97 protein-coding genes, 1 tRNA gene and 1 pseudogene (1 of these 99 running past the window's edge) are annotated in these 114524 nt (G+C 66.6%); 35 read left to right on the forward strand and 64 right to left on the reverse strand.

Features of this window, described 5'->3' with window-relative positions:
• Positions 1-110: 110 nt before the first annotated feature.
• The 3 genes from ACJ7C5_RS12175 to mtnC all read left to right on the forward strand — a co-directional run bounded on the left by ACJ7C5_RS12175 (position 111) and on the right by mtnC (position 2096).
• Complete coding sequence (locus ACJ7C5_RS12175; protein ID WP_412704039.1) at positions 111-752, forward strand: methylthioribulose 1-phosphate dehydratase; 642 nt, start codon at positions 111-113, stop codon at positions 750-752.
• Positions 753-839: 87 nt separating this feature from the next.
• A complete protein-coding gene (locus ACJ7C5_RS12180) occupies positions 840-1397 on the forward strand; it encodes a 1,2-dihydroxy-3-keto-5-methylthiopentene dioxygenase (protein WP_412704040.1) in 558 nt (185 codons plus the stop codon).
• A 3-nt stretch (positions 1398-1400) separates the two neighbouring features.
• Entirely contained in the window at positions 1401-2096 is a 696-nt protein-coding gene (mtnC, locus tag ACJ7C5_RS12185; RefSeq protein WP_197619620.1) for an acireductone synthase, read from the forward strand.
• A gap of 127 nt (positions 2097-2223) precedes the next feature.
• Here mtnC and ACJ7C5_RS12190 read toward each other — a convergent pair whose 3' ends face one another.
• From ACJ7C5_RS12190 to ACJ7C5_RS12215, 6 genes are all read right to left on the reverse strand, one after another.
• Positions 2224-4842: a beta-mannosidase gene (locus tag ACJ7C5_RS12190; protein ID WP_412704041.1), complete on the reverse strand. Its 2619-nt coding sequence runs from the start codon at positions 4840-4842 to the stop codon at positions 2224-2226.
• Between the two features lie 167 nt (positions 4843-5009).
• Entirely contained in the window at positions 5010-6236 is a 1227-nt protein-coding gene (locus ACJ7C5_RS12195) for an AGE family epimerase/isomerase (RefSeq protein WP_412704042.1), read from the reverse strand.
• Positions 6233-7228, reverse strand: a complete 996-nt coding sequence (locus ACJ7C5_RS12200; RefSeq protein ID WP_412704043.1) for a carbohydrate kinase family protein — start codon at positions 7226-7228, stop codon at positions 6233-6235. The genes ACJ7C5_RS12195 and ACJ7C5_RS12200 overlap by 4 nt, the downstream gene beginning before the upstream one ends.
• Before the next feature lie 7 nt (positions 7229-7235).
• On the reverse strand, positions 7236-8549 hold the full coding sequence (gene fucP, locus ACJ7C5_RS12205) for an L-fucose:H+ symporter permease (protein ID WP_094001925.1): 1314 nt from the start codon (positions 8547-8549) through the stop codon (positions 7236-7238).
• Positions 8550-8609: 60 nt separating this feature from the next.
• Positions 8610-9659 (reverse strand): LacI family DNA-binding transcriptional regulator, encoded by a 1050-nt coding sequence (locus ACJ7C5_RS12210; protein WP_412704044.1) that lies wholly within the window; start codon positions 9657-9659, stop codon positions 8610-8612.
• Between the two features lie 96 nt (positions 9660-9755).
• Positions 9756-12221 carry a GH92 family glycosyl hydrolase gene (locus ACJ7C5_RS12215; protein ID WP_412704045.1) on the reverse strand — a complete coding sequence of 822 codons (2466 nt, stop codon included), beginning with the start codon at positions 12219-12221 and terminating at the stop codon, positions 9756-9758.
• A gap of 1053 nt (positions 12222-13274) precedes the next feature.
• Here ACJ7C5_RS12215 and ACJ7C5_RS12220 point away from each other — a divergent pair.
• Together ACJ7C5_RS12220 and ACJ7C5_RS12225 are read left to right on the forward strand one after the other, a co-directional pair.
• The gene (locus ACJ7C5_RS12220) at positions 13275-16346 is read left to right on the forward strand and encodes a TonB-dependent receptor (RefSeq protein WP_412704046.1); all 3072 of its coding nucleotides are present in this window, start codon (positions 13275-13277) and stop codon (positions 16344-16346) included.
• Positions 16347-16546: 200 nt separating this feature from the next.
• Positions 16547-16741 (forward strand): heavy-metal-associated domain-containing protein, encoded by a 195-nt coding sequence (locus ACJ7C5_RS12225; RefSeq protein WP_097048015.1) that lies wholly within the window; start codon positions 16547-16549, stop codon positions 16739-16741.
• 78 nt (positions 16742-16819) lie between these two features.
• On the opposite strand, the gene cueR is transcribed toward ACJ7C5_RS12225, so the two are convergent.
• The 20 genes from cueR to hisS form a co-directional block, all read right to left on the reverse strand.
• Positions 16820-17275 carry a Cu(I)-responsive transcriptional regulator gene (cueR, locus tag ACJ7C5_RS12230; protein WP_094001922.1) on the reverse strand — a complete coding sequence of 152 codons (456 nt, stop codon included), beginning with the start codon at positions 17273-17275 and terminating at the stop codon, positions 16820-16822.
• Between the two features lie 11 nt (positions 17276-17286).
• The gene (locus ACJ7C5_RS12235) at positions 17287-19788 is read right to left on the reverse strand and encodes a heavy metal translocating P-type ATPase (protein WP_412704047.1); all 2502 of its coding nucleotides are present in this window, start codon (positions 19786-19788) and stop codon (positions 17287-17289) included.
• A gap of 173 nt (positions 19789-19961) precedes the next feature.
• Entirely contained in the window at positions 19962-22919 is a 2958-nt protein-coding gene (locus ACJ7C5_RS12240) for a TonB-dependent receptor plug domain-containing protein (protein WP_412704048.1), read from the reverse strand.
• A 297-nt stretch (positions 22920-23216) separates the two neighbouring features.
• The gene (locus ACJ7C5_RS12245) at positions 23217-23684 is read right to left on the reverse strand and encodes a hypothetical protein (RefSeq protein ID WP_412704049.1); all 468 of its coding nucleotides are present in this window, start codon (positions 23682-23684) and stop codon (positions 23217-23219) included.
• 299 nt (positions 23685-23983) lie between these two features.
• Positions 23984-24715, reverse strand: a complete 732-nt coding sequence (locus ACJ7C5_RS12250) for a copper homeostasis protein CutC (RefSeq protein WP_412704050.1) — start codon at positions 24713-24715, stop codon at positions 23984-23986.
• Complete coding sequence (locus tag ACJ7C5_RS12255; RefSeq protein WP_106467886.1) at positions 24712-25710, reverse strand: glycosylasparaginase; 999 nt, start codon at positions 25708-25710, stop codon at positions 24712-24714. The genes ACJ7C5_RS12250 and ACJ7C5_RS12255 overlap by 4 nt, the downstream gene beginning before the upstream one ends.
• Positions 25711-25761: 51 nt before the next feature.
• A complete protein-coding gene (locus tag ACJ7C5_RS12260) occupies positions 25762-26784 on the reverse strand; it encodes a glucokinase (RefSeq protein ID WP_412704051.1) in 1023 nt (340 codons plus the stop codon).
• A gap of 84 nt (positions 26785-26868) precedes the next feature.
• The gene (locus ACJ7C5_RS12265) at positions 26869-27153 is read right to left on the reverse strand and encodes a hypothetical protein (RefSeq protein ID WP_125892820.1); all 285 of its coding nucleotides are present in this window, start codon (positions 27151-27153) and stop codon (positions 26869-26871) included.
• 36 nt (positions 27154-27189) lie between these two features.
• Positions 27190-28779, reverse strand: coding sequence for a calcineurin-like phosphoesterase C-terminal domain-containing protein (locus ACJ7C5_RS12270; RefSeq protein ID WP_412704052.1), 1590 nt, complete (start codon positions 28777-28779; stop codon positions 27190-27192).
• Positions 28780-28877: 98 nt separating this feature from the next.
• Positions 28878-29498, reverse strand: a complete 621-nt coding sequence (gene hisIE, locus ACJ7C5_RS12275; protein WP_014037012.1) for a bifunctional phosphoribosyl-AMP cyclohydrolase/phosphoribosyl-ATP diphosphatase HisIE — start codon at positions 29496-29498, stop codon at positions 28878-28880.
• Positions 29488-30264: an imidazole glycerol phosphate synthase subunit HisF gene (gene hisF, locus ACJ7C5_RS12280; protein WP_005409431.1), complete on the reverse strand. Its 777-nt coding sequence runs from the start codon at positions 30262-30264 to the stop codon at positions 29488-29490. Before hisF ends, hisIE begins: the two co-directional genes overlap by 11 nt.
• Positions 30258-30992: a 1-(5-phosphoribosyl)-5-[(5-phosphoribosylamino)methylideneamino]imidazole-4-carboxamide isomerase gene (gene hisA / locus ACJ7C5_RS12285; RefSeq protein WP_412704053.1), complete on the reverse strand. Its 735-nt coding sequence runs from the start codon at positions 30990-30992 to the stop codon at positions 30258-30260. The genes hisF and hisA overlap by 7 nt, the downstream gene beginning before the upstream one ends.
• Entirely contained in the window at positions 30989-31591 is a 603-nt protein-coding gene (gene hisH, locus ACJ7C5_RS12290) for an imidazole glycerol phosphate synthase subunit HisH (RefSeq protein ID WP_100472116.1), read from the reverse strand. The genes hisA and hisH overlap by 4 nt, the downstream gene beginning before the upstream one ends.
• A complete protein-coding gene (gene hisB, locus ACJ7C5_RS12295; RefSeq protein WP_412704054.1) occupies positions 31588-32661 on the reverse strand; it encodes a bifunctional histidinol-phosphatase/imidazoleglycerol-phosphate dehydratase HisB in 1074 nt (357 codons plus the stop codon). The genes hisH and hisB overlap by 4 nt, the downstream gene beginning before the upstream one ends.
• Positions 32658-33752, reverse strand: coding sequence for a histidinol-phosphate transaminase (gene hisC / locus ACJ7C5_RS12300; RefSeq protein WP_412704055.1), 1095 nt, complete (start codon positions 33750-33752; stop codon positions 32658-32660). The genes hisB and hisC overlap by 4 nt, the downstream gene beginning before the upstream one ends.
• Positions 33749-35044 carry a histidinol dehydrogenase gene (gene hisD, locus ACJ7C5_RS12305; protein ID WP_412704056.1) on the reverse strand — a complete coding sequence of 432 codons (1296 nt, stop codon included), beginning with the start codon at positions 35042-35044 and terminating at the stop codon, positions 33749-33751. The genes hisC and hisD overlap by 4 nt, the downstream gene beginning before the upstream one ends.
• The gene (hisG, locus tag ACJ7C5_RS12310) at positions 35041-35952 is read right to left on the reverse strand and encodes an ATP phosphoribosyltransferase (protein ID WP_057497081.1); all 912 of its coding nucleotides are present in this window, start codon (positions 35950-35952) and stop codon (positions 35041-35043) included. Before hisG ends, hisD begins: the two co-directional genes overlap by 4 nt.
• A gap of 34 nt (positions 35953-35986) precedes the next feature.
• The gene (locus ACJ7C5_RS12315; protein ID WP_005416326.1) at positions 35987-36295 is read right to left on the reverse strand and encodes a YerC/YecD family TrpR-related protein; all 309 of its coding nucleotides are present in this window, start codon (positions 36293-36295) and stop codon (positions 35987-35989) included.
• A gap of 415 nt (positions 36296-36710) precedes the next feature.
• Positions 36711-37007 (reverse strand): hypothetical protein, encoded by a 297-nt coding sequence (locus ACJ7C5_RS12320; RefSeq protein ID WP_412704057.1) that lies wholly within the window; start codon positions 37005-37007, stop codon positions 36711-36713.
• The gene (gene hisS / locus ACJ7C5_RS12325; protein ID WP_014037003.1) at positions 37004-38401 is read right to left on the reverse strand and encodes a histidine--tRNA ligase; all 1398 of its coding nucleotides are present in this window, start codon (positions 38399-38401) and stop codon (positions 37004-37006) included. The genes ACJ7C5_RS12320 and hisS overlap by 4 nt, the downstream gene beginning before the upstream one ends.
• Positions 38402-38528: 127 nt before the next feature.
• On the opposite strand from hisS, the gene ACJ7C5_RS12330 reads away from it, so the two are divergent.
• Entirely contained in the window at positions 38529-39281 is a 753-nt protein-coding gene (locus ACJ7C5_RS12330) for a Crp/Fnr family transcriptional regulator (RefSeq protein WP_032127414.1), read from the forward strand.
• Between the two features lie 101 nt (positions 39282-39382).
• Here ACJ7C5_RS12330 and thrC read toward each other — a convergent pair whose 3' ends face one another.
• Genes thrC through thrA form a run of 3 tightly spaced genes read right to left on the reverse strand, consistent with a single transcriptional unit; the run spans position 39383 to position 44114 of the window.
• Positions 39383-40669: a threonine synthase gene (thrC, locus tag ACJ7C5_RS12335; RefSeq protein ID WP_412704058.1), complete on the reverse strand. Its 1287-nt coding sequence runs from the start codon at positions 40667-40669 to the stop codon at positions 39383-39385.
• 29 nt (positions 40670-40698) lie between these two features.
• Positions 40699-41613, reverse strand: coding sequence for a homoserine kinase (locus ACJ7C5_RS12340; RefSeq protein ID WP_412704059.1), 915 nt, complete (start codon positions 41611-41613; stop codon positions 40699-40701).
• Entirely contained in the window at positions 41610-44114 is a 2505-nt protein-coding gene (gene thrA / locus ACJ7C5_RS12345; RefSeq protein ID WP_094001904.1) for a bifunctional aspartate kinase/homoserine dehydrogenase I, read from the reverse strand. The genes ACJ7C5_RS12340 and thrA overlap by 4 nt, the downstream gene beginning before the upstream one ends.
• 27 nt (positions 44115-44141) lie before the next feature.
• Between thrA and ACJ7C5_RS12350 the strand changes: the two genes are divergently transcribed.
• Complete coding sequence (locus tag ACJ7C5_RS12350) at positions 44142-44462, forward strand: hypothetical protein (RefSeq protein WP_176510634.1); 321 nt, start codon at positions 44142-44144, stop codon at positions 44460-44462.
• A 9-nt stretch (positions 44463-44471) separates the two neighbouring features.
• Here ACJ7C5_RS12350 and ACJ7C5_RS12355 read toward each other — a convergent pair whose 3' ends face one another.
• A complete protein-coding gene (locus ACJ7C5_RS12355) occupies positions 44472-45422 on the reverse strand; it encodes a DMT family transporter (protein ID WP_412704060.1) in 951 nt (316 codons plus the stop codon).
• Positions 45423-45588: 166 nt separating this feature from the next.
• Positions 45589-46284: a helix-turn-helix transcriptional regulator gene (locus tag ACJ7C5_RS12360; RefSeq protein WP_094001902.1), complete on the reverse strand. Its 696-nt coding sequence runs from the start codon at positions 46282-46284 to the stop codon at positions 45589-45591.
• Positions 46285-46365: 81 nt separating this feature from the next.
• Here ACJ7C5_RS12360 and ACJ7C5_RS12365 point away from each other — a divergent pair, with 81 nt between their 5' ends.
• Positions 46366-47145, forward strand: coding sequence for a DUF6491 family protein (locus ACJ7C5_RS12365; RefSeq protein ID WP_412704061.1), 780 nt, complete (start codon positions 46366-46368; stop codon positions 47143-47145).
• Here the strand turns inward: ACJ7C5_RS12365 and ACJ7C5_RS12370 are convergent.
• From ACJ7C5_RS12370 to ACJ7C5_RS12380, 3 genes are all read right to left on the reverse strand, one after another.
• Positions 47142-48194, reverse strand: coding sequence for a linear amide C-N hydrolase (locus ACJ7C5_RS12370; RefSeq protein WP_412704062.1), 1053 nt, complete (start codon positions 48192-48194; stop codon positions 47142-47144). The two genes, ACJ7C5_RS12365 and ACJ7C5_RS12370, sit on opposite strands and share 4 nt — an antisense overlap.
• Positions 48195-48261: 67 nt before the next feature.
• A complete protein-coding gene (locus ACJ7C5_RS12375) occupies positions 48262-48675 on the reverse strand; it encodes a DUF6691 family protein (RefSeq protein ID WP_412704063.1) in 414 nt (137 codons plus the stop codon).
• Positions 48672-49109 (reverse strand): YeeE/YedE family protein, encoded by a 438-nt coding sequence (locus ACJ7C5_RS12380; protein ID WP_094001898.1) that lies wholly within the window; start codon positions 49107-49109, stop codon positions 48672-48674. The genes ACJ7C5_RS12375 and ACJ7C5_RS12380 overlap by 4 nt, the downstream gene beginning before the upstream one ends.
• An 86-nt stretch (positions 49110-49195) precedes the next feature.
• On the opposite strand from ACJ7C5_RS12380, the gene ACJ7C5_RS12385 reads away from it, so the two are divergent.
• Positions 49196-49516 (forward strand): ArsR/SmtB family transcription factor, encoded by a 321-nt coding sequence (locus ACJ7C5_RS12385; protein WP_412704064.1) that lies wholly within the window; start codon positions 49196-49198, stop codon positions 49514-49516.
• Positions 49517-49519: 3 nt separating this feature from the next.
• On the opposite strand, the gene ACJ7C5_RS12390 is transcribed toward ACJ7C5_RS12385, so the two are convergent.
• The 5 genes from ACJ7C5_RS12390 to ACJ7C5_RS12410 all read right to left on the reverse strand — a co-directional run bounded on the left by ACJ7C5_RS12390 (position 49520) and on the right by ACJ7C5_RS12410 (position 55659).
• Positions 49520-49948, reverse strand: coding sequence for a BLUF domain-containing protein (locus ACJ7C5_RS12390; RefSeq protein ID WP_295556692.1), 429 nt, complete (start codon positions 49946-49948; stop codon positions 49520-49522).
• An 83-nt stretch (positions 49949-50031) separates the two neighbouring features.
• Positions 50032-51165 (reverse strand): hybrid sensor histidine kinase/response regulator, encoded by a 1134-nt coding sequence (locus ACJ7C5_RS12395; protein ID WP_412704065.1) that lies wholly within the window; start codon positions 51163-51165, stop codon positions 50032-50034.
• On the reverse strand, positions 51162-51737 hold the full coding sequence (locus ACJ7C5_RS12400; RefSeq protein WP_088025788.1) for a chemotaxis protein CheB: 576 nt from the start codon (positions 51735-51737) through the stop codon (positions 51162-51164). Before ACJ7C5_RS12400 ends, ACJ7C5_RS12395 begins: the two co-directional genes overlap by 4 nt.
• Positions 51737-52561 carry a CheR family methyltransferase gene (locus ACJ7C5_RS12405; RefSeq protein ID WP_032127427.1) on the reverse strand — a complete coding sequence of 275 codons (825 nt, stop codon included), beginning with the start codon at positions 52559-52561 and terminating at the stop codon, positions 51737-51739. The genes ACJ7C5_RS12400 and ACJ7C5_RS12405 overlap by 1 nt, the downstream gene beginning before the upstream one ends.
• Entirely contained in the window at positions 52558-55659 is a 3102-nt protein-coding gene (locus tag ACJ7C5_RS12410) for a response regulator (protein ID WP_412704066.1), read from the reverse strand. The genes ACJ7C5_RS12405 and ACJ7C5_RS12410 overlap by 4 nt, the downstream gene beginning before the upstream one ends.
• 177 nt (positions 55660-55836) lie before the next feature.
• Here ACJ7C5_RS12410 and ACJ7C5_RS12415 point away from each other — a divergent pair, with 177 nt between their 5' ends.
• Both ACJ7C5_RS12415 and ACJ7C5_RS12420 read left to right on the forward strand, forming a co-directional pair.
• Positions 55837-56973: a two-component system sensor histidine kinase NtrB gene (locus tag ACJ7C5_RS12415; RefSeq protein WP_412704067.1), complete on the forward strand. Its 1137-nt coding sequence runs from the start codon at positions 55837-55839 to the stop codon at positions 56971-56973.
• Complete coding sequence (locus ACJ7C5_RS12420; protein WP_088025785.1) at positions 56963-57322, forward strand: response regulator; 360 nt, start codon at positions 56963-56965, stop codon at positions 57320-57322. Before ACJ7C5_RS12415 ends, ACJ7C5_RS12420 begins: the two co-directional genes overlap by 11 nt.
• Before the next feature lie 65 nt (positions 57323-57387).
• On the opposite strand, the gene ACJ7C5_RS12425 is transcribed toward ACJ7C5_RS12420, so the two are convergent.
• From ACJ7C5_RS12425 to ACJ7C5_RS12435, 3 genes are all read right to left on the reverse strand, one after another.
• Positions 57388-61077, reverse strand: a complete 3690-nt coding sequence (locus tag ACJ7C5_RS12425; protein WP_412704068.1) for a TonB-dependent receptor — start codon at positions 61075-61077, stop codon at positions 57388-57390.
• Positions 61074-67142 carry a CshA/CshB family fibrillar adhesin-related protein gene (locus ACJ7C5_RS12430; RefSeq protein WP_412704069.1) on the reverse strand — a complete coding sequence of 2023 codons (6069 nt, stop codon included), beginning with the start codon at positions 67140-67142 and terminating at the stop codon, positions 61074-61076. The genes ACJ7C5_RS12425 and ACJ7C5_RS12430 overlap by 4 nt, the downstream gene beginning before the upstream one ends.
• Positions 67143-67616: 474 nt before the next feature.
• Positions 67617-68183: a TetR/AcrR family transcriptional regulator gene (locus ACJ7C5_RS12435; protein ID WP_412704070.1), complete on the reverse strand. Its 567-nt coding sequence runs from the start codon at positions 68181-68183 to the stop codon at positions 67617-67619.
• 170 nt (positions 68184-68353) lie between these two features.
• Between ACJ7C5_RS12435 and ACJ7C5_RS12440 the strand changes: the two genes are divergently transcribed.
• Positions 68354-69184 (forward strand): universal stress protein, encoded by an 831-nt coding sequence (locus ACJ7C5_RS12440; RefSeq protein WP_094001889.1) that lies wholly within the window; start codon positions 68354-68356, stop codon positions 69182-69184.
• On the opposite strand, the gene ACJ7C5_RS12445 is transcribed toward ACJ7C5_RS12440, so the two are convergent.
• Positions 69181-70035, reverse strand: a complete 855-nt coding sequence (locus tag ACJ7C5_RS12445) for an AraC family transcriptional regulator (protein WP_412704071.1) — start codon at positions 70033-70035, stop codon at positions 69181-69183. The genes ACJ7C5_RS12440 and ACJ7C5_RS12445 overlap by 4 nt on opposite strands.
• A gap of 145 nt (positions 70036-70180) precedes the next feature.
• Here ACJ7C5_RS12445 and ACJ7C5_RS12450 point away from each other — a divergent pair, with 145 nt between their 5' ends.
• Positions 70181-70738 (forward strand): GNAT family N-acetyltransferase, encoded by a 558-nt coding sequence (locus ACJ7C5_RS12450; RefSeq protein ID WP_412704072.1) that lies wholly within the window; start codon positions 70181-70183, stop codon positions 70736-70738.
• 7 nt (positions 70739-70745) lie between these two features.
• Here ACJ7C5_RS12450 and ACJ7C5_RS12455 read toward each other — a convergent pair whose 3' ends face one another.
• On the reverse strand, positions 70746-71282 hold the full coding sequence (locus ACJ7C5_RS12455) for a GNAT family N-acetyltransferase (RefSeq protein ID WP_412704073.1): 537 nt from the start codon (positions 71280-71282) through the stop codon (positions 70746-70748).
• 47 nt (positions 71283-71329) lie between these two features.
• Between ACJ7C5_RS12455 and ACJ7C5_RS12460 the strand changes: the two genes are divergently transcribed.
• Positions 71330-72220 (forward strand): dihydrodipicolinate synthase family protein, encoded by an 891-nt coding sequence (locus tag ACJ7C5_RS12460; RefSeq protein ID WP_412704074.1) that lies wholly within the window; start codon positions 71330-71332, stop codon positions 72218-72220.
• A gap of 614 nt (positions 72221-72834) precedes the next feature.
• Here the strand turns inward: ACJ7C5_RS12460 and ACJ7C5_RS12465 are convergent.
• A tRNA-Arg gene (locus ACJ7C5_RS12465) sits at positions 72835-72911 on the reverse strand.
• Between the two features lie 82 nt (positions 72912-72993).
• On the opposite strand from ACJ7C5_RS12465, the gene ACJ7C5_RS12470 reads away from it, so the two are divergent.
• From ACJ7C5_RS12470 to ACJ7C5_RS12495, 6 genes are all read left to right on the forward strand, one after another.
• Positions 72994-73668: a phosphatase PAP2 family protein gene (locus ACJ7C5_RS12470; RefSeq protein ID WP_412704075.1), complete on the forward strand. Its 675-nt coding sequence runs from the start codon at positions 72994-72996 to the stop codon at positions 73666-73668.
• 84 nt (positions 73669-73752) lie between these two features.
• Positions 73753-74103 (forward strand): hypothetical protein, encoded by a 351-nt coding sequence (locus tag ACJ7C5_RS12475; RefSeq protein ID WP_019338479.1) that lies wholly within the window; start codon positions 73753-73755, stop codon positions 74101-74103.
• A gap of 80 nt (positions 74104-74183) precedes the next feature.
• A complete protein-coding gene (locus tag ACJ7C5_RS12480; protein ID WP_412704076.1) occupies positions 74184-75293 on the forward strand; it encodes a polysaccharide biosynthesis/export family protein in 1110 nt (369 codons plus the stop codon).
• Between the two features lies 1 nt (position 75294).
• Positions 75295-75978, forward strand: a complete 684-nt coding sequence (locus ACJ7C5_RS12485) for a YjbF family lipoprotein (RefSeq protein ID WP_232460631.1) — start codon at positions 75295-75297, stop codon at positions 75976-75978.
• 3 nt (positions 75979-75981) lie between these two features.
• Positions 75982-76734 (forward strand): capsule biosynthesis GfcC family protein, encoded by a 753-nt coding sequence (locus ACJ7C5_RS12490; RefSeq protein ID WP_412704077.1) that lies wholly within the window; start codon positions 75982-75984, stop codon positions 76732-76734.
• Positions 76734-78923 (forward strand): YjbH domain-containing protein, encoded by a 2190-nt coding sequence (locus ACJ7C5_RS12495; protein WP_412704078.1) that lies wholly within the window; start codon positions 76734-76736, stop codon positions 78921-78923. The genes ACJ7C5_RS12490 and ACJ7C5_RS12495 overlap by 1 nt, the downstream gene beginning before the upstream one ends.
• Before the next feature lie 66 nt (positions 78924-78989).
• Here ACJ7C5_RS12495 and ACJ7C5_RS12500 read toward each other — a convergent pair whose 3' ends face one another.
• Together ACJ7C5_RS12500 and ACJ7C5_RS12505 are read right to left on the reverse strand one after the other, a co-directional pair.
• On the reverse strand, positions 78990-79424 hold the full coding sequence (locus ACJ7C5_RS12500) for a low molecular weight protein-tyrosine-phosphatase (RefSeq protein ID WP_088028325.1): 435 nt from the start codon (positions 79422-79424) through the stop codon (positions 78990-78992).
• A 110-nt stretch (positions 79425-79534) separates the two neighbouring features.
• Positions 79535-80887 (reverse strand): annotated as a pseudogene (locus tag ACJ7C5_RS12505) (undecaprenyl-phosphate glucose phosphotransferase).
• 526 nt (positions 80888-81413) lie between these two features.
• Here ACJ7C5_RS12505 and amaB point away from each other — a divergent pair.
• From amaB to ACJ7C5_RS12540, 7 genes are all read left to right on the forward strand, one after another.
• Entirely contained in the window at positions 81414-82946 is a 1533-nt protein-coding gene (amaB, locus tag ACJ7C5_RS12510) for an L-piperidine-6-carboxylate dehydrogenase (RefSeq protein ID WP_049398541.1), read from the forward strand.
• Positions 82947-83056: 110 nt separating this feature from the next.
• A complete protein-coding gene (locus ACJ7C5_RS12515) occupies positions 83057-83785 on the forward strand; it encodes an SDR family NAD(P)-dependent oxidoreductase (protein WP_412704079.1) in 729 nt (242 codons plus the stop codon).
• A gap of 138 nt (positions 83786-83923) precedes the next feature.
• Positions 83924-84208 carry a DUF4190 domain-containing protein gene (locus ACJ7C5_RS12520; RefSeq protein ID WP_010484694.1) on the forward strand — a complete coding sequence of 95 codons (285 nt, stop codon included), beginning with the start codon at positions 83924-83926 and terminating at the stop codon, positions 84206-84208.
• A gap of 5 nt (positions 84209-84213) precedes the next feature.
• Positions 84214-84984 (forward strand): class I SAM-dependent methyltransferase, encoded by a 771-nt coding sequence (locus ACJ7C5_RS12525; RefSeq protein WP_412704080.1) that lies wholly within the window; start codon positions 84214-84216, stop codon positions 84982-84984.
• 9 nt (positions 84985-84993) lie between these two features.
• Entirely contained in the window at positions 84994-86049 is a 1056-nt protein-coding gene (locus ACJ7C5_RS12530; RefSeq protein ID WP_088025769.1) for a quinone-dependent dihydroorotate dehydrogenase, read from the forward strand.
• Between the two features lie 8 nt (positions 86050-86057).
• Positions 86058-87119, forward strand: coding sequence for a UDP-N-acetylmuramate dehydrogenase (gene murB / locus ACJ7C5_RS12535; protein ID WP_412704081.1), 1062 nt, complete (start codon positions 86058-86060; stop codon positions 87117-87119).
• Positions 87116-88039, forward strand: a complete 924-nt coding sequence (locus tag ACJ7C5_RS12540) for a DMT family transporter (RefSeq protein ID WP_412704082.1) — start codon at positions 87116-87118, stop codon at positions 88037-88039. Before murB ends, ACJ7C5_RS12540 begins: the two co-directional genes overlap by 4 nt.
• A gap of 141 nt (positions 88040-88180) precedes the next feature.
• Here ACJ7C5_RS12540 and ACJ7C5_RS12545 read toward each other — a convergent pair whose 3' ends face one another.
• From ACJ7C5_RS12545 to ACJ7C5_RS12555, 3 genes are all read right to left on the reverse strand, one after another.
• The gene (locus ACJ7C5_RS12545; protein ID WP_412704083.1) at positions 88181-89185 is read right to left on the reverse strand and encodes a phosphotransferase; all 1005 of its coding nucleotides are present in this window, start codon (positions 89183-89185) and stop codon (positions 88181-88183) included.
• A 98-nt stretch (positions 89186-89283) separates the two neighbouring features.
• Positions 89284-90318: a DUF418 domain-containing protein gene (locus ACJ7C5_RS12550; protein WP_412704084.1), complete on the reverse strand. Its 1035-nt coding sequence runs from the start codon at positions 90316-90318 to the stop codon at positions 89284-89286.
• Positions 90315-90905 (reverse strand): TetR/AcrR family transcriptional regulator, encoded by a 591-nt coding sequence (locus ACJ7C5_RS12555; RefSeq protein ID WP_412704085.1) that lies wholly within the window; start codon positions 90903-90905, stop codon positions 90315-90317. Before ACJ7C5_RS12555 ends, ACJ7C5_RS12550 begins: the two co-directional genes overlap by 4 nt.
• Before the next feature lie 143 nt (positions 90906-91048).
• Here ACJ7C5_RS12555 and ACJ7C5_RS12560 point away from each other — a divergent pair, with 143 nt between their 5' ends.
• A complete protein-coding gene (locus ACJ7C5_RS12560) occupies positions 91049-91474 on the forward strand; it encodes a DoxX family protein (protein WP_412704086.1) in 426 nt (141 codons plus the stop codon).
• On the opposite strand, the gene ACJ7C5_RS12565 is transcribed toward ACJ7C5_RS12560, so the two are convergent.
• Entirely contained in the window at positions 91447-92220 is a 774-nt protein-coding gene (locus ACJ7C5_RS12565; protein ID WP_412704140.1) for an APH(3')-II family aminoglycoside O-phosphotransferase, read from the reverse strand. The genes ACJ7C5_RS12560 and ACJ7C5_RS12565 overlap by 28 nt on opposite strands.
• A gap of 71 nt (positions 92221-92291) precedes the next feature.
• Positions 92292-92786: a DUF2938 domain-containing protein gene (locus ACJ7C5_RS12570; RefSeq protein WP_412704087.1), complete on the reverse strand. Its 495-nt coding sequence runs from the start codon at positions 92784-92786 to the stop codon at positions 92292-92294.
• A 64-nt stretch (positions 92787-92850) separates the two neighbouring features.
• Between ACJ7C5_RS12570 and ACJ7C5_RS12575 the strand changes: the two genes are divergently transcribed.
• From ACJ7C5_RS12575 to ACJ7C5_RS12585, 3 genes are read left to right on the forward strand one after another with little or no spacing between them, the layout of a single operon-like run.
• Entirely contained in the window at positions 92851-93516 is a 666-nt protein-coding gene (locus tag ACJ7C5_RS12575) for an ArsR/SmtB family transcription factor (RefSeq protein ID WP_088025760.1), read from the forward strand.
• A 14-nt stretch (positions 93517-93530) separates the two neighbouring features.
• Positions 93531-94259 carry a GNAT family N-acetyltransferase gene (locus ACJ7C5_RS12580; protein WP_412704088.1) on the forward strand — a complete coding sequence of 243 codons (729 nt, stop codon included), beginning with the start codon at positions 93531-93533 and terminating at the stop codon, positions 94257-94259.
• A gap of 28 nt (positions 94260-94287) precedes the next feature.
• Complete coding sequence (locus ACJ7C5_RS12585; protein ID WP_088025758.1) at positions 94288-95004, forward strand: SDR family NAD(P)-dependent oxidoreductase; 717 nt, start codon at positions 94288-94290, stop codon at positions 95002-95004.
• On the opposite strand, the gene ACJ7C5_RS12590 is transcribed toward ACJ7C5_RS12585, so the two are convergent.
• On the reverse strand, positions 94998-96509 hold the full coding sequence (locus tag ACJ7C5_RS12590; protein ID WP_412704089.1) for an MFS transporter: 1512 nt from the start codon (positions 96507-96509) through the stop codon (positions 94998-95000). The two genes, ACJ7C5_RS12585 and ACJ7C5_RS12590, sit on opposite strands and share 7 nt — an antisense overlap.
• 63 nt (positions 96510-96572) lie before the next feature.
• Here ACJ7C5_RS12590 and ACJ7C5_RS12595 point away from each other — a divergent pair, with 63 nt between their 5' ends.
• Complete coding sequence (locus ACJ7C5_RS12595) at positions 96573-97532, forward strand: LysR family transcriptional regulator (protein WP_412704090.1); 960 nt, start codon at positions 96573-96575, stop codon at positions 97530-97532.
• Positions 97533-97595: 63 nt separating this feature from the next.
• The gene (locus ACJ7C5_RS12600) at positions 97596-99542 is read left to right on the forward strand and encodes an EAL domain-containing protein (protein ID WP_412704091.1); all 1947 of its coding nucleotides are present in this window, start codon (positions 97596-97598) and stop codon (positions 99540-99542) included.
• Here the strand turns inward: ACJ7C5_RS12600 and ACJ7C5_RS12605 are convergent.
• On the reverse strand, positions 99539-100150 hold the full coding sequence (locus ACJ7C5_RS12605) for a TetR/AcrR family transcriptional regulator (RefSeq protein WP_412704092.1): 612 nt from the start codon (positions 100148-100150) through the stop codon (positions 99539-99541). The genes ACJ7C5_RS12600 and ACJ7C5_RS12605 overlap by 4 nt on opposite strands.
• A gap of 146 nt (positions 100151-100296) precedes the next feature.
• Here ACJ7C5_RS12605 and ACJ7C5_RS12610 point away from each other — a divergent pair, with 146 nt between their 5' ends.
• Entirely contained in the window at positions 100297-101331 is a 1035-nt protein-coding gene (locus ACJ7C5_RS12610) for an MBL fold metallo-hydrolase (RefSeq protein WP_412704093.1), read from the forward strand.
• 24 nt (positions 101332-101355) lie between these two features.
• Here ACJ7C5_RS12610 and ACJ7C5_RS12615 read toward each other — a convergent pair whose 3' ends face one another.
• Entirely contained in the window at positions 101356-101853 is a 498-nt protein-coding gene (locus ACJ7C5_RS12615; protein WP_412704094.1) for a helix-turn-helix transcriptional regulator, read from the reverse strand.
• A gap of 526 nt (positions 101854-102379) precedes the next feature.
• Between ACJ7C5_RS12615 and ACJ7C5_RS12620 the strand changes: the two genes are divergently transcribed.
• Positions 102380-105496 carry a discoidin domain-containing protein gene (locus ACJ7C5_RS12620; RefSeq protein WP_412704095.1) on the forward strand — a complete coding sequence of 1039 codons (3117 nt, stop codon included), beginning with the start codon at positions 102380-102382 and terminating at the stop codon, positions 105494-105496.
• Between the two features lie 59 nt (positions 105497-105555).
• Here the strand turns inward: ACJ7C5_RS12620 and ACJ7C5_RS12625 are convergent, their stop codons facing one another.
• The 9 genes from ACJ7C5_RS12625 to ACJ7C5_RS12670 form a co-directional block, all read right to left on the reverse strand.
• Positions 105556-106530 (reverse strand): ABC transporter substrate-binding protein, encoded by a 975-nt coding sequence (locus tag ACJ7C5_RS12625; RefSeq protein ID WP_412704096.1) that lies wholly within the window; start codon positions 106528-106530, stop codon positions 105556-105558.
• A 16-nt stretch (positions 106531-106546) separates the two neighbouring features.
• Positions 106547-108292 (reverse strand): amino acid ABC transporter permease/ATP-binding protein, encoded by a 1746-nt coding sequence (locus tag ACJ7C5_RS21090; RefSeq protein ID WP_485873429.1) that lies wholly within the window; start codon positions 108290-108292, stop codon positions 106547-106549.
• Entirely contained in the window at positions 108289-108840 is a 552-nt protein-coding gene (locus ACJ7C5_RS12640; RefSeq protein WP_197588605.1) for a GNAT family N-acetyltransferase, read from the reverse strand. The genes ACJ7C5_RS21090 and ACJ7C5_RS12640 overlap by 4 nt, the downstream gene beginning before the upstream one ends.
• Positions 108837-109994 carry a M20 aminoacylase family protein gene (locus ACJ7C5_RS12645; protein ID WP_412704097.1) on the reverse strand — a complete coding sequence of 386 codons (1158 nt, stop codon included), beginning with the start codon at positions 109992-109994 and terminating at the stop codon, positions 108837-108839. Before ACJ7C5_RS12645 ends, ACJ7C5_RS12640 begins: the two co-directional genes overlap by 4 nt.
• Before the next feature lie 67 nt (positions 109995-110061).
• Positions 110062-111405 carry an LLM class flavin-dependent oxidoreductase gene (locus tag ACJ7C5_RS12650; protein WP_412704098.1) on the reverse strand — a complete coding sequence of 448 codons (1344 nt, stop codon included), beginning with the start codon at positions 111403-111405 and terminating at the stop codon, positions 110062-110064.
• 18 nt (positions 111406-111423) lie between these two features.
• On the reverse strand, positions 111424-112401 hold the full coding sequence (locus ACJ7C5_RS12655) for an MsnO8 family LLM class oxidoreductase (RefSeq protein WP_097047942.1): 978 nt from the start codon (positions 112399-112401) through the stop codon (positions 111424-111426).
• A 14-nt stretch (positions 112402-112415) separates the two neighbouring features.
• A complete protein-coding gene (locus ACJ7C5_RS12660) occupies positions 112416-112778 on the reverse strand; it encodes a DUF3088 family protein (RefSeq protein ID WP_012510830.1) in 363 nt (120 codons plus the stop codon).
• 157 nt (positions 112779-112935) lie between these two features.
• On the reverse strand, positions 112936-113517 hold the full coding sequence (gene msuE, locus ACJ7C5_RS12665) for an FMN reductase (RefSeq protein WP_412704099.1): 582 nt from the start codon (positions 113515-113517) through the stop codon (positions 112936-112938).
• Positions 113518-113569: 52 nt separating this feature from the next.
• A protein-coding gene (locus ACJ7C5_RS12670) for a TonB-dependent receptor plug domain-containing protein (protein ID WP_412704100.1) crosses the window boundary here: on the reverse strand, positions 113570-114524 show its 3' portion. 1622 nt of this gene lie beyond the right edge of the window; only the last 955 of its 2577 coding nucleotides appear in the window; its start codon lies beyond the right edge, outside the window; its stop codon occupies positions 113570-113572.

Below are 114524 nucleotides of genomic sequence, written 5' to 3' on the forward strand. Positions count from 1 at the left end.
TCTACGGCGTCCCCTGCACAGCCCACCCGCCCGGCCAAAGCAAGAAATCCAGCCCGGCGAGACAGCCACGAGGGGCTCAGCCGTTGGCCGAATCCAGTAAAATCGCCCGCATGAACGCCCCCACCTTCCCGTACGACACCGCGCGCCTGAGCGAACTGGCCCAGCTGCTGATCGACAACGTCCGCGAACTGGCCCACGCCGGCTGGACCCCGGCCACCAGCAGCAACTTCTCCCACCGCCTGGACGACCGCCACGCCGCGATCACCGTCTCCGGCAAGGACAAGGGCCGCCTGATCGAGGACGACATCATGGTGGTGGACTTCGACGGCCAGGCCGTCGGCCGTCCGCTGCGCCCGTCTGCCGAGACGCTGCTGCACACCCAGCTGTATCGTCGCTTCCCGGAGATCGGCTGCGTGCTGCACACCCACTCGCCGGTGCAGACCATCGCCTCGCGCCTGTACGCGCCGCAGGGCCACATCCGGGTCGAAGGCTACGAGCTGCTCAAGGCCTTCGCGGGCAACAGCACCCATGAAATGGCCATCGACATTCCGGTGTTCGCCAACACCCAGGACATGAACGTGCTTTCGGCCCAGGTCGATGCCCTGCTCGATACGCAGCCCCTGTGGGGCTACCTGATCGACGGCCACGGCCTGTATGCCTGGGGCCGCGACATGGCCGAAGCGCGCCGGCACATGGAAGCCTTCGAGTTCCTGCTGCATTGCGAGCTGGAGCTGCGCAAGCTGCGCGGCTGATCGAGGGATGCAGATTCCCATCTGGAATCTGCACCCTGTCCCCACCCTGCTACCCTGTCTTCCCCCCGAGACGTTCAAGCTGCCGCCATGAGCCGACTGCGCATCTACGACGACACCCGCCCCGAATCGCCGCTGCTGGATACCCAGGACGGCGCGGTCATCGCTGCCGAACTGCAGAAGATCGGCGTCACCTTCGAACGCTGGCAGGCTGCTGCGCCGGTCGCGCCGGGCGCCAGCCAGGATGAGGTGTTCGCTGCCTACCGCGCCGACATCGACCGCCTGGTTGCCGAGCGCGGCTTCAAGAGCGTGGACGTGGCCTCGATCGCCCCGGATAACCCGAACCGCGCCGAACTGCGCAAGAAGTTCCTCGACGAACACTTCCACAAGGAAGACGAGGTGCGCTTCTTCGTCGCCGGCTCCGGCCTGTTCACCCTGCACGTGGACGACAAGGTCTACGAGATCGAATGCGTGAAGGATGACCTGATCGCCGTGCCCGACGGCACCACCCATTGGTTCGACATGGGCGATGAGCCGAGTTTCGTGGCGATCCGCTTCTTCACCGAGCCGGATGGCTGGGTCGGCCACTTCACCGGCACCGACATCGCGCAGAAGTTCCCCCGTTACGTACCTACCCAGGCGTCCTGATCCATGCAGCCCCGCGTCATCCTGACCGATATCGAAGGCACCACCAGCAGCATCTCGTTCGTCAAGAACGTGCTGTTCCCCTATGCCCGCAAGGCGCTGCCCGCGTTCGTCGCCGAGCACGGCCAGCAGCCGGAAGTCCGCCGCTGGCTGGATGCGGTGGCCACCGAGATCGGCGGCGCCTGCCAGGACAGCCTGGTGGCCGAGACACTACAGGGCTGGATCGACCAGGACCGCAAGCACACCGCACTGAAGGCGCTGCAGGGCCTGATCTGGGACGAAGGCTACCGCCGCGGCGACTACACCGCGCACTTCTACCCGGAAGTGGCCCCGGTGCTGAAGGGCTGGCACGCCTCCGGCCTGCCGCTCTACGTGTACTCCTCCGGCTCGGTGCCGGCGCAGAAGCTGTTCTTCGGCTTCAGCGATGCCGGTGACCTCAGCCCGCTGGTGTCGGGCTGGTTCGATACTGAGATCGGCGGCAAGCGCGAGGCCGACAGCTACCGCCGCATCGTGCAGGCCATCGGCGTACCGGCCGGCGAGATTTTGTTCCTGTCGGATGTGGTGGAAGAACTGGATGCCGCCCGCGACGCCGGCCTGCAGACCCGCCTGATCGATCGCCTGGACGACTACCCGCTGCCGCGCACCGGCCAGGCCGCCAATGGCCACGAGCGGGTCGAGAATTTCCAGCAGATCCAGCTGTAAACAGGTGCGCGGACCAACGGTCCGCACCCACCGGGCGGCCGGGCCACGCTTCTGGTAGATGCCAACCTTGGTTGGCCTGTCCCGGGTGTGCCAACCAAGGTTGGCACCTACCAAAGCGGGATACCCCTCAACGGTCGTTGAGGGTCTTCACCTTCAGCGCTTCGCGCAGGGCAGCCAGGTCCACCGGGCCGCGAACCGCAATGTCGCGGGTTTCGCCGGGCAGCAGGTCGAGCAGGTTGTCTTCCACCTGCACGTCCAATGCACCGAAGTCGATCCACGCCGAACGCACGTAGGCCGCGCTTTCCAATCGCAGACGATAGTGGTCGCCTTCAATGGACAGGCTGGCCTTGAGCTTCTGTCGCGGCAATACCTGGTCCTTCGCCTCGACGAAACCAACCACCTGGCGCGCACTGACTTTGCCATCCTGCAGCAGCTCGAACACCGCCACCGTGCGCTTCGGGTCGGCACCGGCCAACAATTCGGCATCGCGGAAATCACCGATCGAGGTGACACCGGCAGCGGCCAGGGTCACCGCGTCCTCGCGACGACGCAGCACCTTGCCGTCCACATCCATCACCCGCAACCGCCAACGTGCATCCAGCGCGGCGCCATCATTGATCAGGCGCACCCGCGTGCTGCCCTCATCACGCAATGCCGCCAGCGTGACCGGCGCAAAGAAGCGCCGCGCGGCGAAGTGCAGCGCCTTCCAGCGGCCGAAGTAATCCACGCTGGACCATGAAGCACCTGGCCAGACGTCGTTGAGCTGCCAGTAGAGCGAACCCATCGTGTACGGCCGCGAGGCGCGATGGTGCAGCGCCGCCAGCGCGATGCCATCGGCCTGCATCACCTGGCTCAGGTAGACGAAGTCCTCGAAGTCTTTCGGCGTGCCGTAGCCCAGTTCGATGTAGTGCAGCAGGCGGCTGTTGCCCTCGCCGGCCATGAATTTCTGGTGCGCGCGGATCACCGGGCTGTCGATGCGCTGCTCGGCACGGGTGGCGATCTGGTCCACCGTTGCCACCGACGGCCACGCCTGCAAACCATACTCGGACATGAAGCGCGGCGTCTCGCGCAGGTAGGCCTGCACCGGCAGCGCCGGATTGCCCCAGACCTGCCAGTAGTGCTTGTCGCCGCGGGTGGAATCGTTGGCCTTCTCGTCAAGGTCGTTGCTGGGCGAGCTGGACCAGTACGGTACGCCCAGCCCTTCCTCGCCCACCACCTGGCGCAGGTCGTTGCCGAACAGGTCGACATAGCCCTGCCAGACCTTCGCTGCAAATGCCGGGTCGGCCGCCTTCAGGTCGCGGCCGTGCCCCCAGTCCTTCCAGGCGGTTTCTTCCTCGTTGTTGCCACACCACAGCACGATGCTGGGGTGATGGCGCAGCCGGCGCACGTTGTCGCGCGCCTCGGCCACCACGCTGGCACGGAAGGCCGGATCGTAGCCCGGCTGCATGCCGCCGCCGAACATGAAGTCCTGCCAGACCAGCAGGCCCAGCTCATCGGCGATGTCGAAGAACGCATCGTCCTCGTAGTAGCCGCCGCCCCAGTTGCGCAGCATGTTCATGTTGGCGTCGCGCGCGGCGGTCAGCACCTGGCGCAGTCGTGCGGCATCGACACGTGCGGGGAAGGCATCGAACGGAATGACGTTGGCGCCCTTGGCGAAGATCTCCACACCGTTGATGACGAAGGCGAAGCCCTGCCCGCCCTTGGCGTCTTCCTCGCGGCGCAGTTCAACCGTGCGCAGGCCGATGCGCTGCTCGCGCGCCAGCGTTGCATCGGCGCCACCGTCCAGGCGCGCCTGCACGGTATAGCGGTCCTGCGCACCATGGCCCACCGGCCACCAGCGCCGCGGCGTGGCCAGCTCAACCGGCAGTTCAACCGTGTTCTGGCCGGGCTTCAGCAGCACCGTGCGTTGCACCTGGGCCACGTTGCGGCCTTCCGGATCACGCACATCCACATTCACCAAGGCCGAACCCGCAGCAGCACCCTGCTCCACCTGCAGCAGCACCGCCAGCCTCGCCTGCTCTGCACTCAATGCATCGGTACGCACGGCCAGATCGGTCAGGCGGTGCGCGTCCCAGGCCTGCAGGTCGACCCCGCGCCAGACGCCGGCGGTGACATAGCGCGGGCCCCAGTCCCAGCCGAAGTGATAGGCCGGCTTGCGCGCGAAGTTGCCGACCATCGCGTCTTTGGGCTCATCCCCATAGGGCGACGGATAGTTACCGGCAATCTTGTGCGGCATCGCCTGTACGCCCGGCAGCAGCGTGCGGATCGCTGAGCGGAACACGATCTGCAGTTCATTGCCGCTCGCGCGCAGGCGCCCTTCCACGCGTGCACGCCAGCTGCGGTGCGCATTGTCCGCGCGCAGCAGCGGCTTGCCGTTGAGCCTGATCTCGGCGTAGGTATCCAGCCCGTCGAAACGCAGCTCGGCATTGGGCTTGGCCAGCGTCGCGGCATCCACGTCGAAGCGGGCGCGGTATTCCCACTCAGCCAGGCCGATCCATTGCAGCTCGGCCTCGGGTGCGCCGACATAGGGATCACGGATCAATCCGTGAGCGAGCAGGTCGGTGTGCACGCTGCCCGGCACCTTCGCCGCACGCCATTGCTGCAGGCCCGGATGCGCGGCGCCCTGGGCGTCGCCGGGCAGCATGCGGAATTCCCACTGCGCCTGCAGCGGGGCTGCAGCCAACGGGAAGGAGATGGCTGCAACCAGCAGCAGGAGCAGACGGACAACGAGGGAAATGCGATGCACGTGATGCTCCTGTTTCTCTGCTGAAGGCCAAAGCGAGTGTCCATTGCCTGCGGCTGGCTCCGCGCGCATGGCGATGCGTTCATCATCCCGGCGCCCGGACCGAGGCGCGGCGCGGCGCGGCCCGGCGCTACCGGTTCCGATTCATCATGCGTACGGCGCTACGCGCTTCAACGCACGACGTTCAACACTTCGTAGCACGCACCCATGGTGTGGTAATCCACCTTGCCGGCCGGGCTCTTCTCGTCGCTGTACTTGCGGTTGTCGGCATCGAGGATGCGGAACCAGGCACCGTACTGGTGATCGACGAAATGCTCCCAGGAGTACGCCCAGAAGCGGTCATACCACTGCCAGTAGCGGTCGTCGCCGGTACGCTTGGCCATCAGTGCGGCGGTCGCCAGCGTTTCGGCCTGCACCCAGAAGTACTTGTCGTCGTCGCAGACGAAGCTGTCGCCACCGATCGGTGCGCCGTCCATGCCCGGCTGCCGGCGCGATTCCGGTGCGAAGCCGTAGTACAGGCCGCCCCGGGCATCGTCCCAGCTGCGCGCCACGGCCACGTCGAACAGGTGCTGCGCGGTCGGCACCAGCCAATCGGCCTGCACATGGCGATCGAGGATCAGCAGCAGCTTGGCCCACTCGGTCTGGTGGCCGGGCTGGAAGCCCCACGGCCGGAACAGGTGCTTGGGATCGTCCAGGTTGTAGTCCCAGTCGATCTCCCAGTTCACATCGTAATGCTCCCAGACCAGGCCACCGGCCTTGGCGGCCTGGCGGCGGGTCATGTTGTCGGCCAGCTGCAGCGCGCGCTCGACATAGCGCTGCTCGCCACTGGCCTCGAACGCCGCCAGCATCGCCTCGCACATGTGCATGTTGGCGTTCTGGCCGCGGTAGCCGGTGAAGTTCCACTGGCCATCGGCTTCGTCCTTGTACAGGCCATGCTGCGGCTCCCAGAAGCGTGCTTCCAGCAGCTGCCAGGTCTCGTCCATCCAGTCGCGGGCCTGCTCGATGCCGGCCTTCAGTGCGCAGCTGTAGGCCAGCAGCACGAACGCCACGCCGTAGCAGTGGTTCATGTCGTCCTCGACCTTGCCGTCGCGCAGGGTCCAGGCATAGCCGCCGGTGGCCGGGTTCCGGTGCACCTCGCGCAGGTAGCGCACGCCATGCTCGACGGCCTCCCGGTACTCGGCATTGCCGAACTCGCGGTAGGCCATCGCATAGTTGAAGACAAAGCGGGTACTGCTCACCAGGTGGCGGTGGCTGGCATCGTAGATACTGCCGTCGTCACGGAAGTAGTGGAAGAAGCCGCCGTTCGGATCGATGCAGCGCGGATGGTAGAACGCCATCGTATCGGCGATGTGCGCGCGCAGGAACGCGGGCGAACGGAAATCGGGCGAGGTGCTCATGCAGTAATGTCCTGTGCCTGCAGCAGCTGCTGCACTTCATCGAGCGAGGGCATCGCGGCGAACGCGCCCTTGCGGGTAACAGCCAGCGCACCCACGGCGGCACCGAAGCGCAGCGTGGCGGTGATCGCCTCCGGGTCCTGGCAGAACGCAGCGAAACCAGCGCCCGCCCCACCCCGCTCCAGCAGGCCGACCAGCACGCCACCGACGAAGGCATCGCCGGCGGCCGTGGTATCGACCGTGGCCACGCGGAAACTGGTCACCGTGCCGTGGTTGTCGCGGGTGTACCAGTGCAGCGTGGCCGCGCCATCGGTGACGATCACCCAGCGCGCCTGCGCGGCCAACAGGCGACGCAGCACCAGCGCCTCGCCGTCATCGCCGAGCGGTGCTGCCAGGTAGTCCAGTTCCTCGCGCGACAGCTTGACCAGGTCGGCACGTTCCAGCGCCTGCCACAGGCGTGGCGTCGGATCCTCGTTCGCCGGCCACAGGGCCGGACGCAGGTTCAGATCGAGGCTGACCACCGCGCCGGCCGCACGCGCACGATCCATGCCGGCGAAGGTCGCTTCGGCGATGGCCGGCTCGGTCAGGCTGTTGGAGCAGACGTGGAAGCACTGCGCACGGTCCAGGCACGCTGCCTGGAAGTCGCTGTCACGGAACAACAGGTCAGCCGCCGGCGGGCGGTAGAAACTGAAACTGCGCTCGCCGCTGGCATCCAGCGCGACGAAGGCCAGCGCGGTCTTGGCCGCGTCGGTGCGCACGATGTAATCCGTGCCCACGCCATGCTCGACCAGGCTGTCGGCGAGGAAGTCACCGAACATGTCCCGGCCCAGCATGCCGACGAACTGGGTCTTCGCACCCAGCCGCGCTGCCGCCACGGCGACGTTCGCCGGCGCACCGCCGGCGTACTGCAGGAACGCGCGCGGCGTATCGGCCGAGGCCGGCGACTGTGCTAGTAGATCGATCAAAATTTCGCCGAAGCAAACGATGGCACCCATTCCGGACTCAGCCTCCCTGCGTTGCGGAGGCCGGCGTACGCGCACCGACCAGTCCGTAGAAAATGATGTAGCCGTAGCACAGCAACGGCAGGATGAAGCTCGCCTGCACACCGATGTGGTCGGCCAGCACGCCCTGCAGGTACGGCACCACGGCGCCGCCGACGATGGCCATGATCAGCAGGCTGGAGCCCTTGTTGGTCAACGGGCCAAGGCGCTCGATGCTCAGCGCGAAGATGGTCGGGAACATGATCGAGTTGAACAGGCCGATCGCCACCACCGAGTACAGCGCAACGCTGCCGGAGCTCAGCATGGTCGTGGCCAGCAGCCCCACGTTGACCAGCGCGAAGATCGCCAGCAGGCGGCTGGGCGAGAAGCGCGCCAGCAGCGCCGAGCCCGCGAAGCGGCCGATCATCGCCATCGTCCAGTAGGCCGACACGTAGTGGGTGGCTTCCTGCTCGCTGAAGCCGCCGATGCTCGGCATCGACAGGTAGTTGACCAGGAAGCTGCCGATCGATACTTCGGCGCCAACGTAGAAGAAGATGCCCAGCACACCCAGCAGCAGGTGGCGCTTGCGCAGCGCGTCCAGGTAGCTGTGGTGATGGCCCTGGTCGGCCTGCTCGGTGGCGTCGCTCAGCGCCGGCAGACGGAACAGGAACACGAACAGCGCCAGCAGCACCAGCGCCACCGCCAAACCCACGTACGGGCCCTGCACGGCCTGCGCCTCAGCGGCGCGGTAGGCCAGCTGTTCGGCGGCCGGCAGCGCGCTCAGTTCATCGGCGCTCTTGACCGTGTTGGACAGGATCAGCATGCCGCCGAAGATCGGCGCAATGGCCGTGCCCAGCGAGTTCAGCGCCTGCGCCAGGGTCAAGCGGCTGGAGCTGGTCTGCTCCGGGCCCAGCAGTGCGACGTAGGGGTTCGCAGCGACCTGCAGCACGGTAATGCCCGTGGCCAGCACGAACAATGCGCCGAGGAAGGCGCCATACACGCGCAGCTCGGCCGCCGGCCAGAAGCCCAACGCACCGATACCGGCAATCACCAGTCCGGCCACGATGCCCTTCTTGTAGCCCAGCGCCGCGACCAGGCGACCTGCCGGCAGCGACATCAGGAAATAGGTGCCGAAGAAGGTGAACTGCACCAGCATCGCCTTGGCGTAGTTCAGCTCGAATACCGCCTTCAGGTGCGGGATCAGGATGTCATTGAGGCAGGTCAGGAAGCCCCACATGAAGAAGATCGTGGTGACGACAGCCAGCGCCTTGCCGTTGGTGACGGCGGGTGCGTTGCCCGAAGAACCCGATGGACGGGGCGTTGCGGAGATCGGCATGCGGTACGCGCCTCGATGCGCGGAAGGTCGTTGTTGCGTGGAAGGGGTGTATGGAAGAAATCAGTTCGGTCGTGCGGCACTGCTTTCGCGGATGCGCAACTGCACCGGCGCGACCGTGCGCCGTGGCGGCGCATCCGGTTCGTCCAATCGTTGCAGCAGCAGCGCGGCAGCTTGCCTGCCCCGCTCGCGCGGATCGGCGGTGAGCGTGGTCAGCGGCGGCACCGCGACCGACGCCTCGGAAATATCATCGAAACCGGTAACGGCAAAGTCACCGCCCGGACGGATGCCACGCGAATTCAAGCCCAGCATCAGGCCCAGCGCGACGGTGTCGTTGTAGCAGACCGCCGCACTCGGACGATGGCCATCGGCAAACAGCTCATCGGTGCGCGCCGCGGCTTCCAGACGGTTCGGTGCCGACTCGATCATCCAGCCCGGCGGCAGCGACAGACCGGCCTCGGCCAGCGCCTGCTGGAAACCGGCGCGGCGCTGGTGGCACGAACTGGACGCGGCATGGCCACCGAAGAAGGCGATCTGGCGATGGCCGCGCTCGATCAGGTGGCGCGTGGCCAGATAGGCACCGTGCTGGTTGTCCAGGGTCAGGAAGTCCCAGTCGGCCCCTTCCAGTTCGCGGTTGAACAGCAGCACGTTGGCGTTGGCACCCAGCGCCTGCCGCAGCAGCGTGGTGTCGCTGCCTTCGGCCGGCGACAGGATCAAGCCGGCCGGGGTGTGCTCCATCAGAGTGGACAGCACCGCCTGCTGGCGCTCCGGCGATTCACCCGTGCTGCCCAGCAGGGTCACGTAACCGCGTCCGCCCAGCGCCTCGTCCACGCCCGAAGCAAATTCGGCGAAGAACGGGTTGGACAGATCGTTGATCACCAGCGCGATGCTCGACGAGGTACGGCGACGCAGGTTGGCCGCCGCGCGGTTGTAGACATAGCGCTGGCGGCGCAGTTCGGCCTCGACCTTGGCGCGGGTATCGACGTTGACCAGCGGGCTGCCGCGCAGCACCAGCGACACGGTTGCCCGTGACACGCCGATGGCACGCGCGATGTCGGTCACCGTCACCGCCTTGCCGGCGCGTTTGCTGGGACTGCTGCCGTTGTCGTTCATCGTCTTCCCGGACTCCGCTGGATGCTCAAGCCTAATGGATCAGGGCCCTGTCGTGCCGTGCCGTTCGCTGGGTCACCGCGAACGGCACAGTCCGTCTCAGCGCAGCTGGCTGCCCGGTGCCGCGCACCAGGATACCGGCAGGTCCTTCACCGCCGTGCCCCAGCCCTGCTCCGGCGCCTTCGCATCGAGCGCGAACTGCAGGCGCGGGCCCTGCTGCAGCCGGTTCCAGTCCAGCCACACCGGCGCATGCACCTGGCCATCGACCTTCACACCCTGCACGTACTGCAGGCGACGGCCATCGGCACCCGGCGCGTCGATGCGCAGGGTGCGGCCGTTGCCCATGTCCACTTCCACCTTGCTGAAACGCGGGGTATGCAGCAGGAACTGGCCGCTGCCCGGCACCGCCGGATACACACCGATGGCACTGAACAGGTACCAGGCCGACATCGTGCCGAGGTCATCGTTGCCGGTCACGCCATTCGGGGCATTGGTGAACAACTGCTGCGCGGCACGCACCACGGCGGCAGTCTTCCACGGCTGGCCGATCAGCGTGTACAGCCACGGCGAGTGCAGGTCCGGCTCGTTGTTCGGGTTGTAGCGGAACTGGTTGTAGTAGCTGTACGGCCCGACCACCCACTCCTTGCGGGCGGCATTGAGCGGATCGGCCTGCAGCGCGTCCATCGCGAAGAACGCATCGAGGCGGCGACCGGCCTGTTCGCGGCCATCCATCGCTTCGACCAGCCCCGGTACGTCCTGCTGCGCCAGCCACTGGTACTGCCACGCCGTGCCTTCATGGAAACCATGGTGCGAGCGCGGGCTGTAGTGGCCATCGGCCGGCGTGTACCACTGGCCGTCCTCGGTACGCGGACGCGGGAAGCCGGTGAAGCCGGTCTCGGCGTCGCGCACCTGCGGGTCCCACACCTTGCGCCAGTTGCGGCCGCGCTCACGCAGCGTCGCCGCGTCCTGCGCGTGGCCGAGGCCATCGGCCATCTGCGAAAGCGCGCAATCGGCCAGCGCGTATTCAAAGGTGGCCGAACCGCCGTGGTGCGGATCGACGTCCATGCCCTTGGACGGGAATGCGCGGTCGTAGACCACGTAGCCCTTGTCCAGGTAGGTCGGGTTGCCGGAACGGCCGGCCATGCGCGAGTTCAGCGGCGGTGTACCGAACGCGTTGCGGCGCAGCGCATCCCACGCCTGCGATTCACGGCCCTTGAGCGCACCGAAGCGCCACAGGTCGACCATGAACGGCGTGACCGGATCGCCGGTCATGATGTTGGTCTCGAAGTTGGCATAGCCCCAGCGCGGCAGCCAACCGCCCTGCTCGTCGATCGCCAGCAGGGTGCGGCCGATGTCACGCGCCACGTCCGGGCGGGTCAGTGCCAGCCACTGGTTCTGCGCGCGGTAGGTATCCCACAACGAGAAGTACTCGTAATAGGTCCAGCCATCGGCGCGATGGATACCATCGTCATAGCCGCGGTAGCGCCCGTCGGCGTCGTTGCCGGTCATCGGCTGCAGCAGCGCGTGGTAGGCCGCGCTGTAGAACACGGTGCGGTCATCGGACGTACCGCCCTGCACACGCACCCGCCCCAGCTGCTCACGCCACGACTGCTGGGACAGTGCGCGCATGCGGTCGAAACCGAGCAGCGCCCCACCCTGCATGCCGTCTGCGCGCAGATTGATGCGCGCGCCTTCGGCATCCACATGCGAGATCGCGCTGACCGCCGTCACCGACTGGCCCTTGGCCAGGTCGAAGCTGAGCCAGGCACCGTTCGGCTTCTGCTCGCCTTCCATACTGTGGCGCGCACCCGGCAGGCCACCGCCTTCGCCCCAGGTACCGTGTGCCTTGAACGGGCGGTCGAACTCGATGCGGAACCAGGTGGTGTACTGATGGCCGCCGCAGAAACTCTTGGTGACCAGCTTGCCTTCCACCACGCGGTCGCCGACCACATCAACCACGCTGCCGATCACCGAGTGGCGCTCGTTCGCCTGGCCGACATTGACCAGCACGTGACCATCGCCCTGGCGCTGACTGAAGGTGTAGCGCTCGGCTGCGGCGCGCGTACGCGCGGTGGTCTCGGCATCGATGCCGCCGTAGCTGGTCAGGCGCACTTTGTAATAGCCGGCCTGGCCGATCTCGCCGTCATGGGTGTACGACGCGGCGTACGCCTTGTGGTCGAACTGTTTGGCGTTGCCGGTATCGAAATCGCCGCCCGGACCGATCGACCCGGTCACCGGCAGCACCGACACCTGACCGCCCTGCTCCCAGCAGCCGGCGCCGGAGATGAAGGAGTGGCCAAAGCCGCGGATCTTGTCGTCGTCATAGCGCCAGCCCGAGTAGTGGCTGCCGATCGGGCTGACCTGGATCAGACCGAACGGTGCCGACGCGCCCGGGAACGTGTTGCCGTCGTCCTTGCTGCCGATGAAGGTGTTGACCTCGCGCTCCAGCGCAGCCGGCGCGGCCTGCAGCAGCATCGGCGACGCCGAAAGTGCGAGCAGGCAGGCCAGGCGCGCCAGCGGGCGCGAGGACACTGGGACGGCGGGAGCGGACGGCACTGGACGCATGTCGGGTTCCTGTAGTCGATGACGCGGAGGCAGACGGCCGGGGCCGTCCGGCACCGTTCCGCTGAGCCCCTGCCTCGACTGGCAGAGAACTCCCCCTGGAATGACGCCCGACCCACCAGACCGTGGATTTAGATCGATTCAAGTAGAGCATGCAGGTTCAGCCGAATGCATTCTGCGGCGCAGCATGAGAGGGGGTGTTCGGCAGGGCTGCGCCCTGCACCTGCCGAAGCCGAAGCCGAAGCAACAGCAAAAGCCGGTTTCCTGTGGGGAGTCGGGGTGGGTCCGTTTTCCAAAGGGAAACGGATCTGACCCCATGACCCCGCGTGATTCCAGGACCCATCCAACCGTCACCGGGAAACTGTCGGGGGTGGGGCGGTGTGGGCTGGCAGGACCGTTGGCGCCATGGGCCCGAGGCATGCCTCGGGCGGGTTGGGCAGGACGCCCAACCCCGGTCTTGCCGTGTGCGCAGGACAGCGCACACACGCGCAAGGCACCATCGAGCCCCCAGGGGTGAGGGCGCTTTGCTTGCGAAGCACTGCTTCGCAAGCGCCCGAACGCACAGCCGCTAGCGGCTGGGCCGGTCTGGGGGTTTACGGCGTCCCCGCAATCCGACACCGCCCCGCCCAACACACAGACAACCCAGAGCCGCTTTGGCTTTGGCTTTGGCTTTGGCCTTGGCTTTAGCTCCAGCTGTTGCCCTGGCTCACAGCAGGTGCAGGGCGCAGCCCTGCCGGCCCACCCTCCCCTGCGCACGAAAACGATTTCACTGATTTCAGCAAACCGTCATCCCTTCGCCACGCCAGTACCATATTGCGGAGCAGCATGCGCCCGCGGGCGACCCATGCTAAAAAACGCCCGCCCATCGCTTAGATCGATCCAAGAGCGACACTGCGATGGCCGGGAGTTGGGGGAGCAGCAACAGGACGTACCAGGCCACGCGCACGGTGCTACTGCCACTGCATGGCAATAGCGACAATGTCACTTCAAATTAGATCGATTCAAGTTGTCCGTGCCACGTCACCGGATCAATCCAGGAGAGAGGGAGAGATGGGAATGAAGCATTCAACACGTACGCATGGTCATGACGCACTGGCGTTGGCCATCGCGCTGGCCTTGGCCGCCGCCGTCATTCCGGCTGGCGCCGCCGCGCAGCAGGCCACCTCCACCGGCTCGCAGGAGGCCACCAACCTGGACAGCGTCCAGGTCACCGGCTACCGCTACGCCATTGAAAAGAGCCTTGAGCAGAAGCGCGACGCCAATGCAGTGGTCGAAGTGATCACCGCCGAAGACGTCGGCAAGTTCCCCGACAAGAACGTCGCCGACGCACTGCAGCGCGTGCCCGGCGTAGTCATCACCCGCAGCGGCGGTGAAGGCAAGACCGTCAGCGTGCGCGGCCTGGCACCAGACCTGACCCTGACCCAGTTGAATGGCAACTACGTGGCCACGTCGGAAACCAACGACGAAGCCACCCGGTCGTTCAACTACACGCTGCTGCCGTCGAACATGCTGTCCAGCGCAGAGCTGTTCAAGTCGCCGGAAGCACGCATCGACGAAGGCGGCATCGGCGGCACGGTCATCCTGCACACCCGTCGTCCGCTGGACATGGAGTCCAACTCGGGATTCGTCACGCTTGAGGGCACCTCCTCCGATACCCACCACGATATCGACCCGCAGGCCTCGGCACTGTATTCGTGGCACAGCAAGGACGAGCGTTTCGGCGTACTGGTCGGCGTGACGCAGCAGAAGCGCACCACCCGCACCATGGAAGCCAGCACCGAGGACTACCAGTGGTATGGCGCCGGCAAGGCGCGCGATGCCTATGGCAACGTGCAGGCGCAGGATGGCATCCACTACTGGTGGGGCAAGTCCGGCTTCAACAACCAGACCGGCGGCAACTACAGCGATTTCTTCATGCCGACCTCGGTCAACTTCGCGGTCAAGGAAGAAAAGCGCGAGCGCAAGGGCGGCCAGCTGACCTTCCAGTTCAAGCCGGTCGACAACGTCACGATGACGGCCAATTACTTCCGCTTCGAGCTGCAGGGTGACTACACCCAGAACATGCTGAAGATTCCGGAATGGAGCATGGCGCGCTTCAACGGCGACGGGAACTGGGCCGGCGGCCGCCTGCTCAACGGCCTGGATTTCGATCCCAGCGGCAACACCGTCACCGGTGCCCAGTTCGAAAAACTGGCTGGAAAGACCTACTACTGCAGCGAAGACCAGGCCAAGGCTGCCGGCCTCCAGCCCGGCGGCTGGGGCCCGGACGACTGCACCGTTCCGACGCCGCAGCTGACCGGTGGCTACAGCAAGGAAAAGGCGCTGTCTCAGACCGCTGACCTGACCATCGACTGGGATATCAGCCCGCTGTGGAAGGCCTCGTTCACCGGCGGCCGCACCTGGTCCGAAGGTGGTCCGTCGATGAACTTCCGGATGTCGGCCAAGCCGCGCCGCAAGGTCGGCAACGATTACCTGTCGGGCAATCTTTACAGCGCCTGGGATCTGACCGGCACGCCCTCGGCCACCTTCTCGCCCGACCTGCAGCAGCAGCTGATGAACGGCATCGCCGAAGTCGACACCGGCTCGACCGATTCGTCGTGGAAGCGCACCGAGGTCAAGCAGAACTATTTCCAGGCCGACGTCACCAAGCTGTTTGAATCGGGCTGGCTGGACTCGATCCAGTTCGGTGCCAAGTACCGCGATGGCAAGGTCCACCGCAACACCGGCAACACCTACTGGGTGTGCCCCGGCCGCGACCCGGCCGACTATGACAACAGCCGCTACCAGAGTGGCTGCGATCCGACTGCCGGCGACGCGCAGCCGGGCTTCTTCCTGTCCAATCCGATCAGCAACATTGCCGGCGGCTTCAATGCCAACGTATTCCCTGGCATCAACTACCCGGCCTACATCGACTACCTGAACAAGACCTACGGCGGTTCGCACAACCGCACCGAGGAAGACTTCGTCTACAACGTCAACGAGAAGATCTACTCGGGCTACTTCCAGGCCAACTTCCGCACCGAGCGTCTGCGCGGCAACGTCGGCGTGCGCGTGGTGCGCACCAAGCAGTTCGCGCAGTCCTCCGACTCGATCGAGAAGTTCAACGACTACTTCCTGGACAACGCGTCCGGCGCGCCGATGGCGTGTACCGATCCAGCTGCCGCGGCCTACCCGACCTACAGCTGCGAGAGCGGCTTCGTTCGCCTGCCTCACGACCTGGCACAGAGCAAGACCTACAGCCTGATCGGCGTGGACCGTACGTACACCGACATGCTGCCGAGCTTCAATATCGCCTGGGACATCACCGACACGCTGGTGCTGCGTGGCGCCGCATCGAAGGTGATCGCCCGCCCCGGCTACACCGACATCGCAGCACCGGGCGCACTGAGCTACTACAGCGACGAGTACGTCAATGATCGCCGCGTTGCCGGCGGCGCTTCGACCGCAGGCTGGCTTGGCCAGGGCAGCAACAAGCAGCTGGAACCGTTCAAGGCCACCCAGTTCGACCTTGGCCTGGAGTGGTATTTCCAGCCGGGTGCGGTCGCCGGCGTCGGCCTGTTCCGCAAGAACGTGGACAACTTCACCCTGCCGGTGGTGCGCGACACGCCGATGGTCATCAACGGTGAAGCGGTGAACGTGCAGCGCTACCAGACCCAGGCCAATGGCCGCGATGGTGTGTCGCAGGGCGTGGAGCTGTATGGCCAGTACACCTTCGATTTCGGCTTCGGCGTGCAGGCCAACTACACCTACAACGACACCAATCTGGCGTCCATCGTTCTGGACGGCCAGGAAATCGGCTCCTCGCCGCTGGTCGGCAGCGCCAAGAACCAGGCCAACGTGACGGTGTTCTACGAGAACGAGAAGTTCCTTGCGCGCGCCTCGTTCAACCGTCGCGGCCAGGTGGTCGGTGGGCTCAACAATGGCATGACGGTCTACACCGAGCCGTATGACCAGCTGGATCTGAACGTGGCCTACAACCTGACCCCGGACTGGACGCTGACCGCCTCGGTGATCAATGTCACCAAGTCCGAGCAGCGCGTGCACCTGGGCAATGACACCAAGGCCCGCCTGATCTCCAACACCTATGCAGGCCGTCAGCTGTACTTCGGCGCCACCTGGAAGTTCTAAGGCACCATGGGTTGCCCGGGCCCGCCCCCGGCGCAACCCACGCCCCGCCCCGGCGGGGACGTTCCTCCACGGCAGCCGCGCTGGTACAGGTGGCTGCCGTTTTTATTGGTGCTTTTTCTTCGGTTCAGCCCTGCGCTTGACCCTGCCATCGTTGGAAGGTGCACACTGGCTCCACCCCAAAAGCATCGAAGGAGCTACAGATGGAATTCCATGTCGACGGCATGACCTGCGGTGGTTGCGCGCGCAGCGTGACCCGCGCGATCCAGCAGATCGATCCGAACGCCAGCGTGGTGGCCGATCCGCCGACCGGCCTGGTCAAGGTGCAGACCACCGCGACGCAGGAACAGGTGTTCGCCGCGGTAAACGATGCCGGTTTCCCGCCGCGTACCGTCTGATCCCCTGCCCCGCGTCCACAACGAAGCCCGCCCCGTGCGCTGTCACAGGGCGGGCTTTTTAGTGCGTGCGATATCGATTCAATGCTTCTGCGCGCGCCGCCGCACCGCGCCGGTCTTCGCGGCAACGACCGGCACCGGAGCCTCATCGTCTTCGCCCAATCGCTCCAGGATCGGGCATTCCGGGCGCTCATCGCCCGCGCAGCAGCTGATCAGTGACTTCAACGTGTCGGCCATCTGCCGCATGTGCTCGATGCGCTGTTCCAGATCGGCGATGTGCTGTTCGGCCAGGTGCTTGACGTCGGCGCTGTGGCGCGAGGTGTCGTTCCACAGGCCCAGCAGATCGGTGATCTCGGCCACCTGGAAGCCGAGATCGCGCGCGCGACGGATGAAGCGCAGGCGGTGGATGTCCGCCTGCGAGTACGCCCGGTAGCCCGACTCGGTGCGATCAGCCGCAGGAATCAGGCCGATCTGTTCGTAGTAGCGGATCATTTTCGCCGACACGCTGGAGGCCTTGGCGGCTTCACCGATGTTCATGCGGTTCTCCTTCAATGGGTCGCAGCGGGGGCTTCCGCCATCGGCGGCTGGAAGCGGCGCAGGCGCAGCGCGTTGCCCAGCACGAACACGCTGGACAGCGCCATCGCACCGGCAGCAAATACCGGCGACAACAGCACGCCCCAGACCGGGTACAGCACGCCGGCCGCTACCGGAATCAACGCGGTGTTGTAGGCGAAGGCCCAGAACAGGTTCTGCCGGATGTTGCCCAGCGTTGCCTTCGACAGCGCGATGGCATTCGGCACGCCCTGCAGGTTGCCCGACATCAGCACCACATCGGCCGACTCCACCGCGATATCGGTGCCGGTGCCGATGGCCAGGCCGACATCGGCCTCGGCCAGTGCCGGCGCATCGTTGATGCCGTCACCAACGAAGGCGACGTGGCCATGCGTGGCCTTCAGGCGGCGCACCACTTCGACCTTGCCTTCCGGCAGCACCTCGGCCACCACTTCATCGATGCCGAGCTGGCGTGCGATCGCCTGCGCGGTGCCGGCATTGTCACCGGTGATCATCGCCACCTTCAGGCCCAGCTGGTGCAGCGCCGCGATCGCCGCCGGTGTACTCGGCTTGATCGGATCGGACACCGCGATGATTGCGGCCAGGCGACCGTCAATGGAGGCATACAGCGGTGACTTGCCCTGGGTGCCGAGTTCGGCCGCCAGCGTCGCAAACGCGGCGATATCCACGCCAAGATCGCGCATGAAACGATCGGCACCGACCTCTACCCGTGCGCCCTTTACGCTGGCGCGCACGCCCATGCCGGTGACCGACTCGAAATCCATCATCGACGGAAGCGCGAGGCCCTGCTCGGTGGCTGCATCGACAATGGCACGGGCGATCGGATGCTCCGAACGTGATTCCACGGTGGCGACCGCAGCCAGCACCGTGGCGCGATCAAAGCCGTCGGCGATCTCCAGGTCGGTCAGGCGCGGGCGGCCTTCGGTCAGCGTGCCGGTCTTGTCCACCGCCACCACCTGCGCGTCCTTGAGCAACTGCAGTGCTTCACCCTTGCGGAACAGCACGCCCATCTCGGCGCCACGGCCGGTACCGACCATGATCGACGTCGGCGTGGCCAGACCCATTGCACACGGGCAGGCAATGATCAGTACCGCCACCGCATTGACCAGCGCGAAGCTCAGCGCCGGCGATGGGCCGAAGATCAGCCAGACGGCAAAGGTCGCCAGTGCGGCCATCATCACCGCCGGCACGAACCACAGGGTGACCTTGTCGACCACCGCCTGGATCGGCAGCTTGGAACCCTGGGCCTGTTCGACCATGCGGATGATCTGCGCCAGCATGGTCTGCGCGCCCACCGCCGTGGCACGCACGGTCAGCGCGCCCTTCTGGTTGACCGTGCCGCCGACCACGCTGCTGCCCGGCTGCTTCTCGACCGGAATCGGCTCGCCGCTGATCATCGACTCGTCGATATAGCTGCGGCCCTCGATCACCTCGCCATCGACCGGCACGCGCTCGCCCGGGCGCACTTCCACCACGTCGCCGCTCTGCACTTCATTGACCGGGATATCGACGGTGCGGCCGTCACGGATCACATGAGCGACCTTGGCCTGCAGGTTGACCAGACGCTTGATCGCCTCGGAGGTACGGCCCTTGGCGCGCGCTTCAAGGAAACGGCCGAGCAGGATCAGTGCGACGATGACCGCTGCCGCTTCGTAGTAGACGTTCACCGTGCCCGGCGGCAGCAGCCGCGGTGCAAAGGTCGCCACCACCGAATAACCGAACGCGGCGGCGGTGCCCACTGCCACCAGTGAGTTCATGTCCGGCGCCAGCCGCAGCAGTGCCGGGAAGCCCTTCTGGTAGAAACGGCGGCCGGGAATGGCCAGCACCAGGAGGGTCAGCACGAACTGCAGGTACCAGCTGGCCTGCATGCCGATGGTGGCCATCACCCATTCGTGCATGCCGGGAATCAGGTGCGAGCCCATCTCCAGCACGAACACCGGCAGCGCCAGCGCGGTCGCCACGATCAGGTCGCGCTTCAGCTCAGCGCGCTCGGCATCCTTCTTTTCTGCGGCCTCGTCATCGGACTGCACGCCGGCCTCGATCAGGTGTGCGGCGTAGCCGACCTTGTCGATGGCCGCCACCAGCGCGTCAACGCCCGCCACGCCGCGCACGGTCGCACGCTCCGTCGCCAGGTTCACGCTGGCCTGGCTCACGCCTGGCACCGCCAGCAGCGCGCGCTCCACGCGGCCCACGCAGGAGGCGCACGTCATGCCTTCCACGGCCAGTTCAACGGTGGCGGCGGGCACGTCGTAGCCCACCCGCTCCACCGCCTGGATCAGCGCAGCCCGATCGACCGGACCGGACGGGCGGATATCCGCGCGCTCGGTGGCCAGATTGACCGAAACACTGCCCACACCTTCGACCTTGGACAGCGCCGCCTCGACCCGGCCGACACAGCTGGCGCAGGTCATGCCCTCGATGGGCAGACTGATGGTGGAGGGACTGGCGGAGACAGCAGCGGCGCGGGGCGTGCTCATGATCGGATTCCCGGGGTTCCTTCTGGATGCGGACAGGCTAAACCTTGCCATCGTGGGAAGGTCAAATCCAGCCACCCCGGGGTTCATGAAGGGGTTCATCCACGCATGGCGTGGATCTACCGGGCGGACGGGGGCGCCTTGCGGATCAAGGCCCGACGCCCCCGCTGTCCGCCTCAGAAGGTGAACACGTACTCCAACGCGAACTCGCGGCCGACCGCACCCAGCAACCGGGTCGGGGCGAAATCGTAGTCCAGCTTGTACGGGTCCTTGTGGTTCCAGCTGGCCGAATTGAACGCGTTGTTGACGTAGACGTTGACCTTGGCGTGCTCGGTCACCTGGTAGCCCACGTTGAAGTTCCAGGTGATGAACGGCCCGACCCGCCCGTAGTAGCGCGCCGTCTGCTGGCCGGCGTTGGGATTCGGGTTCACCGAACCATCCGGCAGCCGCACCGGCTCCAGGCAGTTCAGCGACGGGCTGTCGCTGGGCACGTAGCCATCGGCGAACGGCAGGCAGCCACCGGGGTTGTCCAGGCGGTCAGTGCCCCAGTGATAGCGCACGCCCGGCACCGAACCGATACGGTCGGCATAGACATTGGCATTCCAGTTGCCGCGCTGCCAGGCCAGGCTCGCGCGCAGCTTGCTGCGCAGGTCGCGGTCGCGGCGTTCCGGGTTCGGGTCGTTGGCGTAACGCTGTTCCTTGGTCGAGATCTGGTTGGTGTAATTCACCCCCAGCTGGAAGCTGCCCCACTGCGCGGTCTCCAGACGGTAGCGCGCGGTCAGGTCGATGCCGCGCACCTCGCGGCTGGCCAGGTTGAACGGGCCGCGCTCGATCGATACCAGACGGCCGTTGCTGTCACGGTTCACGCGGGCCAGGATGCCGGCGCAATACTCGCCACCGGCCGGATTGGCCCACGGCGTACCGTCCATGTTCTTGCCGGTCAGGCAGCCCGCTTCGCTGGCCAGCACCTCGTCGGCGCCGACGTCGACGATCATGTCTTCCAGCTTGATCGCCCAGTAGTCGGCGCTGACCGACAGATTGGGCATCACATCCCAGACGAAACCGACCGTCCACGAATCGCCGGTTTCCGAACGCAGCAGCGGCGTGCCGCGCCGGTTCACATCGAACGTGTACCAGACATCGGTGTTGCCCACGCCGCAATTGTTGACCAGGTAGGCACCGCTCTGGATGCAGCGCAGGCGGTCATAGGTCTGCACTTCGGAGCTGCTCGGTTGGCCGAGCAGGTAGTGCATGTCCGGCGCATGGAAGCTGGTGGCATACGAGCCACGCACCAGCAGCGACTCCACCGGGCGCCATTCCAGGCCGACATTCCAGGTGGTCTCCTTCTGGCTGCCGATGTCCAGCGCCTCGCTGCTGTCGTCGGCCTTGTAGCTGCCATAGCGGTCGTAGCGCGCGGCCGCAGTAGCGGTCACACTTTCCAGCAGCGGAATCTTGAACTCGACGCCGGCCGAATAGCGGGTGCGCTCGCCGCCGCCGCGATCGACGTTCTGCAGGTCGAAATCGATGCCGGCGCGCGGGTCCGGACTGAGGTGGTAGCCCTGCTGCGCGACTTCAGCCACGGCGGCGAACGAGATCGGGCCGGCCCAGCCCTGGAACAGTTCGCCGGTGATGTCCGCCGACGCCTGGTTGACCCATGAGGACGCACGGTTCTTCGCCACCGTGCCCATCTGCCAGTACTGGTCCGGCGTCAGCGGGTTCCACCAGCGCGATTCGTTCAGTGCGTAGATCGCCTCGCCGTCGGCGGTGGTGCCCAGCTTCGGGCCGAGGAAATAGTCGTACGACTTCTGCTTGTCGACCACGTTCTGCCGCTCTTCAACGCGGTAGTAGGAACGGCCCACCGTGGCGCTCCAGTCGAAGCGATCGGCCAGGCGACCACGCAGGCCCGCACTCCAGTCCCAGGACAGTTCGCGGTTGGTGTTGCGCAGCGTATCCAGGCCGCCCACCTCGTTCGGAGTGAACTGGCGCACGCCGAGGATCGGGCGGTTGCGGTTGGCGTCCCAGTAGTAGCCGTTGTCATCGTCGATCAGCGACACGCCAGGTGGATTGGTGCCCCAGATCGCCTCGGAACGGTACACCGCCAGGTTGGTCCAGGCCTGCAGGTCATTGCTGAAATCGAAGGTGGCATACAGGTTGCCGGACACGTTCTCGGCGCCGCCGGTGAGCAGCCAGTTGGCGTAGTCGGCGCTCATGCCGCACAGGCGGCCGGTGTTGCTGATGGTGTTGGCGGCGTAGTTGTAGACCAGGCGATCGGCGGTGTAGTACTCGCCATCGAACTTCTCGCAGGTGCCGGTGGGCGGCGCCAGGCGCTGGCCTGTGGTCGGATCGATCAGCGCCAGGCCGGCGGTGGGACGGAAGCCGACCTTGCGCTGCTCCATGTTCCAGGACGCGTACGGTGCGTCGTCGGCATCGTCCATCTGCGGGCGATCACGGCCGAACAGCGGATCGCGCTTGGTGTACTGCAGCGCGTAGGTCACGCTCCAGTTGTCGCCGGTCCTGCCGCCGGCCCAGGACAGATCCCAGGTATCGCGGCCGCCTTCGGTGGAGGTGCCACCGCGCACGCGTACTTCGTCACCGTCGTAGTTGGTTTTCAGGATGACGTTGACCACGCCGGCGATCGCATCGGAACCATAGATGGCCGAGGCACCACCGGTCAGCACTTCGATGCGCTCCACCGCAGCAGCGGGAATGTTGCCGTAGTTGGAGAAGTTGGTTTCGCCACCGTAGGGCAGCGGGTAGTCCGCTACACGGCGACCGTTGACCAGCAGCAGTGAGCGGTTCGGCCCCATCCCGCGCAGGTTCAGGCCGCTGGCATTGGGCGTATGCGAGCCCCACTGCGAGGCGGCTTCAACGGTGCCGGTGGCTTCAGTGAGCGTCTTCAGCGCGTCGTACACGCTGACGAAGCCTTCCTTCTGGATCTGTGCGGCGGTGATCACGTTGACCGGCGCCGGGCCTTCAACGCTGGCGCGCTTGATGCGCGAACCGGTGACGGTGACCGCATCGAGATCCTTGGTGGACGAGTTGGCGGCCTCCTGCGCACTGGCAGCCAGGGGCAGCAGGGCCAGGACCAAGGCCTGGGACAGCAGGTGACGGCGCTTGCGGACGATCTGAGCCATGGGTGGTTGCTCTTCGAAAGTGTGGACGCACGGACGGGTGGTGGCGCGGCACTACGGCTGATCCGGGCACCTGGATCGGTTCAAGACCGATACGGCGCCCTCCCCTGTGGATCGATCCAAACTAAAGCACAGCTGAACCGCGCCGGGCATGCGGCGACGCAGCAATACGTGGCGTAATGCTGTTATCGGCTGCAGGTATCCAGAACAATCAAAGAGTTGCGAAACATCGCTGAGAGGAAGGCGCACACGTCAATGACATGATCGCGACAATCGCGCGCGGAACTGTTTTGTCCGCCCTCAGCGATTCCGCTCTCCTGGTTGAGTCGGGACGAAGTGGTCATTTCGGAGGGCGTAGTGGCTCGACGCATCGCCTCCGGGTCCGATACCCCACCACTCGATGGTGAACCCGTCGCCCTGCCAGATGACAGAGGAAAAGTCGGATTCACTGTGGGGTCGCCCTGAGTTCTGGCTGGCCAGAGACAGGGTCTCAAGGCAGCTGCTGATCAATACCCTGCCGCGCTCAATGGGCTTCGGCGGGGTCAATTCGTAGACGAATAGATGGATCTCGCGCCCCGCGCCACAGAGCCCCATGGGGTTGGAAGCGTTTGAATTGAACACCTGATAGAGCGCGCGAAAGCGCTTCTCCCCGATCCGATGTACCCGCGTGTCGACGAACGCGCCTGTAGCAGCGGGTGCCAGCGTCACGCCGCCCAGCACAGCGTCGATGCTGCCTCCCTCAAGGCCGATCGCCTTCCATATCAGCATTGGTGGCTGTCCCTCCCCTGCAGCTATTGCGACGGCTGGCGGCAAGCAGAGAAGTAGCAGGAGCAGTCGAGACATGCGGAAGGAGGATCATTGCCACGGGGAGTTGGACCCCACTGTCGATAATCCTGGCTTGATGGTCCACTCGGAAGCACGGATGCCCCAGCATTCCGCCGTTTGCCGAATGAACTGGCCATCCGCGCGCGTCAGAAGCGTCACTTTTCGGCACGCGTGAGCATCCGGCTGGGGTCAGAGCCCTTCTGCGAAGGGATCCGACCCCGGGCAATGCCCGACGGATTCGATCAGCTGTCCAGCGCCTGCCGCAGCGCGGCTACGGTGGCAGTGGCGGTCTGGCTCCAGTCCGGGTCCAACCCTCGCAAAGCCGGGTTCTGGAACTGCATCGCCGAGCGCCGCAGGCCCTTGGCCGAGGCGTGCAGTTCGGTGCAGCCGGTCTGCCGTGCGACGGTTGCGATGTTGCCCGGTGCCAATCCGGCGCCGGCCATCACCGTGATGCGGCCCGCTGCCTGGGTAACGAGGCCTGCCAGCACATCGGCACCGGCCTCGGCACTGACCTGGCCGCCCGAGGTCAGCACGCGCTGGCAGCCCAGTCCGATCACCTGCTCCAGCGCTGCGGGCAGATCACGGGCAGCATCAAAGGCACGATGGAAGGTCACCTGCAATGGCCCGGCGGCCCGCACAAGTTCACGGCACAGCGCCACATCGATGCCGCCCTGCACATCCAGCGCACCGATCACCACGCCATCGCAGCCCAACGCGCGGCACTGCGCAATGTCACGCAGCATCAGTTCGGCTTCCAGCGCGTCGTAGTGGAAGTCGCCCGGGCGTGGCCGCACCAGCACGAACAGCGGAATCGACAGGCGTTCGCGGGCGATCGCAATGCTGGCGAACGACGGCGTGGTACCGCCCTCGGCCAGGTTGTCGAACAGCTCGATGCGGTCGGCGCCGCCGGCCTGCGCGGCCAGCGCCGACGCCAGCGAGTTGCTGGCGATTTCCAGAGCGAGCCGCGTACTCACGCCTGGGTGCTCGTGTAGATCGACGGAGAATCACGCAGATCGTCCTGGCGCTGCGCATCGCACACGGCGTAGACAAAACCGCGATGCAGCGCGTAAGCGCCCACCTCCCCCTGCTTGTTCATGGCCAGGAAGCAGACCTGCAGTGTCTTGCTCGCTTCCGGACGCTTGCGCACCACGCGGTCGATTGCTTCGCGGCAGGCCTGCGCCGGCGAGCGCCCCTGGCGCATCAGCTCGACCACCAGGAACGAAGCGGCGTTGCGGATCATCTCCTCACCCACGCCCGAGGCGGTGGCCGCACCCACGTCGTTGTCGACGTACAGGCCGGCACCGATGATCGGGCTGTCGCCGACGCGGCCGCGCAGTTTCCACGCCATGCCGCTGGTGGTGCAGGCACCGGCCAGGTGGCCCTTGGCATCCAGCGCCAGCATGCCGATGGTGTCGTGGTTGTCGCTGTTGCCGGGAATACCACGGCGCTCGGCATTGATCTGCGGCTGGTACTTCTCGGTCTTCAACCACTCGCGCCAGGCGGCTTCGGCCTGCGGCGTCAGCAGATGCCTGCGCTCGAAACCCTGCTGCACCGCGAACTGCTGCGCGCCCTCGCCCACCAGCAGCACGTGCGGGCTGTTCTCCATCACTTTGCGGGCCACCGACACCGGATGCAGGATGTCGACCAGCGCGGCCACTGCACCACAACGGCCATCGCCGTCCATGATGCTCGCGTCCAGGCTCAGCACGCCGTCGCGATCCGGGTTGCCGCAATGGCCGACGGTGGGGTTGCACAGCTCGCTCTCGGCCCAGCGTGCACCCGCCTCCACCGCATCCAGCGCGCTGCCACCCTGTGCCAGCACCTTCCATGCGGCCTGGTTGGCCGGCACGCCGAAGTCCCAGGTGGAAACCACCCTGGCCCCACCCTGCGTGCGCGCCTGCACGCCCGGCAATGCTGCCATGCCTGCAGCCAGTGCACCGGCCTGCAGGAACTGCCTGCGATCCACCATCTTCCCCTCCCAGTCTGCAATGCACGGCCGGCCCGATGCCGGCCCTGCCGATCAGTCGTGCGTGGGTTGCCGCGCTGCGTGCCAGACCGCTGCACCGAGCACACCCAGCTGGCCATGCTCCACCCGCCACACCGGTACCTGGCGCAGCACCTCGGTCAGCACACCCTTGTTGAGGAAGCGCTCACGGAAGCGGCCATCGGCCAGGAAATCCTGCACATGCGCGGAAATGCCCCCGGCCAGGTACACCGAGCGAGCGGCGACGGCGATCGCTGCGTCGCCGGCAAGACTGCCCAGCCAGGCACAGAACACCTGCAGCGTTTCCACAGCGAGAGCGTCCTCACCGCTGCGGGCGGCACCGATCAGTGCTTCGGTGCTGGTCCACACCGGGGTGGCACCGCGCAGCTCGCACAGGCACGGATACAGATTCATCAGGCCGCTGCCAGAAAGCACGCGCTCGTTGTCCACGTGCGTCCAGCGCTGCAGCAGCTTGCCCAGCACCTGCAGTTCCAGCGTGTTGCCGGCGCCGAGTGCGGCATGGCCGATCTCGCTGGCCAGCACCGGGCGCTCGCCATCGGCAAAGCGCAGCGCGGCGCCCAGGCCGGTACCCGCGCCCAGCACCAGCGCCGGGAAGGCCTGCGCCGGATCGGCGTCGCCGTTCAGTGGCACCAGCGTTTCGGGCTGCAGGTAAGGGATGGCCAGCGCCACGGCTTCGAAATCGTTGATCAGCTGCAGTTCGCCCAGCCCGGACTGCGCGCGGGTGGCCGACAGCGAGACCGTCCACGGCAGGTTCGAGTTGATCAGCACATCGCCATCGAGCAGGCCGGCGATGGCCACCACGGCGGTCTGCACCGGCTGGCCAAGGCCTGCGGTGAAATCGGCCAGGATCGCGGCCAGGCTGGAATGCTCGGCACAGGCATAGGTGCGATGGCTGCCCAGCAGCGGCGCCTGGCCGGGTTGGGTCTCAGCCAAGGCCAGGCGGGCGAAGGTGCCGCCGACATCGGCAACGACCAGATGGCGCGGAAGACCGCCGCGGGCGGAGTCGGAGGAAACCGGGGACGCTGCTGCGATGGTCACGCTGGCCTGCTTGGATCGATTGAATCGCCCCGATTCTCAGGCATCGGGGCGGCTTTGCCTAGCACGCCGATGGTTCAGGTTGGCCTATATGCCTTCCTGTTCGGCCACCTGCACGCCATCCACCAGCACGCGCAGGCGCTGCGGGCGGAAGCCGGCAAACAGCAGTGGCCGGGTGCGCTCGACCAGCACTTCGTGGCCGGCGATGTGGCGCAGCCACGACTGTACCAGCGAGAACGAGAAATGCGTGCCCGGATGCAGCGGGTGCTGCACCCAGACCTTCTCGGTGGCGCTCTGCAGCAGCATCGCGCCGGTGAACCAGTGGCGGCTGAGGGTCACCGGCGTGGTGCCGGCCATGAAGCGGATATCCATGCGGGGTCCTTTCGCGTTGGGCAGCGGCGCCCTGGATCAGGGCTGGGCAGCCTGCAGGCTGTAGCTGGTGGTGGCGGTGAACACTGCACCATCAGGCTGGGTGGAGCGTACCTCGACCTTGTGGCTGCCCACCGCCAGATCGGTCGGCAACGCGCCACGCCACAGGTGCGGCGATGCAGTGGCCTCCGGCGAGCGGTCGTAGCTGCGCAGATTTTTTGCAAGATCGTCGGCCACGTTCTCCACCATCAGGCGCGGATCGGGCTGGCTGACCTGCTTCATCGGCTGCCAGGCGCCACCATCGACGCGGTACTCGACCACGCTGGCGTCCTCACCCATGTAGACGTTGGCGTAGACACCCCACGCCGGATAGGCCCCCTGCCGCAGTACCTTCGGCGCGTGCAGGCCGATCTGCTCGCTGGCCGGCTTGCCGGCCACGCGGTACTGCAGTTTGTAGCTGCCATTGCCGGCCACGTCGAGCAACGCATAGCCCTTCGGTGTGCCATCGCTCATGGTGCTGTCCGGCACGCCAACGGCGTCCTTCACCCCCGACCAGAACGCACCGCAGTTGGCGCCCACGTTGTACTCGTGCAGCGGCTTTTCGCCATTCCAACCCTCGGCCTTGCCGTGGTAGACGTGCTGCTGGGTGTGGCTGTGGCCGCTGAGCACCAGCACGTTGCGGAAGTCCTTCAGCAGGTCGAACAGGCGCTGGCGGTCTGCATGGCGGAAGGTCTCGCGCCCGGGCGCGGCGTCGAACAGCGGGATGTGCATGCCCAGCACCAGCAGCCGGTCCTTGTGCAGGCCCTTCAGGTAGCCGGCAAGGAAGGCGAACTGGTCTTCGCGCAGGCCGCCGACGTACTTCGGCTTGGCCTTGGGGTCGTACACCACGTCGTCCAGGAACACGAAACTGGCACCGCCCTCTTCCACCGCATAGGTATCCGGGCCGTAGATGTTGCGCCAGCTGTCCAGCGAATGCTCATCGCTGGCGGCATCGAAATCGAGGTCGTGGTTGCCCGGCACATGGAACCACGGCACGCCAAGTTCGGTGGTGACCTTGTTGATCGCCGGATACAGGGTCAGGTCGTCGTTGACGATGTCACCCAGGGTGGTGCCCATGCGCGCCTTGGTCTGGCCGACCAGCGGCGCCACGATCGACTGCTGGTAGTAGCCGATGTCCTTCAGGCTGGCGGTCTGCGAATCGGTGAACACCAGCATCTGGAAACCACGGCGGCTGTCATGGCGATCCGCCTGCAGGGCGAAATCCCAGTTGCGGGTGACGTCGCTGGTGGCGGCGATGCCACCGTACTTCAGCGCCGGCGAGCCGTTCGGGCGGTAGTGGCGCCAGAACGACGGCAGACCGTCGGTCGCCTTCGGGAAGGCGTAGGCATCGGGCTTGATCACGAATACGGTCTGGCCGTCGCGCACCGGCAGGCTGTAGCTGCCGTCGGCGGCGGTCTTGACGATGGTCTCGCCGTTGGAAACCTGCACCCCGGCCAGGCCCGGATCGGTCGCACCGCGCCCGGGCCTGCCGTCGCGCTCCAGATAGACCTTGCCGCTGACCACGGTGTCCGCGGCCCAGGCCGGCGAGGTCAGCAACAGGCAGCACAGCCAGGCGGCAGGCAGTTTCATGGGCGGTCCGGGAAAGAAGAAGACCCCCTATTGTAGAGCCGAGCCATGCTCGGCTGCATTGCAGAGGTGGGTGCGGACCGTTGGTCCGCACGCCTTCCTCAACGATGACGCTTTTCCAGCACCGCCCGCGCATCATCCAGCGACAACCCGCGCGCGCGCAGCAGCACCAGCAGGTGATACAGCAGGTCCGAGGCCTCGCCCAGCAGCGCCTCGTCGTCCTGTGCCACCGCCGCCAGCGCCGTCTCCACGCCCTCCTCGCCCACCTTCTGCGCGATGCGGCGGATGCCGCCCTCGAACAGGCTGGTGGTGTAGCTGCCCGGCGGGCGCTGCGCCTCACGCATCGCCACCAGCTGGCCCAGCCCGCCCAGGAAGTCCTTCGGTGCCTGGTCGAAACAACTCTCGGCACCGGTATGGCAGGTTGGCCCGGCTGGGCGTGCCATCACCAGCAGCGTGTCGGCATCGCAGTCGACGCTGATTGACTGCACCACCAGCACGTTGCCGGACTGCTCACCCTTGGTCCACAACCGCTGCTTGCTGCGGCTGAAGAAGGTCATGTGACCGATGGCCAGCGTGGCCGCCAGCGATTCGGCGCTGACATAGCCCAGCATCAGCACCTGCAGGGTGTCTGCATCCTGCACCACGGCCGGCAGCAGGCCGTCGCCCTTGCCCCAGTCCAGCGCCTGCAACGCATCCAGCGACGGCCTCACTTCAATAGACATCCCGCACCTCGATCTGCTGTCCGCGCAGGTAGCGCTTCAATTCCGGAATGGCAATCGCGCCGCTGTGGAACACGCTGGCCGCCAACGCACCGTCGACATCTGCCTGATCAAAAGCTTCGGCGAAGTGCTCCATCGCACCGGCACCGCCGGAGGCGATCAGCGGCACCTGGCACAGGGCCCGCGCCTGCTGCAGCTGCACGACATCGTAGCCACGGCGTACGCCATCGCTGTCCATGCAGTTCAACACGATTTCACCAGCGCCACGCCGTTGTGCTTCGACGATCCAGTCCAGCGTGCGCAGCGGTACCGCCTGGGTCTTGTCCGGGTCGCCACTGAAACGGCGCACGCGCCACTGCCCATCGGCCTCGCGCACCGAATCGACACCGACCACCACGCACTGCACGCCGAACTCATCTGCCAGCTCGGTGATCAGCTCCGGGCGGCCCAGCGCGGGCGAGTTGATCGACACCTTGTCGGCACCGGCGAACAGCACGCGGCGCGCGGTTTCCACGCTGTCGATGCCACCGGCCACGCAGAACGGAATGTCGATCAAGCGTGCGATGCGCTCGATCCAGGCGACGTCGACCGAACGTGCCTCAGGGCTGGCGCCGATGTCATAGAACACCAGCTCGTCGGCACCCTGGTCGCGGTAGCGCTGCGCCAATTCGGCGATGTCACCCATGTCGACGTGGTCGCGGAAGCGCACACCCTTGACCACGCGACCATCGCGCACGTCCAGGCACGGAATGATGCGTCGGCTCAACATGCCAGCGCCTCCGCCAGGTCCATGCGCTGCTCCAGCAGGGCCTTGCCGAGGATGGCACCGCCGCAGCCGGCAGCACGCGCCTCGGCCACATCGGCCACGTCGCGGATGCCACCGGAAGCCTGCACGGCCACGCCCGGCAGCAGCGCCGACAGGTGCGCGTACAGACTGATATTGGGCCCGGCCAGCATGCCGTCGCGGGCAATGTCGGTACACAGCAGGTGGCGCATGCCAGCGCGCGCATAGCGCTGGGCCAGATCATCCAGGGTCACCCCGGCGTTCTCGGTCCAGCCGTGCACCGGCAGCTGCCATTGGCCCTGCGCGTCCTGACGGGCATCCAGCGCGATGGTGATGCGCTCGGCGCCGAACTCCTCCAGCCAGCCGACCACTTCATCGGGGCGGCGCACCGCTAGCGAACCCACCACCACGCGGCCAGCGCCGGCATCGAGGATGCGCGCCACATCGTCGCGGCCGCGCACGCCACCGCCGGTCTGCACCTGCAGCGGCGTCTGCGCACGGATCGACGCCAGCAGCGGCGCAAGGGTGTAGCCACCGGCACGCGCAGCGTCCAGGTCGACCAGATGCATCCACTGCGCGCCCTGCGCAGCGAAGGCCTGTGCGCGCGGCAGCGGATCGTCGCCATACGAGGTTTCCTGCGCGTAGTCACCCTGGCGCAGCCGCACCACGCGGCCGTCGCGGATATCCAGCGCGGGGTAGACGATGAAACTCATGCAGCAGTGCCCTCGAGGAAGTTGCGCAGCATCAGCGAACCGGTCTCGCCGGAGCGCTCGGGGTGGAACTGTGCGCCGTAGTAACGCCCCTGCTCCACCACGGCAGTGAACAGGCCACCGTGGTCGCAGGCAGCGACGGTGTGGGTATTGAGCGGTGCCGCATAGCTGTGCACGAAGTAGGCGCTGGCGCGCTCCGGCACACCGCGAAGCAGCAGCGATTCGCGCAGCGGGAGCAGGCGGTTCCAGCCCATGTGCGGCACGCGTATGCCGCAGGCCGGCACCAGCTTGCGCACCACGCCGGGAATCAGTCCCAGCGCTTCTACGCCGGCCTCTTCGGAGCGTTCGAACAGCAGCTGCATGCCCAGGCAGATGCCCATCAGCGGCACCTCCAGTCGCTGCAACGGCTCCACCAGGCCCTGCGCGTGCAGGCGCTGCATGCCAGGACCGGCGGCGCCGACGCCGGGCAGGATCACCCGCTGCGCACCGACCAGACCGTCCGCATCGCGCACCAGCCGCACCGTCGCGCCCAGGCGCTCCAATGCGTAGCGCACCGAGCCCAGGTTGGCACCGCCGGCGTCGATCAGCGCAACGTCGCTCACAGCGCCCCCTTGGTGCTCGGCAGTGCCGTGCCCTGGCGGGCCAATGCCGGGCGCAGCGCGCGCGCCAGTGCCTTGAAGCAGGCCTCGACCTTGTGGTGGTCATTGTCGCCGCGCACCTGCAGGTTGAGGTTCAGGCCGCTGGCGTCGCACAGCGAACGGAAGAAGTGCGGCACCAGCTCGGTCGGCATATCGCCCACCCGCTCACGCTTGAACTCGCCCTCGAACACGAAGTACGGGCGACCGCTGAAATCCAACGCGGCGCTGGCCAGGGTCTCGTCCATCGGCAGGGTGAAGCCGTAGCGGCCGATGCCGCGCTTGTCGCCCAGCGCCTCGCGCAGGGCCTGACCCAGCGCCAGCCCGGTGTCCTCGATGGTGTGGTGCTCGTCGATGTGCAGGTCGCCCTCAGCCTGGATGTCCAGCGCGAACCCGCCGTGCTTGCCGATCTGTTCCAGCATGTGGTCGAAGAACGGCAGTCCGGTGGCGATGCGCGCATCACCGGCGCGGTCCAGATCCAGTTCGACGCGGATCTTCGTCTCTTTGGTGTTGCGCTGGACCACAGCGGTGCGCGGCGCGTCGGCCAGCGCGTGAGCGATGCCCGGCCAGTCCCACTCGCCACCGAACTGCTCGGTGCGCAGCTGGAAGCCACGGATGTTGAGGTTGTCGGCGAACTGCAGGTCGGTGATGCGGTCACCAACCATGCCCGAGCGCGCCCAGTCAATGCTGCGGTCCTGCAGGTAGGCAGTCATCAGGCCGATGCCCGGCTTGCGGGTGGGCGCTTTGTCCTGCGGCCAGCTGCAGTCGATCAGCACGTCACGGAAGGTGATGCCCTGGCTTTCGAAGATCTGCAGCATCAGCTCATTGGGGCCATCGAAGCTGGCGCGCGGGTAGCTGTCGCTGCCGAGGCCATCCTGGTTGGTGACGATCACGAACTGGTAGCCGGCATCCCGCAGCTTCAGCAGCGCCGGGATCACCTGCGGCACGAAGCGCAGCTTCTCGTAGGCGTCGATCTGGAAATCGGACGGCTCCTCGATGACGGTGCCGTCGCGGTCGATGAACAGGATCGGGGTCATGCTGCGGCCCTCCGCGCCGACAGGGCCGCAAGCACGCGGTCGTTCTCTTCGGGGCTGCCGATGCTGATGCGCAGCGCGTCGCCCAGCTGCGGCGCGGCGCGCTGGTCGCGCACCACCACACCGGCATCCAGCAAGGTGTCGAACGCTGCCTGCGCATCGGCGAAGCGCACCAGCAGGTAGTTGCCGGACGAGCGGTACACGCGACGAACGCCGGGCAGGCCAGGCAGCGCCGCGGACAGGCGTTCGCGCTCGGCGATGACCATGGCCACGCGCTCGGCGGTGCGTGCCAGCGCGGCCGGCTGCAGTGCCTGCACGGCCAGCTCGGTGCACGGCGTCGGTACCGGGTACGGCGCCTGGCAGCGGCGCAGCACGGCAATCAGTTCCGGGGCGGCGATCAGGGTACCAATGCGAGCGGCGGCGAGTGCGTGTGCCTTCGACAGCGTGCGCAGCACCGCCAGGTTCGCATGCGCGGCCAGCAGCGTGGCCGCCGACGGGCGCTGCGCATACTCGACATAGGCCTCGTCCACCACCACCAGCGCCTGCCCGCGCAAGGCAACCGCCACGCGCTCGACCTCGTCAAGGGTAATATCGCTGCCGGCCGGGTTGGACGGTGCACACAGGAACACCAGCTTGGCGCCCTCCGTCTGTGCCGTGTCGATGACCGCGTCGAGGTCGGCACACAGGCCGTCTTCGCCATCGACCAGCGGCACGTCGATCAGCGGCGCACCCTGCAGGCGTGCACAGACTGCGTACATGCCGAACACTGGCGAGGTGACCAGCACGCCATCGCGGCCCGGCACGCACAAGGCACGCACCAGCAGATCGATGGCTTCGTCGCTGCCACGGCCGACCAGCAATTGTTGTGGCGCTACGCCATACAGCGCAGCCAGGCCTTCGCGCAACGCCAGCGGCTGTGGCTCCGGATAGCGCCGGCTGCTGCCCGCCCTATCCGCTGGATTGGCCCAGGCCGATTCGTTGGCATTCAACCAGACCTCGCCCTGTACCGCCGCACTGCGCGCCGAACTGTAGCCGGCGAAGGCCTGCAGGTCCGGGCGCACCAGTGCCAGCACCTGATCGATAGCCGCGTTCATGCCGCCACCTCCATGCGCAGTGCCACGGCACGCTCATGCGCATCCAGGCCTTCGGCGCTGGCGATGATGCGCGCGCAGCCGCCGATTGCCGCCAGTCCAGCAGCGCTGGCGCTCTGCACGCTGATCAGATTCTGGAAGCTGGCCACGCTGACGCCGCTGTAGGCGCGCGCGGCACCGGCCGTCGGCAGCACGTGGTTGGTACCGCTGCAGTAGTCACCCAGTGCTTCGGGGGTGTAATCGCCCAGAAACACCGAGCCGGCCGCATGCACCTGGCTCAGCCAATCGCGCGGTTCGCGCAACGCCAGGATCAAGTGCTCGGGCGCATAGCGGTTGCTGATCGCGAAGGCCTCGTCCAGCGAATCGACCTGGATCAGCCGCGACGCCGACAACGCCTGTCGCGCGATCTGCTGGCGCGGCAGCAAGGCAACCTGGCGCTCCACTTCAGCTTCAACCGCCGCCAGCATCGCGGCATCGTCGGTCAACAGCAGTACCTGCGAGTCCGGGCCATGCTCGGCCTGCGACAGCAGGTCAGCCGCCACGAAAGCGGGATTGGCACCGGCGTCGGCAATCACCAGCACCTCCGACGGACCGGCCGGCATGTCGATGGCGGCGGCGCCATCCTGCGCCACCTGCTGCTTGGCCTCGGTGACGAAACTGTTGCCCGGCCCGAACAGCTTGTCGCAGGCCGGAATGCTTGCCGTGCCGTAGGCCATCGCTGCGATGGCCTGGGCACCGCCCAGCTTGAACACGCGCTGCACGCCGGTCAGGCGCGCGGCTACCAGCACGGCCGGATCGGCGCTGCCGTCGGCGCGCGGCGGCGTGCACAGCACGACCTGCGGGCACCCAGCCAGCTGCGCCGGCACGCCCAGCATCAACGCAGTGGACGGCAGCGGCGCGCTGCCCGCCGGCACATACAGACCCACCCGGCCGATCGGACGCAGCATGCGTTCGCAGACCACGCCCGGCGCGGTTTCAACTGCATAGCCTTTGCCCATGCCAGCGGCGTGGAAACGGGCGATGCGTTCGGCGGCTTCCACCATCGCCTGTCGCAGTTCGGCGGGCACTGCGGCTTCGGCAGCGGCGAATTCGGCTTCGGAAACTTCAAACGAGGCCAACTCGACACCGTCGAAACGTGCAGTAATCGCACGCAATGCGTCGTCGCCCAGCGCGCGCACCTGTGCAATCAGGGCCGCCACCGCATCGCGGGTCTGCTGCGCCACGGTCTGCACCGGGCGGGTCAGCGCCGCGCCGCGCGCGGTCTCATCAAGTCGGGACCAGATCAGACGGTTCATGCCAGCGACCGCTCCACGCTCAGTACCATCAGGCCCTGCGCGCCGGCGCGCTCGAGTTCTTCCATGCGCTGCCAGCTCAGTGGGCCCGGGCACATGGTCTGCAGGCGCAGCGCGCCGCCATCGGCCGGCAACCGCACCAGCGGCTCGGCATCGGCCAGCAGCTGCGACAGCGCGTCGACGCGATCCTCGCTGGCGCGGAACATCAGCAGCTTGCGGTCCTGGCGCTGCACCACGCCGTCCAGGCGGCGTAGCAGCATCGCGCGCAGCGATGCACGCGCATCATCCGGCACGCGCACCGCACCGGCCAGCACCGCCTCGCTGTCGAGCAGGTTGTGCACCGGGGTCAGCTGGTTGGCACGCAGGGTGGCGCCGCTGGAGACCAGATCGCAGATCAGGTCGGCAGTACCCAGTCGCGGGGCGATCTCCACCGAACCGGACAGCTCGACCACCTGTGCGTCCACGCCCTGCTCGGCCAGCCACTGCTTGAGGATGGCCGGGTAGCTGGTCGCGATGCGGGTGCCGGCCAGCTGCGCCGGACCCTGCCACTGCCATTCCTCGGGCACCGCCAGCATCAGCCGGCACTGGCCGAAGCCCAACCCACGCAGCGCCTGGTAGGCGTCAGGCAGGCCGATCTGACGGCGTGCCGCGGCCTGCTCATCCAGTTCATTGCGGCCGACGATGCCGAGGTCGCAGACGCCGTCGGCGATCAGGCCCGGGATGTCGTCGTCGCGCACCAGCAACAGGTCCACCGGCAGCGATTCGCCGTAGCAGAACAGCTTGTCGCGGCTCTCGCGCCAGCTCAGGCCACAGGCGCTGAGCAGATTGCGGGCGGGCTCGGCCAATCGGCCACTCTTCTGGATGGCGATACGCAGCCGGTCTCGTGCCGGGGCTGCCTGGGTTGCACTCATGGGGGAGGTCTCGAAGTTCGGAACGGGGCGCGGATCAGCGCGAAGCAAGGCGGTCGATGGCGGCGGCATAGCCTCGATGGCCATGCTCGAGCGTGCGTGCCACCCGTCCGGTGGTGGTCACGCTGACGCCCGTGCGCTCGTGGATCTCGCGGTACGGCACGCCCTGCTGCAGCAGCGGCACCACCTTCCAGCGGTCGGCCATGGCTTCCAGTTCGGCGGGGGTGCACAGATCGCGCAGGAAGGCTTCGACCTGTTCCGGCTCTCGCAGGGCGGCAAAGGCCCGGGCCAGGGCTTCCAGGTCGGCCTTCGGGTCTTTGGCGGCAATCTCGGGGCGGGCTTTCACGGGGTCGTATCCATGCATCAATGTAATAGCGCGTTAGTACATTAGCGCATTCTTGCGCGGTGCGTCAAATCGAGGGCTGAGGGGGCGGCAGGGCTGCTGCCCTGCACCCGCAGAGGCAAGAGCCAGAGCAACAGCAAAAGCCGGTTTCCTGAGCGTTGGCGGGCAGGGTCCGGTGGCAGGGGTCGCCGTAAACCCGTCCATGGGGGCTTGGTCGCGGCATCCATGCCGCTCACACCCCTGCCACCGAACCCTCCCCGCATTCGACAGTTGGCCGCGATCTGCTGGATCTCGCTGGGAAAGCAATCGAGAACGGCTTTTGTAGAGTCGAGCCATGCTCGACTGCGCTTCGTCCAGAAACGCAGAACGCCCACCAAAGGGCGGGCGTTCTGCTTTCAAATCAACAACCTGGCCCGTTTCAGGGCAGGCAACGCACCTCGACCTGCAGCGCCCCGCGCCGCAGGCATTCGCCGAACAGGCTGCCCTGCCGGCTCGGCAGGGACTGGATGTTCTGCAACACCCCTCCGCCCGCCGGGCATTTCCGCAAAGCCAGGGCCTGCAGGTCGCCCTCCAGCTGCGCGCGGTCGATCACGTGGCAGCGATCGACCAGCAGCCGGTAGTGTGCCGGGCCCATCCGGGCACTGCGCAGCACCGGGTCACTCTGGCAGCCCGCCAGCAGGAGCACGCCAAGCACCCCTGCGGCGGCCGGCTTCACACCATCGCCTTGGACTGCTCCAGCTCCACCAGCAGGGTGCTGGCCAGCTCGTCGCGCGACACTTCGAACTGCTGCTCGCGCAGCAGATCCTTCACCGCCACCACGCCGCGCGCCAGCTCGTCTTCACCGGCCAGCACCACGAAGCGGATGCCAGCCTTGGCCGCGTACTGGAACTGCTTGCCAATCTTCTTCGGCTCCATCTGCACTTCGGTGTTGATGCCACCGGCGCGCAGGCGACGGGCGATGTCCAACGACTGCGGCATGCCCTGCTCGTCCATCAGCGCCACCAGCGCCTGCACACTGCTGGCTTCGATGCCGTCGATCAGGCCAGCCTCGCGCAGCTGCCAGAACAGACGCGACAGGCCGATGGAGATGCCCACGCCCGGCAGCTTCGACTTGCTGTAGTGGCTGGCCAGGTCTTCGTAACGGCCGCCCGAGCAGATCGACCCGATCTGCGGGTGGTCGGTCAGCGTGGTCTCGTAGACAGTGCCGGTGTAGTAGTCCAGGCCGCGCGCAATCGAGAAATTCAGGCAATAGGCGGTTTCCGGCACGCCCAGCGCCTGCACCAGCTGCAGCACTTCGCGCAGTTCAGCGACACCGGTACGCAGGATCTCCGAAGAACCGGCGTCGGCTTCCAGCGTGGCCAGCTGCGCCAGCGCATCGGCATGGCCCTGCGAACGCACGGCGACGAACGCCAGGATCTTCTCGACCTGTTCTGCCGGGATGTTGAAGCCCTCGCCCACCAGCGTCTCGCGAACATAGTCGGCGCCGCGCTTGTCCAGCTTGTCCACTTCGCGCAGCACCGCCAGCTGGCGCTCGCCTTCGGCCACGCCCAGGCTCTCGAAGAAGCCGCGCATCAGCTTGCGGTTGTTCAGCTGGATGCTGAAGTCACCGATGCGCAGTTCCGAGAACACCGCATGGATGACCGCCAGCACTTCAGCGTCGTAACGCACGCTCAGGCTGTCCTTGCCGATCACGTCGATGTCGCACTGGTAAAACTCGCGGAAACGGCCGCGCTGGGCACGCTCGCCACGGTAGACGCGCTGCATCTGGTAACGACGGAACGGGAAGGTCAGTTCGTGTTCGTGCTCGGCCACGTAGCGTGCCAGCGGCACGGTCAGGTCGAAGCGCAGCGCCATTTCCGGCAGCGAACGGTCGCCCGACTCGGCCGCGTTCGCCAGCGCCCCGGTGGACTGCACGAAGTACACCTGGCGCTCGGTCTCGCCACCGGACTTGGTCAGCAGCACGTCGGACAGCTCGAACACCGGCGTCTCCACCGGCAGGAACCCGAAGCGCTCGTAGTTGCGGCGGATGACGTCCAGCATGCGCTGGAACGCAATCTGCTCGCGCGGCAGCAGTTCAAGGGTGCCGGGCGGGGTACGGGGCTTGATCACGGGCGGAACTCCTGCTGGAACGGGACGTGGGAGGGGGCGACATTCTAGCGCCCCCGCCTCGGGCAGGGTCGAACGGCCGCTTGAAGTATCATAAGGCCCTCCCCGCCCGCGATACGCCCCCCGCAACATGTCACGGCCTTCCGGCGCTCCGCCCGCCACCAACGATCCCGCCTCGCCGTCCTGCACCACGCTGGACTGCCTGCACTGCTCGGTTCGCCACCTTGCGGTGTGCTCGGCGCTGTCGCCCGATGAAGTACAGGCGCTGGAGCAGGTCACCGTCTCGCAGCAGGTCAGCATGGGCAGCACGCTGGCCCGCACCGGTGAAGAGCGCGACCATGTCTATACATTGACCGGCGGCGCACTGCGCCTGGTGCGCACCCTGGCTGACGGCCGCCGTCAGATCAACGGCTTCGTGCTGCCCGGCGACTACCTGGGCCTGAGCGGCAGCGATCACCATCGCTACGACATCGAGGCCATCGCCGACAGCCGCGTATGCCGCGTCGCGCTGCCACAGATGAAGGCACTGCGCAGCCGTTTCCCGCACCTGGAGCGCAAGCTGCTGCAGCGTGCCTGCCAGGAACTGGATGCCGCGCAGGACGCCGCGCTGGCACTGGCGCGCCTGCAGCCGGCCGAGAAGCTGGCTGATTTCCTGCTGCGCCTGGCCGCGCGCGAGGCCAAGCTGGGTGGCGACGGCCTGCGCGTATCGCTGCCGATGGGCCGCGGCGATATCGCCGACCATCTGGGCCTGACCATGGAAACGGTCAGCCGCACCTTCACCAAGCTTCGCCAGCAGGGGTTGATCGCCCTGCCCCACCTGAACGTGGTGGAGATCCTCGACGAGGACGGGCTGCGCACGCTGGCCGGTGAAGGGTTGATCTGACCGTATCGCGGTCCGTGGGGTTGCCGGCCAGCGACCGGCACTACCCGAATGCATTTCCCTGGTAGTGCCGGCCGCTGGCCGGCAATCGCGTCCCTCTCCGATCAGCGCAGCAGCACGTCGCGCAACGCCGCGTAATCGGCCGCCAATGGCTCGGCGTGCGCCGGTCGCTGCAGCAATGCGTCCAATGCCGGCGGCACCGCCACTGCTTCGCCGATCAGCGGCTCGACCACAGCCTCGAACTTGGCCGGATGCGCAGTCGCCACCACCGCCCAGTCGCCCTTGGCACCGCGCGCGCGCAGGTCCTGCAGCACCTTCACCGCCGTCGCGGTATGCGGGCAGAACAGCTCGCCATTGCTGGCATGCGCCTCCGCAATCGTCGCGCGGATGGTCACGTCATCCACCGCGAACGCGCGGAACGCAGCACGCAGTTCCGCGTCGTCGCCGTGGTAGAGCCAGCGCAGTCGCTCGAAGTTGCTCGGCGCCCCCACATCCATTGCATTGGCCACCGTCGCCACACTGGCCTGCGGCTGGTAGTCGCCGCCATTGAAGTACGCCGGCAGCACCGCATTGGCATTGGTGGCCAGCACGATCTGCCCGATCGGCACGCCCAGCGCTCGCGCCAGCACGGCCGCCATCGCGTTGCCAAGATTGCCGGTCGGCACCACCAGGTTGAGCCGGCGACGATGCGCCGCGTAGTGGCTCAACGCCGCATGCGCGTAATAGCTCATCTGCGGTAGCAGTCGGCCCAGGCTGATGCTGTTGGCCGAGCTCAACGGCACCTGCGCCTGCAGTTCGCGGTCAGCCAGCGCCTGCTTGACCATCGCCTGGCAGTCGTCGAAGGCACCGGCCACGCGCAGCGCCTGGATGTTGTCCCCGAAGCAGCCGAGCTGATGCGCCTGCCGCGGAGATACGCGGCCATCCGGATACAGCACCACCACGCGCGCGCCCGGCTGGCGATGGAACGCCGCTGCCACCGCAGCCCCCGTGTCGCCGGAGGTGGCGACGACAATCGTCAGATCGCGGTCCTTGCCGGCCTGCAGCCGCGACAGCGTACCGGCCAGGAAGCGCGCGCCGATGTCCTTGAACGCCGCCGTCGGCCCATGGAACAGCTCCAGCACATGGTCACCGTTGCCCAGCGGGCGCAGCGGTACCGGGAAGTCGAACGCTTCGCGGCAGATCGCCGGAAGCGCGCTCTCAAGTGCGTCGCCAGCAAAGAACGGTGCCAGCAGATCGGCGGCGGTATTGGCCAGCGTCGGCCCGGCCTGCAGTTCGCGGGCGGCCGGCAGACGCTCGGGGACATACAGCCCGCCATCGGGTGCCAATCCGGCGGCGATCGCCGCGCTGAGGCCAACGGCCGGAGACTGGCCGCGGGTCGAAACAAATTGCATGGGTTCGGTATCCAGTAAAGGGGAAGGATTCAGCACAAGCGGGCTCCCGGTGCATCCAGCGGCGACACCCAGGCATCACTGTCGAAGCCGGCCGCAGCGAACGCTGCCTGCACCGGCGCCGCAGCGGCACGCGCCCGGTCGGCGTCCTCGAACCAGGCGAACACGCTGGGTCCGGCACCTGAGATGCCCGCACCCATTGCATGGGACGACAGCGCCGCATCACGGGCGGCTTCGAAGCCGACAATCAGTCCGGCCCGTCGCGGTTCGACCAGCACATCGCGCAGGCCCGCGCGTACCAGCGCCGCGTCACTGCGATGGCAGCCACTGAGCACCAGCGCGAGGTTCGCGCTCTGCGCCACGAACTCGCCCAGCGCATAACTGCCCTGCAGGGCCTGGCGGGCACGGCGCGTTTCCAGCACCGCGTGCGGATGCACCAGCAGGCTGTGCCAGGTCGCCGGCACCGGAATCGGCAGCAGCCGGTCGGCCGTGCACAGTGCAAGGCCACCCAGCAGCAGCGGCCCAACGTTGTCGCCGTGACGGCCACCGCTGGCCACGGCCTCGCCATCCAGCGCAAACGGATACAGCGCCTCGCGCGACAGCGGCACATCCAGCAGCGCGTTGGCGGCAACCAGCGCCGCGACACTCGACGCTGCCGAACCGCCCATGCCCGAACCGAACGGAATGCCCTTGTCGATCTCCACCGCGAAACCGAAGTCCAGGCCCAACCCTGCGCGCAGCGACATCAACGCAGCACCGGCAGTGTTTCCAGCCGCATCCAGTGGCAGCTCGACGACGCTGCCGCGAATCGCCTCGATGCGCACTACCGGCTCTTCGATGCGGCGCACGCTCACGGTATCGCCGATACCGGCAATGGCATGGCCGAGAATGTCGAAGCCCACTGCCACGTTGGCCACCGAGGCGGGCGCGAACGCACGTGCGATCACAGCCGCGCCCCTTCACCGGCGGCGACCCGCAGCAGGTCCGCGAACACACCCGCTGCCGTCACTTCCGGACCCGCACCCGGCCCCTGCACCACCAACGGGTTGTCGCAGTAGCGACGGGTGCGGAACTGCACCACGTTGTCGGTCAGCCGCAGGTTGGCGAAGGCATGATCGGCCGGCAGTTCCTGCAGGCCGACCGAGGCGCCATCGGCACCCAGCTGTGCCACATAGCGCAGCACCGCCCCCCGCGCCCGCGCGTCCTGCAGGCGCTGCAGCAGGCTGGCATCGGACTCACCCAGCCGCGCCATGAAGTCATCCACGCTGCCCTCGCGCAGCAGCGCCGGCACAAGGCTTTCCACTTCAACCTGCTCAAGGCTGAGCGCGTGGCCGGCTTCGCGGGCGAGGATCACCAGCTTGCGCGCCACATCCACACCCGAAAGATCATCGCGTGGGTCCGGCTCGGTGTAGCCCATCGACCGCGCCTGCGCGACCAGCTGCGAGAACGGCTGGCTGCCATCGAAGCGGTTGAACAACCAGGCCAGCGTGCCGGAGAAGATGCCTTCAATCGCCAGCACCTCGTCACCGGTATCGACCAGGTCGCGCAGCGTGGTGATCACCGGCAGGCCTGCGCCCACCGTGGCCTCGTAGCGGAAACGCGCGCCACTGGCCGCCGCCGCGGCGCGGATGCGCTGGTAGCGCGGCAGCGGCCCGGCGCCAGCCTGTTTGTTCGGGGTCACCACGTGAATGCCGGCCGCCAGCCAGCTCTCATAACGCTCGGCCACCTCGGCACTGCCACTGCAGTCGATCACCACCGCATGCGGCAAGTGTGCGGCCAGCAGGTGCTCGGTGAAACGATCCAGATCGCTGGACTCGCCTGCTTCCTGCAAGGCCTCCCGCCAGTCGGCGTGCAGGCCATCCACTTCCAGGCGCATGCGCGAACGCGAGGCCAGTGCGCGCAGGCGCAGATCCACATTGGCTTTGGCCAGCAGCTGAGGGCGGGCCGCCAACAACTGGTCCAGCAGCGCGGCACCGACGTTGCCCGGCCCGATCACACCCACCGCGAAGGTCTGCGGCGACAGCCAGAAGCCAGCATGTGCAGCGCGCAGCGCGCGGGTGGCATCGGCACTGTCCACCGCCACCGAGATGTTGCGTTCGGACGAACCCTGCGCGATCGCCAGGATGTTCACCTGCGCACGGCCCAGTGCCTCGAACAGGCGTGCGGCCACGCCGGGTTGGCCGGCCATGCCGTCGCCCACCGCCGCCAGGACGCTGACGCCCTCGCTGACCTGCACGCGCTGCACCTGGCCCACCGACAGCTCATGCGCAAACGCGTGCAGCAGAGCCTCACGGCCACGCGCGGCTTCGGCGGCACGCACCACGCAGCAGATCGAATGTTCCGACGAACCCTGCGAGATCATCACCACCGACACCTGCGCCTGACGCAGGGCGGCAAACACACGCTCGGCGGTACCGGGCACACCGATCAGCCCGGTGCCTTCCAGGTTCAGCAGGGCCAACCCGGGGCTCAGGGTCAGGCCCTTCACCGGCCCGCGCGGCGAGCGCTCGGCACTGATGCGCGTCCCCGGATGCGCTGGCTGGAAGGTATTGCGGATGAAGATCGGCAGGCCGAGGCGGATCGCCGGCGACATCGTCTGCGGGTGCACCACCTTGGCGCCGAAATACGCCAGCTCGCAGGCCTCGTCGTAGCTCAGCGACTCCAGCTGCACCGCCTCGGGCACCAGCCGCGGGTCGGCCGACAGCACGCCATCGACATCGGTCCAGATGTGCAGTTCATCGGCGTTGAACAGCGCGGCGAAGATCGCGCCGGAGTAATCGCTGCCGTTGCGGCCAAGCGTGGTGATGCGGTCATCGCGGTCACGCGCGACGAAGCCGGTGGCAACCAGGCGCGATTGCGGGTGCTGCAGGCGCCACTTGGCCAGACGGTCGGCACTGGCCTCCCAGTCCACATCCACACCCAGTTCGCCGTGCCCGACCACCAGTACATCGCGCGCGTCGAGCACCGCACAGTCTTCGCCCAAGGCCCTCAGGTGGGTACCGAGCAGCTGCGCGGAGAACACTTCGCCCAGACCCTGCACGCGGTCGAGTACTTCGCGTGGCAGCTCGCCGATCACCGCCAACGCTGCCAGCACTTCGGCCAGTTGATCGAAGCGGGCGTCGATCCATTCGACGGTCTCGCCCACCTGCTCGCCCAGCAGCGCCACAGCGGCGCCACGATGGCGCGCGCGCAGCGCATGCCAGGCCTCACGCCAGCCTTCGTCACCCTTGGCTGCCAGCTGGGCCAGCTCGATCAGTGCGTCGGTGACCCCCTTCATCGCCGAGACGACAGTGACCTGCAGCGATTCGGGGCGGGCCAGCAGCAGGCCGGCAACATGGCGGTAGCGTTCGGCATCGGCCACCGAGGTGCCGCCGAACTTGTGCACGACGATGGACGGTGCAGCCAGATCGGCCGGGGCAACGGGATGAGCGGGGGCGTGGGAAGACATGCAGACCTCGGTAGGAGGCCCCGTCGCATGCAGGTGTCGAGTTTCCCCGCCACCTGTATGGTGCGGGGCCGTGGTTTTCGGGAGTTACACGAAGACGACGGGCCGCACCAGGGCAGTGGTGACGGTGGTGGTGGTAATGGTGGTGGTGGCGACCGGCGCAGTCGAACGGCCCGCAGTAGCGGGGGCGATCAGGCTGGCGTGGGCGGCATCAAGAACCATGACGCACAGAAAACACCGTGCGCCGGGCCGCTGTCAAGTGCTGCAATGCAAAAAGTCGTTGCCGCGATCATCGGCCAACGTGCCGGCATTTGGTTGCATCTGAGACAAAGCGACCATCAGTACGCTTGACGGCCGTATTCAGCCGGCATGTTCGGCGATCGCGCGCGGCGTGCGGTGGGCGTGCGCGCACAGCATCACGCCGGCCACCAGGAACACGATCGCCAGCGCTTCCAGCAGCGAAGGCCAGCGCTGCTGCCAGGCGAATGCGTAGAGCAACGCGAACAGGGTCTCGAATACGATCATCTGCCCGGTCAGGGTCAACGGCAGCAGGCGGCTGGCACGGTTCCAGAACGCATTGCCAAGGATCGAGGCGACCACCGCTACACCCGCACTGATCGCCCAGAAACCACTCCACTGCGCCGCCGTGTGCCCGCCGGTGTGGCCGATGAAGGCCATCGGCACCAGCAGCAGGGCCAGGCCACCGGTGGTGACGCCGGTCAGCAGCGACCAGTCGTGGCTGGACAGGTCCGGTCGGCGCGCCAGCCAGCGGCTGTTGCCGATCGAGTACAACGCCCACGAGAACAGCGCGCCGAATGCACACAGCAGGCCGATCAGGCGCTGCCGCCACGGGGTTGCCAGGTGCTCGGACATCAATGCTTCCCAGCCAACCAGTGCCACGCCCAGCACGCACAGCCCCAGTGCCGGCAACAGCTGCTTCAGGGGAACAGCGCCCTGCTCGCGCACGCCGACCAGGGTCACCACCACCGGAATCAGGCCAACAATCAGGGACGCCGCCGCGCCACCGGCCCACTGCACCGCCGTCGCCAGCAGCAGGAAATACACCAGGTTCCCGGCCAGGCTCAGCCACAGCAGGCCGATCCATTCGGCACGGCCCAGCCGCGGTGCCAGCCGCTTCCAGCGCGGCAGCAGCAGGGCTACGGCGATCAGGCCGTAGATGAGATAGCGGCCGGCCGACAATTGCAGGGCGTTGAACGACTGCAGCACGGCGGGCGCGAGGAAAACCACGCCCCACAGCGCGCCAGCGGCAACGCCATTGGCGATGCCCAGGGCCATCGGGTTGTTGCGCATTCGGGTTCTTCGGGGGAGAGAACAGGCCGCGCAGTGTAAGCGCTGGCCGGTGGGCGCTCTTGACCGAGGCTACTGCCTTGTCATCTCTGTAGAGCCGAGCCAATGCTCGGCTGCGATTGGCCACTGTGCAGATAAGGACAGCCGAGCGTGGGCTCGGCTCTACAAGTCAGCCGGCGCCCCGGCGCCACGCGGCCGGGGTCTGGCCACACTCGCGGCGCAGCGCGCGGGTCAGTGCGCTCTGCTCGGAATAGCCTGCCGCCAGCGCGATATCGCTGATCGACGCCATGCTGGTGCGCAACCGATGCTTGGCCCAGCGCAACCGGCACGCGCTCAGCCAGGCCTGCGGGCTGAGCCCGAAATCACGCTGGAACAGCGCGTGCAACCGGCTCTCGCTGACCCCGACGAATCCGGCCATGCGCGCCACCGGCCAGGCCTGACCCGGATCGGCCTGCACCGCCGCGCACAGTCCCTGCATGCGCGCGCCACTGCCGGCCGGTGCAAATACCTGCAGCAGCTGCGGTAGCAGGGCCGGCATCGGCTGCCCTGCCTGCACCTCGGCCAGGCTGCGGCGCAGCGCCAGCGGCAGGTGCAGCCAGCGCTGGCGGCACAGATGCTCCTGGGTGCCATCATCAAGCACGCCCGGCGGACAGTCGACGATCACGAAACCATTGGGACCATCAGCCATCTGGTCATGCGCTTCGCCAGCGGCAACAAAAGCGCCCTGCAGCAGGTCCAGCCGACCGCCGCGCCCCTCCATCTCGAACTGCAGCTCGCCCTGCAGCGGCAGCACCCACTGCGCGTAGTCATGACGGTCCAGGCCGGTGGCCTGGCCGTAGTGCCGCAGGTGGAAGATGGCGCCCATCCGGGCAGTGTGCGCGTGTAACAACGGCCGTGCAAACCGCTGCTATAGTCGATCCGTCATCCAACGCAGGGAGTGCAGGTCATGACCCATCAGCACGTACTCGCGGTACTCACCGCCAGCCTCGGCCTGGCGCTTGCTGTTCCAGCCCTGGCCCAGGAACGTACCCCTCCCGCCCCACACTGCATGGACGCCGTTGGCGTGCAGGAAGTGGAACAGGCCTCACCCCGCTCGATCGCGCTGCGCGCGGCCTCCGGCCAGGCCTATCGCATCGACTTCAGCGAGGATTGCCCCGGTGTCCGCAGTGCCACCACGCTGAAGCTGGAAGCACCCGCCGGCTGGGCCTGCGGTCGTCCCAGCGAGCGCGTCGTGGTCGATGGCCGCAGCTGCGCCGTCAGTGCGGTCACCCCGGTGCAGAACCGGGACTTCGCCAACGTGGCCCGCGACAGTGACCGCCTGCGCACGGCCACCCTGCCCGCGGTGACCATCCGCGAACGCAAGGAAATCCGCCGCGGCTTCGGCGGCTCGCCGTCGTACTGCTTCGCCACCCGCAACGTCCGCGCGTGGTCGTCCGACCCGCAGGGCATGCTGGTGGAGACCAATCCGCGCCGCAATGGTGGCCACCGCTACTACCGTGTCGAGCTCGGCAGCCACTGTCGCCAGCTCGATCGTGCGCCGCAGCTCAGCTTCCGCTCCGGCATGCAGAACGGCCTGATCTGTGGCAATCCCGGTGACCGCATCCTCACCGCCGATTTCGAGAACGGCGACCTGCGCAGCGATACGCTGGCCCCGCTGCCGCAATACACTCGCGGCGCCTGCACGATCCAGGCGGTTTACCCGGCCTCCAGCCAGGCGTCGAACTAACCGTCGACGCCGAGGAAGGTGAACGGTGCGCTGGGCACGAAGTGACCCAGCGCATCGCCGGCAAAGGTATTGCGCTGGTCCTTGCCAAGGTCGAGTTTGAGCACCTGCCCGGCAAAATCGACCTTGTTCAGATCGACCCAGAAGGTGTTCGGGGTCAATGCCGATTCGAAGAAGTACAGCCGCCGCTTGTGGTCGGCCACGGTGCGCCAACGCGTGGATGAGATGTTCGGCTCACCCGGCGTGGTGATGCCGTACGGCACCGATGCGTTGCGGATCACGCTGAACACACTGGCCAGGGCCTCCACCGGATCCTCGGCCTTGGGAATGGCATTGATGTAGAACGACGCGCGCGCGAAGCGGTCGGACGAGCGGTTGGTGCCCGGCAGCATCACCGTGCCACCGATCTGCTGCCAGTAGCTGTTGAGTGCCAGCTGCTGCTCGAAGACCGGCGAGTTGGTCATCACCTGGTAGCGGCGGTCGTGATGGATCACCTGGCGGCCGCCGATGTATTCGACAATGGCACTGTCACCGGTCGCGTCGGACAGCGACAGATGCAACGTTGCCTGCCGATCTTCGCCGGGCACCTTGTCGGTGACGATCGAGTACGGCTCGCGCTTCAACGCGGTGACCGCCTCTTCCACGGTGGCGAAGTTGTCCAGTACATACTGCGCCCACAGCGAAATGGCCAGGCCCGGCTTGTTGCCACGCTGCTGCGGATACTCCGATTCCACCAGCCACAGCAGGTTGGCGACCAGGCCCTTCTCGTTCATGCCATCGGTGGTCGACACGTCGTATCCGGTCGCTACCACGCTGCCATAGCGCGCGGTCCAGGCCAGCGACTTCGGACCGGCCTGGCCGGTGCGTGCGATGCCACGCGGCAGCACGTAGAGATTGGTCGCTACATCGACCTTCCAGTCCATCGAGCGCGCGGTGATCACATCACCGTTGTCGCCCAGGTACACCGCACGCGTGCAGGCCAGCGCCGGTGCTGCCGCTGCGATCAGTGCGACCGCAAGCAGTGCCCTTTCCTTCCACTTCATCCGTGCCATGTCTTTCTGCTCCTTTCCCCGTGATCCATGGATATGACCCCATGCAGGGTGACACAGCGGTGAAGCCTCAGCGAACCACGCGATCGTGCAGCCAGAAACCCGCAAGCATCGCCGGTACGAACCACAAGGCTTCGCGCGACCCCACCGCCAGCCCGGCGATGACAGGGCCCGGGCAATAGCCCGCCCATCCCCAGCCGATGCCGAACAGCGCCGCGCCCAGCACCAGGCGCAGATCGACACCGCGCGCAGCAGGCAATTGGAAGCGCATTGCGCACGACGGACGCGCGCGCCGCAGCGCCCAGCGCTGGCCAACCGCGCTGACCAGCAGTGCAGAGGCCAACACCCAGGCCAAGGTGGGATCGAAATCGCCGGCGATATCGAGGAAACCAAGGATGCGGCGCGGATCGGTCATGCCGGCCAACGCCAGGCCTGCACCGAAAAGCGCGCCTGCCGCACCGGCAGCCACCATCGCGCGGCTCATGCGAAGCCCCCGCCGTGACGGATCAGGAACGTGGTCAGCATCGCACAGGCCATGAACACCAGCACCGCCAGCAGCGACCGCTTTGAGCCGCGGGCCAAGCCACAGACCCCGTGACCGCTGGTGCAGCCGTTGCCCAACCGGGTACCGAAACCGACCAGCAGGCCGGCGCCGACCAGCTGCCACGCCGGCAAGGCGTCACGCAGCAAGGTGCGGGGCGCTTGCCCTGGCGCGGCCTGCCACCACAGCACCAGCCCTGCAGCGGCCAGCAGGCCGAGCAGGAACGCCCAGCGCCAACCCCGCTCGCCCGGCGCGGCACGCACGCTGCCAGCGGCGATGCCACTGATGCCGGCGACCCGACCCGTTGTGGCCAGCAACAGCACCGCCGCCGCGCCGATCAACGCGCCCCCCGCCACCGCGGCCCACGGCAGGGTCATGACCTGCCTCCGCTCAATCCGTTCATTCGCTTGCCTTTTAATTTAGATTTTTCTAAATTAGCCTCTTCTAAATCAAAAGGTCAACCATGGCCCGCACCCCGCTCGACAGCGCCGCCATGGCCAAACACGCCGCCCAGGCTGCAACGCTGCTTAAAAGCCTGGCCCATCCTGCGCGGCTGCGCGTGCTGTGCCGGCTGGTCGAAGGTGAGGCGCCGGTGCCGGAACTGCAGGCACTGACCGGACTCAGCGCATCCGCGCTGTCACAGCATCTGGCGGTGCTGCGCGAACTGGATATTGTCGCGACACGGCGCGAAGCGCAGGCCATCCACTACCGCGTGGTTGAAGGGCCCGCACTGGGCGTGCTGCAGGCGCTGCATGCCGCCTATTGCGGCGATGCCGCGCGCTGAATCTCAACCGGCGTGCAGGGCCGGCTGCACCACCTGGTCGAGCAGGTCTACCGGCGTGGGTGCCGAACGGTCGCCCTCCAGGGCACGGCTGAACCCCGACCAGTCGCTGGAAGACAGCTGGCGCAGCAGCGTTGCATCCACCGGCAACGCGCGCATCGACCAGTACGGAAACTGACGCTGACCGAGGCGGCCACGCGCAAGTTCGATGATGTCGATGTGGCTGCCGGCCTGCAGGATGCGCTCGTAGACCGAGTCGATACCGTCCGGCGGCCCCTCGATGTACTGCAGGAAACGATCGCCATCATGCAGCAGTACACCGGTCACCCCGGCCAGCTTGTTGAAGCGTGCCGCATCTTCGACCAGCGCCTGAAGGCGATCGACAGAGAGCTCCGGCAACGCCCGGCTGACGTAGGCGATGGCGCGCAATGGCATGGTGCTTCCTTGGCTGGGTGTGAACGCACGGTAGCAGTTGCGGACGAGCCCGTCTCAATACGCCCGCACACTTCCTGAAGAATTCAGGTTGCGATGGAGCCCGTCCCGTCCCATCGACGCGGCAGGACCGCCTCGAACACGACCTGTCCAGCCTCGTTGCGTGCACCGATACGACCACCATGGGCACGGACGAACTGGTCCACGATGTACAGGCCGAGGCCCAGGCCCTTGCTCTGGTGGAAACTGGCCTTGAACGGTTCGAACAGCCGCGGCAGCAGCGCATCGTCGATGTGGCCGGCATTGCTCACCCGCAGCACCACGGTGCGGGCATCATGTCCATCCAGCTGCACCAGCGCTTCGCTGCCATGGGTCAACGCATTTCCGACCAGGTTGGCCGCAATCTGGCCCAGGCGATCCATATCGCCCTGCAGGCGCGTATCGCCGACGACGTCGAGGCGGATGCGCTCATGGCCATGGGCGCTGCCCGCTTCGGCGATCACCGCGTGAGTGACCTCGCGCAGGTCGCAGGCCACCGCCTCCAATCGCAGGCCGCCGCTGCGGATGCGCGAGAAATCCAGCAGCTGCTCCACCATCCGCGCCATGCGCAGGGTGCTGGCCTCCAGGAACTGCAGCGTCTGCTGCGCACCCGCGTTGTCCTGCGGAAGCTCCAGCGCCAGCTTGTCCGCACACAGCAGGATGGCCGACAGTGGTGTACGCAGGTCGTGGGTCAGCACCGCGGCCATCGTCTCGTTGAGCTTGAGCGCACGCTCCAGCGCTTCGTTGCGCGCCTTCAGCAGCTGCCGCTGCTGGTACAGCTCGATGAAGACGTTGACCTTGCTCAGGATCACCTGCGGCGCCACCGGCTTGTGCAGGAAGTCGACCGCGCCGGTTTCGTAACCCTTGAACGCACGCAGCGGATCGTCCGGCGAGGCCGTCAGGAAAATGATCGGCACCGTGCGGCTGCGATGCGAACCGCGCATCAGCTCGGCCAGGGTGAAACCATCGATTTCCGGCATGTGCACGTCCAGCAGGGCCAACGCGACCTCGTGCTCGAGCAGCAGCTCAAGCGCCTGCGCGCCCGAACCGGCCAGCAACAGATTCACGCCCTCACGCTGCAGCAGCGCCTGCATGGCTACCAGGTTCTGCGGCACGTCATCGACGATCAGCAGGTTGACCGGGGACTGCGACTGCGCAGGGTCCGGTGGCAACAGGTTCATGCAAACAACTCCTTCAGGCGACGACACATCAGTTCAAGGGGCAGCACGGCATCGGCACCGGCGTACTGCAGGGCGGACGCCGGCATCATCGATGCCTCGGCCTCCTCGGGACATTGAAGCCAGGCACGGCCACCGGCGGCACGCACCGCAGCCACGCCTTCACTGCCATCGCTGCTGGCACCGGTCAGCAGCAGCGCCAGTACCTGCGCACCGAACACCGCCGCAGCGGAGTCGAACAGCGGGTCAATGGCCGGGCGCGAGAACAGCACGGGTGCATCCACCGACAGCGCGACCGCGCCGGCATTCTCCACCAGCAGGTGGTAGTCCGGAGGCGCGAACGTCACCGTACCCGGCTGCAGCGGCTGCTTGTCCTCCGCTTCGCGCACCGGCAGCGCGCAGTATGGCGCCAGCACCTCGGCGATGCGGCTGGTGCGGTCACGCGGCAGGTGCAGCACGGCCAGCACCGGTACCGGCAACTTGCCCGGCAGTGCACCGAGCACCGCCTGCAGGGCCGCCACGCCACCGGCAGACGCGCCGATCACCAGCACGGCAGGGCGCGCCGGCAGCGCCATCAGGCCACCTTCCGGTACAGGCGGTGCTCGCGCGAACAGACCTCGAAGGCGTCATGGTGGCACCCGAACTGCAGCGACTCCTTGCTGCCCAGGCCAAGGAAGCCTCGATGCACCAGCGCCTCACGGAACAGGCCTACCGCGCGGTCCTGCAGATCGCGGTTGAAATAGATCAGCACATTGCGGCACGACACCAGGTGCACTTCGGAGAACACGGTATCGGTGGCCAGGCTGTGGTCGGCGAACACCACGTTGCGGCGCAGCTGGCGGTCGAACACCGCACCGTCGTACGCCGTGGCGTAATAGTCGGACAGCGACGCCGTGCCGCCGGCCGCCAGATAGTTGCGGCTGAACTGGGCCATCCGGTCGATGCCATAGGCGCCCGCCTCGGCGGTGGCCAACGCGGCCGGATTGATGTCGGTGGCATAGACGATGCTGCGATCAAGCAGACCTTCCTCGTGCAGCAGGATCGCCAGCGACCACACTTCCTCACCGGTGCTGCAACCTGCCACCCACAGCTTCACCGACGGATAGGTGCGCAGTACCGGCACCACCTGCTCGCGCAGCTCACGGAAGTACGCGGGGTCACGGAACATCTCCGAGACCTGCACGGTGAAGAACTGCATGGCCTGGGCGAACAGCTCCGGCTCGTGCAGCAGCCGGTACTGCAGGTCGACCAGCCGTTCGCACTCATAGCGCTGCATCGCCTGGCGCATTCGCCGGCGCAGCGACGACACCGCATAACTGCGGAAATCGTAGTGGTAGCGCTGGTACAGCGCCTCCAGCAGGACCTTCAGTTCCAGGTCGAACAGCGCCTGTTCGTTCATTGCCGCGAGCACCAGACCCGGCACAGCGAGACCAGCTTGTCGACGTCGATGGGCTTGGCGATGTAGTCGTTGGCGCCGGCCTGCAGGCAGCGCTCACGGTCATCGGGCATCGCCTTGGCCGTCAGCGCGATGATCGGCAGGTCCTGCAGGTGGCGCTGCGCGCGGATCTCGCGCATCGCGGCCAGACCGTCCTTCTCCGGCATCATGATGTCCATCAGTACCAGATCGACCTCGCGCTCGGCCAGGCGATCGACCGCTTCCTGGCCATTGCGCGCGATCTCCAGCGTGACGCCGAGCGGCTCGAGCACGCTGGACAGCGCGAAGATGTTGCGCACATCGTCCTCGGCCAGCAGCACGGTACGGCCATCCAGCACGGTGTCGCGGCGGCGCGCCTCGCGCAGCAGGCGCTGCTGGTCGGTGGGCAGGCTGGCCTCGACGCTGTGCAGGAACAGGGTCACTTCATCCAGCAGGCGCTCGGGCGAGCGCGCACCCTTGATGATGATGCTCTTCGAATAGCGGCGCAGGCGCTGCTCTTCCTCGCGGCCGAGCGCGCGACCGGTATAGACGATCACCGGCGGGAAGCCGACATCATCGTTGCCGGCCATGTGCTCGAGCAGGTCGTAGCCGCTGCCGTCGGGCAGCGACAGGTCCATCACCATGCAGTCGAAGGTGACCGTGCTGAGCTGCTCCAGCGCACCGGCCAGGGTTCCCACGGCGACGATCTGCAGCTGATCACGGCCCAGCAGCAGTTCCAGGTTGTGGCGCAGCTCGCTGTCGTCCTCGACGATCAGCAGGCGCCGCACGTCGCGCTGGCTGGTCTGTTCCAGCTGTTCGATGGCCGTCACCAGCCGTTCGCGCGTGGTCGGCTTGATCGCGAAACCAATCGCGCCCAGCTCCCGTGCCACCTGGCTGCGGTCCATCGCCGAGACCACGTGCACCGGAATATGCCGGGTATCGGGGTTGCGCTTCAGGCGCTCCAGCACGCTCAGGCCGGACACGTCCGGCAGGCCGATATCGAGCAGAATGCCGTTCGGGCGCAGCTCGCTGGCCAGGGTCAGCGCCTCCTCGGCGGTCCCGGCCACCACACAGTCGAAGTCAAGTTCATGGGCCAGGGCCACCAGCGCTTCGGCGAACGTGGCGTCGTCCTCGACGGCCAGGATCAAGCGGCCGGCGCGCTGGCGACGACCGCGGTCATCGGCCACGCTGGGCGCCGTGGTGACTGGCGCCATCGCAGACGTTGCAGGCGCCGGCATCGCCGGCGCAGCGGCCGCGACCGGCGACGCCACGGGAGCGGCGGAGATGTCAGCGGTATTCGATGCCGGGGCACCCTGCAACGGCAGTTCCAGGATGAAGCAGCTGCCACGACCCGGCTCACTGTCGACCTGGATGCTGCCACCCATGCGTTCGGCCAGATCGCGCGAGATCGACAGGCCCAGGCCAGTGCCACCGTAACGGCGGCGGGTGCTGCCATCCGCCTGGCGGAAGGCTTCGAAGATGACCTGCAGCTGCTCACGGGCAATGCCGATACCGCTGTCGCAGACCTCGAAACGGATGCGGCCCTGGCCGCCCGCACGCACGTGCAGGCTGACCTTTCCATGCTCGGTGAACTTCACCGCATTGGCCAGCAGGTTCTTCAGGATCTGCTGCAGACGCTGGCTGTCGGCCACCAGCTGGCTCGGCGCCAGCGCATCGGCCTCGATCTGCAGGGCCAGGCCCTTCTGCCGCGCCATCGGCTCGAAGGTCTCGCGCAGGCGCTGCAGCACGCTGCCCGTCACCACCACTTCATCGGCCAGCTCGACGTGGCCGGCCTCGATGCGCGACAGGTCCAGGATGTCATTGATCAGCGCCAGCAGATCGTTGTTGGACGACAGGATTGCACGCGCATACTTCACCTGTTCTTCGGTGAGCGTGCCGTCCTTGTTGTCGGCCAGCAGCTTGGCCAGGATCAGCGAGCTGTTCAGCGGCGTGCGCAGCTCGTGCGACATGTTGGCCAGGAATTCGGACTTGTACCGCGAGGTGGCGGCCAGTTCGTTGCTGTTGCGCACCAGCTGGCTCTGCGCGACCAGCAGCGCCTGCTTCTGCGCTTCCAGCTCGTGGGTGCGCTCTTCCAGCTGCACGTTGCTCTGTTCCAGCTCGGCCTGCTGTTCCTCCAGATGGGTCTGCGAGTGCTGCAGGCTGCGGCTCTGCTCTTCCAGTTCTTCATTCGCCACGCGCAGCTCTTCCTGCTGCGCCTGCAGTTCCTCGCCCTGACGCTGCGATTCCTCCAGCAGGACCACCAACTGTGCGCGCAGCAGCGAGGCGCGCAGCGCCATGCCGATGGTCTCTGCGCAGCGTTCCAGCAGCTCACGATCCAGCTCGCGCTGCCCGCCCACCCGCGCACGGCCCAGTTCAATCACACCGACCACCGCACCATCGCTGTTGATCGGCGCAAGGACGCGTTCGCGCACCGGCAGCCGGCCCAGGCTGGTCTGCAGTTCAAGCATGCCGGCGTCATCGCCGTGCAGATGGCGCACGCGCTCATCTCGGGCCACCTGCCCGGCCAGCCCTTCCTGCAACGCCAGCGACGCAGGCATGCCGGAGGGCAATGCCAGGCCACCCGTCAGCTGCAGTCGCCCACCTTCCAAGCGGTAGATGGCACCGACCTCGGCCTCCAGTTGCGCGCCCAGGCTGGTTGCCGCCGCCTCGGCGATCTGCTCCGGGCCCAGGTCACCGCGCAGGCTCATCGCCACCGCGTTCTCGGCTTCCTGCAGCCATAGCGCCCGCATCGCTTCGCGCCGCGCCTGGATGGCGCGGGAGACGATCAGCGCGATCATCAGGAACGCACACCCGCCAATGCTTCGGTTGATGAACGAGAACGACGAGTTGTTGCTGGCTGGCGCCACGTTGAAGCCGATCACCAGCAGGACACAGGCGATCATCGCGACCACGAACGGCGCGCGCGCACTGCGCTGGAACACCGTGACGCCCACGGCCAGGAAATAGGCCAGCCAGACCGCGTATCCCAGCGGCACCACCAGTTCCAGCGCGATGGTCGCTGCAAGCAGTACGGCGGAGGTCATCCAGATCCAGCGGTCACGCGTAGTCGCACCAGGACGCATGCAGGTCGGTTCCAGAGGCAAAGGGTGGGTGATGGTACTCCGTGTCGCATTCAGCCGCACAGGACCAATGGCACGTGTCGCACCTCCACGCCGCCTTCACACTTGAATGCCTAGCTTCACGTCCCTCACAGGGGTAACACTTATTTTTACGTGGACGCTGCCGCTTCTACGACGTCCGTGCTGACGGACCCTTCCCGACAACTGCGACTGCTGATCGACAGCGTGCGCGATCATGCGCTGTACCTGCTTGATCCCGAAGGCATCGTCTGCAGCTGGAATCCCGGCGCGGAACGCATCAAGGGCTATTCAGCCGAGGAAGTGGTTGGCACCCACTTTGGCCGTTTCTATCTGGCTGCCGATCGCGAGGCCGGTGAGCCGCAACGCCTGCTCCGTCATGCAGCGCAGCATGGCCACGTTGCCAGTGAAGGCTGGCGGGTGCGCCGTGATGGCTCGTCGTTCCGCGCCAGCGTGGTCATCGAGCCGGTGATCGAGGCCGGCGAGCTGCTGGGCTTCGTCAAGATCACCCGTGACATCACCGAGCAATGGCAGGCACAGCGACTGCTGCGCGATGCCCAGCGTGCGCTGCGCAACACCCAGCAGTTCGAGACGGTCGGCCGGCTCAGCCGTGGTCTCTCGCACGAGTTCAACAACCTGCTGACCACCATCGGCAACGCACTGGACCTGCTGTCGCTGCGCGTGAACGGTGACGATGCGCGCGCCGCCGAGCTGCTGGATGCGGCGCAGACTGCGACCGATCGTGGCGCCCTGCTCACCCGCCAGCTGCTGGCCTTCAGTACCGGCCAGACGCTGATCCGCGAACCGGTGGACATCAATGCACTGGTACGGCAATGGCTGCCGGACCTGCAGCGCGCCTGCCCGCCCACGGTGACGCTGGACGCCCGCCTCACGCCGGGCCTGCCGCAGGTGAGCACCGATGCGCTGCAGCTGCAGACGGCGCTGGCCAATCTGGTCGCCAATGCCGCGGATGCTACCCTTGAAGGCGGCCGCATCCTGATCGGAACCGCGCTGGAGCATCGCCTCGACCCGGATGCGGACTCCACGCTGCAACGTGGCTATGTCACCCTCAGCGTCTGCGATGAGGGCCACGGGATGGCGGCCGACATCGCCGAACGGGCGACCGAGCCGTTCTTCACCACCAAGGACATCGGCAAAGGCAGCGGCCTCGGCCTGAGCCAGGTGTTCGGATTCACTACCCAGAGCGGCGGCTTCGTCGATGTGTCCACCACGCCCGGTGTCGGCACCACGGTCAGCCTGCTGCTACCCGCAACAGAGGAAGCAACCCATGACCGATGACCCGATCCGCGTATTGATGGTGGAAGACCAGACCGATCTTCGCGAAATGATCGGCCTGGCCCTGCGCGATTTCGGCATCGAGGTGGCCACCACCGCCGATGGCCACGAGGCCGCGGAACTGCTCAAGGGCGAAGCGCGCTTCGATGTGGTGTTCAGCGATATCAGCATGCCCAACGGCATGTCCGGCATCGAACTGAGCGAACACGTGGCACGCGAGCAGCCGCAGGCACGGATGATCCTGTCGTCCGGCTACGCCCGCTCGCAGCTGCCGCCGCTACCCGAGCAGGTCGAGTTCCTGCCCAAGCCCTATCGCCTGCGCCAGCTGGTCGAGCTGTTGAAGCAGGACTGACGGCTCGCCGGGCATGGCCCGGCATTCCGCTCCTGTAGCGCCGGGCCGTCGCTCGGCTGCTTTCATCAATAACGCCCCACCAGGTTCAGGTACCAGCCGCGGTGGGTGTAGTCGAACTTCGTCAGGTCATCGCTGAAGTCGGTGAAGTTGTAGCCGACGCCGACGCGGACGTTGCGGCCGATGTCGCGGTCGACACCGGCCAACCAACCCTGCTTCGTGCCGCCATCGCGCACATCCAGCAGCCGGTACTCCAGCAGGCCATGCCACTGGTAGTACAGGTCGTAGCGCAGCTGCCCGGAGGCGAAGCTGGTAGCCGAATCGAACCACGGGCCGGTGCCACGCCCATAGCGCACCTCGCCTTCGCGGCGGGCGGCCTTGGCAGCCACTTCCCAGCGCTGATCGATGCGGTACACGCCTTCCAGCGACAGCACCTGGGTGCGCTGGTCGTAGTCCACGCCGTTGACCTGGCCCATCGTCGACAGGTCGTACAGGTAGCTGTAGCGACCGAACAGCGCCCAGCGGTCGTTGTCCCACGGGCGGTAGGCGAAGCCCAGGTTGCCCTCGATGAAGCGCGCGCCGGCCACCGGGTTGATCGCATCATCGGTGTCGGCGTAGTTGAAGCGCGCCGCAATGCGCCAGCTGTCATTGAGGCGATGGCTGAGGCGGTTGGTGCTCACCCATTGCGTGCGCCGCTCGGCACCCGTATCGCGACGCCATTCCAGTTTGCTCTGCCATTCGGTGCCCGGCGAGGTGCGACCGCCGGACAGGCTCACCGCCTTGCGATCGACCTGGCCGGTGCTGGCATCCAGCTTGCCGTTGCTAAGCGTGAAGCCCGCGTTCCAGCCCACCGCCGGATAAAAATCCATGCCGAAGGTGTGCGCCAGCCCGGACTCCTGCCCGGATTTCAGGAACTGGCTTTCGTTGAACACGTTGACCTGGTCGGATAGCCGCCAGCGCTGGCCCAGGGTCCATCCATCCTGCGCATTGGGGCTGAACAACGGGTCGTACTCGCTGCGGTCGGTCGACTGGGTAAACGCACCGTAGAAGCTGTGCTGCGGGGTCAGCCGGTACTCGGCATTGACCTGTGCGGCGGTCCCGCGATCACCATCACTGACTTCGGCGCCGACGGTGGACAGGTTGGCGAACGTCCAGGTACCACCCGCCACCACCGCATCGTTGTCGGCATAACGGCCGTGGTCGTCGTCCACGGTCAACTGGCCGCCACCATATACATCCAGCGAGGTGCCGATGCGATGGGTGTAGCGTGCGGCCGCCAGCAGGCCGGCTACGTTGCCGCCACTGCCCCTGTTTTCCTGCACCCGGCGCAGTTCGGCGGACAGTCGATCGTTGTCGCCGATCCGCCATTCGGCGGTGGCCTGCGCCTGGATCAGCGACTCCGCGCCACGCCGTGCCTCGCTGTAGCGCGCGTACAGGCTGAAATCGTCGGTCACGTAACCGAGCAGTTCGGCGCCCTGCTCGCGCACGCGCTGGCCGGTGTCGAAGCGCCCGACCGAGTAACCTCCGTCCACCTGGCGCCACCAGGCACCGGCGCTCCAGTCGCGCTGGGTCCAACCCAGCTCGCGCAGGTTGATGCGGGCCTCGACCGCCGTCGCCTCGCCTTCGCGCGGCCCCTCTGGATTGAGCCGGCTGAAGCTGAGTCCGCCGTTGTCGGAGAAGAACACCGGCGCACTGGTCGCCTCGCTGCGGCTGTGTTCCACCTTCAGGTAGGTACCGCGGCCTGCCTGCAGAGTCAGGTCCGCCCCCTTCAGCGAGTAGTCCTGACCGGCGCGCTGTTCGTCCACATAGGTGGCGCCCACCGCCACGTGATCGCCGAACCAGTGCTTGCCACGTACGCCGGCGGTGATGTCATCGCTGTCGAACCCGGTCGGCACCCATTCGTAGTCGACAATCAGGCGCTGCTCGTAGCCGTCCAGCGGCACGTCGCGGCTGATCCGGCGCAGGTTCTCACGGCTGACCTGGGCCAGCGGCCGGGTCAGCAGGATGCGGCCCTGCAGGGCATCGATCTCGTAGTCGGCGCCGCGCACCATCGGCACGCGTTGCTCGACACGGCCGGTGGTGCGGTCGCGGATCTCCAGCACCACCTGGTCCGAGCCACTGAGGATGCTGGCATGGCGCAGGTAGTACAAACTGCCGCCGGTACCGATGAACTCGCTGTGGCCCGGGGCGGTTTCGGCCTGCGACCCGAACAGGCGCAACTCGCTGCGTGCGTCACCCCAGGCATTGGCGCCGCGCGAGCGCCACGACAGCGCCGCACCGTACAGCGAGCGCACATACTGTGCGTATTCGGTGCCGGTCAGCCCGGTGTTGTAATTGCCCCACAACGCCTGGTTCTTGTCCCAGTCCAGCCGCAGGTAGAAGCGGCCCATGCTGTCGACATCACGCTGGGTCAGCGAATCATCGCCGTAGGTCGGGTAGTACAGGTCCGGGTCGAGGCTGCGGAACAGGTCGCGTGGGTCGGCGGTGGTGAAGCCGGTGAACAGCTCGTCCAGCGGACGGTTCTGGGTATCGGCCTGTGCGGTCAGCAGGTAGCGGCCACGCGTCTTGGCCTTCAGGTAGAAGGCCAGGCGGCCATCGCTGAGCACATCATCGTTGCGCTCGCCGCGGGCAAGATCCTGCCCTGCTCCGCTGGCCTTGTTCTGGTACACAGTGATGTCGGCCAGGCCGACACCGAACAGGTACCGGCCACTGACATCGACCTCCAGCGTGCGTGCGATGGCCGGCGCATCCGGCCGTTCGACGCGCACGTCGAAGGCGTGGTGGCCGATCGGCATCAGGTACTCGGCAGCGAACTTGCGGTCCTGGTCCAGCGGATAGCTGTCACCGTTGATCTTCAGCGCCGCGCCCTGAGGCAGGTCGCGGCCGCGCAGGCGGACCCGCGAGCCGTATACGGGGATGTTCTGCTGGCGCAGGCCGTTGCTGTCGAATACCTGCTGCAGCAGCGACAACGATGCCGCCTGACTGGCATCGACAGGCGTGCCCCGCCTATCCTCCAGTGCGTCACGCAACTGCTGGTTGCCGCGCTCGAACTCCGCCGGGGTCACCAGCTGCATCGACTGCGCGGTGGTCTCATCCACATTGCCCTCGGCATCGAAGGCACGCAGCACATAGACCAGGCGGTCGCCTCGACGCAAGGGTGTCGACGCCGGCAGCCTGCCGTCCCAGCTGCCCTGCGCGACGGCGGCCACCGGCAGTTCGAACTTCGCGAGCGGCGCAACGCGATCGGTGTCGCTGCCGCGATAGAGGCTCACTTCCAGGCGCTGGATGAAGGCGGTGTAGTTGCCGCGCACATAGAATTCGACCGGTCGCACGATGCGACCTTCGTCGAAGGCGACCATGCCCGGTGCCGACACCGACAGTTCTGGCTGGCCCATGGCCGGGTCTTCGGTGGCCCAGATCGCGCCCCCTTCGGGAAGGCGAATCATGAACTCGCCCCGGACCGTCGCTTTGCCTGGTTCATCGATCGCCACGCTGACCCGGCGATCCGGCTGCAGCGCCTGCGAGCTGGAGCGCGTCGAGGTGCCTTCGGTCACCGGCTCGTCATAGCTGCGCGAGCGCAGGCTGAACAGCAGTTCGCCCTCGGCATTGCACTGGTTGCCGTCGCAACGGATCGGTGCTGGCTCGGCGGCGGGCGGCGCCGCCTGGACGGCACCGGCCAGCCCCAGCAGCATCGCCTGGTACAGAACGGCGCGCTGCAGGTGGGCCGCGCGACGCGCGGTAGAGTGATGCGCGCTCATCGGCGTGCCTCCTGTTGGCGGGCGGCCGCGCGGGTGGCGGCGCTCTCCTCGTTGCGGACGCGCAGGCGCTGCTGCACGGCTGGGCTGAGCTGGCTGCGCAGCGCCTCGAACACGGCATTGGCACGACGCAGGCCCAGCGCCTGGTTGTAGGCATGGCTGCCGCGCACATCGGTGTGCCCGACCAGGCTGACCTGGCCACCCCCCATCTTCTCCAGGCGCGCGGCGATGGCCGCCAGCAGCGGCATGAACTCCTCGCGAACGACCGCCTTGTCGGTGTCGAACAATACGTTGCCGAGTAGCGCGCCAGCGGCATCGACACCGGCCAGCAGCGAGTGCGGATCCTGCACGTCGGTGCGCAGCTGCACGGTCAGGCCTGCGCGCGCACTCTCTGCCACTTCGGCCTGCAGCGCATCGCGCACCACCTCCGCACGGGCAAAGGCCAGCGCCTGGCTTTCGCCATTGGCCGCGATCACCACGTCCCCGCCCTGGTAGCGGTCCACCACCTCGGCCATCTTCGCCAGCACGGGGTGATAGCTGGCACGCAGTTCGCTGCTACCCGGAGCGAACAGAACTTCGCCGAGGGCGAGCTCCATGCGTTCGGTCGCAGCCTGCGGCGACGGTGGCAGGCGCACGCCGAAGCTGAAGCGCGTCGGCACGCCCTGGGTGACCCGTCGCAGCAGCGGATTCTCGGTGGTCAGCTCGGCTCCGGCCGGTATCGTGGCCGGGTCCAGCTTGATGATGAAGTTGCGCCCCAGGCGTGCATCACCGCCGTGGACATCGGCCAGGTGGTAGCGCCCGAACGGATCGGTCTCCACCAGCAGGCCTTCCACCGTGGCCAGGCGCACACCGGGGATGCCCTGCTCCTGGATGCCTTCGTTGCCGATCACGTAAGCCACTTCGTAGCCGTCGGCCACGCGTGCGACCTCACGGCGTACGGTCGGCGCGGCGGCGGTCAGGCCCTTGCCGGCATCGCCACTGAGCTGCACGCTCGTCGTCCCCTGCGCATCCATCCGCAAGCGATGCCCCTGCGCGCTTTCCAGCACGAAGTCATCACTGAAGGCCAGCTCGCGCAGGCGCTGGCGCAACACCACCTGGTGGGTCTCGACGGTGTCGGAGGTCGACGCGCGTCCGTGCACCACGCCGATCTGCACGCCGTGCAGCAGCGGCGCACTGGCATCGGCCAGCGGTTGCGGGCCTTCACCACGGTCCAACGTGGTCGAGCCCGGCACATAGGCCGCAGCAGCGAACCCGCCCTGCACTCGCACGCCGCTCAGCTCGGCACTGTCCTGCCAACCGTCGCCATCGCGGTCATCGAACACGGTGCCGAACACCAGGCTGTCTTCCAGCAGCGGGTCGGCATCCATCGCCACCTCGGCGGTGGCCACGTTCGACAACGGACTGCCGTCATCGGCAGTCGCTACCGCCTGATTCACGTGGGTGCCGCTGCGCACACCGGCGCCCACCCGCAGCAGATAGGTGATGGTGGCACTGCGACCCACCGCGATGTCCACCGCACCGATGCGCAGCGGCGACCGGCTGCTGGCCAGCGCGAACGCACCGTCATCGTCGGCCACGCGCATCGAGCCATCCACGTAGCTGAAGCCCGGCGGTGGCGTATCGACCACCACGCCATCGCGCCAGTGGCTGCCTCCCACGTTCTCCACCACCAGCTGGTAGCGCACCAGGTCGCCCACTTTCACCCGACGCGGGTTGGCGGTCTTGGTGATGCGCAGCGAGAAATCAGAGATCACCTTGTGATGCGTCTCGCAGGTCGTGCACTCCGGGGGCGGCGAGCCGTCCGGGTACTGCCCGCGTAGACGATTCAGCACCTGGGTCCGCGCTTCCTGGTTGACGATCGCCTGGTAGACATACTCGTGGCGACCAACCGGTGTACCGCTCGGCACCGTGCAGACGATGTCCGCGCCCTGCTGCGCACAGCCGGCGGGCAGGCTTTCGATGTTCAACCCTGCATCAGGCGTATCGACCAGCTGCAGCGGCTGGCGCAGGGCAGCGCGCTCAACGGTGGCAACCAGGGTGTAGCTCAGGCGGTCACCCGGACGCACGTCGGTGCCGCTGGCCGGGCCGGACTGCTTCTCCAGCACCACGCGCGGGTCGGCCAACGCATGTTCGGTACTGCAGTCACCGCTGCAGGTGGGCGTATCACCGCCACTGCCGAGCACCGCATTGCGCACGCTGCCGGTGGCCTGCGCATTGACCCGCGCGCGATAGCCCAGTGTGTAGGTGCCCGGCGCGGTCCCGGCCGGCAGCGTGCACACCAAAGGGTTGCTGCCGTTGCAGGTGAACGGACCGGGCTGGGTGACCGACTGCAGGTCCAGGCCGCGGCCAAGGGTATCGGTCAGGGTCACCACATCCAGCGTCTGCGAATTGGAGACCGTCACCTCGACGCTGTAGTCCACCGCATCACCGATATCGACTGGCGCCACCGTGCTCGATTGCTTGCGGTAGGTCACCACCGCCGACAGCACCGGCGTGGTGGTGCCACAGTTGCTGGTACAGGTATTGGTGCCGGTGCCACTGCCCAGCACCGCGTTGCTGACGCTGCCCTTGGCCTGCGCGTTCACCTTTGCGGTGTAATCCACCGTATAGGTGCCCGGCGCGGTACCGGCCGGCAGCGTGCACACCAGCGGATTGCTGGCGTTGCAGCTGAAGCCCTGGCTGGCGGTGACCGCGCCGAAATCGAGACCCGGGCCCATGGTGTCGGTCAGGGTGAACACGGACGTGGTGCGCGAACGGCTGACCACGGCGGTGAGCGTGTAGGCGATGCTGTCGCCGACCTTTACCGCACCTGCAGCGGCCGAGGTCTTCCGATAATCGATCTCGCTGCCTGCCACCGGCGTAGTGGTATCGCAGTTGGCCGTGCACGACGGATTGTCGCCACCACTGCCCAGCACCGCGTTGGTGACTTGGCCGCTGGCCTGCGCATTCACTACGGCGGTGTAGGACAGGCTGTAGCTGCCCGGCACGGTACCGGCCGGCAGCGTGCACACCAGCGGATTGCTGGCGTTGCAGCTGTAGGCGCCTGCGCTGGCCACCGCACCAAAGTCCAGACCGGTGCCCAGGGTGTCGGTCAGGGTCACCACAGCGGTGGTGCGTGAGTTGGTCACCACCGTGGTCAGTGTATAGGTCAGGCGATCGCCCACCGACACCGGACCCGTGCTGTTCACCGACTTGGCGTAGCTCACGCCCGGCGTTGCCACCGGCGTGGTGGTGTCGCAGTTCACGCTGCACGACGGGTTGTCGGTGCCGCTGCCGAGTACGGCATTGCGCACGCTGCTGCTGGCCTGCGCGTTGACGGTCGCGCCGTACGTAAGGCTGTAGGTGCCAGGCACGGTGCCCGCCGGCAGTGTGCAGACCAGCGGATTGGCGGCATTGCAGGTGAAGGCTCCCGCACTGCTCACGCCCACGAAGTCGAGGCCGTTGCCGAGGGTATCGGTGAAGGTGAGCACACCCGTCGTGCGTGCACGGGTCACGGTCACGCTCAGCGTGTAGTCGATGCGGTCACCGACCCGCACCGGGCCACCGGTGGACGCCTGCTTGGCGTACACCACCTGCGGGCTGGCCATCGGCGTGGTGGTATCGCAGCTGCCCACGCAGGACGGGTTGTCGGTGCCACTGGGCACTACCGCATTGCGCACCTGGCCGCTGGCCTGCGTGTTGACAATGCCGGTATAGGAGAACGCATAGCTGCCCGGCACGGTGCCGGCCGGCAGCGTGCACACCAGCGGGTTGCCCGGCGCGCAGGTGAACCCACCTGCGTTGGTCACGCTGCCGAAATCCAGGCCGGTGCCCAGCGTATCGGTCAACGTGGTCACCGCCGTTGTACGGGCATCAGCCACCAACACGGTGACGGTGTAGGCGACGCTGTCGCCCACCGCCACCGGACCGGTCGTACTGCTGGCCTTGGAGACCGAGATCTTCGGTGCCGCCACCGGGGTGGTGGTGGTGCAGTTGCTGCTGCAGGTCGGCGTATCGGTGCCGGTGCCGACCACGGTGTTGACCACTTGGCCGCTGGCCTGCGCGTTGACGGTGGCGGTGTAGCTCAGGCTGTAGGTGCCCGGCACCGTGCCGGCCGGCAGCGTGCACACCAGTGGATTTGCCGCATTGCAGGTGAACGAGCCGGCATTGCTGACACTGCCGAAATCCAGGCCGGTGCCCAGCGTGTCGGTCAGGGTCAACACATCGCGGGTATTGCCATCGGCCACGGTGACGTCGACGGTGTAGCTCACCGTCGCACCCACCGCGACCGGACCAGCCGTGTTGGAACGCTTGGCATAGCTGACGCGCGTCACCGGCACGGTCACGTCACTGCGCGTGCAGTGGTCGGCGTCGGTGCAGCTGCTGCCCGGCGTTGGCGGCGTGCCGTTGTTGAACGGATCGTGGCCACCGCCCACGCTGGCGTGGTTGGTCAGTACACCGGTCGCCGCCGCAGTGACCGTCACCGGCAGGGTGAACGCCGATGTGGATCCTGCGCTACCGGCTGCCGCGAGAACCTGGTTGCTGGTGCAGGTGACATCCTGGCCGCTGGCCGTGCAACTCCAGTTGCCGCTCACATGCACGCCCGCCCAGTTCGCGACGATGCCGGCAGGCAGCTGGTCGCGCACGGTGATCACCCCCGCAGGCACGTTCGGCGGATTGCCGGTCGGCACGTCGCTGGTATTGCTCACCGTCAGCGTGTACTGGGTTCCGGCCTGGCCGTAGTTCCAGATGCCGCCGGTGGCATTGTTGCTCTTCACCACCTTCAGCGATGGCGCGGTGATGGTGATCCGATGATCTTCCACCTCGCCGTCATCGGCCACGCCGGTCGGGTTCTGGATCTGCGCTGCATTGGTGGCATAGCGCAGGCGCACATAGCTGGTACCGGCACTCACCGTGTTCGGGACACTCCAGCTGAGGTTGGCCTGTCCGCCGCTGCACGCCGCGATGGTGCTGCGCTCATTGGTATCGAAGCTGCCATTGCGGTTGAAGTCGATCCAGCCGGCCACGCTGCCACTGCCCGCGCAGGCCACCGCTTGGTTGATCTGCGTGCCGGCCTGCATCACGGTCAAGCGGTAGCTGGTCGGCCACGCATCTTCCTCGCGACTACCGGCCACCGGCGAATTGTCGTCACCCAGCGCGTCCAGGCTGTAGCTGCTCTGCTGTTCGGTATCCGGGCCGAGGCTGCCGAGGAAATCGGTCAATGGCGGCGCCAGGCCACCCGGTGTGTACGCAGCGGTGTTGATGTTGAAGTTGCTGCTGCCCTGCGGAATGCCATCGGAGCGGAACTGCAGGTCATCCACCACGTGCATCGCATCGCCGTAGCTCTGCGGCGCATCACCGAAGTCCGCGTAGGGCACCAGCAGGCCGATGGCGATGGCAGTGGTCCCGCTGCCTCGCATCGAGAAGCCCATGTTCACGGCCAGATTGCCCGGCGCGTGCGCGGCGTTGTCAAAGCTGAGGAACGTGACTGCCGCCGTGTTGTCGTCGTTGCCGGGGCCGAAGCGGATCACCTGGTTGGCGCCGCTGGTCGACTTGTTGACCAGATACGGCGTGCTGTTGGCCAGGTTCTTGCGGACCTCGACCACGTTCCAGGTGCCCTGCGCACTGGCCTCAACGAACTCGCCACTGTTGTTGATCGACTCGGCGTCGGCCATCACCACGCCACGCAGGCGATAAGGCGCCCCCCCCACGGTCGAGGTGCAGGTGATGCTGAAGCTGGATGTACCACCGGCACGCGCAATGCCGGCAATCAGCTGGTTGCTGCTGCCGGTACCGCCGATGTTGTACAGATCGTCGAGGCTGTCACCGCCAAAGTTGCCGGGACGATAGCTGCGCAGCACGTTGGTCTCGGCCGTGTTCAACCGACAGTCGACGCGCAGGTTGATGCCCGATGCGATGGGCAGGTCGATCGATGACGTCGCACCATCGTTGAGTACGACGTTGTTCACTCCGTTGGCACCGCCGCCCCAGGTCAACCACAACACCGTGTTGCGATACGGGCTGCTGCCGCCGGTCGCATACGCGGCCGCCCACGCCAGCGAGGGCGCGCCCATCAGGAACAACAACATCAGGCCAAGTGCCATCCAGCGGCCTGGCTGCGCGCACTGCTGGGTTTTCTTGGGATGAACGCATCCACCGCCCGCGCGAATGCGCGACGTCGTCGACTGCCACATGGTGATTTCCCCGGTCGGCCCGCGTAGGAGCCGCTGTTCAGTGGGTCGCCTGGGACGAGCTCATCAGCCTGGCGACGCGCGTCGCACGTTCTGCCGGCTCCATGGCCACTACAACCGTCCCAGGACCCGTTGGTCAGGTATGAAGTTCAGCGACTACGATACCGCACCGCAACAAAAGTGTGATGAACGTCTCATTTAAAGTTGCCGATCCTGGCGTTGTTCGACGAGCACAGTTGTAGCAACCCGGAAGTGCGACACCGTGCACGATTCCGGCAGCGCGAACGCCCTTTCCGGCAAGACGTCACGCGAATTCGGCTCAGGGTGCAGTGCAGGCCCAGATCGGCGCGGCGTGCGCTGCGGGCATCGCGATCAGGATTTCATCGCACCATGCTGGAACGACGCCAGCAACGTGGAGGCGGCCATGGCCGGGGCCAGCCGACCGCGTGCGAGTGACCAGGTAATGCCGTAGAAGCAGGTCCAGTAGAAATCGGCCAGCCACACCGCACTGAACTCGACGTTGAACACGCCGCCCTTCTGGCCGCGCAGGAAAAACGCCTCGAAACGCTCGCCGATCGGCGCCCAGCGCTCCGGCAGCAGATGCAGGTCACCCTGGCGCTGCTGCTCTTCCATCATCCGCGCGAACAGCAGCGTCACCAGTTCCCAGTCCGCCAACAGTGTGGCGGTGACCTGCTCAAGCACATGGCGTGCATCACCGCCTTCGTCGAACCAGACCGCCGCCGCTTCCAGACGCTCGAAGCCTGCGGCGAACAGTGCTTCGTCTATTGCTTCACGTGTCGGTGCAAACCGATACAGCGTGGCCCGGCTGATGCCTGCCCCCCGCGCCAGTTCGCTGAGCGTGCAGCGCGGATGGCTGACCAGGGTGGCTGCCAGGGCGTGGTGCACGTCGCGGCGGGTGTGTGCTGCAGCAGGTCGCATGAAAGCGCTGAGGTGTGGGTTCGCCCCCACGCTAGCATGAATCATCAATTAATAGACTGAATCAAAAATGATTCACAGGAAACACAGATGCGCTACAACAGAGCTGCGTCCGGTGCGCCCGGGTCGGTGCACGGCAGGGAACGCGTCACAGGCATCGAAGGAGAAAGGCCATGCTGCATCCACTGCGCGATATCGCTGTGCTGTTCGATGCCAGCGACACCGGACAACGCGTGCTGAACATCGCCTCTCACCTGGCACAGGCACAGCAGGCCCATCTGGTCGCAGTGTCCACTGCCCAGCATCCCACCGACATCGCCAACGGCTTCGCGCGGGGTGCCGGCATCGCCGCCGCACTCGACCATGAGGCGCGCGCGGATGCCGCCTGCACCGCGCAGCTGATGCAGAACCTGCGCGCTGTGTCCGAGCCGCTGCAGATCAGCACCGAACTGCGCATCGTCTCGGACTATCTGGGTGGCGCCGACCTGGCCCTGCAGTCGCTGTACTGCGACCTGATCATCGCCGGCTATCCGCATACACCCGGGGCCCCCAGCGGCTGGCGGCCCCTGGGCACGCTGCGCCAGACCGGCGTGCCGATGCTGCTGGTACCGCCGCACTGGCAAGGCGATCAGGTCGGCCATCGCATCGTGGTGGCCTGGAACGCCAGCAAGCAGGCACGTCGCGCGGTAGCCGATGCGTTGCCGTTGCTCGCGCGTGCACAGGCAGTGCACCTGCTGATGGTCGACACGCCCAAGGCCGAGGCCACACCCGGCGCAGAGATGGCCCAACATCTGGCACGGCATGGCGTTGAGGTGGAGATCCAGACGATCAGTTCGAGCCAGGGCGGCGTTGCCGCCACCATCCGCCAGCACGTATTGGATGCCGACGCCGACCTGCTGGTGCTGGGCCCTTACAGCCGCAGCCGGGTGGTCGAGCGCGTGCTCGGCGGGGTCACCGAGGATCTGCTGGCCGAAGTGCCGGCGCCGCTGTTCGTATCACATTAGTGCCGCCCTGCCCCGCCCTGCCCCGCCCGGCGGTAGCCCGTCAGCGATTGACCGGTGTGCCGCCGGAAGTACCGGCACAGGTAGGACGCATCCTCGAAACACAAGCGCTCGGCGATGCGACCGATCGGCAATTCGCTGTAGGTCAGCAGTGCCTTGATCTCCAGAACCACCTGGCGGTCGATCAATGCCTTCGGTGTTTCGTCGAAGCACTCGCGGGTCAGCTGCGAGAGATAGAACGGGGTGATGCACAGCGCGTCGGCATAGGACTGCACGTCGCGCTGGCGGGTACTGCGCTGCCCAACCAGCTCCCAGAAGTTCCAGGCCAGGCGCTCGCGTCGGCTGACCTGCGCAGGCGCCCTCTTCTGCTTCGGCAACAACGTGGCCATCTTCAGGAAGAAGCTCTGCAGCAGATTGCGCAACATCACGTGGCGATGCCGTCCACCGTTGTGCTGCGCGTCCATCATCAGCTGCAGCCATCCCTGCAGCAACGGCACATCCAGCGGTGACGGCCGGCAGTGCGGCTGTTCGTGCAGGAACTGGAACAGCGCATTGGGCAGCACATAGGCCACCTCCGATGCCAGCGCCTTGGGCATCAGGCAGACCATCGCCAGGAAGCCGCGTGAGCGTTGCCGCAGAAGTGCCAGCGTGTCCTCTGCCAACACCAGCACATCATGACGCTGCACCGCTACCTCGCGGAAGTTCAGCGCAAAGCGGGCGCGCCCCGAGACGCATACCAGTACCGCCAGATAGGCGTGACCGAACGACAACGGGACGCCCTGCCCTTCGGCCAGCGTGCTGACCTCCAGGCGCATGGATTCGTCCTGATCCAGAAGCTGGGGTACGCGGTCCATGGGCCGTTCCGGCTGGATTCCGGGCCCCAGCATACCCGGGCCGGACGGCGAGTTGTGAAAAGTACCGGAATCATCAAGGTCCCGCTCTGGGTGGGCCGGGCCTGGCGACCTAGCCTGTGCACTCTCCTTTCCCATTGGAATCGACATGCAGCTGCACACCGAACGCTTGATTCTGCGCCCCTGGCGCGACACCGATGCCGCCGATCTGTACGAGTACGCCCGCGACTCGCGCGTGGGCCCGATCGCTGGCTGGCCGGTGCACACCAGCGTCGAGGAAAGTACCGAAATCATCCGCACCGTCTTCAACCGGCCAGTGGTCTACGCACTGCAGAGCCGCGAGGATGGCCACGCGATCGGCTGCGTCGGCATCCTGATCGGCGCCGACAGCAACTTCGATATCAGCGATCGAGAGGGTGAGATCGCCTACTGGATCGGCGTACCGTACTGGGGTCGCGGACTGGTGCCCGAAGCGGTGCGCGAAGTGATGCGGCACGCCTTCATGGACCTGGAGCTGGACGCACTGTGGTGCGGCTACTTCGCCGACAACCTGCAATCACTGGCCGCGCAGAGCAAATGCGGTTTCCAGCATCACCACACCGAAGTGAACAAGTTCAACAGCTTCCTCGGCGACTACCGCACCGAGCACATCAGTCGCATTACCCGCGAGCAATGGTTTGCCCTGCAGGCCACCTTGCCAGCATGAGCGGAGTTCAGGCTGACGTGCGCTGCATGAACAGAAGTTCTGGCGTCGAGGACGCATCAACCTGCTGGAAACCGAGATCGCGGTACAGGGCCACGGCAGCTGCGTTGTCACGATAGACGCGCAACGTGAGGCGCTGCACACCGGCTCCGTGCATGGCCTGTGCACTCAAGGCCTGCATGAGCAGCCGGCCAAGGCCGCGCCCGCGTGCCAGCGGGGAAACAATGATGCGGCCCAGGTGCGCGGCGCCGGCGCCGGTCATCCAGTACTGGCCAAAGCCAAGGCACTGGCCCTGCTCGTCAAGCAGCGCCCAGCCCGACCGCGACCCGAGCTCGAGCACCTGCGCGAACCGTTCCGGCGGCAAGGGAAACGGCACGCCGGGGCCCGCCCAGCGCTGGGTGGCCGCGGTGGAATCAAGCCAGCCGGCGATGCTGGCGTAGTGCGAAGGCTGGACAGCGTAAAGGTTCGGTTCCATGACGCTCATGGTGCGCCATTTGCACTGGTCAGACACGCTGCAGGACGGCACTTGAGTTTTGTCATAGGACAATAAACAATGCCAGGCGTCCAGCCCCTTCCCCCCTCCCGGGAGATCCCATGTTCAAAGGCCTCAGCGCGTTTCCACTGACCCCGCTCTCTGAAACCGGCATCGACTTTCGTGCGTTTGCCGGACTGGTCGAGCGCCTGGCCGATTCCGGTGTTGATTCGATGGGCGTGCTTGGCTCCACTGGCAGCTACGCCTATCTGGAGAAGCATGAACGCAAGCGCGTGCTGCGCGAAGCACTCCCGCGTGCCGGGAATGTTCCGGTGATTGTCGGCATCGGTGCATTGCGTACTCGCGATGTGCTGGAGCTGGCCCTGGACGCCGAGGATGCAGGTGCTGCAGGCCTGCTGCTCGCCCCAGTGTCCTACCAGCCCCTGAAGGATCATGAGGTGCAAGCGCTGTTCGAAACCGTATGCGCAGCGGTGCGCACGCCGATCTGCGTCTATGACAATCCCGGCACCACGCACTTCCGCTTCTCGGATGCGTTGCACGGCCGGATTGCGGCGCTGCCGAACATCGCCTCGATCAAGATTCCGCGCCTCGCTGATGATCCCGTCGAGGCTAACGCGCGCGTTGCGGCACTCCGTGCGTGTGTTCCCGCACATGTGACCTTGGGCGTCAGTGGTGATGCATCTGCGGTGCGTGGACTGCTGGCAGGGTGCGATGGCTGGTATTCGGTGACCGCCGGACTGTTCCCCGAGGTTGCGCTGCAGATCATGCGGGCCGTGGGTAGTGGCGATAAAGAGGGTGCCATTGCCCTGTCTGCCCGGCTGGCGCCGCTGTGGTCGCTGTATGACCGGTTTGGCGGGATTCGCGTGATGGCCCGCGCGGCGGCGCTGCTGGGGCTGTGCGGCGAAGACTGCCTGCCGCTGCCATTGCAGGGGCTATGTGGTGGCGAGCGCGAGGAGGTGGCGGCGGTGCTGGGCGGGCTGGGGTTGTTGTAGAACTCCAGCCAGCGACTGCAATAGTGCCGAATGGTGACCCCGGCCCGATTCGAACGGGCGACCTTTTTCTGGTAGGCGGCCATGATCTGGGCGGTTTAACACATGGCAGCTATCTGACCACAGTGCCGTTCTGGAGACGTGATGGAGGCCTACCGCGTCAGCCGCACGGTAAACGCGCCCCGGAACAACCGCGAAGATCTGTTGCTGCAGATCACCTGGGATTCGCGACACCAAGATGCGAATTGTCCTCTGTAAGGCCCGCGAAAGCCCGGGACCATACCTTTCCCCTTCGCAGTACAACACAAGCAGCAGAACGCTGTTCGCGCATCAGTCTTTGCATGGGGGCAACGTGGCGAGCTTGAGTTGGTTCGACGGAATGGTCCTCGGCTTCTTGCTCGGCGTCGCTGCAAGCACAATTGCCGCATTCCTCGCCCTCCGCGACAAAAGCCGGGATGAATGACCACAGTACAAGCTGCGGTCCGCCTGAAATGGGTGGAGGCCCACACCACCCGCGCAGCGAACGTCCGCGCAGAGCCCGCATTCCGCACCTGTGAGAGCAACTGCCGCTTCAAGACACCCTGCAAGCCTGCTAAATGTCGCAATCCATTGATTTATGGTGACCCCGGCCCGATTCGAACGGGCGACCTTCCCCTTAGGAGGGGGACGCTCTATCCAGCTGAGCTACGGGGCCATTGGCAGCGGCACAGGATACCGCGTCCAGCTGAATGGACCAAGCGCGGGGCGTTCTGCAGGACGGCCAGCATCAGTATTCTGTGCGCATCTACCCGCTGCACTTATACCGTCGCCGCATGATGACCTTATGGGAGAGCCTGTCTGCACTCGGCGACAGCCGCGCCTTGTTTCCGCTTGCCACTGTACTCGCCCTGTTCCTGCCAACCTCTCACCGCCACCTGCTGTGGCGCTGGGCCGTGGCCATCACTGTGGTCGCCGCGACCACTCTGGCCAGCAAGATCGCCTTCATGGGCTGGGGTTTCGGGTTGGAGCATCTGGATTTCACCGGCATCTCCGGGCATGCCGCCATGTCCAGCGTGCTCTATCCCGTGACCTTATGGCTGCTGGCCAGCGGCCGCAGCCGACACTTGCGGGCCTGGGCCGTCGCTGGCGCGGGGCTTGCAGTCGCGATCGGATACTCTCGACTGCCTTTGCGGGCCCATTCCCCCTCCGAGATCATCATAGGACTCAGCCTCGGCCTGGCTGCGTCGGCTTGGGTGCTGCGTCGCGGACAGACGCTGGGCAACATCCTGGCGGTGCATGGCCGGGCCGCGTTGCTGGCCATTGCCGCCGCCATGACCACGCCGATATTGCTCGCAGATTTACACACTCATGACCTCGTGAAGGCCGCTGCGAAGACACTGTCCGGCCGCACGCAGGCATTCGAGCGCCAGAATCTACGCGGCAATTCGTCGCCAGACAGAGGCCATCATTAGACACGAAGTTTTCACAAATCTTGACAGCAAGGGTTCATCCGCAGAATATGTGAAAGGAATTTCCCCTGACGGAGCAGGCCTCCCATGTTCAAGAAGACGATCGCAGTTGTGGCACTGGCGGCCCTGTCCGCCTCCCCGATGATGAGTTTCGCGCAGGAAGCGCAGGCTACGGCCGGCACGGAGGCTACTGCGGCTGAAGTTGCCGGCGCAGAAGCTGCTGGCGTCTCGACCGCTGCAGTCGTGGGCACCACCGTAATCGGCGTGGCCGCCGCTGCCGTTGCCTACAGCATCGGCGGCGACAGCACGAGCGGCAGCAATGACGGCGGCAGCGGCACTGATCCGGGCGGCCCGGGTCCGGGCGGCCCTGGTACGGGTGGCACCGGCGGTACGGGCGGCACCGGCGGTACGGGCGGCACCGGCGGCACCGGCGGCTGATCAGCGCACCGCGTACCACTCAGGCCCTCGCCGGGCGCGGCCCGGCGGGGGTTTTTTATGCCTGCCAGACTCTCATTCCCATGAACAACATCACCCCTCGCCTTCTTGCCGCTGCGTTGATCGCACTGGCACTGTCCAGCTGTGCGCTTGCGCCGGGACAGCACCTGCGCCGCAGCGACGTCGCCGTTGACCGCAAGAGCGGCGATGGTCAGCTGGAAATCGTCACCATCACGCCGAAGCTGATCGCGCAGGAAAACGCTGCGCGGACGCAGAATTCACTCCCAGCTGCACTGTTCGATTATCAGCCTGCACCGTACACGGTCGGCGCCGGCGACATTCTCTATGTCACCGTATGGGATCACCCGGAATTGACTGTGCCGGCCGGCCCCCAGCAACAGGGCGCCCTGGCAGGGCGCCTTGTGCAGAGTGACGGCACGATGTTCTACCCGTACATCGGCAAGGTCACAGCCGCAGGCAAGACGCCGATGCAGCTCCGCGAGGAGATCAGCACCCGCTTGGCCAAGTACGTGGAATCGCCGCAAGTGGACGTATCCGTCCTCACCTATGGCAGCCAGCGAGTCTGGGTGACAGGCGCTGCCCAACGATCCTCGCCGATTGCTCTGGGCACCTCGCCGCTGACGCTGGCGGATGCGATCAGCCAATCCGGACTGGACAACCAGCAAGCCGACTTGTCCGGCATCCAGCTCAGCCGGGAAGGCACCACTTACACGATCAATCTGGAAACCCTGGCCCGCGAGTTTGGCGGCCGCCAATTGCTCCTCAAGGATGGCGACTCCATCTTCGTGCCCTACCTTGATCGCAAAGAGATCTTCGTGGTGGGCGAAGTCAATCAGCCCGGCGCCTACAGCTTCCGCACCGGCGATGTCTCGCTGAACCAGGCACTCGGCCGCGCTCGCGGCCTGCTTCAACAGACCGCAAACGGCAACGCCGTGTATGTCATCCGCGGCAGCACGGATCTGCAGCAGGAGCCCTCGATGGTCTATCAGCTGGAGGCGCGCTCGCCGACCGCGTTTGCCGCTGGTAGTCAGTTCCATCTGCAGCCAGGGGACGTGGTATTTGTTGGCGCAGCCGGCGTCAGCCGTTGGAATCGCTTTGTGAATCAGCTGCTGCCCTTCACCAATATCCTGTACAACGCGGCGCGTACCGGAACCGAAATCAAGGACAACTGACATGGCTCGCATGGATGCGGCCTGCCACTGCCCGGCACATCGCGCCCATGGCGCGCTGTTGCTGGCCATCGCCGCCGCCCTGCTGTTCACCGGGTGCACCACCGGCAGCCGCTCCACAGTGGATACCTTCCGGCTGATCACCCATCGCCCGGCACAGGCGACCGCAGAAGGCGTGGCCAACAACCGCTTCCCGCAGATGCAGGTGGACACACCTGACATCGTCGCCGTGGCAGTACTGGGCTACGTCGATGCGGGCCGACAGCAGTGGTTCGCAGGTACACACGCGGTGTTCGAGATGGACCACCATGGCCTGCTTCTGGGCGGCAGCGGTCTGGGACAGCAATGGCGTGCCCGCATCATCGGTCCGTCACCTTTTGATGACCTGAGGGGCGTGACCACGCCCGTGAGCGTGCAGCGCCGCTACGACTGGGTGCCCGCCTACCAGGTCGACGTCGCCGTGACCGGCACCCTGAGCAGGGGTGCACTGGAGCAGGTGGACATCCTTGGTTCGCGCCGAACCCTGCAGCGGTTCGACGAACAGCTGCAGGGCGGTGGCATGAGTGGCCGCAATGTCTACTGGGCAGACCCAGCCACCGGCTTCATCTGGAAGAGCCGACAGCATCTGGCGCCCGGTCGCGTCGCAGAACTGACCCAGCTCAAACCCTATCGCACGGCCAAGGATTGAGCCATGACGTTCAGATTTTTCAGCCCGGCTATCCTCGCCGTGCTGTTTGCCACCAATGCTGCCCAGGCCGCGCAGATACATATTGAGGGCGCCGCTGAAGCGGTCGGGGTGTACGAGCTGAGCGCCGGCGCCCGCTTGGCCGAGGGCCTGCTGCTGGCCCGCCCAAACGCCGACGCCTACCTGCTGGGGACAAGCCTCGAACGCCCGCAGGCCCTGCAGGCTCAGGTGCGGCTGCGCGCGGGGCTGCAGTATGGCGCCGGGCAGCTGGCAGAGTCTGCCGACGCACAGGTCGTGACGCTCGCGCAGGCCCTGCAGACCTGGCTGGAGACACATCCGGCCACCGGCCGGACGCCCATCATCGGCCCCGCACGACTGATCCAGGTGCAGCCCGCGAACAACCCTGTACTAGCCACGGGCGATAGGCTGCGGTTCCCACTACGGCCACGCACAATCACCGTCATGGGCGCAGTGGAGAAGGAATGCGAGCTGCTGCACGACCCGCAGCGCGATGCACGCGACTATCTGCGTGACTGTCATCGCAGCCCACTCGCGGACCGCAACGACATCTACGTGATCCAGCCCGACGGGCGAATCCAGCAGTTGGGCATCGGCCTGTGGAACCGCGCAGATCCCCAGGCTGTCGCGCCAGGAGGTACGGTCTTCGTGCCCGTACGTGCCCCCCTCATCAAGCGTATCGACCCGCTGTTCAACAGCGATTTCGCCGCGTTCATCGCCACCCAGCCCATCAATCCGTGATGACCCAGTCCTGCCTGCGCGCGCATCCGGTGCGCCCCGCCCGTTTCGCACTGAGCGCGCTCGCCTTGTCGCTGTCCTGCGCACTGCATGCCCAGGAGGCACCGCCCCCCACCGCCAACGAATGGGGCGGGATCGGCCTTCTGCAGACGCCTACCGCGCGCATGGCAAGCGACGGAGACCTGAACTTCACGGCGTCGTACAACGCTCCCTATGCACGCTACAACCTGACCATGCAGCCGTTCCCATGGCTGGAGGCTTCATTCCGCTACATTAATGTCAATAACTTATTGTACGGGCCCAGCGTTGCCGGCGATCAGCATTACAAGGACAAGTCCATCGACTTCAAACTGCGCCTGTGGCAGGAATCACGCCTGCTGCCGGAACTTGCCTTTGGTGTGCGCGACTTGGGTGGTACCGGATTCTTTTCCAGCGAGTATCTGGTCGCCAACAAGAATTTCGGTCCGTTCGATGCTTCGATCGGACTCGCCACCGGCTACATCGGCAACCGTGGTGACTTCTCCAATCCACTCGGCGCCATCGATGATCGTTTCAAGGACCGCCGCTCCATCGCCAACAGTGACATCACCCAGGCCGGCAAGTTCGGCCTGAGCAACATGTTCAAGGGGCCGGTCGGCATCTTTGGCGGCATCACCTACCAGACACCGATGGATGAACTGCTGCTCAAAGTCGAATACGACGGCAACGACTACCGCCGTGAACCCCGCAACAACAACCTGCGCCAGCGCACACCCATCAACGTGGGCCTTGTCTATGTCCCCAGCCGCAATGTCGAGCTGACTGCAGCCTGGGAGCGTGGGGACGCGGCGATGTTCTCGCTCACCCTGCGTGGCAACCCGGGCAATACGCCTGCTGCACCGAAACCGTTCGACCCGCCGCCGCCGCGACTGCTGCCCGAGACGGCCGCCGCCGATCAGCGCGCATCTGTGGCCATCAACAACGCGCTTGGTGCCGCACCTGCCAACACTACCGACTGGGCAGCGATCAGCACCGAACTGCAGCGCAATGCCGGCTTCCGTGTCGAGCGTATTTCGCGCCGCGGCGACGAGCTGTATATCGACGGTTACCAGACCCGCTACCTGCATGCCGCCAAAGGCCTGGGCCGCGCCACGCGCATTCTTGCCAACGCGACCGGCGATGACTACGACTGGTTCACCCTGCGTACCACCCGCGTGGGCATGCCGATCGCCGACCTATCGATCAACCGCGAAGCGTTCGCGGGATACCTGGATGGCACCGTCAGCGAAGACGTACTGCGGCGGAGCACGGAACTGCAGGCGCCTGGCACGCTCGCGCGCGAAACGCTGTACAGGCCCAAGCGCAACCCGTTCGGCGGCGGCTTCAACATCGGCTACCGACAGAACCTTGGCGGCCCTGATGGCTTCATCCTGTACCAGATCGCAGCCAACTACACGGGAAGCCTGTTCCTGCGCGACAACATCTGGCTCACCGGTACCGTCAGCGCCGATATCACCAACAACTACCACAAGTTCAAGTACAACGCCCCGAGCCGCCTGCCGCGCGTGCGTACCGACATCCGCCAGTACCTGACCACTTCCGACATCATGCTGCCCAACCTGCAGGCCAACATCGCCGGACGACTGGCACCAGACCTGTATGGCATCGCATACGCGGGTTACCTGGAGTGGATGTATGCCGGCGTCGGCGGCGAACTGCTGTATCGCCCAAGCGGCGAGCGCTGGGCGGTTGGTGCGAATCTCAACCGGGTGCAACAGCGCGACTACGACCAGCACTGGGGTCTGCGCGACTACCGCGTCACCACCGGCCACGCCACGTTCTACTACGCCTTCGACACCCGTGAGCGCATCATCGGCTCGCTATCGGTTGGTCAGTACCTGGCTGGCGACAAGGGTGCTACTCTGGACCTGGCCCGCGTGTTCAACAACGGCGTGACCATGGGCGCCTATGCGACCAAGACCAACGTCTCGGCGCGCGACTTCGGCGAAGGCAGCTTCGACAAGGGAATCTACTTCAGCATTCCGCTCGACGGCTTCCTGCCGCGCTCCACGCGCGGCCGTGCGGCCTTCAACTGGAACCCGCTGATCCGCGACGGCGGCGCCATGCTCGGCCGCAAGTACGGCCTGTACGGCATGACCGGTGACCGCGACGAGCGCTTCTTCTACGACAACCTGCGCAACGTCGGCGAATGAAAAAAGCCGGGGGCCTGACGGCTCCCGGCTTTCTGCCTGCAGCGCACCTTCAGCAGGCGCGGGCACTCAAAGGTAGCGGACCCAACTCTTCACGCCTTCATCCATCAGCGTGTAGACGTGTTCGAATGCCGCCCGTTGCTGGCGATACGGATCGGGAATCTCGCGGTCGGACTGCCACTTGCCCAGCAGGAAGGTCTTGCCCGACGCCTCTGGCGCGATCTCGATGATGCGATGGACGTGCTTGCGCTCCATCACCAGCACCAGATCCGAGGCGCCCAGGATGCTGCGGTCGATCTGCCGCGCACGATGGCTGCTGCCATCCAGGCCATGCTCGGTCAACAGCGCCTGCGCGGTCGCATCCACGCCATGGTTGACCAGCGCCCCCAGGCCGGCCGAGGACACCGTGACATCCTTGCCCCTCACGGCCTCGCGCAGCATCACTTCAGCCGACGGACTACGGCAGATGTTGCCGACACATACAACCAGAATATTCTTGAACACGGACAACGGTTTCCATCAGTTCTTCAATACATGAAACGCAGCGCCCGACCACTGCTGTGGACCAGGCGCTTCCACCCGAGCGTGCCGCTACACGCCGGCAACCGCCTCGCCTAGTATGCCGATTTCTGGCCCAGCACTTTGAAGGCTGTCAACAAGATGATCCTCACGTCCAGCGTCGGACTCCAGCGCCGGATGTAATCGATGTCGTACTGGACCCGCTTCTTCATCGAGCGCAGCTCCGGAGTCTCACCACGCAATCCATTCACCTGCGCCCAACCGGTAATGCCCGGCTTCACATAGTGACGATGCATGTAGCGCTCGATCACACGCTCATAGTGGTTGTTGTGCTAGATCGCGTGCGGCCGCGGCCCCACAACCGACATGTTCCCACCCAGCACATTGAAGAATTGCGGCAGCTCATCCAGGCTGCTGCGGCGCAGGAAGGCGCCGAACCGGGTCACTCGCGGGTCACCGCGCGTCGCCTGGGTGATCTGACCCGCCCCCTCGGCATGCACGCGCATGGAGCGGAACTTGAGCATCCAGAATTCCTTGCCGCCAAGCCCGTGACGCTTCTGGCGGAAGAAAACCGGCCCCGGCGAACTCAGTTTCACGCCAATGGCCAGCACGGCAAACAACGGCGCCAGCAGGATCACCGCCGCACCGGCAACCAGGATGTCCTCGACGCGCTTGAACAAGCGGAACCGATGATCCACCAATCCTTGGCGTACACCGATCATCGGTACATCACCCACCTGGTGCACACCAGGGTTGAGCGCCCCAAGGCCAGTGGTATCAGGGATCAGACGCACAGGCACCGGGAATCGCTCGATCTGCTTGAGCATGTGCTTGATCGCGGATGCGTCCCCCATCGGCATCGAAACCCAGACCTGGTCGAACTCGCCGCGGTGCTGATCCAGGTACTGCGGAACGTCTTCCAGCCGCCCCAGCCTGCACGGCGCGTCCCCACCGCGACGGGTGGCGATATCGCCCGCACCGGCAAAGTAGCCGATGACGTCCTTGCCAAGCTCCGGCTTCCCACGCAGCAGGCGATGCAGCCTCAACGCGGGGGCCCTTAGCCCGACCAGCAGGATCCGCTCGTGGTCCATCCCGCGCGAGCGCAGGCGATGCAACTGCACCCTCAGCAGCACTCGCAGCGCCGCCATCGATCCCAGGCCAAAGGCGTACCAGCCAATCAGCCATGTCGAGGGCACCACATCGGCAAGCCCGACCAGCACGACATAGAGCGAGAACAGCGCAAAGGTGGCAGACCAGGCCAGCAACAACAGCCAGAGATCAGCCAGAAGGCCACGGATCCGCCAGTTGCGGTACACCGGCGCTACAGAGAAGCAGACGATGGCACTGAGGATCACCGCGCCGAACACGATGCGCTGGGATGAATCTGGCGCGCCTGTTCCGTACAGCAGAATGTGGGAAAGAACTGCCATGCCCGGCAGCAGCAGCATGTCGCCCAAGCGCAGCCCCAACTCCAGGGCAGCCCGGGCTTCGACGCGGCGGCGACCCACCCGGGCCCGCTCTGCGGAAAGATCTTCTACTGATCCATGTAGCAACGCACTTCTCCATTCTCGGCTCGACGGGACGCGGAATTGCCTTCATCCACGTGCACGGACTCCCCAGCCGGCACGGAATCATCGAGGTTGTGTCAATCAAATGTGGAGGAATTGTGAATGAAGATTGAGCCAAAAGATAGGAATTTCGACAGAGTGCGGGCCCAAGCGAGCACCCCGAAATAGCCATATCCCACTGAAATCATTGATAAATTTTTATGTGTCGATTTGCATCGACATGAGTCATTTCACGTCAAAAAATGAGCACCATTGCGCACTTCATGTCGGTTTGCTGGCGCTCAACCCACCCCGCACCGCACCAAAGCCCAGCAACCTCCCTCTGCTACCATCGGCGGTTCTGTTCATCGCGTCCCCCACCTGCCCGCGATGGCGCCAAACAACGTAACGAAACACAGGAGTCTGCATGTCTTCCGAGCTGCTCAAGTCCCTTGGCCTGGACGCGATCAACGCTGGCACGTACCTGGGCAACGGGGAGTGGTCGAGCGCGACCAGCGGTGAGCTGATCACCCCGGTCAACCCGACCACCGGTGAGCCGATCGCGCAGGTCCGCGCGACCACCGAGGCCGAGTACGAGACCGTCGTCGCTCGCGCCCAGGAAGCTTTCAAGGTCTGGCGCACCACGCCGGCGCCGCGCCGCGGTGAAGCCGTGCGCCTGTGCGGTGAAGCGCTGCGCAAGCACAAGGACGCCCTGGGCTCGCTGGTTGCGCTGGAAATGGGCAAGAGCAAGCCCGAAGGCGACGGCGAAGTGCAGGAGATGATCGACATCGCCGATTTCGCCGTGGGTCAGAGCCGCATGCTGTACGGCTACACCATGCATTCCGAGCGCCCCGGCCACCGCATGTACGAGCAGTACCACCCGCTGGGCCTGGTCGGCATCATCTCGGCCTTCAACTTCCCGGTCGCGGTGTGGAGCTGGAACTCGTTCCTGGCCGCCATCTGCGGCGACGTGTGCATCTGGAAGCCGTCCAACAAGACGCCGCTGACCGCCATCGCCTCGCTGAAGATCTGCAACGACGCTCTGCGCGAAGCCGGCTTCCCGGACATCTTCTTCCTGATCAACGATGCCGGCACCGCGCTGTCGGAAAAGATGGTCGATGACCGCCGCGTGCCGCTGATCAGCTTCACCGGCTCGACCCAGGTTGGCCGCACCGTCAACGAAAAGGTTGCGCGCCGCCTCGGCCGCTGCCTGCTGGAGCTGGGTGGCAACAACGCCATCATCCTGGACGAAACCGCCGACCTGAAGCTGGCCGTGCCGGGCATCGTGTTCGGCGCGGTCGGTACCGCCGGCCAGCGCTGCACCACCACCCGCCGCCTGATCGTGCACCGCTCGATCTATGCCGACGTGCTGGCCACGCTGGTCAAGGCCTACAAGCAGGTCGAAGGCAAGATCGGCGACCCGACCGATGCCGCCAACCTGATGGGCCCGCTGAACAGCGACGGCGCCGTGCAGCAGTTCCTCGATGCCATCGCCCAGGCCAAGGCCGCCGGCGGCACCATCGAAACCGGCGGCACCCGCATCGACCGCGCAGGCAACTTCGTGCTGCCGGCGATCGTCTCGGGCCTGAAGAACAGCGACGCCGTGGTCCAGCATGAGACCTTCGCGCCGATCCTGTACGTGATGCCGTACGACAGCATCGACGAAGCCATCGACATGCAGAACGGCGTGCCGCAGGGCCTGTCGTCCTCGATCTTCACCCAGAACCTGAAGACCGCCGAGAAGTTCCTGTCGGCGGCCGGCAGCGACTGCGGCATCGCCAACATCAACATCGGCACGTCCGGTGCGGAGATCGGTGGTGCCTTCGGTGGCGAGAAGGACACCGGCGGTGGTCGCGAGTCCGGCTCGGATGCGTGGAAGGTCTACATGCGCCGCCAGACCAACACCATCAACTATTCGGACTCGCTGCCGCTGGCCCAGGGCATCAAGTTCGATCTGTAATGGCAACGGATCCGGCCACGTCCATGGGTCAGAGCCCCTCCGGGGATCTGACCCCAGAAAAGGATCGGATCCCTACAGGGGCTCCGACCCTTGATTTCACCGGCCGCCGCGTGCTGATTGCCGGCGGCAGCAAGGGCATTGGCCGTGAAATGGCGCTGGCGTTTGCCGGCGCCGGTGCGCAGGTCTCGGTCTGCGCTCGCGGCCAGGCCGGTCTGGATGCACTGCGCGCCGATGCACGGGCACAGGGCATCCAGCTGCACACGTTTTCCGCCGATCTGGCTGACCCTGGCCAGATCCAGGCTTGGCTGCAGGCCGCCGCCGACGCGCTCGGCGGCATCGATGTGCTGGTCAACAACGCCACCGGCTACGGCATGGCCGACGACGAGGACGGCTGGGCCGCCAGCCTGCAGATCGATCTGATGGCGGCGGTTCGGGCCTCGCGCCTTGCCCTGCCCTGGCTGCGCGCATCCAGCGACGCCTGCATTCTCAACCTGTCGTCGATTGCCGCGCAGCAGCCGCGCCCCGGTGGCGCACCCTACGCCGCCGCCAAGGCCGCGCTGTCGCACTACACCACTTCGCAGGCACTGGCGCTGGCCAAGGATCGGATTCGGGTCAATGCCATCGCACCGGGCTCGATCGAGTTCGATGACGGCCTCTGGGACCGCCGCCGCACCGAAGATCCCGCCCTGTACCACGGTACGTTGGCGAAGATTCCGTTCGGTCGCTTCGGCCACCCACGCGAGATCGCCGATGCCGCCCTGTTCCTGTGCTCGCCGCTGGCGCGCTGGGTCACCGGCAGCGTGCTCAACGTGGATGGCGGCCAGGTGTTGATGGGCTGACACCGGCACTCCGGTAGCTGCCAACCTTGGTTGGCATGCCTTTCGTCGACCAAGGTCGACGCCTACCATCGCATCCGCCGGGCATGGGATTGCCCGGGCAGAGGCACTATCATGTGCGTACTGCCAAGGAGGACCCCGATGAGCGTGGCACCCCGACAGACAAGCGCCCTGGCCGTGGTCAGCCTGGTCATGGGCATCGCCAGCTGGACCGTCCTGCCCTTCGTGGCCAGCATCGTGGCCATCATCACCGGCCACATGGCCCGCGCCGAGATCCGCCGCCGCCCGCATGAACTGGAAGGCGATGGCCTGGCCGTCACCGGTCTGGTGCTGGGCTGGGTGATGGTCGGCGCCGTGATCGCCGCCATCCTGGTCTTCATCCTGTTCTTCGGCGGCCTGGCCTGGCTCGCTGCGATGTCGAACTGACTGCCATGACCGCCTCCGACAGCACTGAACGCTTCAGCAGCCGCGTCGCCGACTACGTCCGCTACCGGCCCGATTACCCGCCCGCGCTGCTGGAGTGGCTGCACGGCCCGATGGGCGTCAGCCGCAAGGCACTGGTCGCCGACATCGGCGCCGGTACCGGCATTTCCAGCCGCCTGTTCCTGGCCAGCGGCCATCCCGTTGTCGCGGTTGAGCCCAACGCCGCCATGCGGGGCGCGGCCGAGCAATGGCTGGCACCGCAGTACCCGCAGTTCCGTGCGGTGGACGGCCGCGCCGAGGCCACCACACTGGACGATGCCAGCATCGACCTGGTCAGCGTCGCGCAGGCCTTCCACTGGTTCGATACCGTGGCGGTGCGCGCCGAGTGGCAGCGCATCCTGCGCCCGGGTGGCCAGGCACTGATCTACTGGAATTCGCGCCTGCTCGATGCCAGTCCGTTCCTGGTTGGCTACGAACAACTGCTGCTGGATTACGGCACCGACTACTCCGCCGTGGCCGAGCGCTACCAGGACGATGCCACCATGCAGGCGTGGTTCGGCCCTGGCCTGCGCGGCATGGTGGAGTTGCCGAACGTACAGCATCTGGACTTCGATGCCCTGCGCGGACGCCTGCTGTCCTCCTCCTATGCCCCGCAAGCCGGTCATCCGCGCCACGCACCGATGATCGACGCTCTGCAGGACCTGTTCGCCGCCTATGCGGTCGACGGCCAGGTTGCTTTTGAATATCGAACCCGAGCCTTCCTCGGCACGCTGGACTGACACCTACGCATGTATTCGCTTGCCCGCCCCTTCCTGTTCTCGCTCGACGCCGAGCGCGCCCACGGCCTCGGCCTGTCCGCACTGGACCTGGCCTATCGCACCGGCACCACGCCGCTGCTGGCCGCACGCATCGCGCCGATGCCCAGCACGGTGTTCGGGCTGACCTTCCCCAATCCGGTCGGCCTGGCCGCCGGCCTGGACAAGAATGGCGAGCACATCGATGCGCTGTTCGCGCTGGGTTTCGGCTTCGTCGAAATCGGCACCATCACCCCGCGCCCGCAGGCCGGCAATCCGCAGCCGCGCCTGTTCCGCCTGCCGGAACACAACGCGATCATCAACCGCATGGGCTTCAACAATGCGGGCGTCGACGCGCTGGTGCGCAACGTCGAGCGCGCGCGCAACCGCCGCGGCCTGCTCGGCATCAACATCGGCAAGAACAAGGACACCCCGAACGAACAGGCCGTGGACGATTACATCGCCTGCCTGGACAAGGTGTACCCGCTGGCCGACTACATCACTGTCAACATTTCCTCGCCCAACACCGCCGGCCTGCGTGAACTGCAGGAAGAAACCGCGCTGCGCCAGCTGGTCAGCCAGTTGCGCGACCGCCAGGAAGATCTCGCGGCACGCCACGGCCGTCGCGTGCCGATGCTGGTCAAGGTGGCGCCCGACCTCAGCGAGCGCGACATCGATGCCGCTGCCCGCGTACTGGGCGAACTGCAGGTGGACGGCGTGATCGCCACCAACACCACCGTCGACCACAGCAAGGTGGCCGGCGACCCGCTGGCCAACGAAGCCGGTGGCCTGTCCGGTGCGCCGGTGCTGGAACAGTCCACGCTGGTGCTGCGCCGCTTGCGCGCGCGCCTGCCCGAATCGGTGCCGCTGATCGGCGTTGGCGGCATCCTGTCCGGTGCCGACGCGGTGGCCAAGATGGCTGCTGGTGCGGCGCTGGTGCAGTGCTACAGCGGCCTGATCTTCCGCGGCCCGTCGCTGGTATCGGAGTGCGTGGAGGCGATCCGTCGCCGCCGCGAAGCGCCGAGCCGCGGCGCGGTGGCCCCGCTGTGAGCGCGCCCATGGATCCCGTCGACGGCAATGCCCCGCTGCGCTGGACGCTCACCCGCAACGCGCCGCTGCAGGCACTGAACACCTTCCACGTGCAGGCCAGCGCGGCTCAGCTGCTGGAACTGCACGATGCGGCGCTGCTGCCGGAAGTACTCGCCCTGCCCGACGTGGCCAACGGCCCGCTGCTGGTGCTGGGTGCAGGCAGCAACGTGCTGATCGCCGAGGACCTGCCCGGCACCGTGCTGGTGTTCGGCAACCGGGACATCAGTTTCCTTGAACACCGCGCCGACCATGCGGTGATCCGCGCCGGCGCCGGCGTGCCCTGGCATGGCCTGGTGATGTGGTCGCTGCAGGAAGGCCTGTCCGGCCTGGAAAATCTGGCCCTGATTCCCGGCACCGCCGGTGCCGCGCCGATCCAGAACATCGGTGCCTACGGCGCGCAGGTCGGCGAGTTCATCCAGGCCGTCGAAGCCTGGGACTGCCGGGAACAGGCCTGGGTGCGACTGGACAACGAACAATGTGGTTTCGCCTACCGCGACAGCGTGTTCAAGCAGCAACCGGATCGCTACCTGATCACTGCCATCGAATTGAAGCTGCCGCTGCTGCATGATCTGCGCATGGACTACGCCGGCATCCGCGAGGAACTGCAGGCGCAGGGCGTGGAATTGCCGAGCGCGGTGGACGTGGCCAATGCGGTGATCGCGATCCGCCGCCGCAAGCTGCCCGACCCGGATGTGCTCGGCAATGCCGGCAGCTTCTTCAAGAACCCGATGTTGCCGCTGGAACAGGTCGACGTGCTGCTGCAGCACTTCCCCGAGCTGCCGGTGTTCCCGGCAGACCGCGAGGACAAGCGCAAGGTCTCGGCGGCATGGATGATCGAGTCCTGCGGCTGGAAGGGCTTCCGCGAAGGCGATGCCGGCGTGGCGCCGAGCCACGCGCTGGTGCTGGTCAACCACGGCAACGCCACCGGCGCTGAGCTGCTGGCGCTGGCCCGTCGCATCTCGGCCTCGGTGCTGGAGAAGTTCGGCGTGCCGATCGAACCGGAGCCCCGCCTGCTCGGCGCACAGTGGTGAACACCCCCGCCCTCTCCCCCAGCGCCACCCCGATGCGGGCGGCGCTGCTGATGCTCGGCAGCACGATGGCATTCGGCCTGATGGCGGTGGCGATCCGCTACGCCACCCGTTACGTGCCCACCCAGGAAGTGGCGTTCTTCCGCAACGCCTTCGGCCTGCTGGCGCTGTTGCCGATGCTGCTGCGGCCAGGCCACGCGCCGCTGAAGACCCAACAGCTGCCGCGCTACTTCGTGCGCAGTGCGATCGGCCTGGGATCGATGCTGTGCGCGTTCTGGGCACTGGGCCACCTGCCGTTGGCGCAGGCGGTGTCGCTCTCCTACTCCACGCCCCTGTTTGTCACCATCGCCGCCGTGCTGTGGCTGGGCGAGACCGTGCGCGTGCGCCGCTGGGCGGCGGTGGTGGTCGGCTTCATCGGCGTGCTGGTGATCGTGCGCCCCGGCACCGCCGGTTTCACCGCCGGCAGCCTGGTCGCGGTGGCCGCCGCCGTGCTGAGTTCACTGGTCGCGATCCAGATCAAGCAGCTCACCCGCATCGACAGTGCCGATACCGTAGTGCTCTACACCTACGTGTTCTGGGTGCCATTGTCGTTGGTGCCGGCAGTGTTCGTGTGGGTCTGGCCCACCGGCACCGCATGGCTGTGGCTGCTGGCCACCGGCGTGCTCGGCACCATCGGCCAACTGCTGTGGACACGTGCGCTGCGCCTGGGCGAAGTCTCGGCGCTGACTCCGATCAGCTTCCTGCAGTTGCCGCTGGTAACGCTGTTCGGCTGGCTGCTGTTCAACGAAACGGTTGACCGCTGGACGATCATCGGCGCCGGCATCATCCTCGCCGCCAACGCCTACATTGCCCATCGCGAGGCCGTGTTGTCGCGCCGCGCCGCAAGCGCAGCGGCCTCGGCAGCGGCCAAGCCCGCCGAGTAGATCCGCGCCATGCGCGGATGATCCCTGTCCGCCCGATCAACGATGGCGGCACAAAGAGCTGCCGAGCGTAACTGTAGAGTCGAGCCATGCTCGACTCATCGCGCGAAGCGCGACGGTTCACCCATGACAGGTGACGTGCATTTACAACGCCCGATACACCCGCTCCGCCGCATCGAACACATTGCCCGGTGCGAACTGCTCGCCCAGGTAATGCAGCGACTGCCGGCGCAACTGCGGCGAACGCTCCTCCCCATCACTGCCCAGCAGCACCTGCTGGAACTCGATCAGGTCCTGCAGGATGCGCCAATGCCGGTACCAGGCGATCCAGCGCGGGTCGCCGCGGTCGCTGCCGTAGCCGTCCTCGAAGCCCAGCGGATTCTCGCGCCCCCAGCGCCCGCCAACCGCCGCACCGATGAACATCAGGTCGCGCTCGCGCGGCGCCAGTGACAGGCCATCCCAGTCGATCAGATGCAGGCCGCCGTCGTTGCCCATCAGCAGATTGCCGGCATGCAGGTCGGTGTGGCACAGATGCAGGTCGACCGGCGCCTCCTTCAATGCCGCGTGCAGCTCCAGTGCATGCGCATGCAGTGCCGCGATGCGCGCATGCTGTTGATCCCAGACCGAAGCGAATGCGCGCCCCAGCCCGTCCTGCGCCACCGCCAGTCCTTCACCGGCCAACCATTGGCCCACCGTCTCCAGCGCCGCGGTTTCCAGCCGTACGATCGGCAGCGCCTGTTGCAGCTCCGCTGGCAGCTGCGCGCCGTGCAGGCGTCGCAACACCTCCCCCAGCCGCCGCCACTGCGTGCGGCTCAGCGCCGCCTCGAAGCCGGACTGGCCTTCGATATAGGGGAACAGGGTGAACTGCAGGCCCCAGCGCTGCACCGACGCGCCGCCAGTCAGCGCCGGCCATGGCGCGACGATTTCGTCTATGCCGAGGGTGCCGCGCAGCCAATGCAGGCTGTCCCAGACCGAGGGATCAACCTGGTAATTCCGGCATTTCAGCCACCATTGCCCGTGCCGCGCATCGATGCGATACACGCTGGCATTGGCGTCGGCGCCCACCGGGCGCGGCACCACCGCAGTGGCCGTGATGCCATAGGATTGCTGAAGGACTTCGCCGAGATGCTGCGCCGAAGCGAATGACATGGATGCAAGCGGAAAGTATTACCTGCCGCCACTATCGCAGATGACTTCGCTGCGACACAGACATGTCCGTCACAACATCGTGCGGTGCAACCAAAGAACTAGCCTGCGATGCGCCGCATCACTGCCTCCAGCGGACCGCGCGCAAACTGCCATGACCACAGCCACGCCGCAGCGGTCGCGAGCATCAGGAACAGCAGTGCCCACAGCAGTACCGAGGCCAACGACGCGCTGCCGTCCAGGAGGCCCAGGCTTTCCAGCGTGCCCATGCCCAGCAGGATGTGGCCGACATACAGGGTCAAGGTCATGCGTCCCGCCGCCGTGAAGGGTTCCAGCCAGTCACCCGGGTGTACCCGCGTGAGCCACAGGCAGGCGGCAATCACACTGCAGGCCGCGCCCGCCCCGGTCAGTACATAGGCAGGACCCGGCGGCATCGGCTGCGTTCCCAGCCATGCCTGCCACGGCGTTCCCTGCGCCAGATGCTGCACACCATGGCCGGCGCCGATCAGCAGCAGGCCCAGCACCAGCAACCCGCGCTGCACCCGCGGCTGCGCCAGTGGCAGGCGCGCCAGCAGCATGCCCAGCAGGAAGAAGCACAGCCATGGCATCAACGGGTGGAAGCCGTTGAAAAACAGATTGCGCGCCGCACCCGGCCACTGCCACAGGCCGGCGTACTCCAGCGTCTGCCAGTTCCAGCCCTCGCTGTAGTCCCAGTGCAGCAGCGCCCAGAACGAAACCACGGCCAACGCCACGATGCTGGCGAGCAGGATACGCGGCGATGCTCGCAGCCACAGCACCGCCAGCGCGAAGTACACCGCGTAGTAGTGCAGGATGTCGGCCGGGAACAGGGTCAGGTTGAGCAGGCCCAGCACCAGCAGGAACGCGGCGCGCCGCCAGGTCTGCACGCTGGCCTGCCACCAGGGCTGCCGCTGCGTTGCCAGCACCAGGCCCAGCCCGGCCAGGGTGACGAACGTCGCCGAGGCCTTGCCTTCCAGCAGATGGAAGAAGCCTGCCAACCAGCTCGTACCCTCCGCAGGCACGGCCATCGCCAGGCGGAAGTTGACCAGCACCATGCCGGCCAATGCGAGGTAACGCGCCAGATCCAGGCCATGCAACCGCCGGTCCACGGCGCTCATGCACGCGCCCCCAGCAGCAGCGCGAGCAGGCCTAGATCCAGCGATGCATCCTCGGCGCCATCGGCTTCGCCCAGCCCCCGACGCAGTGCATCGCTTTCGATGGCATCCAGCAAAACCTGCGCCTGCAGCGCCGGGTCCAGCGCGGGTCGCCGCCGCTCGCGCTGTGCAACACGCTGCAGGGCATCGCCCAGCACCTGCTGCAGCTGCCTGCGGTTGGCCGCAAAGGCCTTGGCCACGGCAGGGTTGCGCGCACTCTCGGCCAGCACTTCGACCGCAAGCGTTGCCCATTCCGGCTGCCGGCACAGTGCATGGAAATCCTGCAGGAAGGCCATCACCTGTGTCCGCTCACCGTCGGCGGCTGCCAGGCGCTGCAGCATCGGAGCCAGCTCTTCGCTCTCGGCCACCGCTACCGCAAGGATGATCGCCTCCTTGCCCGGGAAGTGGTTGTAGAGATTGCCCAGGCTGACCCCGGCCGCCTGCGCGATGTCTCGCATGCTGGTCTGGTGGAACCCCTTGGCGAGGAAGCACTCCAGGGCGGCCTGCAGGATCAGGGTCACGCGCTGCTCATTACGGTCGATTCGGCTCATGCCTCAAATAGTGAACGAACGTTCGTCCATTTTAAAGCTGACAACCTGGCCACCATCGGGCTTCGTTCAGCCAGCCTTGACCTCAACCGCTGTTGAGGCCCGATGCTGCCTGCCCTGCCCAACGCTCGACCCGGAGTTCCTGCATGCCACGGATGATCGCCACCCTGCTCGACAGCCGCGTGCTGTGGTTCCTCGCCCGCCTGCTGTTGGCCGTGGTGTTCCTGTCCTCCGGACTGGCCAAGCTGCTGGCATGGGACAACAGCGTGGCCGAGATGCAGGCGGCCGGGCTGCAACCGCCCTGGCTGTTCAACATCGCCAGTGCGGTGGTGCTGCTCGGCGGCGCGCTGTGCCTGCTGTTCGATCGCCTGCTCTGGCTGGGCAGCGGCGCGCTGGCGGTGTTCATGCTGCTGACCATCGTCATCGTGCATACCTTCTGGAACAAGCACGGCGCCGAACAGCAGCTGGCCCTGTTCTTCGCGCTGGAACACCTGAGCGTGGTCGGTGGCCTGATCTGCGCCGCCATCGCCAGCCATGCGCGGGCTCAGAAGAACTCGTCGAGCAACCGGTAGAACGCCAGCCGGCGCTCGTCGGCCACCGCGCCGTAGCGTTGGAACAACGGCACGACCCAACGCGTGTCGCCGAAGTTGTGGACCAGGCTGCGCGCGGCCAGCGCCAGGTCCTGGTAGCGGTCGGCCACACCCAGCCGGCCACAGTCGATGAAACCACTGAAGCGGCCCTCGGCCACCATCAGATTCGGCAGGCACGCATCGCCATGGCTGACCACCAGGTCTTCATGGTCGGGCCGGGTGCTGCACAGTTCAGCGAAGACCTGCTGCGGACTCTGCCCCAGGCGTTCGTCATCGAAATCATCGGCATCCACCAGGCCCGCTTCAACGCGGGCCTGCGCGGCCTGCACGCGCGACGCCAGTCGCTGGTCGAACGGACAGGCTGCCACGGACAACGCATGCAGCCCGCGTAGCGCGTCGGCCAGCAGTTCCACCAGCTGCTGCGGCGCGAGTTCCGGCGACGAGGCCAGGTCGCGACCGGGCAGCGCGCTCATCAGCAACCAGCGCCGGCCCGCCTCTTCGGCAGTGGCAATCACCGTTGGCGCCGGTTGTCCCTGTGCCTGCAGCCAACGCAGGCGCGCGATCTCATCGCCCAACTCACTGAAGGCGTCGATCACTTCCGACTTCAGGAAGGCATCGGCCTGGCCCGGCCGATGCACGCGGGCAACATCCGCACGCGACACACCGATCGATTGCCGCTCGATGCGCGCATCGGCCAACGCCTCCTGCCACGCCCACGGCAGCAGCATGTCATCAGTGATGGATTTGGGTGCTTCCATGCCGAGGTGTTCCTGTTGCCGGTGACCCCACGGATTCTCGCTCATCCTGCATGGACCGCAGCCAACAACAACGCGGAAAGGTACATGCCCAGGCCGAACACACTGTGCGCCACCAGGCTGCGCAGGCGCGCCTTACCCGGCGCCGGGGTCTTTGAAGCGGCGATGCCCGCGCCCATGCCCGGCTGCAGGATGAGGAACGGTGCGGCGACGCTGAGGATGCCGAAGGCCAGCGCCGGCCACAGAGTCGGCGCCTGCACCCAACCGTTCCCCACCACGGCCAGCAGCAACGCGGCGAAGACCACACCGATCACGTAATGCGCGGTCCAACCCAGCGCGCGCTCGCCACTGACCGCTGCCGAGCGGCCGATACCGTCGTGGCGGAAGCGCCCGCGCGGCAGATGCCCCAGCCAGCGGCCCACCATCGCGAAATCCAGCGAGGGAATGCCGAGCAGCCGCCGCTGCACCAGCGCCCACAGATCCATCACCGCGGTTGCTCCCACACCGACTACCACCGCATCCATCACGAATGTCGCCACGCCAACCATATCAGTTACATTCCATTATTTGCTTGAATGATAGAGCGATGCTAGCGTGGCCGGCATGAACGCTGCAACAGAGCCACCACCCTCCCCGTTGGAGGCCCTGGCCGAGATCGCCCGCACGCTCGGCCACGCCCATCGCCTGGCCCTGCTGGAGCACATCGCCCAGGGCGAGCGCGCAGTTGAGCGCCTGGCCGAACTGACCGGGCTGTCGGTGGCCAATACCTCCCAGCATCTGCAGCAGCTGCGCCGTGCCGGCCTGGTTCAGACCCGACGCGATGGCAAGCGCATCCTCTACCGCAGTGGTGAGGGTCCGTTGGGCAACCTGCTGGCCGCGCTGCGCGACTATGCCGACCACCAGCGCAGCGAGATGCACGGCGTGATCCACGACAGCCTGCAGCGCCGCGATGCACTGGAAGGGATGACCGTCGAGCAGTTGCTGGAACAACGCGGCAGCGTGGTGCTGCTGGATGTGCGGCCGCGCGAGGAATTCGATCTGGGCCACCTGCCCGGCGCGCTGAACATTCCCGTTACGGAACTGCGTGCACGGATGGACGAACTGCCACGTGCCGTCCACATTGTCGCGTACTGCCGCGGTCCCTACTGCGTGCTGTCCAACGATGCGGTGGCGATGCTGCGCGAGGCCGGACTGACCGCGCAGCGGCTCGCCGCCGGTTACCCCGAATGGAAGGCCGCCGGCCTGCAGGTGGACCTGCCCCGGCACTGAGCGAGACACCGGTCATGGATGATGTGTTTGCCGCGTTGATCGATGCGACCTGGCGCGGTGTGTTCTCCGGGCAACGCACGCTGCAGGATGATCCACAGCTGCAGTTGGCGTGCAGCGATGATTTCGATGTGGGCGAGGACGGCATGCTGCTGCAGCCGGTCGAGGGCCCCGCGCGCGCACTGCTGCGCCCTGCTCTGGCCGCTCGCCTGCAACTGCACGCGCAACCGCATTGGACGCTCCCGCAGCTGCAACTGCGCCTGCAGCAGCTGGGCCAGCGCACGCATGGTGCGGATCGTGTCTTCTACTTCCCTGCCGCAGAACTTGCAGCCCTGGCCGAGCGCCCTGCACCGCCACATATCCGCTGTCTTTACCCGGCCGACGCAGCCGTGTTCAACGTGTTCCAGGCCAGCGCCAGCGAAGAGGATCTGGATGCGGCCTGGGTTGAACTGGACCACTGGCAGGTGTTCGGCGCCTTCGATGGCGAGCGGCTGGTTGCCGCCGGAAGCATGTACCCGTGGAGCCTGGATCCGGCCCTGGCCGACATGGGCGTGCTGACCCTTCCCGAGGCCCGCGGCCGCGGGCACGCGCGCCAGCTGGTACACGCCATGGCCGTGTCCGCACGGACGGCCGGGCTGCAGCCGCAGTACCGTTGCCAGCTCGACAACACCGCCTCGATCATTACCGCCGAGCGCAGCGGCCTGCGTGCGTTCGCCGATTGGGACACCATTCTGGCGGCCGACTGAGGCCGCCGCAGTACAACAAGGAAGCAACATGAAATTGATGGTCATCGGCGCCAGCAGGGGCCTCGGTCGAGCGTTCGTGGAAGGCCTGTGCGGCCCGGGTGACACCGTCATCGGTGTCTCGCGCACCCGCCCGCGCGACATCGCCTGCCCCGAAGGCGTCACCCTGCAATGGATCGAAGCAGACCTGTCCAAGCCGACCGTGGCCGCCGACCACATCGCAGCGCAGGCGCCGGCCGATCTGGATGTGCTGATCCACAACCTGGGCATCTGGGAAGAGACCGCCTTCAGCGACGAGTACGCCTTCCTCGACGAGAGCGATGCCGCGCTCACCCAGTTGGTCGACGTCAACATCACCGCCACCCTGGTGCTGCTGCAGCGCCTGCTGCCGCGGGTGCTCAGCGCGCCACGCCCGCAACTGGTACTGACCGGATCAACCTCGGCACTGCCGCGCAGCGGCCGCCCGGAAGTGGCGTTCGGTGCATCCAAGTTCGCGCTCAACGGCATCGCCGATGCGCTGCGCGAGGGCTTCCGCGATCGCCGCCTGGCGGTGACCAGCCTGCAGCTGGGCTACCTCAACACCGACGATGCACTGTCCGTGCCGGTGGCAGAGGCCGCAGCGCGCGGCGACGGTGAGCTGGTGCCGGTGCACGACGTCGTTGCGATGGTGCGCGCGCTTCTGCAGTTGTCACCGTCCGGCTTCGTGCGCGAACTGGTGCTGCCGGCCATCGCCGACCCGCGTTACTGACTACCGCTGCGCAGGCCAGGTTCAATCTGTTCGCGCAACAGATACCCAAGCACGATGGCGGTCAGCACGGTCGCCATCGCCAGAACACACAGTTGGCCACGGACGGCCTCCATGTACGCCTGGGCCAGCACTGTTCTCGAAACCGCGGGCAACGCCTCCACCGCTCCGCCAAGGTCGCCCATGGACAGCCTGTGCACGACGGCGCGGGCGACGGCGCCGGCCTCCATCGCCATACTCCCGCCAATGCGGGATGAGAGCATGATGCCGACAAGCGCGAGGGCAATGGAATCGCCTGCCAGTCGCATTGCGTTGAAGATGCCCGCGGCCATGCCTGCCTGCTCTTTGCCGACCACGCTGACCGCCAGGCCATCCATGATCCCCCAAGGCAGACCGATGCCGATCCCGATGACCAGCATCGGCATCCAGCGCACCGAAGGTAACTGGAACACCTGGGCCAGCCATGCCAGTCCAAGGGCGCCGATCAGCAGGCCAGCACAGCACAGCGTCCGCGCCGGAATCCAGCGCAGCAGATAGCCCGCAACCAGGGGAACAACCAGCAAGGGTGCAGACAGTGCTGCCATCGCCAGTCCGGCTTCGGTGGGCCGAAGCCCTTCAACACCGATGAAGCCCGCCGGCAGCACCACCAGAAGGACGACGTAGGAGAACGCAGGCGCAGCAGCGAGAATCTGCACGCCGACAAAGCGCCGGTTGCGGAACAGCCCGAGATCCAGCAGCGGTGTTCGATGGGAGCGCTCGACGGCAATGAACACGGCCAGCAACACCACCGAGAGCGCCAGCAGTACCAGCGTCTGCGGATGCAGCAGGCCGCGCTCCGGCAGCACGATCATGGCGTAGGTGAGTGACCCCAGCGCCAGCATGAAGGTGACGGCACCCAGCCAATCCAGGCGTGGCGAACCGGCGTTTCTCGATTCGACCGATGACATGGCGACCAGCGGTACAGTCAGGGCGGCCAGCAACGCAGGCAGGAAGAACACCCACTCCCAGCCCAGCGCATCGATCAACCCGCCTGCCAGCAGCGGACCGCCTGCGGCCCCTGCACCAAAGGTGGTGCCGATCAGACTGAACACCTTTGCACGCGCCTGGCCGTCGAACACCTGCGCCAGCGACGCCATCGCGCCGGCAAACGCAGCCGACGCCGCCATCCCCTGAAGCAGTCGCAGGGCATTGATCCACGCCACACCGGGCATCAAGGGGATCAGGCCGGTGACGAGCGCAAACGACGCGCCGCCCAGAATCCATATCCGGCGCCTGCCATGCAGATCGGCCAGCCCACCGGCCACCAGCGTGGTGCAGCCGTAGGTCAGCAGGTAGGCGTTGATGATCCAGGACAATGCCGCAGGGGAACCCCCCAGCGCGTCCCGGATGGCAGGAATGCCCACGGCGGGGCTGGCAATGCTCAAGGGAATGGTGAGCGCCGTCAGACAACCCGCCAGCACCATTCCAAAGCGTGATGATCCGGCCGTCTCAGCAGAGGCAACAGACATGTCGATGAAACTCGGGCGTGGCCAAGTGCCACCGCATTGATGCTATCGACGACGCTATTGCATATGAATCCATCATTCGGTCCATGCTTTAATGACAAAAACGTCATCAATGGCCATGTCATGGACAGCTTTGCCGGTCTCAGCCTCTTCGTTCTGGTCGCCGAGGCACGCAGCTTCGCGTCCGCCGCACGACAGCGTGGCATCACCCCTTCGGCGGCAAGCAAGACCATCGCCCGCCTGGAAGAGCGCCTGGGCGCCCGCCTGCTGAATCGCAATACCCGCAGCGTCAGCCTCACTGCCGAAGGCGAGCAGTTCCTTGAACGCTGCCGTCGCATCATGACCGAGGTCGCCGCAGCGGAGCGCGAGCTGACCGACGCCCATGCCGCGCCCAGCGGTCGCCTGAAGGTCAGTCTTCCACTCGCCAGCGGTCTGATGCTGCCGGTGCTCTCAGCGTTTGCGCACCGCTTCCCCGCCATCGAACTCGACCTCCACTTCAGCGACCGTCTTGCCGATGTCATCGAGGAAGGCTTCGACGCCGTTGTCCGCACCGGCAGTCCCGCCGACTCCAGACTGCACGGCCGCAACCTTGGCAGTACCCGCCTGGTGTGCGTGGGTGCCCCTGCGTACTTCGCCAGGCGCGGTACGCCTCAGCACCCGGATGACCTGAGCGGCCACGCATGCATCCTCCATCGCTTTCCCGGCACCGGCCTGATCGAACGCTGGCCACTGCCCACGCATGAGGGAGGCACGGAGCCGCGGCTGACCGCAGCAATGACCGCCAATCATCTTGAGACGATCCTGCACATGGCCATCGATGGTCATGGCATTGCGTGCCTGCCCGACTTCGCCACGCGGGATGCGTTGGACCACGGTGCGCTCGTGAGCGTTCTGGACAACTGGAACACCGAACAAAGCACCTTCTGGGCGCTCTGGCCAAGCCATCGCCATCAGCAACCGCGAGTGCGCGCGTTTGTCGATTTCATGGCCGATCACCTCCTGCCCGAACCCAGCCAGTGCAATTGAACCTGCGCCCTGCTGCGACTACGCTGCTCGTCACTGGCCGTCGGTCACAGGCGGGAACCTGCTATGGATGCGCTTTCACGGGTCTCGGCCCAGGTTCTGGACAGCGCCCTGCCCAGCCTGCCGCTGTACCTGCTGCAGGCCACGGCGGTGATCGGCATGATCGGCGTGCTGTTGATCACCACCCGCCGCGCCGGGCACGCCATTGAAGGCCGTCGCCTGTATGTCGGCGTGGCGCTGGGCCTGATCTACCTGTTCAATTCCTGGTTCGTGGCCCGTTACACCCAGGGTGTGGTCAAGCTGCACCTCGGCTTCGACATCCTGCTGGTCAGTGGCCTGCTCGGCGGTTGGCGCGGCGGCCTGACCTGCCTGGCCGCCAGCCTGCTGGCCCGCTACCAGTTTGCCGGCACCCAGTATTTCCTGCCGGCCGGCCTCGAGGCCACGCTGCAGATGCTGGCCGGCGTCTGGCTGCGCAGGCGCCTGCACCCGCGCATGCTCAATGAGCTCTCGCTGCGCGTGATCCTGCAGGCCTGGGGCGTGCGTATTGTTGTCACTGCGTTGGGCCTGGCACTGGGCGTCGCAATCATCGGCGCCAATCAGCTGCCCGTGGAGGAGTTGGCAATCCAGCGCCTGCTGGCACTGCCGCTGTCACTGCTGATGCTGGGCGCAGTGTTCGCACTGGTCTACAACGATGCGCAGATCGATGCACAGCGTCAGCGCGAACACGCCTGGCTGCGCATCGATCCGATCAGTGGCCTGCCCAACATGCGTGCGCTTGGCGAACGCCTGCAGCATTGCTGGCGCGACAACGACGGCATCGGCAAGGCCTGCCTGATCGTGGCCGAGATGGGCAACCTGCGCGATCTGCGCCTGCGCTACGGTCCGCTGCAGGACAACGGCCTGTGGCAACGCGACAGCACCGAAGAAGTGCATCGGCTGCTGCCCTCGCTGCCAGCCGGGCAACTGGAGATCTACCAGTTCGGCGATGCCGCGCTGGCGATCCTGGTGCGCGACCTGACCTTGTCCGAACTGCGCACGCAACCGCAGATCACCGAGCTGGCCAGCAACCTGGCCGATCGGGTCGGCCGCGATTGGCCCGGCTTCCGACCGCTGTTCCGCTGTGCCGTGGTCGAACTGAAGCCACCGGCCACCGCAGACGATGGCCACCTGCCCTTCCGGGCAATCACCGTGGCGCTGAGTGCGATCGAATCCGGCGTCGTGTTCTTCGACGATCCGATCCAGCGCGACAGCGAGATCGACGCCCTGATTGAAGTCGCCCTTGATCGCTGGCTGCAGCAGGGCGACGCACCGCTGTGCTACCAGCCCAAGCATCGCCTGCAGGATCGCCAACTGGTCGGCGCCGAAGCACTGCTGCGCATGCGCGACGGCGAGGGCCGGCTGATCGCGCCGATGCGGGTGATTTCGCTGCTGCGCCGGCAGGGGCGGCTGGCTGAACTGGAATGGGCCACGCTGCAGTCGGCCATCCACTTCCTGCAGCAGTGCCGACGCGATGGCACGGAACTTAAAATCGCCGTGAACGTTTCGGCCGAGTCACTGCGCCTGCCCGGCTTCGGCCTGCGCCTGCAGGAACTGCTGGCACTGCACGATGTGCCTGGCATGATGCTGCGCCTGGAGATCGTCGAATGGACCGAGATCGTCGAGCGCGACGTGGTCGATGCCAATATCGCACAGCTGCTGGCGGCGGAGGTCACGCTGTCACTGGATGATTTCGGTGCCGGCTATTCAACCCTGATCCTGCTCTCGCAGCTGGCCATCGCCGAGGTCAAGATCGAGCAGGCACTGATCGCCACGCTGTCCGACGCCAAGTCGCAGTCGATCGTTCGCTTCATCGTCGAGGTCGCGCATCGCTGCGGCGCGATCGTGGTGGCCGAGGGTACCGAAACCCTCGCGCAGGAACAGCAACTGCGCGCACTGGGTGTGGATGTCGGCCAGGGCTATCTGTACTCGGCGGCGCTGCCGGCCGACGAGTTCCGCCGCTTCGCCACCAGCTAGGCCGCGTAGAAACCCAGGAACATCGCCACCGCCGACTCGGCCACGCGTGCACGCTCCTGTTCGTTCAACGGCGCCTGCCCCATCGTCACCTGCGGCCAGAACGCAAAGCTCTTCACCAGGCCGTGCAGCTGGTGGCCGGCGAACTCCGGATCGACTTCGCGCAGCCGACCATCGGCGATTGCCGCACGGATCCACGCGCTTTCGCCACTTTCCTTCTCGCCCATGCGGCAGACGATGGCCTGCGCACGTTCCGGCGAATGGATGATCTCGGCCATCGCCACCCGCGCCAGGTCAATGAAGTTGGCATCACTGAGCAGCTCCAGCTTCTGCCCCAGCAGCTGCATCAGCTGCGCCTGCAGCGGCTGGTCGGCACGGTACGGCAGCGCATCACTGGCCACGCTGCGCTCCCACAGCTCCTCCAGGATCATCGAGAACAGCGCTTCCTTGCTCGGGAAGTGGTTGTAGACGGTGCGCTTGGAGACCCCGGCCACCTCGGCGATGCGGTCCATGCTGGTCGCCTCGTAGCCCGATGCACGGAACTCCTCCACCGCCGCGCGCACGATGGCGTCGCGTTTGCGGTCGGTCAGGCGTTGCGGGGCACGGGACATGGCGGAAACCAGATAGCTGAACGGATTCGCTCATTTTACACCCAGCAGTGTACTTTTGAAAAACACGAAACTACACTGTGCAGTGTACCCGGCGGACGTCACCCATGAAGCGCCTGCCCCTTGTCCTTTTGCTTGGAATCCTCGCCGTGACCGCCTATACCTTCTGCAAGTCCTGGTCCCTCCCCGACTTCCCCGATTCGCCGCAGTACCGCGACGGCAAGTTCCGCAATGCCCTGCCGCGTCCTGCGATGGGCCTGCGCGATGGTGCGGAGATCTGGTGGACGTTCCTGTTCAACAAGCCCAAGGGCACCGTCCCGGCGCACCCCATTCCGGTGCTGCCGCTGGACCGCGCCACCCTGGACGCCGCGCCGGATCGCAGCCTGTTCCGGCTTGGGCATTCCACGATCCTGCTGAAGCTGCATGGCCAGTACTGGCTGACCGACCCGGTGTTCTCCGAGCGCGCCTCGCCGGTGCAGTGGATGGGTCCGGCGCGCTTCCATGCACCGCCGATCAGCATCGACGACCTGCCGCCGATCGCCGGCGTGATCCTCTCGCACAACCACTACGACCACCTGGACCATGCCGCGGTGATGCAGCTGGCCGGCAAGACCGCACGCTTCATTGCCCCGCTCGGTGTGGGCGATCAGTTGATTGCGTGGGGCGTGGACGCCGGCAAGGTGGAACAGTTGGACTGGTGGCAGTCGACCGAAGCCAGTGGCCTGCGCCTGACCGCCACCCCGGGGCAGCATTTCTCCGGCCGCGGGCTGGGCGACAGTGACCGCAGCCTGTGGGCGTCATGGGTGATCCAGGACGACGACTTCCGCATCTTCTTCAGCGGCGACACCGGCTACTTCGATGGCTTCAAGGCCATCGGCGAGAAGTACGGCCCGTTCGACCTGACCATGATCGAAACCGGTGCCTATGATCCGCGTTGGGCGTTCGTGCACATGCAGCCCGAGCAGACCCTGCAGGCGCACCTGGACCTGCGCGGCAAGTGGCTGCTGCCGATCCACAACGGCACCTTCGATCTGGCCTTGCACGCATGGCAGCAGCCGTTCGAACGCATCACCGCCTTGGCCGCCGCGAAGAACGTGCCGGTGGCCACGCCGATGATGGGCGAAGCGCTGGACATGCAGGCGCCGCAGGCGGGTACGCGCTGGTGGGAGACGGTGGAGCTTTAGGGGGGGCGCCGATTCCTGCCGCCGCTACGTCTTTGAGTGAAGCCTGCGCCCTTCCCGGTCCAGATTGAGCTGCAACGCGGCAGCGGCGAGTTCCGTCATTTCCACCGTGACTTTGTCGCTGCCACGCGCTCGCAGCCAACCGAGAATGTCGACGAGGTGCCAGATCGAGGTCGAGCCGTCATGCACCGGGGACGGAAACGACTGCGGGTTGGCCAGCATGAGCTTCCGCATGTTCTGACGCGACATTCCGACCAGGTCTGCTACGTCAGTGAGCCCCACCAGATCGGGGCTCACTTCAACCAGCTCGGCACCGGGCACGGCCCGCTGCACATCGTCCAGCGCCGAACGCAGGGCAGCCCCAGCGTTTTCCGCTTCGCGGCAGAAAGCCAGTGCCAGCCTTCCCGGTAGCCCAAGGCCCACAAGCGCGTCGTCACAGCCGCCTTCGGCCAGGCGCTGCTCGAGGACGCCGATTTCATCACCTGTGTCCGCCAGGCGGTATTTCAGGGTGAAGTTGAATTCCATGATTGCCCCCTTCGCTTCTGACGAAGCCTGATCTCATTGCTCACGACTGCAGTTCTCGACCACACGCCGTAAGGCCCTTGCATGATTGCTGCCGCTACGCGGCGTGCTCCAGATGCTCACGATGCAGAATTCCCCGCATCGGCAATCGGTGTCGTTGTAAGGGCAGTACATCCGGCCCCACGCATGGCCGCCCGCAATGCGGAGCCTCCACCCACGATCCTCCGCGAACTGCAACGCCGCAACGCCGCTTCGATGTCCTTGTCTGGATGACGCGCTCGAGACATTCCCTGTTCTCCATAGTCTGCACACGGTATACGCAGGTTGTCAAATGACAACCACCTAAAAAAGAACCAACCCCGATGTGACCCTAGCCAAACCGCACCACACGTCCAGAGCCACATCCGTCAGCGCTTCCGCGACGGCAGCGCCAGCGCCCGGCGGCGCTGCAGTGCGTCATGTAACCGATTACATCCCTTGCTAGCGTAGCGCTCGCCCGATTCCGGTCGAACCTGCGAGGCTGTCCGTAATGACGTTGCGCGCCGAACGCCCCAAGGTCTCCACGCCGCTTTTCCCGTTGCACCCTGCCGCTGCCCTGCTGTTGGCCGCGCTGGCCCTCAGCGCGCAGGCACAGACACTGCCGCCACGCAGCCAATGGCAGGCCAGCGCCTCCTCGCAGCAGGTACCGGCGATGGCGATCAGCCACCTGATCGACGGCGACCCCAGGACCGTTACCGGCGGTGCCTTCAGTCCGGGCCACTGGTTCCAGATCGATCTGGGCGCACCGACGATGCTGGCGGGCGCACGGCTTACCTGGGATGTCTCCAATCCAGAGGGCTATTCACTGCAGACCTCGCTGGACGGCACGCAGTGGCAGACCGCGTACACCATGGCCGATTCGCTGGGCGACGTGGAAACGCTGTACTTCGCGCCACGCCAGGCGCGCTACCTGCGGTTGGCCAGCCCGCAGCGCACGTCCGACTGGGGCGTGTCGATCTTCGAGATGGAGCCGCTGGACAGCACGCTCAGTGCGCGCGTGGCCGGACTCGATGCCACGCAGTCCGCGGCGCTCTGGCAGGGCGGCAGCGCGGTGGCGATCCCCGCCGGCAAGGGCGGCACCCACACGCTCGACATCGTTCTGCCGCGCGCGCAGTCCAGCACCGGGCTGGCGGTGGACTGGACCAATGTGCACGGCGCTGCGCGCCTGCAGGCACGCGATGCCCAGGGCCGCTGGCACGAACTGGCCACGGATGCGCAGGCGGCAACCCGGCAGCAGAGCTGGCTCGCGGCCAGCGCGCCGCTGGACCTGCAGGCACTGCGGCTGACCGTCGACGGCGATGCCCCCCAGGTGGCACGCATCCGCCTGCTCGGCCCGAAGGCGGTGATGACATCGATGAAGCGTTACCAGATCGCCGCCAGCGGTGCACAGCGCGCGTTGTTCCCCGCCTCGCTGCAGATGCAGCAGACCTACTGGACTGCGGTGGGCGTGCACGCGGGCCGGCAGAAGTCGATCTTCGACGAGTACGGCAACATCGAGGCCTTCAAGGGCGCACCGCTGGTGCAGCCGATCTGGCGCAATGCCGATGGCAGCGCAGCCGGGGCCGCCGGGCAGAAGGTGCAGCACGCGCTGCGCGACGGCTGGAAGCCAATGCCGTCTGCCACGTGGGCACCGCAGCCGGGACTGGAACTACGCAGCGAAGCCTTCGCCATCGAACGCGACGGGCAACCGGTCACCCTGGTCCGCCACCGCCTGCGCAACACCGGCGCCACCGCGATCGACGGCACGCTGACCCTGGCGGTACGACCGATGCAGATGAACCCGCCATGGCAGAACGGCGGGCTGTCGCCGATCCGCGAAGTCGCCGTCGAAGCCAACGCGGTGCGTGTCAACGGCCGCACGCTGCTGCGCTCGCTCACGCCGGTGGATGCTGCCGGCGCCGCGCCGTTCGGCAACGACGGGGCAACGGAAATCACCGCCGGCATCGCAGCCGGGCGTCTACCTGCCGCCCAGCAGGCACGCGATGAGCAAGGACTGGCCGCGGCCGCATTGAGCTACCGGATCCGTCTCGCGCCCGGTGCCAGCGATGCGGTAGTCGTGGCGTTCCCACTCGGCACCGCCGCTGCCGATGCCAACGGCGCGCTGCCGGAGGCCCCCGCACTCGACCTTTCCCGGTTGCCTCGCAACGGCAACGATGCCTTCGACACCCTGGCCAACCAGGCCTCGGCCGATTGGCAGGCACGCCTGGGCCAGGTCGGGCTGCGCCTGCCTGATCCATCGCTGGTGGACATGCTGCGCGCGCAGGCCGCCTACATGCTGATCAACCAGACCGGCCCGGCCATGCAGCCCGGCCCGCGCAACTACAACCGCTCCTTCATCCGCGATGGCATGGCGACCTCGGCGGTACTGCTGCGCATGGGCGAGGCCAAGGTCGCACGCGATTACCTGGCCTGGTACAGCGAACACGGCGTGCACGGCAACGGTCTGGTCTCGCCGATCCTCAACGACGATGGCAGCGTCAACACCGGCTTTGGTTCGGACATCGAATACGACAGCCAGGGCCAGTATGTGGCGCTGGTTGCCGACGTTGCACGCCTGGATGGCGGGCCCGAGTCGGTGCGTGACTACCTGCCGAAAGTGAAAGCGGCGCTGCACTTCCTGCAGGAGCTGCGCGAGCGCACGCTGGTGCCCGGTTACAAGGCCGACCAGCCGGCGCCGGAGCGATTCGCGGGCATTCTTGCGCCGTCGATCAGCCATGAGGGCTATCCTTCGCCCACTCACAGCTACTGGGATGACTACTGGGGCCTGAAGGGCTGGCACGACGGTGCATGGCTGGCCGAATCGCTGGGCGACCACGAGACCGCACGCTGGGCGCGTGAGCAGTACAAGGCGCTGTACGACGCCCTGCATGCGTCGATCCGCGCCACGATGGCGTGGAAAGGCATCGACTTCATTCCTTCCTCCGCAGATCTGGGCGATGGTGACCCCACCGGCGTATCCATCGCGCTGGATCCCACCGGCGCGCAGAGTGTGCTCCCGGCCGAGGCGCTGCGGACCACCTTCGCCCGCTATCTGGACGATGTGCGCAAGCGCAACCAGCCCGGCGCGCTGTACGCCTACACGCCGTACGAGATCCGCAACGTGCTGAGCTATGTGCATCTTGGACAGCCGGACGTGGCTGACGAGCTGTTGCAGGGCCTGCTTCACGACCGGCGCCCGCTTGAATGGCAGGTGCTGGCCGAGGTCGTGCATTCGCGGCTGCGCTTCCCGCGCTACCTGGGCGACATGCCTCACACGTGGATCGGCGCCGAGTACGGTCGCACCCTGTTCGGCATGCTGATGCGCGAGGACGATGACGCGCTGTCGCTGCTGCCGGGCACACCACCGTCGTGGGTTGCTGGGGAAGGGTTGGCGGTGGAGCGCCTGCCGACTGCCTTCGGCACATTGCAGATGCAGGCGGGGCAACGCGACGGCATGCTGACGGTCACGCTTGGCGAAGGGCTGCGCAACGGGACCGCGGTGAAGGTCTGGTGGCCGACGCGCACGATGCCGAAGATGGTGCGTGTGGATGGGCGCAGCGTTTCCGATTTCGATGCTGAGGGCGTGCGCGTTGCGAAACCGTTCCGGACGTTGGAAGCCGTCTGGTAATGCAGCCGAGCATGGCTCGGCTCTACAAAAGCAGTGGTAGCGCCGGGCCATGCCCGGCGTCAGAGCGTCGGTAAACCTGGCGGGTTGGTCTGCGACTGCGGCACGGCTTCCTCGGCCACGTTCCAGCGCTTCAGCGCCTGCGCATAGGTACCGCTGCCGATCTGGGTGTTCAGCGCCTGCGTCACCGCATCAGCCAGGCCGCTGCCCTTGCGCGTGGTCACCGAGATCGCCGCGGCGTTCGGCCAGCCTCCGGGGAACAGGCCCACACGCCGCACCTTGCCATCGCGCGCCGAATAGGCGCCGGTGGCGTTGGGCTCGAACGAGACATCGGCGCGGCCGGTAATCACTGCCAGCCGCCCAACCACGGCGTCATCGAAGTACTGGTACTCCACCGGCTTCAATCCCGCCGCGATGTTCTGCTGGTCCCACTGCCGCAGGATCTGGTCCTGGTTGGTGCTGGCACCCACCACCACCTTCAGCCCGGCGACATCAGCCGGCTTCTCGATCTTCTGGATCGGCCCATCTGTGCGCGTGTAGATGCCCAGCAGGTCGTAACGGTAGCTGGAGAAATCGAATTTCTTCTTGCGCTCCTCGGTGACGGTCACGTTCGACAGCACCGCATCGTACTTGCCCGATTCCAGCCCCAGCGGCCAGTCGGCCCACGCCACCGGCACGATCACCAGCTTCAGGCCCAGCCCATCGGCGATCAGCCGTGCGATGTCCGGCTCGATACCGACCACGTCCTTGCTGTCGGTGCCGTAGTCAGCCAGCGGCAGCTGCCCCGGATGGGTGGCTACGGTGAACGACCCGGGCGTGACGAAGCGGTAGCCGGCGGGAATCAACGCCTGCGCCTTCGGATCGAGCGTGCCCTTCAGGATGGCGGTGTTCGCACCCGCCAGGCTGGTTGCGGCCACGGTGCCGGCATCCGGTGCCTGACGCACGCGCGAATAGACGATGCCGGCGATGCCGATGACCAGCACGCCCACGATCAACAGGGTGCTGCGTGAGGGGCGACGCGGTGCTGCAGGGCTCATGGTGTTCCTTTCGGGATTACAGGGTCTTGGCCAGGAAATCGGCGGTGCGTTGCTGGCGCGGGCGCTCGAACAGGGCCTCGGGCGTGCCCTGCTCGATCACCCGGCCCTGGTCCATCATCACCACGCGGTCGGCCACGCGACGAGCGAAGCTCAGCTCATGGGTGACGATCACCAGCGTGGTGCCGGAGCTTGCCAGCTCCTCGATCACGCTGAGCACTTCGGCCACCAGCTCCGGGTCCAGCGCCGAGGTCGGTTCATCGAACAACAGCACCTTCGGCTGCAGCGCCAGCGCGCGCGCAATCGCGATGCGCTGCTGCTGGCCACCGGAAAGCTGGCGCGGGAAGGCATCGGCCTTGTCGGCCAGACCAACCCGTTCCAGCAGCGTGCGCGCCTGCTGCTCGGCCTGCGCACGCGGCACGCCGCGCACCGCGATCGGCGCCTCGATGATGTTCTCCAGCGCGGTCAGGTGCGGGAACAGGTTGAAGCCCTGGAACACCATGCCCACTTCCGCACGACGGCGGCGGATCTCACGCTCGGGAAGCTCGTACAGGGTGTCGCCATCGCGGCGGTAGCCGATCAGCTGGCCGCCCACGGTCACATAGCCACTGTCGGCGCGTTCCAGATGGTTGATCAGCCGTAGCAGCGTGGACTTGCCGGCGCCGGACGGGCCGATCAGCACCGTCACGCTGCCAGCGCGCAGGTCCAGGTTCACGTCTTCCAGTACAGGCTGGTCGCCGAACACCTTGCCTACGCCATGCAGCGACACCGATGCCCCCTCGCCCGCTTCAACCTGCGCGGCGATGCGCGGGCGATTGACCACGCGCGGTGCGGCATCACTGGATGTCCGCGCCGGTGACGACACCCGCGACACCGAGCGCTCACGCTGCAGCTGGCCGCGCGCAAAGCGCTGCTCCACCCGCCGCTGCAGCAGCGATAGCACGGTCAGGATCACCAGGTACCAGACCGTGGCCACCATCAGCAGCGGCACCACTTCCAGGTTGCGCCGGTAGATCACCTGCACGGTGTAGAACAGCTCCGGCAGCGCCAGCACGTAGACCACCGAGGTGCTCTTGGCCAGGCCAATCACATCGTTGAACGCTGCCGGCAGGATCGAGCGCATCGCCTGCGGCAGGATGATCCGGCGCACCTGGCGGCCACGTGGCAGGCCAAGCGCCGCTGCGGCTTCGTACTGGCCATGGTCGACCGACAGAATGCCGCCACGGATCACCTCGGCCGAGAACGCGGCCTGGTTCAAGGTGAGGCCCAGCACTGCGGCGGTGAACACGCCGATCAGCTGCGTGGTCGGGTACGAGAACAGGCTGATGCCGGTGAACGGCACGCCCAGCTCGATGGTGCTGTACAGGTAGCCCAGGTTGTTCAACAGCAACAACAGCACCAGCAGCGGGATCGAACGGAACAGCCACACATAGCCCCACGACACCGCCGACAGCAGGGGTGAGCCGGAGACGCGGGCCAGCGCCAGCAAGGTGCCCAGCGCGAAGCCAAGACCGGTACCGAGCGCGGTCAGCAGCAGCGTGCGGCCCAGGCCTTCCAGCACCGGGCGTGCAAAGAACCACTCGGCGAATGTGCCCCAACCCCAGCGCGGGTTGCCCAGCACCGATTGCAGCCCGATCAGGATCAGCGCCAACGCCAGAAGGGTTCCGACCACCTGCAGTGGATGCCGGGCCGGCACGATCTTCAACGCCGGTGCTGGCGCCGGGCGTGCGGCAATGCCATCCAGCGCAGTCGAAGGCGTGCTCATGCGTGGGCTCCATGCAACACAGCCTGCGATGGCACAACGACCGGCGCCGATACGCTCAGGTACTTCTCGAACGGCAGATGCGCGATGGTTTCCGGGTCGGCCTGCAGGTCGAACAGCGCGGTGTAGCCGTGGCTGAGGTACAGGCCGACCGCTTCAGGCTGGCGGAAGCCGGTCGTCAGGAATACCCGCCGATACCCCTGCCGCGCCGCCTGGTCTTCCAGTTCCTGCAGCACGCGCCGCGCAATGCCCTGGCGGCGCAGCCCCGGCAGCGTCCAGATGCGCTTGAATTCGGCGGTATCCGGATCGCGGTGCGGCATGAAGGCGCCGCCGGAGATCGCCACACCCTCGCGCAGCAGCAGCACGAACGCCCCTACCGGCGCAGCAAAGGCCTGCGCCGGGTAGCGTTGCAGCTCCTCGCGGGCGCTGCCGCCGATGCGGCGGCGCACGTCGGCGTAACGGCTGTCGTACTCCTGCTCCAGGCCATCGAACAGCGGCCGCGCCAGTGGATCGTCCACCGAGGTGTAGAGGAAGCGTTCGTTGCTGCTCATGCCACGTCCTTCACCAGATAGTCTTCGGCCAGCCGCGCCCACAGGCTGGCGGCGGGTGCGATGGCGGCGTCGTTGAACACATAGCGCGGGCTGTGCAACGGTGCGCTGTCGCCGTTGCCGACGAATACGAAACTCCCGGGCCGCGCCTGCAGCAGGAAGGCGAAGTCTTCGCTGGCCGTGCGCGGCGCGAACTCCGGCACCACCTGTTCCCTGCCGAAGCCCTGTATGGCTACGTTGCGGATATAGGCTGTCTGCTGCGGATGGTTGATCACGCTGGGGAATCCACGCGGGAACTCGATCTCGGCGCGCGCGCCGAACGCGGCGGCGGTCTGCTCGGCGATCTCGGTGACCCGGCGCCGCAGCGTGTCGCGCACCTCCGGCAGGTAGGCGCGCACGGTCAGCTTCAGCTCCACCACGTCTGGAATTACATTGGCGGCCTGCCCGCCGTGGATCGAACCGACGGTGACCACGCCCATCTGCCGTGGATCCACATTGCGCGACACCACGCTCTGCAGCGCGGTGACGATGTGCGCTGCCACCAGAATCGGATCGACACTGCCCTGTGGCTCGGCGCCGTGGCCGCCCTTGCCGATCACCTTCAGCCGCGCCCAGTCCACCGACGCCATTGCCGGGCCATCGACAAAGCCGAAGTGCCCCACCGGCACGCCCGGCCAGTTGTGCAGGCCATAGATCGCATCCACCGGAAAGCGTTCGAACAGGCCGTCGGCGATCATCTTCGAAGCGCCCGAACCGGTTTCCTCGGCCGGCTGGAACACCAGCTGCAGGGTGCCGTCGATACGGCCGTGATGGGCCAGGTAGTGCGCGGCGGACAGCAGGATTGCGGTATGCCCGTCGTGGCCGCAGGCATGCATCAGCCCCTCGTTCTGGCTGGCGTAGGCCAGCCCGGAGTCCTCGTGGATCGGCAGTGCATCGATGTCGGCACGCAGCCCAAGGCGACGGCTGCCCTGCCCGCGCTGCAGCGTACCGACCACGCCGGTACCACCGAGGCCGGTGGTCACCTCATAGCCCCATTGCTGCAGCAGCTCGGCCACTCGGGCGCTGGTGCGGTGCTCCTCGAAGGCCAGCTCCGGGTGCCGGTGCAGGTCATGACGGATCGCAATGGCCGCCTCGGCGCGTGCCGCGATCTCGGGCAATATGCCCGACGTTTGGGAATTCCGCTGGGCATGGCCCGGCGCTACGGCGTTTTCTCCGCTCATCGCCTTATCCCGCCTTCCGCGCCGGTTCGGCGTCGGTCGAATGACGGCTGGCCTTGTACGGCAGGCCCAGGTGCTCGCGCAGGGTCTGCCCTTCCAGCTCGCGCTGGTGGTAGCCGCGCGCCTGCAGGATCGGCAACACCTGGGTCACGAAATCGTCCAGGCCTTCGCGCTGTGCGGCGAAACCGAGGATGAAGCCATCGCTGGCACCGGCATCGAACCAACGGATCAGCTCATCGGCCACATGCTCCGGCGTGCCGATGAAGTTCGGTCGTGGGCTGACCGCTTCCAACGCCACCTGGCGCAGGCTCAGGCCCTTTTCGCGCGCGTCCTGCTTGATGCGGTCGGTGGTGGAACGGAACGAGTTGCTGCCGATGTCACCCAGCTCCGGGAAGGGTGCATCCGGATCGTACTGGCTGAAATCGTGGTGGTCGAAGAAGCGGCCGAGATAGGCCAGCGCATCCTCCAGCGTGGCCAGCGCGGCGATTGCCTGGTACTTGGCCTCGGCCTCCTCGGCAGTGCGGCCGACGATGGGGCCAATGCCCGGGAAGATCTTCACGTCATTGCCGCTGCGGCCGTGCGCGATCGCCGAGTTCTTCACCTTCTGGGTGAACGCGCGGGTCTCCTCCAGCGATGGCGAATGGGTGAACACCGCATCGGCGTACTTGCCGGCCAACGCAATGCCGTCATCAGACGAACCCGCCTGGAAGATCACCGGCTGGCCCTGGGGCGAACGCTGGATGTTGAGCGGCCCCTCCACCTGGAAGAAACGTCCCTTGTGGTCGAGCCGCCGGAACTTATCCGGTGCGAAGAAGGTGCCGCTGTCGCGCTCGCGCACGAAGGCATCGTCATCCCAGGAATCCCACAATCCCTGCACCACCTCCAGATACTCGTCGGCGATCTGGTAGCGCAGCGCGTGCTCCGGGTGTGGCCGGCCATAGTTGCGGCCCGAGCCCTCCAGTGGCGAGGTCACCACGTTCCATCCGGCGCGGCCGCCGCTGAGCAGGTCCAGCGAAGCGAACTGGCGGGCCACGGTGAAGGGATCGCTGTAGGAGGTCGACAGCGTGCCGGCCAGACCAATCTTCTTCGTTGCCGTGGCCAGCGCCGACAGCAGCGAGATCGGCTCGAAACGGTTGAGGAAGTGCGGGATCGACTTCTCGTTGATATACAGGCCGTCGGCCACGAAGCCAAAGGCAATGCCGTTGTCCTCGGCGGTACGCGCAATGTCGATGTAGAACTGCAGATTGACGCTGGCATCGGCCGGATTGGAGGGATGCTTCCAGGCGTGCATGTGGCTGCCGGGGCCCTGCAGCATGATGCCGAACGGAATATGGCGCGGGGTGGTGCTCATGGGAATCGCTCCTGCAGGTCAGGCCACCGCCGCGCGCGGCGCGGGCGACAGCAGTTCAAGGGATGTCAGGCGTGCGTCGAGGTCGGCCACCGGCGCATCGAGGATGAACTCACCCACGCCGAAGCGCCGGTGCAGCGCATCCAGTTCGTCACGCACGTGCTGCGCATCACCGGACAGCACGCTGGGGCGTGTCTCCTCGATGCGGAAGTCGGCCACGCCCACCTGGCGTGCGTACTCGGCAGCCGCCTCTGGACTGGGCAGATTCACCGTTTGGCCGGGGCCGAGGTGCAGCTTGTAGACCCGCAACGCGCCGATGTGCCGGGCAGCGGCCTCGGCAGTTGGTGCGGCGAACGCCACCGTGGCCAGCAGCGGCGGCTGCGTAGAAACGCTGCGGTAGGCATCGAACGCGGCCTCGATATGCTTCGGGTCACCATCGAAGTGCGCGGCGTAGACGAAGCGCCAGCCCAGCTCAGCCGCCTGCTGCGCGCTCTGCGGGCTGGCACCGAGCAGGAAGCGCTCCGGCGCCTGCTGCGGAACCGGCCGCGCCAGTGCCTCGCTTTCGGCGCCGGACAGATAACCTTCCAGGTCGCGCAGTTGCTGGTCGAAGTCGGCGAACGCCGGACGCCCGGCTGCCAGCGCCGCGGTCGAGGCCGGCAGGCCACCAGGGGCCTTGCCCACGCCCAGATCGACACGCCCTGGCGCCAGCGCCGACAGCAGGTTGAAGTTCTCCGCCACCTTGTACGGCGCGTAGTGGCGCAGCATCACCCCGCCACTGCCGATGCGGATGCGCCGGGTCTGCGCCAGCACCCAGGCCGCCAGCACTTCCGGTGCGGGGCTGGCCAGCGTCGGTGCGGCGTGGTGCTCGGCAAACCAGTAGCGGTGGTAGCCCAACTGCTCGGCGCGCTGCGCCAGCTGCAGGCTGTTGCGCAGCGCCTGCTCCGGCGAAGCGCCCTCGGCCACCGGGCTTTTGTCCAACACGCTGATCAGATAGCTCATGGTCGTGTCCTCGCTCAGGGGTGGGCCACGGGAATGCCGAGCAAACCATTCAGCGCGGCCAGAATCGGTTCGGCACCGGAGATGTACTGGCGGTCCTGGTGTGCGCCACTGGCCAGTTCGCTACGCACGCCCTGCGGCAGCACCAGCTTCGGCAGCGACTGGTCCTGCTCGCCAATTTCGGCGATCACCTCACGGCGCGGTCGCGCGAAGCCGATGCGGCGCACGTCGAGCTGCGCGTCCAGGCCGTCGATGCTCGACAGCGCCCCTTCCAGCAGCAGGCTGTGCCGGCAGAAGAAGCGCTGGCCGGGAATCTGGCCGTCCTCGAACTCACGATCGAGCAGGAACAGGATGGGTTTGCTTGCTGCGTCGAAAGTCACAGGGGTCGTCCTCATCGGGGCCGGCAATACGATGCCGCTTCGATATCGATGCTAGAGATGCCGGCAGCCGCAGCAGCGACGGCTGGCGACAATCGGCGGTCAGATCCGGCCATGCAGATGCGCCGTAGCCATAAGCAAAGCGCCGCCGGTTATGGCGTCAGGCAATACGTCGCAGCGGCGCCGCTACCGCCAGTGCCTGCGTGGCCAGATGCCCCGCTGCACGCTCGGTCGCCAGTTCGATGCGCGCCTGCAAGGCCACACTGCTGATGTGCTCGCCCTCAAAGTCGGCCGGTGTGGCATACGCCCCGATCGGCAGCGTGTGCGCCTGCAGGAAACTGAACAACGGCCGCAGCTGGTGGTCGATCACCAGTGCATGCCGCTCGCTGCCGCCGGTGGCTGCCAGCAGCACCGGCGTATCCACCAGTGCCTCCAGCTCGATGAAGTCGACCAGGTGTTTGAACAGCCCGGGATACGAGCCGCGATACACCGGCGCGGCCACCACCAGCAGCTCCGCCCCCTCGATGGTCTGCAATGCCTGCTCCACTGCCGGCTCCACTTCACCCCGCGCCAGTGACTGGCCCAGCGAACGCGCGATCGGCGCCAGCTCCACCAGCTCCACGCTGGCATGCACGCGCTGCTGCAGCGACGCCAGCAGATGCCGCACCAGCAGCAACGTGCGCGATGTCGCCGAGCTGGTCGGCGACCCCACCAATGCAACCACCTTCAATGCAGAAGACATGAACTGCTCCTCGATGATGCCGGACTAGGTCCGGCCGCCTTTGGCGTGAACCTCAAAACCGGTAACTGACCCGCCCGTACCAATACGCACCGATGTTGCTCAGCACATCGCCGCTATCCCACGTGGTCTCGATGCTGGCCACATCGGTGGCACTGCGCGCGTACTCCGGCACCTTGCGGGTTCGCTTGTCGAACACGTTGTTGATGCCCAGCGCCGCACTCCAGCCCGCGCCCAGTTCCACGCCACCGGAAAGATTGGTCACCAGCACCGGCGGCTGCTTGTACTCCACGCCGTTGTTCAGGCGCTTGATCGGGCCGTAGTAGGTGAAGTCCAGGTTCGAACGCCAGCGTCCGTTCTGCCAACCCAGTCCCGCCACCTGCGTATAGCTGGGCGTGCGGAAGCGCAGCGCGTACTCGCTGGACTTGGTCAGCAGGTTGATGTTCGGCAAACCCTGCAGTGCCGCCGGAATGTCGCTGACCTTCTGGATGGTGGTGCGACCGACGTTGGCCGCGTAGCTCCAGCGCAGCTTGCCCCACGCCGTTTCCTGGTTCGCTTCCAGGGTCAGCTCGACACCGCGCGTGCGGGTATTGCCCACGTTGGTGAAATAGCTGGCATAGAACGCATCGCCAGGCAGGATGCTGATGCCGGCCGAACCCAGCAGCGCATCGATGGTGTTCTTCTGCGCCGCGCTCAGTACGGTGCCGCTGTTGTCGGTGATGCGGGCCGGATCCTGCGCGTTGTAGCCGATCTGGCTGGACTGACCGAGCTGGCCGCGGATGTCGATCTGGTAGGCATCCACTGCCAGATGGAACGCCGGGCTCGGGTCCCAGGTCACGCCCAGGCTGTAGTTGGTGGCCTTTTCCGGCTTCAGCGGTGTTGCGCCCAACGCGATCGCCGCCGGCGAAGACACCTGCGCCACCAGCGTGGTGCCGCACGGGCAGCTGCCGGTGGCCTGGTAGAACTGCGCGCCCAGGCTGGGCGCATGGAATCCGTTGCTGACCGTGGCG

Source organism: Nocardiopsis yanglingensis (assembly GCF_045809185.1).
In the GTDB taxonomy this organism is placed as follows: Bacteria; Pseudomonadota; Gammaproteobacteria; order Xanthomonadales; family Xanthomonadaceae; genus Stenotrophomonas; species Stenotrophomonas yanglingensis.

What these genes read in the sequence shown, in the direction of transcription:
- fucP (WP_094001925.1), bottom strand. Translation starts at nt 8,549, where the DNA reads ATGCCGATCTCCGCAACGCCCCGTCCATCGGGTTCTTCGGGCAACGCA.
- ACJ7C5_RS12430 (WP_412704069.1), bottom strand. Translation starts at nt 67,142, where the DNA reads ATGTTGTTGTTCCTGATGGGCGCGCCCTCGCTGGCGTGGGCGGCCGCG.
- ACJ7C5_RS12440 (WP_094001889.1), top strand. Translation starts at nt 68,354, where the DNA reads ATGCTGCATCCACTGCGCGATATCGCTGTGCTGTTCGATGCCAGCGAC.
- ACJ7C5_RS12330 (WP_032127414.1), top strand. Translation starts at nt 38,529, where the DNA reads ATGTCACGGCCTTCCGGCGCTCCGCCCGCCACCAACGATCCCGCCTCG.
- ACJ7C5_RS12365 (WP_412704061.1), top strand. Translation starts at nt 46,366, where the DNA reads ATGACCCATCAGCACGTACTCGCGGTACTCACCGCCAGCCTCGGCCTG.
- ACJ7C5_RS12270 (WP_412704052.1), bottom strand. Translation starts at nt 28,779, where the DNA reads ATGAAACTGCCTGCCGCCTGGCTGTGCTGCCTGTTGCTGACCTCGCCG.
- ACJ7C5_RS12180 (WP_412704040.1), top strand. Translation starts at nt 840, where the DNA reads ATGAGCCGACTGCGCATCTACGACGACACCCGCCCCGAATCGCCGCTG.
- ACJ7C5_RS12350 (WP_176510634.1), top strand. Translation starts at nt 44,142, where the DNA reads ATGCAGGTGTCGAGTTTCCCCGCCACCTGTATGGTGCGGGGCCGTGGT.
- ACJ7C5_RS12265 (WP_125892820.1), bottom strand. Translation starts at nt 27,153, where the DNA reads ATGGATATCCGCTTCATGGCCGGCACCACGCCGGTGACCCTCAGCCGC.
- ACJ7C5_RS12400 (WP_088025788.1), bottom strand. Translation starts at nt 51,737, where the DNA reads ATGGCGCTGCCGGCGCGCCCTGCCGTGCTGGTGATCGGCGCGTCTGCC.
- ACJ7C5_RS12605 (WP_412704092.1), bottom strand. Translation starts at nt 100,150, where the DNA reads ATGTCCCGTGCCCCGCAACGCCTGACCGACCGCAAACGCGACGCCATC.
- ACJ7C5_RS12560 (WP_412704086.1), top strand. Translation starts at nt 91,049, where the DNA reads ATGCCACGGATGATCGCCACCCTGCTCGACAGCCGCGTGCTGTGGTTC.
- thrA (WP_094001904.1), bottom strand. Translation starts at nt 44,114, where the DNA reads ATGTCTTCCCACGCCCCCGCTCATCCCGTTGCCCCGGCCGATCTGGCT.
- ACJ7C5_RS12255 (WP_106467886.1), bottom strand. Translation starts at nt 25,710, where the DNA reads ATGGTGGATCGCAGGCAGTTCCTGCAGGCCGGTGCACTGGCTGCAGGC.
- ACJ7C5_RS12245 (WP_412704049.1), bottom strand. Translation starts at nt 23,684, where the DNA reads ATGCTGATATGGAAGGCGATCGGCCTTGAGGGAGGCAGCATCGACGCT.
- cueR (WP_094001922.1), bottom strand. Translation starts at nt 17,275, where the DNA reads ATGAACATCGGTGAAGCCGCCAAGGCCTCCAGCGTGTCGGCGAAAATG.
- ACJ7C5_RS12360 (WP_094001902.1), bottom strand. Translation starts at nt 46,284, where the DNA reads ATGGGCGCCATCTTCCACCTGCGGCACTACGGCCAGGCCACCGGCCTG.
- ACJ7C5_RS12525 (WP_412704080.1), top strand. Translation starts at nt 84,214, where the DNA reads ATGACCGCCTCCGACAGCACTGAACGCTTCAGCAGCCGCGTCGCCGAC.
- ACJ7C5_RS12240 (WP_412704048.1), bottom strand. Translation starts at nt 22,919, where the DNA reads ATGGCTCAGATCGTCCGCAAGCGCCGTCACCTGCTGTCCCAGGCCTTG.
- ACJ7C5_RS12460 (WP_412704074.1), top strand. Translation starts at nt 71,330, where the DNA reads ATGTTCAAAGGCCTCAGCGCGTTTCCACTGACCCCGCTCTCTGAAACC.
- ACJ7C5_RS12615 (WP_412704094.1), bottom strand. Translation starts at nt 101,853, where the DNA reads ATGGAATTCAACTTCACCCTGAAATACCGCCTGGCGGACACAGGTGAT.
- ACJ7C5_RS12380 (WP_094001898.1), bottom strand. Translation starts at nt 49,109, where the DNA reads ATGACCCTGCCGTGGGCCGCGGTGGCGGGGGGCGCGTTGATCGGCGCG.
- ACJ7C5_RS12395 (WP_412704065.1), bottom strand. Translation starts at nt 51,165, where the DNA reads ATGAACCTGTTGCCACCGGACCCTGCGCAGTCGCAGTCCCCGGTCAAC.
- ACJ7C5_RS12200 (WP_412704043.1), bottom strand. Translation starts at nt 7,228, where the DNA reads ATGGGTGCCATCGTTTGCTTCGGCGAAATTTTGATCGATCTACTAGCA.
- ACJ7C5_RS12585 (WP_088025758.1), top strand. Translation starts at nt 94,288, where the DNA reads ATGAAATTGATGGTCATCGGCGCCAGCAGGGGCCTCGGTCGAGCGTTC.
- ACJ7C5_RS12475 (WP_019338479.1), top strand. Translation starts at nt 73,753, where the DNA reads ATGTTCAAGAAGACGATCGCAGTTGTGGCACTGGCGGCCCTGTCCGCC.
- ACJ7C5_RS12520 (WP_010484694.1), top strand. Translation starts at nt 83,924, where the DNA reads ATGAGCGTGGCACCCCGACAGACAAGCGCCCTGGCCGTGGTCAGCCTG.
- ACJ7C5_RS12575 (WP_088025760.1), top strand. Translation starts at nt 92,851, where the DNA reads ATGAACGCTGCAACAGAGCCACCACCCTCCCCGTTGGAGGCCCTGGCC.
- ACJ7C5_RS21090 (WP_485873429.1), bottom strand. Translation starts at nt 108,292, where the DNA reads ATGAGCACGCCTTCGACTGCGCTGGATGGCATTGCCGCACGCCCGGCG.
- ACJ7C5_RS12405 (WP_032127427.1), bottom strand. Translation starts at nt 52,561, where the DNA reads ATGAACGAACAGGCGCTGTTCGACCTGGAACTGAAGGTCCTGCTGGAG.
- ACJ7C5_RS12485 (WP_232460631.1), top strand. Translation starts at nt 75,295, where the DNA reads ATGGCTCGCATGGATGCGGCCTGCCACTGCCCGGCACATCGCGCCCAT.
- ACJ7C5_RS12550 (WP_412704084.1), bottom strand. Translation starts at nt 90,318, where the DNA reads ATGAGCGCCGTGGACCGGCGGTTGCATGGCCTGGATCTGGCGCGTTAC.
- mtnC (WP_197619620.1), top strand. Translation starts at nt 1,401, where the DNA reads ATGCAGCCCCGCGTCATCCTGACCGATATCGAAGGCACCACCAGCAGC.
- ACJ7C5_RS12420 (WP_088025785.1), top strand. Translation starts at nt 56,963, where the DNA reads ATGACCGATGACCCGATCCGCGTATTGATGGTGGAAGACCAGACCGAT.
- thrC (WP_412704058.1), bottom strand. Translation starts at nt 40,669, where the DNA reads ATGCAATTTGTTTCGACCCGCGGCCAGTCTCCGGCCGTTGGCCTCAGC.
- hisG (WP_057497081.1), bottom strand. Translation starts at nt 35,952, where the DNA reads ATGAGTGCAACCCAGGCAGCCCCGGCACGAGACCGGCTGCGTATCGCC.
- murB (WP_412704081.1), top strand. Translation starts at nt 86,058, where the DNA reads ATGGATCCCGTCGACGGCAATGCCCCGCTGCGCTGGACGCTCACCCGC.
- ACJ7C5_RS12640 (WP_197588605.1), bottom strand. Translation starts at nt 108,840, where the DNA reads ATGAGCAGCAACGAACGCTTCCTCTACACCTCGGTGGACGATCCACTG.
- hisD (WP_412704056.1), bottom strand. Translation starts at nt 35,044, where the DNA reads ATGAACCGTCTGATCTGGTCCCGACTTGATGAGACCGCGCGCGGCGCG.
- ACJ7C5_RS12410 (WP_412704066.1), bottom strand. Translation starts at nt 55,659, where the DNA reads ATGCGTCCTGGTGCGACTACGCGTGACCGCTGGATCTGGATGACCTCC.
- ACJ7C5_RS12565 (WP_412704140.1), bottom strand. Translation starts at nt 92,220, where the DNA reads ATGCTGCTGCCGTGGGCGTGGCAGGAGGCGTTGGCCGATGCGCGCATC.
- ACJ7C5_RS12435 (WP_412704070.1), bottom strand. Translation starts at nt 68,183, where the DNA reads ATGCGACCTGCTGCAGCACACACCCGCCGCGACGTGCACCACGCCCTG.
- ACJ7C5_RS12530 (WP_088025769.1), top strand. Translation starts at nt 84,994, where the DNA reads ATGTATTCGCTTGCCCGCCCCTTCCTGTTCTCGCTCGACGCCGAGCGC.
- ACJ7C5_RS12235 (WP_412704047.1), bottom strand. Translation starts at nt 19,788, where the DNA reads ATGAGCACGCCCCGCGCCGCTGCTGTCTCCGCCAGTCCCTCCACCATC.
- hisB (WP_412704054.1), bottom strand. Translation starts at nt 32,661, where the DNA reads ATGACCCCGATCCTGTTCATCGACCGCGACGGCACCGTCATCGAGGAG.
- ACJ7C5_RS12625 (WP_412704096.1), bottom strand. Translation starts at nt 106,530, where the DNA reads ATGAGCCCTGCAGCACCGCGTCGCCCCTCACGCAGCACCCTGTTGATC.
- ACJ7C5_RS12225 (WP_097048015.1), top strand. Translation starts at nt 16,547, where the DNA reads ATGGAATTCCATGTCGACGGCATGACCTGCGGTGGTTGCGCGCGCAGC.
- ACJ7C5_RS12370 (WP_412704062.1), bottom strand. Translation starts at nt 48,194, where the DNA reads ATGGCACGGATGAAGTGGAAGGAAAGGGCACTGCTTGCGGTCGCACTG.
- ACJ7C5_RS12545 (WP_412704083.1), bottom strand. Translation starts at nt 89,185, where the DNA reads ATGTCATTCGCTTCGGCGCAGCATCTCGGCGAAGTCCTTCAGCAATCC.
- ACJ7C5_RS12210 (WP_412704044.1), bottom strand. Translation starts at nt 9,659, where the DNA reads ATGAACGACAACGGCAGCAGTCCCAGCAAACGCGCCGGCAAGGCGGTG.
- ACJ7C5_RS12480 (WP_412704076.1), top strand. Translation starts at nt 74,184, where the DNA reads ATGAACAACATCACCCCTCGCCTTCTTGCCGCTGCGTTGATCGCACTG.
- ACJ7C5_RS12650 (WP_412704098.1), bottom strand. Translation starts at nt 111,405, where the DNA reads ATGAGCACCACCCCGCGCCATATTCCGTTCGGCATCATGCTGCAGGGC.
- ACJ7C5_RS12600 (WP_412704091.1), top strand. Translation starts at nt 97,596, where the DNA reads ATGGATGCGCTTTCACGGGTCTCGGCCCAGGTTCTGGACAGCGCCCTG.
- ACJ7C5_RS12220 (WP_412704046.1), top strand. Translation starts at nt 13,275, where the DNA reads ATGAAGCATTCAACACGTACGCATGGTCATGACGCACTGGCGTTGGCC.
- ACJ7C5_RS12385 (WP_412704064.1), top strand. Translation starts at nt 49,196, where the DNA reads ATGGCCCGCACCCCGCTCGACAGCGCCGCCATGGCCAAACACGCCGCC.
- ACJ7C5_RS12215 (WP_412704045.1), bottom strand. Translation starts at nt 12,221, where the DNA reads ATGCGTCCAGTGCCGTCCGCTCCCGCCGTCCCAGTGTCCTCGCGCCCG.
- ACJ7C5_RS12445 (WP_412704071.1), bottom strand. Translation starts at nt 70,035, where the DNA reads ATGGACCGCGTACCCCAGCTTCTGGATCAGGACGAATCCATGCGCCTG.
- ACJ7C5_RS12555 (WP_412704085.1), bottom strand. Translation starts at nt 90,905, where the DNA reads ATGAGCCGAATCGACCGTAATGAGCAGCGCGTGACCCTGATCCTGCAG.
- ACJ7C5_RS12580 (WP_412704088.1), top strand. Translation starts at nt 93,531, where the DNA reads ATGGATGATGTGTTTGCCGCGTTGATCGATGCGACCTGGCGCGGTGTG.
- ACJ7C5_RS12195 (WP_412704042.1), bottom strand. Translation starts at nt 6,236, where the DNA reads ATGAGCACCTCGCCCGATTTCCGTTCGCCCGCGTTCCTGCGCGCGCAC.
- ACJ7C5_RS12450 (WP_412704072.1), top strand. Translation starts at nt 70,181, where the DNA reads ATGCAGCTGCACACCGAACGCTTGATTCTGCGCCCCTGGCGCGACACC.
- ACJ7C5_RS12590 (WP_412704089.1), bottom strand. Translation starts at nt 96,509, where the DNA reads ATGTCTGTTGCCTCTGCTGAGACGGCCGGATCATCACGCTTTGGAATG.
- hisC (WP_412704055.1), bottom strand. Translation starts at nt 33,752, where the DNA reads ATGAACGCGGCTATCGATCAGGTGCTGGCACTGGTGCGCCCGGACCTG.
- hisA (WP_412704053.1), bottom strand. Translation starts at nt 30,992, where the DNA reads ATGAGTTTCATCGTCTACCCCGCGCTGGATATCCGCGACGGCCGCGTG.
- ACJ7C5_RS12425 (WP_412704068.1), bottom strand. Translation starts at nt 61,077, where the DNA reads ATGAGCGCGCATCACTCTACCGCGCGTCGCGCGGCCCACCTGCAGCGC.
- ACJ7C5_RS12375 (WP_412704063.1), bottom strand. Translation starts at nt 48,675, where the DNA reads ATGAGCCGCGCGATGGTGGCTGCCGGTGCGGCAGGCGCGCTTTTCGGT.
- ACJ7C5_RS12175 (WP_412704039.1), top strand. Translation starts at nt 111, where the DNA reads ATGAACGCCCCCACCTTCCCGTACGACACCGCGCGCCTGAGCGAACTG.
- ACJ7C5_RS12495 (WP_412704078.1), top strand. Translation starts at nt 76,734, where the DNA reads ATGACCCAGTCCTGCCTGCGCGCGCATCCGGTGCGCCCCGCCCGTTTC.
- msuE (WP_412704099.1), bottom strand. Translation starts at nt 113,517, where the DNA reads ATGTCTTCTGCATTGAAGGTGGTTGCATTGGTGGGGTCGCCGACCAGC.
- ACJ7C5_RS12390 (WP_295556692.1), bottom strand. Translation starts at nt 49,948, where the DNA reads ATGCCATTGCGCGCCATCGCCTACGTCAGCCGGGCGTTGCCGGAGCTC.
- ACJ7C5_RS12355 (WP_412704060.1), bottom strand. Translation starts at nt 45,422, where the DNA reads ATGCGCAACAACCCGATGGCCCTGGGCATCGCCAATGGCGTTGCCGCT.
- amaB (WP_049398541.1), top strand. Translation starts at nt 81,414, where the DNA reads ATGTCTTCCGAGCTGCTCAAGTCCCTTGGCCTGGACGCGATCAACGCT.
- ACJ7C5_RS12620 (WP_412704095.1), top strand. Translation starts at nt 102,380, where the DNA reads ATGACGTTGCGCGCCGAACGCCCCAAGGTCTCCACGCCGCTTTTCCCG.
- ACJ7C5_RS12595 (WP_412704090.1), top strand. Translation starts at nt 96,573, where the DNA reads ATGAATCCATCATTCGGTCCATGCTTTAATGACAAAAACGTCATCAAT.
- hisF (WP_005409431.1), bottom strand. Translation starts at nt 30,264, where the DNA reads ATGTTGAGCCGACGCATCATTCCGTGCCTGGACGTGCGCGATGGTCGC.
- ACJ7C5_RS12655 (WP_097047942.1), bottom strand. Translation starts at nt 112,401, where the DNA reads ATGAGCTATCTGATCAGCGTGTTGGACAAAAGCCCGGTGGCCGAGGGC.
- hisIE (WP_014037012.1), bottom strand. Translation starts at nt 29,498, where the DNA reads ATGTCTATTGAAGTGAGGCCGTCGCTGGATGCGTTGCAGGCGCTGGAC.
- ACJ7C5_RS12490 (WP_412704077.1), top strand. Translation starts at nt 75,982, where the DNA reads ATGACGTTCAGATTTTTCAGCCCGGCTATCCTCGCCGTGCTGTTTGCC.